This window comes from Pseudomonas sp. GW822-FHT02E03 (genome assembly GCF_058802325.1).
This window is the reverse complement of sequence record NZ_JBXAOA010000014.1, coordinates 1-114,196: the sequence shown is the minus strand read 5'-3', so window position 1 is coordinate 114,196 and position 114,196 is coordinate 1. Positions and strand designations below refer to the sequence as shown.

The window sequence follows — 114,196 nt, the reverse complement described above, 5'->3', positions numbered from 1 at the left end:
TTCCAGGTGTCCCGGCTATGGGCCCAATTGCCTGGCCTGGCCGAGGTGATCGATGAAGAAACGGCCGCCGCGATCCTTGAAGAGGCCGGCAAAATCAGTGGCGAAGTTATCGCACCGCTGAACCGCAGCAGCGACGAGCAGGGCTGCACCTGGAGCAACGGCGCGGTCCAGGCGCCGGACGGTTTTGTCGCGGCCTACCAGGCATTCGCCGAAGGCGGTTGGGTGGGTGTTGGCGGTGATCCGCAGTTCGGTGGCATGGGCATGCCCAAGGCCATTTCGGCTCAGGTCGAGGAGATGGTCAACTCGGCCAGTCTGTCGTTCGGCCTGTACCCGATGCTGACCGCCGGTGCGTGCCTGTCGATCAATGCCCACGCCAGTCAGGAACTCAAGGAACGCTATCTGCCGAACATGTACGCAGGCACCTGGACCGGCTCGATGTGCCTGACCGAGGCGCATGCCGGCACGGACCTGGGCCTGATTCGCACCCGTGCCGAACCTCAGGCCGACGGCAGTTTCAAGATCAGCGGCAGCAAGATTTTCATCACCGGCGGCGAGCACGACCTGACCGAAAACATCATTCATCTGGTGCTGGCGCGGTTGCCGGATGCACCGGCCGGTCCCAAGGGGATTTCGCTGTTTCTGGTGCCCAAAGTGCTGGTCAATGACGATGGCTCGCTGGGTGAGCGCAACTCGCTGTCCTGCGGTTCCATCGAGCACAAGATGGGCATCAAGGCCTCTGCCACGTGCGTGATGAACTTTGACGAGGCGACCGGCTGGATCGTCGATGCGCCAAACAAGGGCCTGGCAGCGATGTTCACCATGATGAACTACGAACGTTTGGGCGTGGGTATCCAGGGTCTGGCGTTGGGTGAGCGTTCGTACCAGAACGCCGTCGAATACGCCCGTGACCGTCTGCAAAGCCGTTCGCCGACAGGCGCGCAGAACAAGGACAAGGCCGCCGACCCGATCATCGTGCACCCGGATGTACGGCGCATGCTGTTGACCATGAAAGCCTTGAACGAAGGCGGGCGCGCGTTCTCCAGCTACGTGGCGCTGCAACTGGACACCGCCAAGTACAGCGATGACGCGGCAACCCGCACCCGCGCCCAGGAGCTGGTATCGCTGCTGACCCCGGTGGCCAAGGCGTTCCTCACCGACATGGGGCTGGAAACCACGGTGCATGGCCAGCAGATCTTCGGCGGCCACGGCTACATTCGCGAATGGGGCCAGGAGCAACTGGTACGCGATGTGCGCATCACCCAGATCTACGAAGGCACCAACGGTATCCAGTCACTGGATTTGGCCGGGCGCAAAATCGTTGGCAGCGGCGGGGCGCTGTACCGGCTGTTCGCTTCGGAAATCCGCAACTTTACCGCCAATGCCGGTGCTGGTCTGGGCGAATTCTGCAAGCCATTGAATGCCGCCGTGGACACCCTCGACGAACTGACCGCGTGGTTGCTGGATCGGGCCACCCACAATCCCAACGAAATTGGCGCGGCCTCGGTCGAGTACCTGCAGGTGTTCGGCTACACCGCCTATGCCTACATGTGGGCACTGATGGCCAAAGCGGCCATGGGCAAACAGGCCGAGGATGACTTCTACGCCAGCAAGCTGGGCACTGCGCGCTTCTACTTCGCCCGCCTGCTGCCGCGCATCCACTCGTTGAGCGCTTCGGTCAAGGCCGGCAGCGAATGCCTCTACGAGCTGGAACCAGCGCACTTCTGATCGAAAGGACAAGGAAACCAACCATGATGGCGACAAAAATAATTCCGCCCGCCGATGGCGCCTATGCCTATCCCTTGCTGATCAAGCAATTGTTGCTGTCTGGCGTGCGCTACGAACCGGGTCGGGAAATCGTCTACGCCGACAAATTGCGCTACAGCTACCAGACCCTCAACCGGCGGATCCGCCGGCTGGCCAACGCCTTGACCGCTGCCGGCGTCAAGGCCGGCGATACCGTGGCCCTGCTCGACTGGGACAGCCATCGCTACCTGGAATGCTTCTTTGCCGTACCGATGATCGGCGCGGTGCTGCATACCGTGAACATTCGTCTTTCGCCGGATCAGGTGCTCTTCACCATGAACCATGCCGAGGACGACCTGGTGTTGGTGCATGATGATTTCCTGCCGCTGGTTGAACAGATTCACGGGCGGCTTGAGACCGTCAAAGGTTACCTGCAACTCACGGACGACATAGCAACCGACACGTCGCTACCGGTGCTGGGGGAATATGAAAACCTGTTGTCCGGGTCGGCCGACCAGTACGACTTTCCCGATTTCGATGAAAACTCAGTGGCGACCCTTTTCTACACCACGGGCACCACTGGCGATCCTAAAGGCGTGTATTTCACCCACCGCCAATTGGTCCTGCACACCTTGAATGCCGTGGGCACGTTGGGCGTCTATCAGGGGTTGCCGTTGCTGCGTTCCGATGATGTCTACATGCCCATCACCCCGATGTTTCACGTGCATGCCTGGGGTGTGCCGTATGTCGCCACCCTGATGGGGCTCAAGCAGGTGTACCCCGGCCGCTACGAACCCAACAGCCTGGTCAGGCTGTATCGTGAGGAAAAGGTCACTTTTTCCCATTGTGTGCCGACCATTCTGCAAATGATCCTTAGCTGCGAGGAAGCGGCACAGACCCGTTTCGATGGTTGGAAAATGCTTCTGGGCGGCAGTGCGCTGACATTAGGTATTGCCAGCGAAGCGAGCGCCAAAGGTATTCAGGTGCACAGCGGTTACGGCATGTCGGAAACCTGCCCATTGCTGTGCCTGACTTACCTGCGTGACGAAGACCTCGCTCAATCCACGCAAACCCAACTGGCCACCCGCATCAAGACTGGCACGCCGGTGCCGATGGTCGACCTGAAAATCATCGATGCCAATGGCAATGACGTTGCCCATGACGGCGAGTCTCTGGGCGAGATCGTGGTGCGCGCACCCTGGCTGACCCAAGGCTATTTGAAGGAGCCCGAAAAGGGTGCCGAGCTGTGGCACAACGGTTGGATGCACACCGGCGATCTGGCCTCAATCGACGCGTTGGGAGGGGTGGAAATCAAAGATCGAATCAAGGATGTGATCAAGACGGGCGGGGAGTGGATCAGCTCCCTGGAACTGGAAAGCCTGATCAGCGAACACGCGGCGGTGATGTCGGTCGCGGTCGTGGGTATTGCCGATGAGCAATGGGGCGAACGGCCGATGGCGCTGGTGGTGTGCGAGCCTGGGCAATATCTCGATCGCAAGATCCTCGAGGCGCATCTGCAAGGGTTTGTCGAGCGTGGCCGCATCAACAAATGGGCGATTCCCAAGCAGTTCAAGTTCGTTGCCGAGATTCCTAAAACCAGCGTCGGGAAGATAAATAAGAAGCTGATTCGGGAAAGCGAATTGAGCTGAAAAAGAAGATGGGGACCTAGGGGGCGAGTGTTCGAATCACGCCGTCCCGACCCTATGATTCAATGACTAGCCCAATCTGAAAAGGTTGGGCTTTTTCATGCCCGAAAAATACCCCCGATTAAAAAACGATCAGTAGCCACTCATTCCCCGGCTTTCGTCGATTTGATGAGATTGTTGCGCAGCTTCACGATCGCATTCTGCATCTGCGTAAACTCGTCCGGTGTCAGGCCCGTTGCGTCGGAGAGGCCCATTTCGGGACGGCCTTCGCGCAACTGTCGACCATTCTTCGTCAGACTGATCCGCACCTGCCGCTCGTCCTCGGGATCACGCTGCCTCTGTAGATAGCCCATCGCTTCCAGCTTCTTCAGGATCGGTGTGAGCGTGTTCGATTCGAGAAACAGCTTCTCGCCCAGGCTGCCCACGGTTTGATTGTCTTCCTCCCATAGCGCAACGATGGTGATGTATTGCGTATAGGTGAGCCCCAGCTGCTCGAGTATCGGCTTGTAGGCTTTGCCGAAGGCAAGGTTCGTGGAATAGACCGCAAAACACAGGAAGTCGGAGAGCTTCAGGTTGGCAGGAGCCGTCTTGTCGGTGGGTTTCATGTGTTTCCTCGTTGGCCAAAGTTGAAGGCTCGCAAAGGCAAAATATACCGCGTATGCGATTGTGTCGGAACAGCTCTGACTTTCGACTGTGGCCGGTTCGGCAGCAACGTCGAACCGGCCATACGGTGAATCATGAGGTGAGGGCGTTTATGGCCACGTCGATGTAGTGTTGAAGGGTCTGTGATTCGCATACGCTTAAAGCGTATGCGACATATATGGCATATCGACCGTGCGGTGCATCATGCCGTGAGAACGTTCAGGGCCACGTCAATGTTACCCCGCGTCGCTTTCGAGTACGGGCAAATTTGATCTGCGGTATGCGCCAGCGTCGTCGCGATGTCATGCGCCAGACCTGGTACGCGCAGAGTCAACCGAGCCTGGAGGAAGTACGCCGGACCGGTCTGACCCAGATCGACTTCGATGTCGACGGACAGATCAGACGGCAGCACCACGTTCATTTCATTGGCCACCAGCCCGACGGCGGCGGTGTAGCAGGCCGACCATGCGCCGGCGAACAGCTGCTCTGCGGTTGGGTGCGGTGCAATGGTTTTGAACTCGTGCGCCAGTTTCTCGTTTCCAGGCGACGAGAGCTGGATGTCGAGGCTGCCGTTATGGCCCCTCGAAGTGTTGCCAGCGGCGCTAACGGTGGTGTGAGTCTTGCCGGTGGCCAGTACTTTTTCGATCTTGCTCATGGGGTGGATCCTCAACGTTTCAAAAGATGTGATTTATGCCTCGTATACGTTTGTATCGTATGCGATGTAATAATAATTGCGCAGGCACCCATCGATGTCAATTGATCGCGTTGCGTCTGCCGACGAGTGGTGCGGCCACACAATAACGTCGACCGTTTCAACGATATGCCGAATTCGTCATCAACCCGACCTAAAGCGATCAAGCCGTGAGCCTTGGAATGGCCCACCCTGACCGGTCTGTCCAAGGAGATGAGCATGATCCGACTGACCCTGATTCAAGCCCGCGAGTTGGCCGAATCGATCCTGTTGCACAACGGTTTTAATCTGGCCCACGCGCAAGCGGTGGCGGCGACGGTGATCGCCGGCGAGCGTGATGGCTGTGCCTCCCACGGTTTGTATCGGATTCTGGGCTGCGTGAATTCCCTGCGGGCCGGCAAGGTGTCGGCCGATGCCGAGCCGCAGGTGATCGACCAGGCGCCGTCGATCGTGCGGGTGGATGCCGGTGGTGGTTTTTCACAGTTGGCGTTTCAGGCCGGGCTTGGGTTGCTGGCGGAGAAAACCCGGGCCAACGGGATTGCGGCGTTGGCGATCAATCGCTGTGTGCATTTCTCGGCGCTGTGGGTGGAGATCGAGCAGTTGACCGCAGTTGGTTTGGTAGCGCTGGCGTGTAATCCGAGTCATGCGTGGGTGGCACCGGCAGGGGGACGTGTGCCGGTGTTCGGCACCAATCCCATTGCCTTTGGCTGGCCGCGGGCGGGGCAGGATCCGTTTGTGTTCGACTTCGCCACCAGTGCGATTGCCCGTGGTGATATCGAGTTGCATCGGCGTGCCGGCAAGGCGATTCCCGAGGGTTGGGGCGTGGACGCTGAGGGTCGGCCGAGCACCGATGCCAATGTGGTGCTCGACAGCGGCGCGATGTTGACGTTCGGTGGGCACAAGGGCTCGGCGCTGGCGGCGATGGTGGAGTTGATCGCCGGGCCTTTGATCGGTGATCTGACCAGTGCCGAATCGCTGGCCTATGACGCGGGCAGCAAGTCATCGCCCTACCATGGCGAGTTGATCATCGCGCTGGACCCGCGACGTTTTCTGGGTGCCGCCACTGAGGAACATTTGGCCCGGGCCGAAGTGTTGTTTCAGGGCATTGAAGGGCAGGGCGCACGCTTGCCGTCGCAACGGCGTTATGCGGCGCGGGCACGCAGTGTGGTGGAGGGAGTACAGATTCCCGAGGCACTGTACAACGACCTGAAAGCACTGCTGGCTTGAATGCGATGAACCTCCTGTAGGAGCGAGGCTTGCCCGCGAAGGCGTCTCGACATTCAACATTGATGTCGTCTGATGCACCGCCTTCGCGGGCAAGCCACGCTCCCACAGGAGGTCGTGTTGTTAAACCGGTTCGCGGTGGCTGTTGCCATCGATCAGGCGCGCAATGCCCAGCGGGTTGGCGTTTTTCAGGGCGTCGGGCAACAGGGCGTCCGGGCAGTTCTGGTAGCACACCGGGCGCAGGAAGCGCTCGATGGCCAGGCTGCCGACCGAGGTGCCACGGGCGTCGGAGGTCGCAGGATAAGGCCCGCCATGCACCATGGCATCGCAAACTTCGACGCCGGTGGGGTAGCCGTTGAACAGCACGCGGCCGACCTTTTGCTCCAGCAGTACCAGCAGATCGGCGTGTTCCTTCAGGTCCTGTGCTTCGCCAATTAACGTGGCGGTGAGTTGACCGTGCAAACTGTTCAGCGCTTGTCGCAACTCGGCCTTGTCGGCTACTTCGACAACGAGGGTGGTCGGGCCGAACACTTCTTCCTGCAACAGCGGATCACCCTTGAGCAGCAGACTGACGTCGGCCTTGAACAGTTGTGGCTGCGCTTGATTGCCGTGCCGATCCTGGCCCGCCAGGCGGATTATCCTCGGATGGTCGAGCAAGGCCTGCACACCTTTTTCGTAGCTGCCGAGGGTGCCGGCATTGAGCATGGTTTGCGCCGGTTGTTCGGTCATCAAGGCACTGAGCCGCGCGATGAAAGCGCTGAAGTGGGGTGAGCGCATACCGATCACCAACCCCGGATTGGTACAGAACTGACCGCAACCCTGGACCACCGACGCCACCAGTTCCCCGGCGATTTTTTCGCCACGCGCGAGCAGGGCTTCAGGCAAAACCAGCACCGGGTTGATGCTGCTCATTTCGGCGAACACCGGGATCGGTTGTGGCCGTGCGGCGGCCATGTCACAGAGGGCGCGACCACCTTTTAACGAGCCGGTGAAACCGACGGCCTGGATCGCCGGATGCTTGACCAGCGCTTCACCGACGCCTGCACCGTAGATCATGTTGAACACACCTTTGGGCATGTCGGTTTGCTCGGCGGCGCGGATGATTGCATCGGCCACGTGTTCGGCGGTCGCCATGTGTCCGCTGTGGGCCTTGAACACCACCGGGCAACCGGCGGCCAGGGCTGCTGCGGTGTCACCGCCGGCGGTGGAAAAGGCCAGCGGGAAATTACTGGCGCCGAACACGGCCACTGGACCGACGCCGATCCGGTATTGGCGCAGGTCGACCCGTGGCAGTGGCAGACGTTCGGGCAACGCGCGGTCGATGCGCGCACCATAGAAATCGCCCCGGCGCAGAACCTGAGCGAACAGGCGCATTTGGCCGCTGGTACGGTTGCGTTCGCCTTGAATGCGTCCGGTCGGCAGGGCGGTTTCGCGGGTGACCAGAGCGACGAATTCATCATCCAGTGCATCCAGTTGCGTGGCGATCGCTTCAAGAAATTCTGCACGGCGAGTTGCCGGCAAGTTGCGAAAGGCCGGGTAAGCGGCAGCAGCGGCCTGGGCGGCGGCGTCCACTTCCTCAGCGGTGGCTTGCATGAAAGAGAAGGGCAGCGCTTCGCCGGTGCTGGCGTCGTGGCTTTGCATCGCGATGTTGCCAGCGGCGCTGCGGGCACCGCCGATGTAGTTGTGGCCGATGATCTCGGGCATCAAAAAAACTCCTGTCGAAAAAAGTGAGGTAGGACCGTTGCAGGTCAATCAAGGTGCTGAGCCGTGCGCTGTTTTGTGGCGAGCGAGCTTGCTCGCGTTGGGCTGCGTAGCGGCCCCAAAATAGCGGTAACAATTGCCTATTTTGCGAGTGCTGCGCGCTCGAGCGGGAGCAAGCTCCCTCGCCACAGAGTGGGGTGTGACAAGTACAACGCTCAAACCAGCGAATCACCCCGGCGTGCCATGGCAGGCACGGCGCTATCCAGCGCAGCAATGCGCGCAGCGGATTCGGCATCCACCAGGTGCAACGACTTGCCACGGGTTTCCCGGGTCAGGCCGACGGCCACGATGGAGATCAGCGCGGCGCCCACCAGGTACCAGGCGATGGGTGTCGAACTGTGATATTTGTTGAGCAGGGTGATGGCGATCAGCGGTGCCAGGGAACCAGCGAAAATCGGCGCCACCTGGTAGCACAGTGAAAGGGCGGTGTAGCGCACGTGGGTCGGAAACATTTCGGCCATCAGCGCCGAGTAGGGCGCATAGGTCATCGACTCGATGCCCAAGCCCAGAATGATCGCCGCCATGATCAGCCAATTGTTGCCGGTGTCCATCATCGGGAAACCGACAAAGCCCCAGAACGCGGTGAGCACCGCGCCGGTCAGGTAGACCGGTTTGCGCCCGACGATATCCGACAGATAGCCCATCAACGGAATCAGGAAGAAGTGCACCAAGTGCGCGCCGAACATCAGCAGCAGAATTTCCGAGGTGTCCTTGTGCACCACCAGTTTCAGGTAGGTGATCGAAAAGGTCACCACGGTGTAATAGAGGATGTTCTCGGCAAAGCGTGCGCCAATCCCTACCAGCACGGCGCGCCAGTGATGACGCAGCACTTCGACCACGCCCAGCTGTTGCTGCTTGATCTGCGCTTGACGGGCCTGGGCTTCTTTGAAGATCGGCGCGTCATCGACGCTGGTGCGAATCCAGTAGCCGATCAGCACCACCACCGCCGAGAACCAGAACGCCACGCGCCAGCCCCAAGCGAGAAATTGTTCTTCCGACAGGTTCGATGACAACAGCAGCAGAGCGACGGTGGCCACCAGGTTGCCGGCCGGCACCCCGGCTTGCGGCCAACTGGCCCAGAAGCCGCGACGGTTGTCGGGGCAGTGTTCGGACACCAGCAAAATCGCACCGCCCCATTCACCACCAAAGGCAAAGCCCTGGATCAGCCGTAGCAGCACCAACAACACCGGCGCGGCATAGCCGATCTGGTCGAAGCCGGGCAGGCATCCCATCAGGAAAGTGGTGATGCCGACCACCACCAGGCTCAGTTGCAGCAGGCGTTTGCGGCCGAATTTGTCACCGTAGTGACCGAACACCAGACCGCCCAATGGGCGAGCGAGAAAGCCGACCGCGTACAGGGCGAAAGCGGCGATGATGCCGTCGATGGGGCTGTCGGTCTGGCGGAAGAACAACTGGCCGAAGACCAGTGCGGAGGCGGTGCCGTAGAGAAAGAATTCATACCACTCGGCGACAGTGCCGGCCATGGCGGCGGCCACTACGCGTTTGAGTCCCGAGGGGGTGGTTGCGCTTTGCGTGTGTAGAGGATTGGACATGCTGGCGTTTCCTGTAGGGGCGCAAAAACAGGCAGCCGGGCCGGGTCCGCAAAGACCCGCCCGGCAATCACTCAGAGACCGACGTCTGGCAACTCCGGACGGTTAGCCAGGGCCTTGGCCATGATCTGCTCGACGAACACCCGATCGGCTTCCGGCAGTGCCAGGCGTGGCGGACGGGTCAGCGCGCTGCCGCGACCGGCGATGGCTTCACAGAGCTTGATGCACTGCACCAGGTCGGCACGGGCATCGAGGTGCAGGATCGGCATCAGCCATTCGTAGATCGGCATGGCTTCGGCGAAGCGACCGGCCTTGGCCAGACGGAAGATGGTTTCGCCTTCTTTCGGGAACACGTTGGACATGCCCGAGACCCAGCCCTCGGCACCCACCGCGATGCTTTCCAGCACCACGTCGTCGAGACCTGCGAACAGCACGAAACGATCGCCGACTTCATTGCGCACGTCGATGAAACGGCGGGTATCGCCGGACGAATCCTTGAAGCACACCACGTTGTCGCAGTCGGCCAGGGAAATCAGGATGTCCGGGGTGACGTCGTTTTTGTAGATCGGTGGGTTGTTGTAGACCATCAGCGGTACGTCGGCGTTTTTCGCCACGTAGCGGTAGTGCTCGGCGGTCTCGAACGGCTTGGAGCCGTAGACCAGCGCCGGCATCAGCATCACGCCGTCGACGCCGACCCGGCGCACGGCATTGGCGACCTTGGCCGCTTGCACGCTGGTGAACTCGGCCACACCGCAGATCACTGGCACGCGACCCCGGGAGGCGTCGACCGCGACTTCGGTCACGGCGATTTTCTCTTCGGCGGTCAATGAGGTGTTTTCCCCCACCGAACCGCACACCACCAGGCCTGAGACGCCGTCGCGGATCACGTTGGAAATCACTTGGTGGGTTTTTTCCAGGTTGATGGAGAAGTCATCGTTGAATTGAGTGGTCACCGCGGGGAAGACGCCACTCCAGTTAATGCGCTTGCTCATTGTTGCCTCCGGTTCGTTAATTGTATTTCGTATACGATATTTTAAATGCCAATGACTCGGCTAGTGTTTTTTTCAATTAGTCAGGTTTTTTTGGTAGCCGTTGGTCTGGGGAGTTTCAGGCACCCGGCCAGGTGTCTGACAAGCGATAGCCCTGTGGCCACGGATCGCTCGGGTCGAGCAGCAATTGGTGGGTGCCGGTGATCCAGGCCCGACCGGAAATGCACGGGTAGATCGCCGGGCGTCCGGCCACTTCGGTCAGGGAATCGATGCGGCAATGGAATTCGGAACCGATGATCGAACGGCCAATAAAGCGCTCTCCCACTTGCATCAAGCCCTTGGCCTGCAGCACCGCCATGCGCGCCGAGCAACCGGTGCCGGTGGGCGAGCGGTCGATCTTGCCGGGTTGAATCACTACCGCGTTGGCACCCGTGGCGATGCCATTTACAACGATGATGGGCGCGGCAATCTGGCAGAAGGAAATATGCGACCACTCGGGGTTCAGCGGATGGACGAAGCCCAGCTGTTCATTTGCCGCGCGAGTGATTTTCAGCCCGACCGCCACCAGGTCGGCAGCCTCATCGGGGCGAATGGAAAAGCCCAGGCGTTCGGCGTCGGCGATCACAAAACTGTCGCCGCCGTACGCGGTGTCAACCTGCAACGAGCCGAGGCCTTCGACTTCGATCCAGGCGTCGAGGCGATCAGCGAAGGAGGGCACGTTCTTGATTTCTACCCGCTCGACCTTGCCATCACGGCAATCGGCCACGGCCTCGATCAGGCCGCCGGGCGCTTCGAGCACCAGTCGGGTTTGCGGTTCGGTCATCGGCAGGATGCCGCTGTCTAGCAGCACCGTGGCGACGCACAGCGAATTGGAACCGGACATCGGTGGCGTGTCCGCCGGTTCCATGATGATCCAGGCCATTTGCGCCCGAGGATCCTTGGCCGGCACCAGCAGGTTGACGTGGCGGAACACGCCGCCGCGAGGTTCGTTGAGGACGAAGTTGCGCAAGGTTTGATCCTTGGCGATCCAGCGCGATTGCTCCCACACAGTGGCGCCCGGTGGTGGGGCGACACCGCCGACGATCACATCGCCGACTTCGCCTTCGGCATGACAGCTGACTACATGAATGACTTTTGATGAGCGCATTGCCTGCTCCTTGTTTTGTCTGTCAGGGCCCCATCGCGGGCAAGCCCGCTCCCACAGGTATCTGTGTTGGCCACCAATTTTGTGTACACCATCAAACCCTGTGGGAGCGGGCTTGCCCGCGATGAGGCCAGCGGCTATTTCACCGATTTCAGAAAAGCTGCCGTTTCCGCATGCACCGGATTACCAATCACCTGATCCGGCGAGCCGATCTCGTGCACCAGGCCATTGCGAAAGAACGCCACACGATCAGACACATCGCGGGCAAAGCGGATTTCGTGGGTCACCAGCACCATGGTCATGCCGTCTTCGGCGAGCATGCGCATGGTGTCCAGCACCTCACCGACCAATTGCGGATCGAGGGCCGACGTGGCTTCGTCGAACAGCATGTAGTCCGGCGACATGGCCAGGGCGCGGGCAATCGCCATGCGTTGTTGCTGACCGCCGGACAACTTGCCCGGGAAGGTCTTGAGCTTGTCGCCGAGGCCCACGTGGGTCAGTTGCTGCACCGCCAGTTCCTCGGCCTCGCGCTTGCTTTTACCCAAGACTTTGCGCGGGGCCAGCATCACGTTTTCCAGCACTGTCAGGTGCGGGAAGGCATTCCATTGCTGGAACACGATGCCGATTTTCTGCCGCAAGCGGTTGAGGTCGGTGGCGCTGTCATGGACCTCGACGCCGTCGACGCGAATGCTGCCTTTCTGGATCGGCTCCAGGCCGTTGATGCACATCAGCAGGGTCGATTTGCCGGAGCCCGAGCCGCCGATGATCGACACCACCTCGCCCTTGTTCACCGTCAGGCTGACACCCTTGACCACGGCGAGGTCGCCGAAGGATTTATGTACGTTGTCGATCTCAATCATTTTCTTGCCACCTTCTTTCCAGACGAGCGCCCAGGCGTGCGACCACCAGGCTCATGACGTAGTAAATAAGGCCCGCGATGCACAGCACCAGCAACGGTTCCTGGATGCGGGTGACGATGGTTTGCGAGGCGCGCAGCAGTTCGACGATGCCGATCCACATCACCAGTGCGGTGTCTTTCATCACGCCGAGCACCAGGTTCAGCCAGCCCGGAAAAGCTACCCGGGTGGCCATCGGCAGGACGATCCAGCGCAGATCCTGCAGGAAGCTCAGGCCCAGCGAGCGACTGGCCCGGCGCAGGGTGAACGGCACCGAAAGCACACCAGCGCGCACGATCTCGGTGAAGTACGCGGCGGCGTAAACCCCCAGCACGATGCAGCCGACGCTGAAGGCGCTGATGTTCAAGCCGACGATGCTTTTGAGCGAGTTGAACAGCACGAACTGGATCAGCAACGGCACGCTGCGAAACACGTCCAGCACCCAGGCCAAGGGCAAACTGGCCCGTGGCAACAAGGCCCGCAGCAGACCGAAGAGCAAGCCGGCCAGGGAGCCGAGCATGATCGACCAGAACGTCAGTTGCAGCGTGACCCAGGCGCCATTGAGCAGGAACAACAGGTCATTGGAGGAAAAACCGGTGGCAAACATGGACAGCTCCTCAGTAACGGAACAACCGCCAGGCCATTAGCCGGGCTGCCGCGACGATCGCCTTGGCAATCAGGTAATACAGCACCGCTGCGATGGCGAAGAACTCGAAGGTGCGGAACGTTTTGACGTTGTAATCCTGGGTCACGCCGGTCAGGTCATTGTTCAGCCCGACGATCACCCCCAGCGACGTCATCAGCACCGCCCAGACCATCTGATTAGTCAGTGGGTAGAAGACGATCCGCAGCAGCTGCGGGACGATGATCATGCGGTAGGCCTGGAAGGCGCTCATGCCCAGCGAACGTGCGGCGCGCACTTGTGTGTCCGGTACGGCCTTGAGGCCACCGCGAAAGTTCTCCGCCAGATACCCGGCATTGTTGAAGGTGATCCCGGCCAGCAGGGCGAGCCATGAACTGACGTGCAGGCCCAGCGAGCCGAGACCGAAGTAGAGGACGTAGATCTGGAACAGCGACGGGGTATTGCGCGCGATCGATACCCAGCCGTTGCCGATGCCGCGCAGCAGCGGGTTTTTGCTTTCGCGCATCACGGTCAGGGCCAGGGCGATCAGTACGCCGAAAATCATCGACAGCGCCGCGGTCTCGAAGGTGACCAGGGCACCGGCAAGCATGTCCGGCAGGGCGCGCAGCACTGAGCGCCATTGGAAGCTGTAATCAAACATGCGCAGGGCTCTCCAGTAGGGCGGCAGGTTGTAGCCACGCCGGCAGGCGCCCGCTGGCGGTGGCATTGCAGGCGGCATCGACGCATTCTTTGATGCTGGCGAAATGCACCTTGCGGCCCACCAGGCCTGGTGCGTAATGGGCGTACTTGCCGGAGTTGGTCATCAAGGTTTTTGCGGCCAGCGGGATCACCGGTTCGCCGAGCATGCACCAGCAGGTATCGGTGACCAGGGTGGCGCCGAAAGCTTCGATCACGGCGATGTGCCCGGCGTCGCGAGCCTGCTCCAGCACGGCGCGGCCGCAGGTAATGGCGAGGACCACGTCGGGGTGTTTGTGCCGACCGAGGCACAACTGCGCGAGGTGGGCGAACTCGCTGAGGGAGAAATGCGGGTTGCCCAGCGAGACCACATCCACCCGGTTGTCGCGGGCACTGTTGAGCTCGCGCCAGCTGACCAATAGATCGTTCAGGCGGATTTTTTTCACGGGTAGAAACCCATCCACTTCCAGCACATGCGCCGGGTCGATGGCCTCCGGGGTGACCCCGGCGATATGGAACAAGGGCGCGGCGGAGGTGGTGGCAAATGCCGCGCCGAAAGCCTTGAGGTCGTCCAGGCTCGGCTGGCGGTTTTCCAACCCGCGCACCAGTGGAATCCGGCTGCCCGCCAGCGCGCCGATGTGGTAACCGAGCAGCGGGTAGAAGGCGTCGTCCAGTTCACCCAAGGCAGGCAACTCGATTTGCAGTCGGGCCTTGCGTTGCGCGTCCAGATGGCAGCCGATCAATGGCGCGCGACCGGTCAGGGCAATGCAGATGTCCAGGTAGTCCGGGTATTTGAGGGTACGTGCGCCGAGCACGCTGTTGGCGTAAACCACCGCGTTGGATTCGGCCCAGACGATCTGCTCGCCAGCCTTCGGCGCGCTGTCGAGCAGGTAGGGCGCGCAGGTGAAACTCAGCTGTGCACCCATCGCCATATAGGCATCGCCCAAGGCACTGGCCGGTTCACCGAGGGTCGGGTCGATACCCAGCTCGCGCCAGCGGCGCTGGTCCACGGAAATCGAATTGAGGGTGGTGGGCACCCGCACTGTTGCTCCCCATTGCACCAACTGTTGGGCAAAACGCAGGCTCGCCGGTCCGGTGTAGATACAGCCGTCGATGTGCGCTTGGGTGACATCCACCAGATGGCGGGCACCTTGCAGTTCGGCCATGCGCAGGACGATCTGCATCGCCACCTGCGCGGCCTTGCCATACTGGCCGCCGAGCAGCGTCCGGTCGTGTTCGGTGAGTTCAATCGAGGCGCCGGTTTCTGCAGGTTGCGATGAGCTGTCGAGTGCCTGCCAGGCATCGCCCGGCGGGTGCTCGAACAGGCTCAGCGTTGTGTTCTCGACCCGAGCGAAGGCCTTGCCGCGCAGGGCGGCGAAGGCCTCCCGGCCGATGCACAGCACCGGCAGGGAACGCTCGAAAATGGTCTGTGCCACGAGCACGCCCAGGGTCAGGATCTCATCGGGTTCGGCCAGCACCAGTGCGGCCGGTGCGTGACCGTTGCTGATCAGTTCCATCAACACGCTACTGCCGGTGCACGAGCCGCGACCGCTGGGGATGGCCAGGACGCGGCCGGCCAGGTATTCGCCGCTGAGCGGGTGGTGACGGTCAATGATCTCGCCGCTATACGGATCGACCCCGCCCCAGAAACTCAACCCGATATCGGCGAACAGCAGGGCCCCCTCGGCGGCGCCCGCGACCAGGCTGCGACCGGTCAGAGAAGTGGGCCTAGGCATGCCGGACACCTTAGTAGTAGACCTGTGGCACGGTCAGGTTGGTCGGCGAAATTTCAGTGCCGACCCATTTGACGAACAACTCCTTGTAACGACCGGTGCGCACCTGCTGGTTGACGAACAGGTTGAGGTAATTGAGCAGGCCATACTCGTTGCGCTTGGCACCGAGGGAAACGTAGTCGATCACGTACGGCGCATTACCGGCGACTTTCAGGTTTTTGTATTTGCCCGACTTGAGGGTGGCGGCGGCCACGGTGTTGGTGACCACGGTGGCGGCGATATGGCCTTGGGCGACGGCAAGCAACGTGTCGTTTTGCGACTGATAGGCACGGAAGGTGCCGGTGCCCCAGCTCTTCACGTCTTTCTCCAGGGCGATGGCCTCATAAGTGCCGCTGGTGTTACCGACGGGTTTGCCCTTGAGGTCATCGAAGCTATTGATGCCGGTGTCGTCGCGGGTCAGTACGACCATCTGGAAGGCAAAGTAAGGCACGGTGAGGCCGACGGTCTTGGCCCGCTCAAGGGTGTCGGAGGTGGAGGCGACGATCACGTCGGCCCGCCCGGAGACCAGCGCCGGAATGCGGTCCGGGAACGGCGTCTCGACCACTTCGGCGTCGACCCCAAGGATTTTCGCCAGGTCATGGCAGTAGTCCACGTCGAAACCGGCCGGGTTGTTGCCGGCATCGCGAAAACCCATGGGCGGGAAGTCCAGGGTCACGGCGCAACGCAGCTTGCCCGAACCGATAATGTCGTCGAGCTTGTCGGCCTGGGCGGTGGCGATAAAGGAGGTACTGAGAACAGCGCTGAGGGCTACGGCAAATGCGGGGTTTTTCATAGAGGCCTCGTTGATGTGAAGTGCTGTTGGATATCGTATTGGGGATTTCGTATACGATATTAACAATAGCAATCAACGTGCCCATTTCCAGGCCGAGCCGCGAATTTAGTGTCAGGCCTTGAGGTAGAGGTGTTGCGGTGGCGCAACTGGAGGGGAGTGACGTCGTGAGGGCTTGGGCCCGCAACGGCAGGTGTTACAGATGGGAGCAATGGTTGTGCGGGGCGCCCCTTTAAGGAACACCGGGACCCTGCTGATCGTTCCCACGCTCCGCGTGGGAATGCCTCAACGGACGCTCTGCGTTCGGCTTTAGAGAGTGGGACGCGGAGCATCCCGGGCTGCATTCCCACGCAGAGCGTGGGAACGATCATCACTATCAGGCCGTCGGGTCGAGGTTATCCAGCACCCGGTTTACCGCCAGCTCACCGAGCATGACCACCGATTGAATCCCCAACATCATGTTGCGATGTGGCATGTCCATCAACCCGGCGAACTCACTGAGCATCATGCTGGCTGACGCCAGGGATTCGCAGGCGTTGACCAGCAGGGTTTCGTTATCGACCTCGGTGCCGACGTGGTAAATGGTGCTGGGTTTGCGCTTGGTGTCTTTGGGGATAGGCGGTTTGAGGTAGTGATCGAGGGCGCGGTCGGCGGCTTCGTTGAGTTTTTTGGAATCGAGGGATTCGTAGGGGGATGTTGGGTCGGTTTCAGGTGGGTTGGGTGTAGGTTTGAACATAGATGGAACTCCAGATAATAAATGGAGCCATCACCCTCGCTACCAAACGAATGGGTGGCGGCCATACGCAGGTTGGTAGACCGGTCATCTGGCAACCCGGCGCGCCCAAGGGCGCCCTACGCATAGCCACCATAAAAACAGAGGACAAAAAAATCCCTGTATTAGGTTGCGCTATGCGCCAGAAAACCGGGCTACCAAACCCGATCGCTGTTTTTCAGCGACAGGCAAACGATAGAGCCCGGCCCTTTGGCGTACAAGCCGGCGGATTCTGGCGTAGTCGTAGGCAGCGGCGCAAGGATGTGTAGGCTGAGTGAGTGTCTGGAAGTGTCGTTTAAACATCGCCTGTTGATCCTTCCCACGCTCTGCGTGGGAATGCCTCAACGGACGCTCTGCGTTCGGCTTTAGAGAGTGGGACGCGGAGCGTCCCGGGCTGCATTCCTTTGCTGCGCGTGGGAACGATCCTTAGCGCTGATTATCCCGAAACTGGCTCGGTGACAGGCTGGTCAAGGCACGAAACTGTCGGCTGAAGGCACTGTGGTCGGTGTAACCGCAGCGCAGGGCGATTTCGGTGATGGGCAGGTCGGTGTGCAGTAACAGCCGCGAACCTTCTTCCAGGCGCGCCTTGTGAATCATCTGCCGTGGGGTGAGCTGGAACACCCGTTTGCAGTGACGCTCCAGTTGCGCCACGGAATAGCCGGCGATGGCGGTCAGTTCGGCGAGGCTGATGGCGCGGGCGAAGTGGCTGCGGATGTGTGCATCCACGGCGGCGAGTTTCTGGAAGGCGGGATGGTTGGACTGGGGAGATTGCAGGTCGCGGGAGATCCCGGCCAGGCCAACGATGTGACCCTGTTCATCGTGCAAGGCGAGTTTGTGGGTCAGGCACCAGATCGGCTGGTTGCCGTAATACAGGTGCAGCTCCAGTTGGTCGGCCAGTTCGCGGCCGCTGGACAGGACCCGTCGATCCTGTTCGGTGTACAGCGGGCCGAAGCGTTCCGGGAAGACCATTTCGGCGGTGCGCCCCAGCAGCTCCTCGCGATGTTTGAAGCCGCAACGCCGGGCTAAAGTCTGGTTGACGAAGGCGTAGCGGGCATCGCAATCCTTGATGAAAAACACCACGTCCGCCAGGGTATCGAGCAGCGGCGCAATCGGCTGCAGACTGTTCAGCAGCGTTGGCAGGTCGCAGGGTTTGAAGGTGCTGAGCGAGGGATACATGGCGCTGGGGTCTGAGGGCGACCCCGGGATCATAGAGGCTCGGCAGCGTGGCCGAAACCCCCGAGAAGGTTTCAGGCTGGCGGGGTGTCGTCCAGGCACATCAAGGTCTCGATTCGCGCCGGGCTGAAGGGTGGGCGGGGCGCCGAAGGTTGCCAGCCAAACAGGTGCTGCACCGCGCCGCCACACACCCGGCCCTGACAGGCGCCCATGCCGCAGCGACTGGCCAGCTTGGCTTCGCGCCAGTCAGTGTGCCCGGCCAATGCGGCGTAAGGCACGTCTTCGCAGCGGCAGACCAGGGTGTCGGGCTGGGCCAGGGACTTGAGTGACGGGGCGAGGGCGAAGGCCTGATTCAGCGCTATGGCGAAACCCTGCCAGCGTGCCCGGCGTGGCCATAATTGGCGGGCCGCTTCAAGGTCACCGACCGCCGCGTGGCCGGCAATTGCACCTTCGACCAACGCCAGTTCACTGCCACCAAACCCGGTGCATTCACCCGCCGCATAATGATCGGAACGGCTGTTGGCCTGCCAGGCATCCACCGCCAACGCCTGACCCTCGATGGCGTAACCCAGTGCCTGGCCCAATTGAATGTTCGGGATCAAACCGAAACCACAGGCCAGCCGATCACATTCCAGTTCGACGATTTTGCCTTGCTGTTGCAGACGCACGCCTTCCAGTCGGTCAGTGCCGAGGGCGGCCAGCACATGAGTCGCGGTGCGGTAATGGAGGTCGAACAAGCTGAACGATTGCATCAGCTTGTTGGGCCAGCGGGGCAGTTGCGCGGCGAAACCGGCGACGGCGGTGCGCGAGGCTTGCTCGGCGATGCGTTGTACCTGTGCGCCATGCTTTTTAGCGGTGGCGGCACTCGCCAGTAATAGCGGGCCGCTGCCGGCGATCACCACACGCTCACCCTGCACCGGCACACCGGCCTTGACCAGCGCCTGCAAACCACCGGCCCCGGTCACGCCAGGCAACGTCCAGCCGGGGAAGGGCAGCAGTAACTCGCGGGCGCCGGTGCACAGAATCAGTTTGTCGTAGCTGATCAACCAGCCGTCGTCATCATCTTCGACCAACAGTTGTTTCGGACCGGGACTGGCGATCACTCGGGTGCCAGCGTGACGGCGGATGTTGCTGCAAGACTGCAAACGCTCACGCAGGCGCAGGGCCTGATCGGGCACGTTGGCTTGAGGCCCGTCACGCCAGATTTGTCCGCCCGGCAGCGGGTTGTCGTCGAGCACGACGATGCGTGCGCCGCTGGGTGCGGCGGCAAGGGCGGCGGCCATGCCAGCGGGGCCGGCACCGATGATCAGCAGATCGGCGTATTCGTTCATGAGCGTGTCTCCACCTGCATGCCGTCTCGGCACAAAGTCTGGCAGGCCAAGCGTCGCCGGCCGTCGATGGTCACCCGGCATTCCTGGCAGATGCCCATGCCGCACAACGGTGCGCGGCGCTGACCACTGACCGACGTGCGCGTGCAGCCGTCGCTGCCCAACGCCAGGGCAGCGGCGACGCTGGTGCCCTCGGCCACCTTCAAGGCGCGACCGTCCAGCAGCAATTCAGGCATAGGCAGGTTCTCCGAGGAAGCGCTGGGGCAAATAGGGGTGAGCGGGCAGTGGCGGGGTTTCATCGAACAGTTGCGCCACCAGCAAGTCGGCGGTGCCGGGGGCCGTGGTGACCCCCAACCCTTCATGACCGACCGCCAGCCACAAGCCCTGGCGCTGTGGATGCTGGCCCACCAGCGGCAGGCCGTCGGGGCTGGCGGCGCGAAAGCCGGTCCAGGCGCGGATGCCGTTGAGCCGAGCCAGCCCCGGCATGTACTCGGTGGCGCGCTTGAGCATTTTCGCCAGCATCCAGCCTTCGACTTGCGGGTCGGTGGTACCGAATTGCCGCGAGGCACCGATGAACAATTGCCCGGTGGGGCGCGGCTGAATATTGCAGGCCGTCGACGGCCCCGTGGCGTTGTGGGCGCTGGTGACGTAACCCAGTTCCACCAGCGTATGGGTGACGGTGCGGGGGTAGCGGTCGGTAATCAGCAGGTGACCTTTTTTCGGCTCGATGGGTAACTCCGGGCACAGTTCGTTGGCCTGAATACCGTTGGCCAACACCACCGCTTCGGCACTCAACCAGCGGCCGTCATCGAGGCAGACGCGGTTGCCATCGACTGCGCTGACCCGCGCCCGGCGCTGACGGATGTTCGGCGTGTCGAGCATCCAGTTGGCTGTCGCCGGCGCATAAAGAATGCCGTCGCCATTGATCAGCAAACCGCCTTCCAGACCCTCGCGCAGTTCCGGTTCACGCTGGCGCAAAGCACTGGCGCTGATCAATTCGCACGCCACGCCCTGGGCTTTCAGGTTCAAGTATTTGCCATGGGCGACCGCCATTTCCTCGGCGTTGGCCGCCAGCCACAGTGTGCCGTTGTTGCGGTAGGCGCAGCCGTCGGGCAAGTCCGGCGCCAGTTCGCGCCAGCGTTGCAGGGAATATTGACTCAGGGCCAGTTCGGCCGGGTTGTCGTCGAGCACCAGCAGGTGGCCCATGCCCGCCGCCGTCGCACCGTGCAGGCCGGCGTCCAGCACCAGCACTTGCAAACCACGACGGGCCAGCGCCTGGGCACAGGCGGCACCGATGATGCCGGCGCCGATCACGATCACATCGGCCACAAGGCCCTCGTTCATGGACGAATGCCCCAGGCGAACGGGTCATCCTGTTCGATGATCAAACTGGCTTCGGCGCTGATAAAAGCGCGGCCGCGAATGGTCGGCACAACGCGCTCGCCCTGCCATTCGTAAGAGCCTTCGAACTCGCTGCCGATGACACTGGCCTGGCGCCAGATCTGTCCCGGTTGCAGTTTGTCGTCCGCTGCCAGGCACGCCAGTTTGGCACTGGTGCCGGTGCCGCACGGTGAGCGGTCATAAGCCTTGCCGGGGCAGAGGACGAAGTTGCGGCTGTCGGCGTGATCGTCATCACTGAACAGCTCGACATGGTCGATCAGCCCGCCGTCTTCGCCACGTATACCCTGGGCCTCCAGCGCCTGTTGCACGGCGTAGGTATAAGCGGTCAGCGCGTCGAGGTTGTCGCCGGCCACCCGCAGGCCATGCTCGGCGATCAGGAAAAACCAGTTACCGCCCCAGGCGATATCGCCGACCACCTGACCGATATCTGGCACCTGTAACACCAATGCCTTGCGGTAACGGTAGGCCGGCACATTGCGCACGCTCACCGAATGGTCTTCGTGCAGGGTCGCCTGCACCGTACCCACTGGCGTCTCGATGCGATGCACGCCGGGGCTGATCTTGCCCAGATGCGCCAACGACGCCACCAGGCCAATCGTGCCGTGGCCGCACATGCCCAGGTAACCGGTGTTGTTGAAGAAAATCACCCCGGCACACGCACTCGGGTCCACAGGTGTGCAGAGCAGGGCACCCACCAGCACGTCGCTGCCACGGGGTTCCAGCACACAAGCGGCGCGCCATTGATCGTGGTGTTCGGCGAGCAGCTTGCGGCGTTCGGCCATGCTGCCGGTGCCCAGGTCAGGAAAGCCGGCGGTCACCAGACGGGTCGGTTCGCCGCCGGTGTGGGAGTCGATCACGGTGATGCGTTTCATGGGAGGGCCACGTCCGTTCAGATGAGTGAACGAAAGAGTGGCCTGTGCAGCGGGGTGTCGGCTTGATGGATTTATCCTGTGCCGATGACGAAATCAGCACAGCATCCTAGTGCGCGTGAGGCAGGTGCTCGAACAGGGTCTTGCAGACCCCGGCAATGTGCTCGTCCAGCAGCTTTACCGCCAGATCCACATCCCCGGCACGACAGGCTTTGATGATCTCACGGTGCTCGTGATCAGCCCGTTCCTTGCCGGCCGACAGGCTCATCTGCATGCGCAGGTAGCGCTCCAGCTTATCGTTGACCGAACGAATCAGGCTGACCAGAAACGGCCGTTGCGCCGGCTCGTAGAGGCAAGCGTGCAGCTCCCAATTGAGCTCGGCCCAGCGGCCCACGTCGTCCTCGCCGATGAACTCCTGACAGATGCGCTCGGCACGGGCGAAGGTTTCTTCGGTCATGTTGGGAATGGCCAGGCGCAGTATCTTGTCCTCCAGCAACATCCGCACTTCGAACATCTGCGCCAGCTCCGCATCGGAAACCCGCGTGACCATCGCCCCGCGATTGCGCTGGAACATCACCAGCCCTTCGGCCTCCAGCCGCTTGAGGGCCTCGCGCACCGGAATCTTGCTGACGTTGAACTGGCGGGCAATGTCGTCCTGGCGAATCGGCTCATCTTCGGCGAAATGCCCGGCGACGATCGCGTCCCGCAGATGACGGGTGATGATTTCCGAGGTCGAAGGTGTATTGCCAAGGTCGGGAGCGTTGAGTTTGGGTAGGTTCACGGCAGCGGTCGTTTGGAGTGAGATGGCGATAGGGTATACGAAATTCTTTCGCTGCGAAGTTCCAGGCGATCGCCGCCTCGAAGAATAGGCATCAGCGGGGCGCCACCCAGACGCTTCGCGTGGGATTTCACGGACCTGAATAGTCATTCGGCAGCGCGTCGGCCGGGATGGCCGAATGGATATCTGCGCGAAGCCGATTATGCTTCAGGAAACCTTGCAGCGATGCGAGGCCGTCAGCCTGTTTGCATGCTTTGCGTAATCCGTAATCCGATGACATCAGCCCTGGGGCCTGGGTGCGGTAAAAAAATAATGAGGTACTCCGGCCTATAACAAGAGCAAGACGGAGAACAATCATGGCCGCAATCGACAATACGACCACAGGCAGCGCGCCCCACCACGGGATCACCAGGGAGGAGCGCAAGGTCATTTTCGCCTCGTCCCTGGGCACTGTGTTCGAGTGGTACGACTTCTACCTTTACGGCTCCCTCGCCGCGATCATCGCCAAGCACTTCTTCGCCGGCGTCAATGAGACAACGTCCTTCATTTTCGCGCTGCTCGCGTTCGCCGCCGGCTTCGCTGTACGGCCCTTCGGCGCCATCGTCTTCGGCCGACTGGGCGACATGATCGGGCGCAAGCATACGTTCCTCATCACCATTGTCATCATGGGTATCTCCACTGCCGTAGTGGGCTTTCTGCCCGGCTATGCGACCATCGGCGTGGCGGCACCGATCATCCTGATCACCCTGCGCCTGTTGCAAGGCCTGGCCCTGGGCGGTGAGTACGGCGGGGCGGCGACCTATGTGGCCGAACATGCGCCCAAAGGCAAGCGCGGCTACTTCACCTCGTGGATCCAGACCACCGCGACCCTCGGCCTGTTTCTTTCGCTGCTGGTGATCCTCGCCTGCCGAACCATTCTCGGCAACGAAGCCTTCGAGGCCTGGGGCTGGCGGATTCCCTTTTTGCTGTCGATCCTGCTGCTGATCGTCTCGGTGTACATCCGCTTGCAACTCAGCGAGTCGCCGGTGTTCTTGAAGATGAAGGAAGAAGGCAAGTCGTCCAAGGCTCCACTGACCGAATCCTTCGCCCGCTGGGAAAACCTCAAGATAGTGATCATGGCCCTGCTCGGCGGCACTGCCGGCCAAGCCGTGGTCTGGTACACCGGGCAGTTCTATGCGCTGTTCTTCCTGCTGCAGACGCTGAAGATCGACCCGCAGACCGCCAATTTTCTGATTGCCGGCTCGCTGCTGATCGGCACGCCGTTCTTCATCATATTCGGCAGCCTGTCCGACCGCATCGGCCGCAAAGGGATCATCATGGCCGGCTGCGTAATCGCGGCGCTGACCTATTTCCCAATCTTCCACGCGTTGACTGAATACGGTAACCCCGACGTGTTCGCTGCGCAGGAGAAGAACCCGGTTACTGTGATCGCCGCCCCCGGCCAGTGCTCGTTCCAGTTCGACCCGGTGGGCAAGGCCAAATTCACCAGCTCCTGCGACCTCGCCAAGACTGTGCTGGCGAAGAAGGCCATACCCTATGAGAACGTGAAGGCCGAACCAGGTGCTATCGCGCAGGTCCGCATCGGCGACAAGGTGATCCAGAGCTTCGAGGGTACCGGCATGCCAGCCGCCGACTTCAAGGCCCGCAACGATGCCTTCGTCGCTACCCTCGGCACCGCCCTCAAGGACGCCGGTTACCCCGAGAAGGCCGACCCGGCCAAGACCAACTATCCGATGGTGCTGCTGCTCCTGACCATCCTGGTGATCTACGTCACCATGGTCTACGGCCCGATCGCCGCCTGGCTGGTGGAACTCTTCCCGGCGCGCATTCGCTACACCTCGATGTCGCTGCCGTACCACATCGGCAATGGCTGGTTCGGCGGCTTTCTGCCCACGGTGGCGTTCGCCATGGTCGCGGCCACGGGGGATATCTACTACGGGCTGTGGTACCCGATCGTCATCGCCGTGATGACGGCCATTCTTGGCACGTTCTTCCTGCCGGAAACCAAGGATCGGGAAATTCATCACACATAAGATTGGCACCCGCCCTCTCCCGCAAGGGGGAGGGCAATGTGCGGTATCAGGAAGCTTTGAGCGTTAGCGCTTACGACGATGGCCAGTGATCATCGACAGAGGCAGGTTTTCACGCAAACGCAGGCTTTCCACCAACGCTGCGACGATATGCACACAAACCAATGCGAGCAGTGCATTGGCCATAAACTCGTGAACATCACGTAGCCAGTCTTCGCCCCAGAAATAGTCCACTTCTTCCATCAAGAAACCGCTGATACCCAGACCGGTCATCAACAGCAGCATGAGGACCATCACCAGTGCACCGATGGGCGAATGCCCCATGCGGTGATAGCCCTTGCCGGAAAACAGCGCCCGGCCATGCTGAACGACCCGCGTCGGCGTCGGCCAGAAGTCTGACCAACGCGCCGATGGCGGGCCGATGAACCCCCACACCACGCGCACCAGCACGACAGCTACGGCGTAATAGCCGAGCCAGCGATGCCAGCCGTCTCCTTCCTCATTGAGGAAGTAGTCGCTGATGAAGACAACCGCCAGGGACCAGTGGCAAATACGTACGAGCGGGTCCCAGAGGCGCAGGGTTTCAGCTTTCACAGGGGGCCTATTCGATTTCTTCTTTCACGACTTTGCCAGTGACCGGGTCAAAGTAGATCTCGACTTTGCGCTTGTCTTTGTCCCAGCCGTAGATCTCGTAGCAATTGCCGCTCGTGACTTTGAACTTCTTGATGTTGTAGCCCTTGGCCTTGAGATCTTCCTGAAACTTGGCCTGGTCCTGCCATTGGGCCTTGTCGGCTGTGGTGCATTGAGTCCCGGCGAAAGCCAAGGGGGAGGCGGCAAGAAGCGAGAGCAACAGAAGTTTACGCATGGGTTTTCCTCTAAATATTGTTGTTGTCCGATAACGCGAGAGATTCTCAATCACTTTGTGCGCGCTGAAGGTTAGTCGAGCTTTGAATCGTTGTCACTGTGTTGCGGGTTGCAAACAAACGCCCTGGAATGCAGGGCGTGTAATTCTAATCAGTTAAGACGCAAATCCCTGTGGGAGTGGGCTTGCCCGCGAAAGCGGTGTGTCAGGCGACATCAATGTTGACTGTGCCACCGTCTTCGCGGGCAAGCCCGCTCCCACAGGTTTTGCATCTTAACTGACCGGCATTGCGGTACTGGATTTCAGGTTTCCACTCAGAACCGGTAGTTGGTGCTCAGCTCCAGAGTCCGTGGTGCTCCGGGGGTGATCAGGTCCACCGAGCCATGGGCCGAGGCGTAATAGTCCTTGTCGAAGACGTTGCGCAAGCGCAGCGCCATGTCCCATTTCGGCAAGTTGTAGAGCAACGCCGCGTCGACGGTGGTGTAAGCGGGCATGACCACCCGGTTATCCAGGGCGGTATAACGGTCATCGACATAGTTCGCCCCCATGCCCACGCGCCAGGTGTTGGTCAGCGAGCGCACCAGCCAGAGGTTGGCGCTGTGACGCGGGGTCAACGTTGGTGTCTGGCCTTCGTTGGCGACGCCATTGGTTCGGTTGTTGGACTTGGTGATCTCGGCGTCCAGATAGGCATAGCCGGCATAGACCTGCCACTTGTCACTCAACTGCCCGCTGGCGGTCAGTTCAAGACCGTCGGTGCGCTGCTCGCCCGACAGGACCAGCTTGGTCGGGTTCGCCGGATCGGTCGTTTTCATGTTGGTGCGTTCCAGCCGGAACAGCGCCGCCGTCAACGCCAGGCGATTGTCGAGCAGGTCCCACTTGCCGCCGATCTCGAAGTTGGTGGTTTGCTCCGGTTCAAGGCCCTGGTTGGTAGTGCTCAGGGCGAAGACTTCGGAGGAGGGTTGATAAGAGCGACTTACCGAAATGTAGTAGGACTGAACCTGATCAGGCTGATAGACCAGGCCTGCGCGCGGGCTCCAGGTGTTGTCGGTTCGGGACATTGAGGCACCCGTCAGGTCATCCGAATACTCCTGATCGAATACGTCATAGCGCACGCCCAACAGTGCTTTCCATTGCGGGGTCAGTTCAATCAGATCCTGGACGTAGAAACCGGCCGTGTCCTGGGTAGTGGTGCCCTTGGCGGTTTGTCGGTTGGCCTGGAACGGCACGTCGACCAAGCCATCGCGGTACACCGGAACCCGCGCCACGTTGCTCTGGCTAAAGACGGATTGGTCCTTGACCTGACGTCCCAGTTCCACGCCATAGAGCAGGTTGTGGTTCATCCCGGCCAGCGTGGCCTGTTGCTTCAGTTCGGTCTGGTTGAACCAGCCGTCTTCCTTGCGCTGCACGTTGCCGCGATTGAGTTTGACCAGCAATTCGCCGTTGGGGGCGGTGACGAAACGGGTCGGGCTGGAGTCGGCGAGTGTGTTGTTGCGATCCAGATCGTAGTGGTAGTAGCGGCTGGTGTTGCTCAGGGTGAAGTCGTCGTTGATGCGGTAGTCGACGCCGGCCGTGAACGAAAACACTTCGCTGCGAGTGTAATCGTCATCCGGGTCGGCGGAACCGAAGCGCTTGTCCCGATCGACATCGACCGGGCGATCGCCCCGTGCGGGAATGCCGAAGTCGATCAAGCGTTTGTCGTAGAGGTACGTCGCCCCCAGGTTCAGCTCAAGATCGTCGGAGAGTTTGAAGTAGGCCGAAGGCGCAATGGCCTTGCGATCGATATAACCGTCATCGCGGAAGGTGTCGCTGTTCTCCAGCGCACCGGTCACCCGGAATGCCTTGTCGTTTTGCTGCTGATCGGCCCAGCCAGCGTCGAACTGCGTGCGCTTTTTACCCTCGCTGTCGAAGCTGACTCCCACTTCCTGTTTGGGGGTGAAGTTGGGTTTCTTGCTGATGCTATTGATCAGGCCACCGGATGAGCCACGGCCATAGAGCACCGCTGCCGGTCCCTTGATCACTTCCACGCGCTCGACGTTGGACAGATCGCGGAAGTACAGCGCGTCGTCACGAACGCCGTCGACGTACATGTCGCCGATGGCACTGAAGCCGCGAATGGTGACTTGGTCGCGCTGGCCATCACCATTGGAAAGACCGATGCCGGGGACGTTCTTCAACACGTCTTCCATCGACTGTGCGCCCTGATCCTTGATCACGCTCTGGGGGATCACGTTCACCGTTTGCGGGATATCCCGCAGCGGCGCGTCGATCTTCAGCGCACTGCGGCTGTCGGTCGGCTTGTAGCTCTGCTCGCTGTAATCACTGGTCACAGCGGTTGCAGGAAGGGCCAATGCCGATTGGGTTTCTGCTTGCAAATCAGGTACTGCAAAAAGCCCCAGCAGTGAGAGAGAGGCCGGGTAAATGCGCGGTAAAGCCACCATGAGCTCCTTTTTTAATTATTGCGCTAATGATAACGATTACCTTTTGTAAGTAAATAAATATCATTCACACACGGAGTCGATACATTTGCCGTTGACCCTTACATGCGGGAAAACATATATTCGGTAAAACGCATATGCCTGTATTCATTCGCACCGCGTGCACACCAAACGCTGAGAAACCCAATGGCTGACCACCTGACGCCGACCACTGTTTTCAAATGCCTGGCTGACGACAACCGGGTCCGCATGATGCTGCTCATCGCCCGAGAGGGTGAGCTGTGCGTCTGCGAGCTGACCTGTGCGTTGAATGAGAGCCAGCCCAAAGTCTCCAGGCACCTGGCGCAGTTGCGTACGTGCGGATTGCTCTCGGACCGTCGGCAAGGCCAATGGGTTTATTACCGACTGCATCCGAACCTTCCAGACTGGGTGCATCAGGTGCTGACCTTGGTGCTCGAAGCCAACAAGCACTGGTTGAGCCCTGATGCCAAACGCCTTGAAGAAATGGGTGACCGTCCTGAACGGGCAGCGGCTTGCTGCCCGGCTTGATGATTCCCAAAGCGCCACCCCTGACAACAGAAACAGAGCACACCAACATGACTATCAAAGTGGGCATCAATGGTTTTGGCCGCATCGGTCGCCTCGCTCTGCGAGCAGCCTGGCGCTGGCCAGAGTTTGAATTCGTGCAGATCAACGATCCGGCAGGTGACGCGGCGACTCATGCGCACCTGCTGAACTTCGACTCGGTGCATGGCCGTTGGAATGATCAGGCCGACTCCGAAGGCGACAGCATCGTCATCGACGGCAAACGAATCAAAGTTACCGCCAACAAGGCGATTGCCGACACCGATTGGTCGGGCTGCGATCTGGTGATTGAAGCCAGCGGCAAAATGAAGACCGTCGCGGTGCTTCAGGCTTACCTCGACCAAGGCGTGAAGCGTGTGGTGGTCAGCGCCCCGGTGAAGGAGCAGGGCGCGCTGAACATCGTCATGGGCGTCAACCATCAGCTGTTCAACCCGGCGGAACATCGCATCGTCACCGCCGCGTCGTGTACCACCAACTGCCTGGCGCCGGTGGTGAAGGTGATCCACGAGAAACTGGGCATTCGCCACGGCTCGATCACCACTATCCACGACCTGACCAACACTCAAAGCATCCTCGACCAACCCCACAAGGATTTGCGCCGTGCCCGGGCGTCGGGCATGAGTTTGATCCCGACCAGCACCGGCTCCGCCACCGCGATTGCCGAAATCTTCCCGGAACTGCGCGGGCGTCTGAATGGCCACGCCGTGCGCGTACCGTTGGCCAACGCTTCGCTGACCGATTGTGTCTTTGAAGTCGAGCGCGTCACCACCGTCGAAGAAGTGAATCAGTTCCTCAAGGACGCGTCCGAGAACGAACTGAAAGACATTCTCGGTTTCGAGGAGCGTCCGCTGGTGTCCATCGACTACCGCACCGACCCGCGCTCATCGATTATCGATGCGCTGTCGACCATGGTCATCAATGGCACCCAGGTCAAACTCTATGCCTGGTATGACAATGAATGGGGTTACGCGAATCGCACCGTCGAACTGGCCAGAATGGTCGGTCTGGCCGTCTGAGGAGCGGTGATGAAAGCGTTGTCAGCCCTCACGCCTCAAGTGCGGCAGTACCTGCTCGTGACGGGCAATTACTGGGCCTTCACCCTCACCGACGGCGCCTTGCGCATGTTGGTGGTGCTGCACTTTCACGCGTTGGGCTACAGCCCGCTGCAAATCGCGGCGTTGTTTCTGTTCTATGAACTCTTTGGCGTGATCACCAATTTGCTGGGCGGTTATCTCGGCGCTCGATTGGGCCTGAACCGGACCATGAACATCGGGCTGGGGATGCAGGTTGTGGCGTTGTTGATGCTGACGGTGCCAGTGGCCTGGCTGACGATTCCTTGGGTGATGGGCGCGCAGGCGTTGTCGGGGGTCGCCAAAGACCTGAACAAGATGAGCGCCAAAAGCTCGGTCAAGCTGTTAGTGCCCGAGGGGCAGCAGGGCACGCTTTACCAATGGATAGCCATCCTCACCGGCTCGAAGAATGCACTCAAGGGTGTTGGTTTCTTTCTTGGCGGGGCATTGCTCGCCCTGATCGGGTTCAAAGGGGCATTGCTGGCCATGGCGGGTGTCTTGGCGCTGATCTGGGTCAGCAGCTTGATTCTGTTAAAAAAGGATTTGGGCAAGGCCAAAGCCAAGCCCAGGTTTCGCGACATCCTGTCCAAAAGCCGGGCGATCAACATTCTGTCGGCGGCGCGGATGTTTCTGTTCGGTGCTCGCGATGTCTGGTTTGTCGTGGCTTTGCCGGTGTACTTGAGCAGCGTCTTTGGCTGGGACTTCTGGAAGGTCGGTGGATTCCTCGCGGCCTGGGTGATCGGCTACGGCATCGTGCAATCGTTCGCGCCGCGAATCACTGGCAAGAAACGGGGGCATGTTCCTGATGGTCGCGCTGCCTTTCTGTGGGCATTTGCTCTGGCAGGCCTGCCCGCGGCAATCGCTCTGGGCCTGAACACCGGGTTGTCGCAACAGGCGGTGCTGTTAGGCGGGTTGATGGTCTTTGGTGCGCTGTTCGCGGTGAATTCCTCTCTGCACAGCTACCTGATCGTGTCCTATGCCAAAGAAGACGGCGTGTCGCTGGACGTGGGGTTTTACTACATGTCCAACGCCATGGGACGGTTGATCGGCACCGTGCTCTCTGGCTGGGTTTATCAGGCTTTCGGGCTGGGGGCGTGTTTATGGATATCCAGCGCATTTGTTATTTTCGCGGCATTGATCTCTGTGGCGTTACCCCGGCATGCCAAGGCTATTCAACTGCCCTGAAAGCCGCTGTTTCATGGGCTTTACACCAAGTAAGAAAGTTTAATTTCTAGTGTGCTTATTATGTGGGTGCCATTTTTCAGGCGTCAAATAGTTGAGGTTTCTTATATGGATCGAAAAGTAATTAGTCTTAGCACAATTTATTCATACGCATTTATTAAAACTTAAGCCATAAATAACCAACCAGACCGGGCTGCGAGGAAAACTACAAGAACCTGACAACCAAAAGTTTCGCCACAATAAAAATCCAATCCTCCTTATAAGTCGGTGATCATCATGATTAAATTCATGACCTACTTTTTAATAGGAGCTGTTCTTGCAGGATGCAACGGTATGGTAAAGCCCGACTTGTCGGGGCCTGCCAATGATTCATACTTTTCAGTCTTCTCGGGCTTTCCTTTGCCTTATCTGTACATGGCCTCGGCCGTGCAATGGAACGAAGACTATGCCGTCACCACTCGCCACACCCCCCTCATCCGCAACGTGAAATACAGCTGCAGCACCGGTTGCGACCTTGTCTTCATCCGGCACAAGGCCGACGGCCGCTACCCGTCATGGCGCACACCGCGTGTGGGTGAACACATCACCGCCGTGGGGGCGAGCCCCTACATGACCACCGTCAGCGGGCAAGGCAAGGTGTATTCGGCGCCTTTCATCAATAGCAATGAAGGCAGCGGCGAACGCTATGCCATACATGATGCCCCGATAATAAAGGGGATGTCGGGTGGTCCCGTCATCGCCAATGACGGTAGCATTGTCGGTATCAATGTCGGTTTTTTCTCCACCTCTTTAAATGATGTGAGTTTTCACCCTGGGTTAAAGGGGGCTGAGAGAATCAGCGTCTTTATCCCTTACTCGATCATTCAGCGTGAATGGGAGTTGATGCAGGTGAAACTTAACGATCCGCACGGCGCGAAGTACGCGAAGAAGTAACGTTGAATTGTCGTCAATCAATTGACCGTCGGGATGGGGTTCATCGTAGTGGGTATGATGAACCCCATCATGGCTGGTTAGTTGAATCCAGGCGTATATTGATTATGTCGATCCAGATCATCGAGGCGATAGCAGATCGCTGGCGGTGCGACAGACGAGAGGCTGGGGGGCTAGCAGATATCCCAGAACGTTTGGAGGTGTGACATGAGCCAATATCAACGACTCTTTCTAATAGCCGGCCCCACCATGCGTCACACGCCGGCACTGCAGCGGGCCGTCGCCATTGCCGAGGCCACGGGCGCAGCGCTGCATATCACGGTGTTTATCGAAGATTTCAACATCTTGGGTTTGATCCACGCCAGTGCGCGGTTTCGTGAGGCTTGCCAGCAAGAGAACGAAAAATGGCTCAAGGATGAAGCCGATCTGATCCGTGGACGCGGGATCAACCTGAGTACCGAGGTGCTTTTCACTCGCGACGCGTTGCAAGAGATCCTTCAGCACGTGACAACCACGCAGGCGGATCTGGTGATCAAGGACGTGCAGCATGAGTCGGCGCTCAAACGCGTTTTCATCACGCCTCTGGATTGGCATCTGCTGCGTGAATGTCCGGTGCCTGTGCATCTGGTCAGCGAAGTCAGTTGCCCACTTCCACGCGTGATTGTGGTGGCCGTCGATCCGTCGCATCCAGAGACTCAGATCACTGGAATCAACGACCTGATCATCCAGGCTGCGAACGAACTGGCAACGCAATGCCATGCAGAAATGCATCTGCTGTATGCCTACGATCTATCGCAGACACATATATCCGATGCGGGCGCGGGTGCAGTGACGATGCCCGGCTTCAACAGCGACGTGCGCAAGTCTTTGCACAAGTCATTCATCACGTTGGCCGATCACTACGGCGTGCCCACCGAACGGCAACACTTCGTTGCAGGGCCGCCAGGCAAAGCATTAGCCGACTTTGCAGCGCATCACCGGGCCGACGTGATCGTCATGGGCAATGCCCATCGCAAGGGGCTGGAAAAATGGGTGGGCAGTACCACGGAGCATGTTCTGTATCGGGTGCCCTGCAACATTCTCGCAGTCGCCGGGCAAGCGGATCAATGAATGGATCCGTTGTTAAGTGAGCTGGAAAGGGGGTCTCGGCGACCGGCTCGGGATTTTTTCAGGGCGCGTGCCGAGATATCCCGGAAGGTGTCACTGTCGGTCGCCGCGAGCAGCTTTGCACCGTCCTTCATTGTGACCATAAAGGTCACCTCGGTGTTTTTTCCGGCGAGCAGATAGCCGGCGATAGCACCGACGGGACCGAGCAACATGGCACCCGCGAGGCCCAGGCCTATGGCGGACTTTATATTCTTGTTGGATTCAGTGTTCTGAACGGTTAGATCTTTAAACTCCGAGACCGGGAAGCTTGCTCCAAGCCGGGGTTTGAGGGACGTCTTGAGGGTGAGGGTTCCAAGGTGATATTCCCCGTCGCCCTGCGGGAAGTCACCGGCGAGTACTATGATCTTTGCCATATGGAGTTTTCTCTTGGGCGATCATTTTTGGGTAGAACATTGCGCGCGCCCAAAGCCGAAACGTCAACGATCCGACGATGAGTGGCATCCATAAATTCGCGATACCCAAGTGCAGGTTCTGCAAAAGAATTACATTCTCAGGCGTCCTCGGAGCGAAGGCACTTCAGGAGTGCGGACCCGGCGCTGCGACATGGACGTTTTATAACGTTTAGCTCAAGCAGGCAGAGAGTGCGCTTTAATCCTCCGCTGGTCCGACAGGCTTAATCGCGACCAGAATCAAATGTTCGGCATCATCAACAGACCTTTCAGCCGAGAGGGTTTAACGGGGGATTAATGGACTTCTGGACCACCACACAGGTATCGATTCTAGGGTTGGTTGAAGGGCTTACAGAGTTTTTGCCCATCTCCAGCACGGGACACCAGATTATTGCCGCGGACTTGCTCGACTTCGGCGGTGAGCGAGCCATGGCGTTCAATATCATCATCCAGTTGGGGGCTATTCTGGCGGTCGTCTGGGAGTTTCGTCGCAAGATTCTGGAGATCACTACCGGTTTGCCAACCCAGCGTAATGCGCAACGTTTCACGCTGAATTTGTTGATCGGTTTCTTGCCGGCGGTTGTTCTGGGTGTGATGTTCGCCGACAAAATCCATGAGTATCTTTTCAACCCGATCACCGTTGCCGTGGCGCTGGTGATAGGTGGAATCATCATGTTGTGGGCGGAGCAACGTGAGCATGTGGTGGTTATCGAGCACGTTGACGAGATGCGCTGGACCGATGCCTTGAAAGTCGGTTGCGCACAGTGCCTGGCGATGATCCCCGGCACTTCGCGCTCGGGTTCGACGATTATCGGCGGGTTGCTGTTTGGCCTGTCACGCAAGACGGCTACCGAGTTTTCATTCTTCCTGGCGATGCCAACGATGGTGGGGGCCGCGGTGTACTCGGGCTATAAGTACCGCGACCTGTTCCAGTCTGCAGACTTGCCGGTGTTTGCATTGGGATTTGTCGCCGCATTCCTCTTTGCGATGATTGCCGTGCGCGGTTTGCTCAAGTTCATCGCCAATCATAGTTATGCGGTGTTTGCCTGGTACCGGATTGCGTTCGGTTTGCTGATTCTGGCGACATGGTTTTTGGGTTGGATCGACTGGAATCATCTCTCGGAAGGGGCGTAGGTTTTCCAGGGCTTTGTGGCGAGCGAGCTTGCTCGCGCTGGGCTGCGTAGCGGCCCCAAAAATCCGGCAACCATTGCCGATTTTTGTGAGTGCTACGCACTCAAACGGGAGCAAGCTCCCTCGCCACAGGTTCTTTTACTCAAGACGCTGAGTGGAACTAAATCTTGTTAACCCCTGCCAGTGGCAAGCTGATGTGCTGTTCACGCTGCAGGAAATTCATCATCAACAGCACCCGTTCCTCGCCGTCCATGGCCAGGAACACCGCCTCGAGATCGGAGAACGGGCCTTCAGTGATGCGCACCGTATCTCCGTGCCTCAACAACGTTGTGACGATCGCCTGACTGTCTCGCTCCTGAAGCTCGTCGATCAGTGCATCGCGGATCGGCAGTGGCTGACCGCCGAACCCGACGACTCGCGAAACACCGCGGGTCGAGCGCAGCGGGCCCCAACTGTCCTGAAGGCTCAGCTGGATAAACAGATAGCCAGGAAACAACGACTCGCTGATCACTCGACGCTGCCCGCGCAAAACGCGCTCACGCCGGTAGGTCGAACGAAAACAGGCGTAGCCCTGGCGCTGTAAATGCTCTTCGGCGCGCTCATCCTGTTTGGGCTTGCACTGAAGCAGATACCAGGCTTTGGCGGTGTGCTCTGCAATCGCTTTCATTTAAATGCCTCCTCTGCGTCGATCTGCTTCAGCACTTCGGCGGTTTTGTGCTGCATGAGCGAGCTGTCGCCGCGGCTTTCCACGGTCAGGCATGTCACGCCATCATCGTCCAGAAGACGCAAGCTGAGACGCCAGTCGGCAAAGACCAGGTTCAGCCCATCGCTCTCGTCGATGTCGAGGGCGTCGGCGGCGTAACGCTGCCTGATGCTCGCCATTAACGCCGGACCATCCTTGACGTGACGGCGGATTTCCCCGGAGGAGGGGAAGGCACCGATGCGTTCCACCAGCAGCACCGGCTGTTTCTGCACCCGGGGAAAGATCAGCTCCGACGCGTAGGCGCGCACGATGAGGTACGCGAGGTTGTTCTTAAGGTCAGCGCCATACGGGCGGCGACTGTCATCTGCCTTGAAACCGCTCAATGTCTTCATAGAGGCTTCGTCCATAGGGTAATAAAGACCAAAAAATCAATTCGATAACGCACACGTTTGTCAGGGTTCAGCGCCGTCACCAGGTGTTCTGATGCAGGTGCTCGAAACAGAAGTTGGTGGCTTCGATGTAACCTTCAGCGCCGCCGCAATCGAAGCGTTGGCCCTTGAACTTGTAAGCCAGCACGCAGCCATTTTGGGCCTGCTTCATCAAGGCGTCGGTGATCTGAATTTCACCGCCCTTGCCAGGCTCGGTGTCAGCGATCAGGTCGAAGATATCGGGCGTCAGAATGTACCGGCCGATAATGGCCAGGTTGGATGGGGCGTCTTCCGGGCGGGGCTTTTCGACCATGCTGTTGACCCGGTAAATCCCCTCGCGAATCAGCTCGCCGGCAATCACGCCGTACTTCTGAGTCTGCTCACGGGGCACTTCCTGAATGGCCACGATCGAGCAGCGGAACTGCTGATAGAGCTTGATCATTTGCGCCAGTACGCCATCGCCCTCAAGGTTCAGGCACAGGTCGTCGGCCAACACCACCGCGAATGGCTCATCACCGATCAACGAACGACCGCTGAGAATCGCGTGACCCAGGCCCTTCATCTCTACCTGGCGGGTATAGGAAAAAGTGCAGGTATCGATCAGCTCTCGAGTGCCTTCCAGGTACCGCTCCTTATCGGTGCCACGAATCTGGTGTTCCAGTTCGAAGCTGACATCGAAATGATCTTCCAGCGCTCGCTTGCCCCGGCCAGTGACGATGGCCATATGTTGCAGGCCGGCGTCACGCGCTTCCTCGACGGCGTACTGGATCAGCGGCTTATTGACGATCGGCAGCATCTCCTTCGGCATGGCCTTGGTGGCGGGCAAAAAGCGGGTCCCATAGCCGGCAGCGGGGAATAGGCATTTACGAATCATGGAAGCGTCCTTGAAAGTAGACAGATGGAATGGCTAATGGCAGTAGGAAAGGTTCGACGGGTTGTCGGAACCGGTAACGCTGGAGAGTGCGGGCTCTAAATGGCTCGTTCACTCGAGAAAAATGTTGGCAACGCTGCATGGGCAGCGAAAGGCCTGTACGCCATGTTTCTCGCAAGGCGCAGGCAGAGAGAAAGATCGCGCGGTCGCTTGGTAGGCGAGCATGCCTGGTTGTTCCACTGCATGCTTCTGACGCAACCCGCTGTAAATAAAGTTATTGCCCAAGGCATCTCTTACCCAACTTCTAACCGAATGTCCGACGCCCTGGCAATTCACTAATGGAGCGGCTATATATTAGCCACTCGCTATTTCGGTGTAATTTAGATTGAACGGTCGCGGGAAAACGGCAATTGTTAGAAATTGTCTGGATAAATTTTCGAACTGTTATATTCAGCGTTCAAAGAGCGGAATGTTATTTTTTGTCTGAAGAAAAAGTTGGGGGCTGTTCAAACGTCATGGTAATAAATACGCACTGATGGTTTGAAAGTCTCAGCTGCAGTTACTGGGGTTATACATACCCGGATTCATTCGTAGTTTAAAGCTCTTATGTTCGGCAAGTGCTATGTCACCGCCAATGTTGACAAGACGGGGAATGTTATCTTGCTTAAAAGGGTTTTGATTGTCTGCGTCGGCAATATTTGCCGCAGTCCCACCGCGGAGCATCTGCTGCGCGGGGCACTCGTTCATTCCGATATCGAGGTCAGTTCGGCTGGTCTCGCTGCCTTGGTAGGCAAACCCATCGAGCCGACGGCACACGCCGTACTCAAAGAGCATGGTCATCTGCCCGATGGGCATGAGGCCGCTCAACTCACGCCTCAAGCCGTCAGCGAGGCGGACTTGATTCTGGTGATGGAGCGGCGGCATGTCAGCGGGGTACTCAACATTGCCCCTGAAGCGCGAGGCAAAGTGTTGCTATTGGGCAAATGGCAAGACGATCGCGAAATCAGCGACCCCTACCGTCAAGGCAAACCTGCATTTGTGCACGCTTATGCGTTGATCGAAGAAGCCGTACTCGCATGGGCACAGCGCCTGGCGCGCTGATGGCCACTCCTTTTTGAATCGTAATACAGGCAAAGAATCCGACTTATGCAGCAAGCACCGGTAGTTAACGTGCGGGACGACGACAATGACGAGATTGATCTTCTCGGCTTGTTTGGAACACTCATCGACCATAAATGGCTGATTGCCGCGGTTACCGGTGCCTTCATGGTCGCTGGGGCTGCGTACGCGGTGATTGCGACCCCGGTATACCAGGCGAATGCGCTGTTGCAGGTTGAAGCGAAAAAGAACGATTTGTTGGGTTTCTCCGATGTCAGCAGTATGTTGGGAAAAGAATCGCCTTCGGCGACCGAGATCGAACTGATCAAGTCTCGTGCGGTGATTGGCAAAGCGGTTGATAACCTGAAACTTGATATCGTCATACAACCGATGTACTTCCCGGTGGTCGGTGAGTTCCTGGCTCGTCGATTCCAGAGTAAAAATCCAGGTGAAATAGCCGACCCCTTGTTGGGGTTGAACAGTTTCGCTTGGGGAGGGGAGTCGCTGAAGATATTCAAACTGGATCTTCCCGACTCGCAACTGGGCAAGAAGTTGACCCTGACCGCGGGTGAAAATGGTCATTACACCTTGGTGGACGAAGACGACAACCTATTGGCAGCTACCCAGACTGGGCAACTTTTCGAACAAAATGGCGTTGCGTTCCAGATAGCGGACATGCACGCCAATCCTGGAACCCGCTTCAGAATCATCCGCAATTCTCGCCTGACCAGCATCCTCGACTACCAAGAGGATTTGGATGTATCCGAGCGCGGAAAAGAGTCGGGCATGATCGGGCTGGCGCTGGAAAGCACAGATCCGAATCAGGCCATCAAAACACTCAATGAAATTGCCACTATTTATGTGCGGCAAAACGTAGAGCGCACTTCAGCTGAGGCAGCGCAGAGCCTGGCGTTTCTCAAAGAGCAACTTCCGGTGGTCAAGCAGGACCTGGAAAAGGCCGGGAATGCCTTGAATGAATACCAGACGCGCAGCAAGTCCGTGGACATCACGCTCGAAACCAAAGCCATTCTCGATCAGATTGTCGGGCTTGATACCAGCATTTCAGAGTTGAAATTGCAGCAAGCCGAGATGGACCGCAAATTCACCCGCCAACATCCTGCCTATCGCGCCTTGTTGACTCAGATCGGCGAGTTGACCAGCAAGCAGAAAAGTTTGGCGTCCAAGGTGGAGGGCCTTCCCTCCACCCAGCAAGAACTGCTGAGCCTTACCCGGGATGTAGAGGTCGGTACTGCCATTTATACCCAGTTGCTGAACAAGTCTCAGGAACTGGATGTGATGCGCGCGGGCACCGTTGGTAACGTGCGTCTGATCGACACCGCGGACGTCAATTTCCTCAAGCCGGTCAAACCGAAAAAAGCCTTGATTGTATTGATCGCCACCATTCTTGGCGGCTTCTTGGCGGTGGCCCTGGTGCTGGTACGCAAGGCACTTAACCGGGGACTGGAAAGTCCGGAAGCCATCGAGCAACTTGGGTTGCCGGTCTACGCGTCGATTCCTTACAGCATTTTGCAGAAAACCGAAGAAGACAAAGTCTCCCGTGGACGGGGACGCTCCGGCGCAGGTTCGACATTGCTGGCCGTCACTCATCCCACCGATCTGGCAGTCGAGGCATTACGCAGTTTGCGTACCAGTCTGCACTTCGCCATGCATGAGGCCGACAATAACCGCCTGATGATCTCCGGGCCCAGCCCTCAGGTGGGTAAAACCTTCGTGTCGGTCAACCTCGCAGTGGTGATAGCACAAACCGGGCTGCGGGTATTGTTGATCGACGTCGACATGCGCAAAGGCTATCTACACAAAGTGTTAGGTGTTTCTTCAGACAATGGGCTCTCCGATATCCTGGCCCGGCGCTGCGAAGTGACCACCGCCATCCATAAGACCGAAATCGACAACTTCGATTTTGTCAGTCGAGGCCAGATCCCACCCAATCCTTCCGAGTTACTGATGCACGCCAATTTCAGCGCGCTATTGGAGCAGGCGAGCAAGCAATACGATCTGGTAATTCTCGATACGCCACCGATATTGGCAGTGACAGACGCGGCGATCGTCGGGCGCTTGTCTGGGACTAACCTGATTGTGACGCGCTATGGCCTGAACCCGGCGAAAGAAATCGAGTTGACGGTCCGTCGGTTCTCCCAGAATGGCGTTGCCATTAAGGGTGCGATTTTTAACGGCGTGGAGAAAAAGGCCTCCAATAAATATGGCTACAGTGATTATGGCTATTACCACTATGCCTACGCCTCCGACAAAAGTTGATGAGTACTGAGCAGGTCGCGTCATAAGCTCAGATGTTTGACGGCGTTACTGTTGTTCTTGAGTTTTTATCGTTTATTGCTGCGCCGGATCATTAGCCAATAGGCAGGATCAAACCGATATTTCATGGAAGCACCACGTCCTGAGGAAGATGACGAAAAATCCTGGGGCGGTAGCGTGTCTTATGCCGCTTCCTTCCTCATCGCTCACTCTTATTGCCGAACTTTAAGGCTATCAAGGAGCCTGGGATCTCTTAGGTTTCCAGTGGACGGCGTGAGCCAAAAACCAACGTTTGTATCACAGGTAATCATCATGAAAGTCACTGTATTCGGAATTGGCTACGTAGGTCTTGTTCAAGGGGCGGTGCTCGCCGAGATTGGCCACGATGTCATTTGTGTGGACATAGATGAGCAAAAAGTCAGAAACCTCGAACAGGGGATTATTCCAATCTATGAGCCTGGACTGGAAGTCTTAGTTAAAGAGAACTACAGCGCTGGAAGATTGAAATTCACTACAGATGCTATGACTGCAGTGAAACATGGAGAGGTTCAATTCATTGCGGTAGGCACACCTCCTGATGAGGACGGATCTGCGGACCTGAAATATGTACTGGCCGTTGCCGAAACAATAGCAAGTAACATTGAAAGTAATTGTATTATCATTAACAAATCTACCGTTCCTGTTGGGACGGCCGATAAAGTGAGAGACCGAGTTGCGAGCGTACTTTCTGAACGCGGCCGCACTGATCTCTCATTTGATGTTGCATCGAATCCAGAGTTTTTAAAAGAAGGTTCTGCAGTATCTGACTGCATGCGTCCGGATCGGATAATTGTCGGGACCGAGCAAGCTAACACCGAAGCAGTCATACGTGATTTATATGCGCCATTTAATCGTAATCATGAAAAAATAATTGTCATGGACGTTCGCAGCGCTGAGCTGACGAAATATGCAGCCAACTGCATGCTTGCAACAAAAATCAGCTTTATGAATGAGATATCCAACCTCTCGGAGATGCTCGGAGCTGACATTGAAATGGTGCGTAAAGGTATCGGCTCGGACCCGCGAATAGGCTATCACTTCATTTACGCGGGGTCCGGATACGGCGGCTCCTGTTTCCCAAAGGATGTGAAAGCTCTTATTAAGGCTTCGGAGCAATTGGACTTCGATGCGAAAGTTCTAAAGTCTGTCGAATCACGAAATCATGAACAAAAATCTGTTCTATCGAGAAAAATCCTAAAACATTACGACGGAAAAATAGAAGGTAAAGTTTTCGCGCTTTGGGGATTAAGTTTCAAACCAAATACGGATGATATGCGTGAAGCTCCAAGTCGAGTTCTAATCGAAGAACTCTGGAAGCATGGAGCCCACGTGCGTGCATTTGATCCAGAAGCTATGGAAGAAACTCAGCGAATTTATGGGAATCATGAAAATCTAAGTCTTTGTGGTACCAAAGAAGAAACTTTAAAAGATAGCGACGCCCTCATAATTATAACGGAATGGCAAGCATTTAAAGCTCCAAATTTTGATAATATAATTCAGAAGCTTCGCAATCCCGTAGTGTTTGATGGAAGAAACTTGTTTAATCCGAAAAAGATGCAAGATCTTGGGATCGAGTACTACTCAATCGGCAGGTGAAGCAGCTACCTTTCGCACATATGACTATCGTCTAACAAAACAACGCTATAGAGTCTTTTGGTTGTAGCGATAATCGCTTATAAAAGACTCGACTATTAATAATAGACGATCTATTAAGTGTGCGATGCACTGACCTGGTTCAGGGAGTTCAACATGGCTCTGAACAGTTAGCCAGCCTAATAACCAGGTCATATAGCTCTTTCAGAAAAAAGGTGAATGTACTTTAATTTGTCGTAGAGAAAGCGAAAAGTTACGATGGTGTTATTAAGAAAAATACTAAATGCACAGCTGATCTCAGCGGCGCTCAGAGTAATAACTCTTATCTGCAAGCTCGTTTTCGTAATTTATCTAGGCGGAAAGTTAAGCCTTTCTGACCTTGGGGACTACGGCCTAATTGCGGCTATGACCAGTTATTCAATTTATTTCATAGGGCTTGAGGCACACTCATACGTAAATAGAAAAGGGATAGGAGAGGATTCTAATAAATGGCGAGTCCTAATTGATAAACAGCTTGGGCTATACCTGTTTACATCATTAGTCTTCCTTGTGATAACCCTGCTGTTGAGTCAACTACATGCCCTACAATTCAAGTACCTTTATTTTTTCTTAGGGATTACGTTGGTCGAACACTTCGGCCAAGAGTCCTACAGGACATTAATCGCACTAAGAGATCAACTGGCTGCGAGCTTAAGTCTTTTTTTTCGCGCGGCATCTTGGGTGATAATAACGGTTCTTATATTTCAGTTGGAAATATACCGAGTTGAGCTAACGGATATATTTTCTATGTGGTTGGTATTTGGTGCTATCAGCACCATAGCTACCTACATATATATTTCAAAAAGATACACCAATGCTTGGTATTTTACTCCGAAGCTTGATTATCGCTGGTCAGTGTCCGCGATAAAAACCGCTTTAATCTTTCTCATGGCAACACTAAGCCTTAGGCTAATGCAGGTTTTAGACCGAGTCATCATCAACGCTACATCCGACAAGGAAACGCTAGGGATCTATGTTTTTTATACTAGTCTCAGCATGGCGGCGAGCGCTCTATATATGTTCTTTGGGCCCAGCAGAATATATCCTGTCCTGGTGGCTCTTCATAAAGGTGACGACAAGGCGCAATTTAAAATAGTATCCAAAAAGCTTTTGTTTATATCTTTTCTCATGGGGGCTTTTTTTTGCTTGGCTATACCGTCATTTCTTGTGGTCGCTTCATTTTTTAGTAACTCACAGCTATTTCATATACAGCAAAACCCGCTTTTATTGATGTTGGTGCTAGGAGCCTTACTAGCAAACGCAATAAATTTAGGCTACCAGTACATTCTCTACTGTAAAAATCTTGATAGAGTCATACTGCTATCCAACTGTATTGGGTTGTCCGCAAGCATTCTTTACTTGGTAGTAATTTATTGTGTGTATCAAGTTGATGCAATCAATGTAGCTGTCGCAGTATTGTTATTTTACCTCGCGAGCATAGCATTTAAGTTTTTCATAAATAAGCAGACTCAATAGGATGCCCATGAAGCAATATCAAATCGTAGGACCCTTTGACAGATACAACTACGGAGACCTTTTGTTTCCGCTTATTCTGGAAAAAGCGCTGCAATCTGAATCCGGAACCATAGTAAATTACTATGGTTTAATTGATAGCGATCTATCCCAATATAGCGGAAAGCCGACCAGATCAATTAAGGACTTTTACCAACAGACCAAAAGCGGTGATCATGTAATTATCGCGGGCGGGGAGTCACTCTGCACTAGTTGGGCGGACCTTTACTCGTATTTGAGTCCGACATTTAATAAGGTCTACAAGTATAAGTTGGTTAGAGCGGTTGATAGAAGAACTATGCTCGTGTCAAAAATAGCGAAGCACCTATGCGGTGGTGCTACCGATTTGCCATTCTCATTTAGCTCTTCAGAGTTGAATATGGATATTGACATCTCTTTGAACTGTGTCGGTGGTGCTGCAATTGCGTCGTGGACAGATACTAAGCGAAGACTCCTGAAGAAGAAGATACGGAGCCATAAAGCTATAGGTGTTAGAGACCGTAAAACATTTAGCATACTATCGGAAAAGGGAGATTTACCTTCGCTGAAATTGGTTCCTGACTCAGCCATTCTCATGGAAAGATTATTATCTGAAGAAATGGAACAGAGGAAACACTCATTTAGTCATTATAAATCTATTCAGAACGACTATATATTTTTCCAAGTGGGATGTGAAAAGACCGACGATCTAAGCGAAGTTATATCAAATTTAGATTCCGTTTTGTCAAAAAGTAGTTTTGATTTGGTTCTTTGCCCAATTGGACACGCGTTAGGTCACGAAGACCTGTTGCCGTTGAAGACTATACGTAATGCATTAATTGGAAAACATAAGGCTAGAGTTGTTCTGATCGAGCCGGTTATAGATGTTTATGAAATAATGATGCTGATTTCGAAGTCCTCAATGTATATTGGAACAAGTCTGCACGGTACGATTACATCGTTGAGTTTTGGTGTTCCCTATATAACCTTCAATAAACAAATAAAAAAGTTAGAAGAGTATATTAAAACGTGGGGGGCTCCAGGTCTCACTACTCAATATCATGCAAAGGACATCTCTGTAGCCTTTGATAAAGTATCAGGTATTACAAAGCAATCTATATTGGAACACACCCGCCCACAAAAAGACCTAGTGACAGAGTTTATATCGGAACTGACGTCATGAACATTGCTGCAGAATTTTTTTTTCTGCTAATGTTTTTTGCTGCCTCCGCGCTAATCCATTCAGAGAAAACAGCAAACAAGAAACTATTTTTGTCATTTTATGTTACTTATATATTTTTCTACGACTACGTTAATTACTACTTGGGTTTGGCCTTCGGATCAGACGTTATTGTTTATAAGTTGGGTACGGAGTTTTTTCTATTATCCGCACTGCTTAAAATATTTCTGCATGGTCGTATGAGAGCAAAGGCAATCAAGCCTTTATTTGCATGTGCTTTACTCGTTGCGATTGCTGCAATCATTGGTCTGAGCAAAGGATACAATCCAAAGAGTATTTACATTGACTTCAGAAGTGCTTTTCTTCCAATTATCTTTTCGGTAGTGTTGATTGAGGCTGGGGGGATTAAGGGGGTAAGGTTTGAACATGTATTTAAGGTTCTGGTGCTTATTACGTTATTTAACGGTATGTACTCCGTCTATGAGTATATGACCTTCAGTGGGAACTTCGAAAGTATATGGAGATATCAATCTCTTCTTAATTCAAAAATGGAGGTGAACAGTGATTATAATGAAGCTCAACTTGCTTACCAGATGGTCCGTGAGGGCAATCTAAGAGCTGCTGGTTTTTTAGTTTCTGCGTTGATAGCTGCATACATATATGGGTTCATAGCGATACATTTAATTTGTAATATTCTTATTTTTAAGAAGTCCAGACGGGTTTTCTTGGATGGTATGCTTCTTGTTGCGTATATTGTGTTCTCCTATATAACGCAAGTGCGAACCAGTTTCTTGATGGTAGGCATTGCACTTCTATTTATATACTCATTGAAATTAGTGAAGTCAGGGAAAGCTAAACAGGCGGTGGCTATTGGTGCATCTGTCTCTATGGTAGCGGGGCTATTTGTTTTTCTGTCTTCTAACGTCGGAGTTAAAGACGCATCCTCACTTGGACGAATAGCTCAGTACAATACTTTCTTTTCTAATTTGACGTTGTTAGGAGGAGGCTTGGGTAGTTACCCTAGATCATTCGATTCTTTTTATATATATACTATTTTGGAGTTGGGGGGGTTCTCCTTACTGTTGTATTACACATTATTTAAAATGAGTTTTTTTCGGAAAAATCCTAGTCTCGAGCAAAAACGCTTTGGGATCTATACGCTTTTACAGTTCTCGTTATTTTTGTTTGTGTGCAGTTTTCAACACATTTCTGGCTCTATGTACTATTTTTTAATTGTGTTCCTTCTCTCGTATAACCATTTGTCCACAGAGCGTAAGGAGCATTATTTAAAGAATAACCTGCCATTCAGGGTGGCAAACCCAACTTCCTATGAGGTGCGCCATTAATGAATACTAGAATAAATTTCATCGTTGTTTTGTACTCGACTGAGCCGGAAAATTCAAAAACTCTACGATCATTGAGTAATGTGGATTTTTCTAAGTATGGAATTGATGCTACTTACTGCATTCAGGATAATTCGCTGAGCGGATTCGATCTAAGCTCAATCCAAGGGATGTTGGGGCACGTTAATTATTATCATAGCGGAGAAAACAAAAAGCTTTCCACAGTTTACAATGAGCTTATTAAAGATAATGGTGAATGTGATTACTACATAATATTGGATGATGATTCGGTTATAGATAATTCCTACCTATTGAGTTTGCTTCCCTTTTTCGAGTCAAATGTAAAGGTAGCTATCCCACTTATAAAGCACAATGGTGATTTGATTTCTCCAGGGCGGATTTCAGGGGTTCGAGGACACGCTCTCAAAGAATCTGATGTAGATGTTGGGATTGTAAAGTCATCTAACCTAGTAGCAATGATGAGTGGGACTGTTTTGTCCAAAAGCATAGTCGAAGAACTAAAGTTCGACGAGAGGTTAAGTTTCTACGGAGTGGATACCAAGTTCTTCCTGTCGTACGCAAGAATATATGATGTTCTTTTTATCCTTAATACAACGTTGGAGCATGAGTCAGCGTTGCGCGATAATTTATCAGACTTCAACTCTTTGAAAAGAAGGCTGACAAATCTGATCTTATCCAAGGTTTACGTATTTGATGATGTGAAATTTCATCGGATTAAAATTTCGCTTTACGTGCTTGCATTCGTGTCCAAGAGAGTTATTACAACAAGAAACCTGAGCTACATTTTGTTGTTGAATACCATCCGATCAATTATGGCCAAGGCAAAATAATTATGACTGTCAAGATTCTTTGTCTCCATCAGGGTTCAGAGCTTTATGGGTCGGATAGAAGTTTTTTAAGTGCTGTCGAAGCATTGGCTCGCCATGTTGCTACTCACTCTATAGTTCCTTCTCCCGGAGATCTGGCACCACTTTTGGAGAAAAGCGGATCTACAGTTTCCTACTATCCATTCGGTGTATTGCGAAAAAAAAATTTCCGTCGTCCTTTGCGATATCTATGGGAAATGTTATCTGCGGTGAAGCACTACTACCTGTCATACAAAATACATGACATTGTATATATCAATACCACCGTAATGTTTTCGGCACTCATATCCGCCTCGCTTTATCGAGGATCTAAAAAGACTTTTTTTTGTCATGTGAGAGAGATTCCAGGAAGCAAATCAATTTTTATTTTCAAAGCACTGCTAAAACTGTCTGGTGCAAGATTGATTTTTAACTCTCAGGCGACTAAAAACGCATTTAACCTAAAAGGAGATGTGATTTACAACGGGGTGGAAGAAATATCATCGCCTCCGATGGCCTCTCAGGCAACTCAGAAAACAAAAATTCTATTAATTGGCCGCATAAATACTTGGAAAGGACAGGCATTCTTTCTGGATTCGTTAAGTTCTCTTGCGCCAGAGCAGTTGTCTAATTTAGATGTGCGCATAGTTGGAAGCGCATTCGAAGGCTATGAGTATCTTGAGACTGAACTGTATCAGAGAATCAAAGGCTCTGAATTAAATGGAATTGTTAGTTTGATTCCATTTGCCACTGATCCGACGGAACACTACACGTGGGCTGATTATGTAGTTGTACCCTCTATCAAGCCTGAACCCTTTGGCAGGGTGGCTATCGAAGCATTCTCTATGGGTTTACCTGTCATAGCTGCAGGGCACGGTGGTTTGGTCGAAATTGTATCCCAGGATAAGAATGGTTTTGTATTCGAGCCGAATAGTTGCACAGCGCTATCCCACGTACTGAAAAATCTTCCGCCGCCGAGTAGTTACAATTATCGGGAGTTATCAGTCGAAGCGCTAAAAACATATCGAGCAAAATTTTCCTTAACCCAATACGCCGAAAATATTGCAAAAACTGTGCTGGGAAGAACTAATAAGGACTAGATGCCTTGAGAACTGTATTTCTTCTACTATTCATTATGTTCTCTAGTTGCTCTAATGCTGCGGCTAAAATTGACGTTGGAGTATTTTATTACCCTGGCTGGAACCAACCGCACACAGATCCATGGGCGAAAATCAAACCTTACCCGGACAGAGAGCCTTTGCTCGGGTGGTATAAAGAAAGCTCCCGAAAAGTCACGGCACAGCATGTGCAATGGATGAGTGACTACGGAATAGACTATGTACTCTATGATTGGTATTGGGATAATACTCATGGTGTTACTAGAACGCATGCCATCAATGCGTTCATGGCATTACCTCAAGATAAAATGGAATTTATGGTTATGTGGGCTAACCATACAAATACCCCAGCCAGCCTGGATCAGTTTGATGAAATAGTGGCTTATTGGGTAGAACACTATTTCACCCATCGCAACTATAAGAAGGTTGATGGAAAACCTGCTGTCTTCATATTTTCGCCAGAGCGCTTTGCCTCCGATGCTCGTCGTTTTGGCTATACCACTTCAATGTTATTGGAGCGTGCTAACCATGCATCTGAAAAAGCCGGTTTTGGAGGCATCTATTTTATTGGTAGTGTAAACCCTAGTAAAGGTCACTCCCCAAGGGATCTGGAAAGCTCTGGATATAACGCATTATCGGCATATAACTATCAAGATTTGTCGCGCGGGGAAATCAAGAACACAAGACTGTCCATGAACTATAAAGAACTAACCGTTGGATATCAGCAAAAATGGGATTGGGTTCTTGATAATAGTGATATTCCTTACTTCATTCCTGTGACTTCAGGTTGGGATAAGCGTCCGTGGGGTGGCAGCACAATACCAGATCACGATAATTCATCCAGTACGCCACAACAATTTTCAGAACAGTTACAGTCAGCAAAAAAATATGTTACGGATAATCCACAAAAAACTCTTGGGAATATAGTTATTTGCTGTTGGAACGAATACGGCGAAGGCTCTGTTATAGAGCCTAGCAAGAAGTTCGGTACTGAGTACTTGCAACTTATTAATAAAATCTTAAGAGAGAATAACTGAGCGTATGATTTCCAAGAACCTCTATATCCTCGGCATTCGTGGGATCCCCGCTAAACATGGCGGTTTCGAAACCTTCGCCGAAAAGCTCTCTCTTTACCTGGTCAAGCAGGGCTGGAAAGTCACTGTCTACTGCCAGGAAGAGGGTTCCGGCGGTATATCGACCAGTGAATGGAAGGGTGTTCATCGGATTCATATCCCGATCACCAATACAGGCGTGGCGGGCACGGTGTTTTTCGACTGGAAGGCCACCGTCCATGCGCTGGGCCAGAAGGGATTGTTTCTAACCCTTGGCTACAACACGGCGGCGTTCAATATTCTGCAGCGGATCAAGGGCCAGACCAATGTCATCAATATGGATGGCATCGAATGGCGGCGGGAGAAGTGGGGGCTCGTGGCGAAAACGTGGTTCTGGCTGAACGAGCGGGCGGGGTGCTGGATCGGCAACCACCTGGTGGCCGACCACCCGAAAATCAAGGATCACCTGGTCACCCGGGTCAAGGATTCGAAGGTCACCATGATCCCCTATGGCGGGGACCGGGTGAACGAGGCGGACTCGGCCGCCCTGGCCGGTTACGGGCTGGAGCCCCATGGTTTCTCGGTGGTTATCGCCCGGCCGGAGCCGGAGAACTCCTTTCTGCAGGTCGTCAAGGCTTTCAGCAGCAAGCGCCGTAACCACAAGTTGGTGGTGCTGGGCAACTTCACGCCAGAGAAGAACGAGTACCACAAGCGGGTGATGGACGCGGCCGGCGATGAAGTGATCTTCCCCGGCGCCATCTATGAGGCGGCGGTGGTCCGGGCCCTGCGGTTTTTCAGCCGCTTTTACATCCATGGCCATCAGGTAGGGGGCACCAACCCTTCGCTGGTGGAGGCATTGGGCGCTGGCTGCTCGGTGATTGCCCATAACAACCATTTCAACCGTTGGGTTGCCGGTGATGCGGCGGTGTATTTCGACGACGAGCACGACTGTGCGAAGTTGTTCGAGAAGTATCTGCGCGACGACCACAACCATTTGATCGCGGCGATGAAGGCTGAAAGCACCCGCCGCTTCAACGAAAAGTTCACTTGGGAAAACATCCTTTCCCAATATGAAAAATTACTGATCCAGTGGTACCCCAGGGAGTACAGCAAGTGACCCAACGTATTATCGTCACCGGCGGTGCCGGTTTTATCGGCTCCGCCGTCGTTCGCCATCTGATCGACAACACGGATGTGAGCGTGCTCAATATCGACAAACTCACCTACGCCGGCAATACCGAATCCCTGGCGTCGGTGGCGGGCAGCCCCCGGTATGAATTCCAGCAGGTGGATATCTGCGACACGGCGGCGTTGCACGAACTGTTCGCGCGTTTCCAACCCGATGCGGTGATGCACCTGGCGGCCGAGTCTCATGTAGACCGTTCCATCGATAGCCCATCGGATTTCATCCAGACCAACATCGTCGGCACCTACAGCATGCTGGAAGCCAGCCGTCGTTATTGGTCAGGGCTGGCGGCGGAGCAGAAACAGGGCTTTCGCTTCCACCATATCTCCACCGATGAAGTCTATGGCGACCTGGAAGGCACCGACGACCTGTTCACCGAGACCACGCCCTACGAGCCGAGCTCGCCGTACTCGGCATCCAAGGCCGGCTCCGACCACTTGGTGCGCGCCTGGCACCGCACGTATGGCCTGCCGGTGCTGGTCACCAACTGTTCGAACAACTACGGGCCTTTCCACTTCCCCGAGAAGCTGATCCCCCATGTGATTCTCAATGCCATCCATGGCGAACCGCTGCCGGTGTATGGCGATGGGTCGCAGATCCGCGATTGGCTGTTTGTCGAAGACCATGCCCGAGCTCTGTTCGAAGTAGTGTCGCGCGGTACCGTGGGCGAAACCTACAACATTGGCGGGCACAACGAGAAGCGCAACCTGCAAGTGGTGGAAACCATCTGCGAACTGCTCGATGAGCTGCGCCCCCGCGATGAAGAGCTGGGCTCATACAAGGAACTGATCACCTTCGTTACCGACCGCCCCGGGCATGACCGTCGTTACGCCATTGATGCGAGCAAGATCGAGCGTGAGCTCGGTTGGCGACCACAGGAAACCTTTGAAAGCGGCCTACTCAAAACGGTTCAGTGGTATCTGGATAATCAAGAGTGGTGGCAACGAGTCCTTAACGGTGAGTACCGCCCGGAGCGTCTTGGCCATATCGGTTAAACCATTCAACCCCTGCCTCTATTCAACTCTGAAGGGAATCCTCATATGAAAGGCATCATTTTGGCGGGCGGCTCCGGCACTCGCTTGCATCCTATTACCCGTGGTGTATCCAAACAGCTGCTGCCGGTCTACGACAAGCCGATGATTTATTATCCGCTGTCGGTATTAATGCTGGCGGGCATTCGCGAGATATTGATTATTTCCACGCCGCAGGATTTGCCCAACTTCCAGAATCTGTTGGGTGATGGCTCTTCTTTCGGCATTGAACTCAGTTATGCCGAACAACCTTCTCCCGATGGTCTGGCCCAGGCTTTTCTGATCGGCGAGGATTTTATCGGCGACAGTAATGTGGCGCTGATTCTGGGCGACAACATCTTTTACGGTTATGGCTTCAGCGCCTTGTTGCGCGAAGCGTCACAACGACAGACCGGTGCCACCGTCTTCGGTTATCGAGTCAGCGATCCGGACCGTTTTGGCGTTGTCGAGTTCGACGATAACGGCAAGGCGATCTCGATCGAAGAGAAGCCTAAACATCCGAAGTCCGACCATGCCGTCACTGGCTTGTATTTCTACGACAACGATGTGGTGAGCATTGCCAAGCAAGTCAAACCTTCGATCCGCGGCGAGCTTGAAATCACTGACGTGAACAACGCGTATCTGCAGCGCGGGGATTTGCACGTCAGTGTGTTGGGACGTGGTTTTGCCTGGCTGGACACCGGGACCCATGATTCGTTGATGGAGGCCGGGCATTTCGTCCAGACCATCGAAGCGCGTCAGGGTTTGAAAGTGGCTTGTCTGGAGGAGGTGGCCTACCACCAGGGTTGGTTGTCGGCCGCGGAACTGGATAAACAAGCCACCGCGTTACACAAAACCGGTTACGGCCAATATCTGGCACGAGTGCTGAATACGGAGCCTGCGAAATGAATGTCATCAACACCCGGTTGCCTGGTGTACTGATCATCGAGCCTAAAATCTTCGGCGATGCCCGCGGGTTCTTTCTCGAGAGCTACCACCAGCAGCGTTATCGCGACGCCGGCATCGAATTGCCTTTCGTCCAGGACAATCACTCGCGCTCGCAGTATGGCGTGTTGCGTGGTTTGCACTTTCAAAAGACCCGGCCCCAAGGCAAGTTGGTGCGGGTCACCCAAGGTGCGGTGTATGACGTAGTTGTGGACATCAATCCCCAATCCCCCACCTGTGGTGAACATGTGGGCGTCAAGTTGACCTCCGACAACCATCTTCAGCTATGGGTTCCGCCGGGTTATGCCCACGGTTTCTGTGTGCTCAGTGATACCGCTGATTTTCAATACAAATGCACCGATCTGTATTACCCCGAGGACGAGGGTGGTCTGCTCTGGAATGACCCGGAGCTGGACATTGCCTGGCCGTTGGAGTCGCCTGTACTCTCGGAAAAAGACTTGCGCAACCCGCGCTTGCGCACGGTGTTGAGTGGGGAATGACGGATTAATAATGGTCTATAGTTAACATTAACTATTTATGACCAATGTATTGAGCCTTGAATATTCAATCACATAGAACTTTGCGGGATAAGAATTCGGGAAAATCCTGACTAATAATAACAATCGGCGTCAGGCACGAGGTGTTCAAGGTCGTGAGTTTGTGCCGAAAATGTCTTATTGAGTAGTGAACGCCTTGAAAAATCTCCTTTTCGTCAAAGCGTCCTGCCCCTGCGCAAGCGCTTTTGAGGATGAGGTGACAAGGCTCGGCATATGGCATGCAATGCCTATAAATGACATCCTCCTAAGGAGGCAATGTGTATGAACTGTCTCGTTCAATATACGGGTGTCAGTTCTATTCACCTGCTGTTCATTCCCGGTCCCTAGTATCAAATCTAATGCATAGTTTATGTCGAGAAGGAGTCTGATATGAAGAAACTACTTACGGCCGGCTTGCTGGCTGTCATGAGTACCGCGGCGTTGGCAGCGGATGAACCAGTGAGCAAGACGGTGAGCGAAAGCGAGCCACTGTCGTTGAACACCCCGCTGGTCGGGGGCGTGACGGTCGCCGAAACTATGGTGGTCGGTGCGGCCATCCTCGGCGCTGCAGTAGCCGCTTCAAACTCCGGTGGCAGTTCCAATGGTGGTACCTCCGGAACAGGCGGCACCACCGGCACCGGTGGTACGACTGGTACCAACTAATACCCCGCGAAGTGTGTTGTTCAAGATCACTCAGAACTTTCTGGGTGATCTTGTTTTAGATTTGCCCTCGACTAGCGTAGTGCCATTATGATCCGTAGATTATCTGTTGTTATGCTGGCAAGTATCAGCTTGCACGGCTGTATGTTTTCGCCTGGTCAACACATGGACACCAGTCAAATGGTTAGTGACGGCTCTCCGGAGAGTAGCCGAGTGGAACTTATTCCGATCACCCCTAAATTGATTGCCATGGATGCGGCCACGCAAGTTCGCGAATCGGTCCCCGCTGCGTTGTTGTCCTATGTTCCGGGCGGTTATCGCGTGGGTGCCAATGACCTGTTGTTTATCACGGTCTGGGATCACCCCGAGTTGACGGCGCCTTCCGGGCCGCAACAGCAAATCGATGCCAACGGTCGTCTGGTGCGCCCGGACGGCACGCTGTTTTATCCCTATATCGGTAATATTCCGGCCGCCGGTAAAACCATCGAAGAGTTGCGAGCCTTTATCGCCGAGCGCTTGTCGCAATTTGTCGAAAGCCCTCAGGTCGACGTCAGCGTACTGCGCTTCGCCAGCCAGACCGTGGTGATTTCCGGTGCGGTGATCAAAGCCGGCCAGCAACCGATCACCACTACCCCGTTGAGTGTGGTGGAGGCCGTTGGCGCGGCCGGGGTGGACCCTTTGAACGCAGACTTGTCGGGCCTGACGCTGACCCGGGACGGGCGCGAATACAAGCTTGATCTGGACACCCTCAATCGGCGGGACTCAGAGCTGCAGGGCGTCTACCTCAAGGGTGGCGACCGGTTGTACTTGCCTTATAACGACCAAAAGCGAATCTATGTCATGGGTGAGGTCAACCAGCCTCGCGCGCTGAGCTTCAAGAGCAAATCGATCAACCTGACCGATGCCTTGGGCACTGTGGGTGGCTTGAACCAGACCACCTCCAATGGCAACGCGGTGTACGTGATTCGCGGTGCGGATAACCTGGAAACCGAACCGGCCAAAGTGTTCCAGCTCGATGCCGAATCCCCTTCGGCCCTAGTGCTGGCCACTCGTTTCGACTTGCAGCCGCAAGACATCGTCTATGTCGGCCCGGCCGGCGTGACGCGCTGGAACCGTCTGATCAGCCAGCTTCTGCCTACGGCCGCAGTCCTCGGGACCGGCGCCAGCTCTGTTAATAATCTCAGCGAAGCCAACAGCAGATAAGGCTCTATCCCGCCGTGAAAATTTTGCCTACCTGTGCCTGTCTGTCGATGGCGCTCTTGCTATGCGGGTGTAACCCGTTGATGAAGGCCTCCTGGCACACCCTGGAATCCTCCATCACAGGACCTGCCTCCATCAACCTGACCCGCGCTCAGGTCGACGCCGTGCCGTATCCGCAGATCCTGGTCACCACCATCTCCAGCGAGGGGGTGATGGCCTTGGCTCGCCGGCGGGGCGACCTGCAGTTCTGGGTCGCTTCTGGCAAGCAAGTATTGATGATGCGCGACGGTCTGGTGGTACGCACCGTCGGGCTGGGCGTTTCTCTTGACGGCACTCGCTTTAATGAAGAGTCGCCGTTCAAGCGCGGCCTTCAGCATTTGCCTGATGGCTATACCAGCACGCGCTGGATCGACATCTATGACGGCAACCGTATCGGCATTGCGGTCGACAGCCGTTTCAGCACCCATGGCATCGAGACCATCAGCATTCTGGACAAGGATTACGCCTTGCTGCGCATCGACGAGCAGGTGGATGCACCCACCCTGAATTTCCACGCCACCAACCGCTACTGGGTCGACCCCCAGGACGGTTTCATCTTGCGCAGCGAGCAGCACCTGACGCCGCAATTGTTCCTGAAAATCGTGCAGTTACGCCCTGATCGGGGGGCTGCCCGTTGAAGTGTCCGAACCTTTTGTTGCTGGGTTTGTTCTTGATTGGTCCGGGCATGAGCCAGGCAGCCGTCACGGTGAGTGGTGATGTGCGCAGCCCCGGGCCCATCGACGTCAAACCCGGTGCACGTTTGATGGACGTCATTCGAGAGGCCCAACCCAACGCCGAAAGTTACTGGCTGGGTGCTGCGTGGCTGCACCGCTCATTGGAGGATCAGCAAACACGTTTGAAGGCCGGCGTCTTGTTCGATCTGAAGTTACTACAACGGGGTGCCTTGCTGGATGGCAAGGGCACGCGAGCAGACTTGAGCAAGCGCCTGTATGAGCAGATCGAGCGGCTGCCGGTCACCGGTCGTCAGGTCGCGGTGCTCGACCCGATCGCCGTGGAAGTGGGCTTCGCCCGCAACGCTTTGCTGGATGATGGTGACCGACTTATTTATCCCGCGCGGCCGTCCACTGTTGAAGTCCTTGGGGCAGTCGCGCAGCCCTGTCATGTGCCTTACCGCGGCCTGCAGGAAGTCCGTGCTTATGCTCTGGACTGCAACATTCTCGACGATGCCGAACGCGATTATTTATGGCTGATTCAGCCCGACGGCCAGGTGCGGCGTGTGGGCGTGGCGGCATGGAACCGTGAGGAGGGCGTCGTGGCTGCTCCTGGCAGCAAGATCCTGGTGCCGATCAGGAACGACGACCTTGAGGTGCCGACTCCCGAGCTCAATCAACAACTGGCCGAGTTTCTCGCCACTCAACCCTTGGCTGAGGTGGCCCCTTGAAGTGCCCCTTTAAGTTACGTTTTGCTGCTGTATTGCTCCTGCCCTGCGGATTTGCTCACGGTGAACCGCGCTACACCCAGAGTGATTTTGGTGGCGTCGGTCTGTTACAGACCCCCACCGCGCGTATGGCCCCCGCGGGGGAGTTGAGCGCCACGGCCAGTCGTACTGACCCTTATTCGCGCTACAGTTTTTCCTTGCAGCCGCTCGATTGGCTGGAGGGCTCGTTTCGTTACACGGCGATCACCAACCGCAATTACGGTCCCGAGGATTTTAGCGGCGACCAGAGCTTCAAAGACAAGGCCATTGACATCAAGGCGCGGCTTTGGGAAGAAACTCGCTGGGCGCCGCAAGTCGCCGTCGGTGCCCGGGACATCGGCGGTACCGGGCTATTTTCCAGCGAGTATTTCGTCGCCAACAAGCGTTATGGCGACCTGGATTTCAGCCTTGGCATTGCCTGGGGCTATCTGGGTAATCGAGGGGATTTCAGCAACCCGCTGGCGGTCTTCGGCAGCAAGTTCAACGACCGACCAGAGAGCTCGGCGGCTGTCGCGAGGGCAGGGGACGTGAACACCAATGCTTACTTCAGGGGCCACCCTTCGTTGTTTGGCGGGATCGCCTATCAAACACCGTGGGCACCGCTGAGCCTGAAGCTCGAGTACGAGGGCAACGATTACAAGAATGAACCGCTGGACAACTCGATCAAGCAAGACCTGCCGATCAACATCGGCGTGGTCTACAAACTCGCGGACAGTGTCGATCTGAGTGCTGGCTGGGAACGTGGCAATACGGCGATGTTCGGCATCACCCTGCACACCAACTTTGTCAGCCGTAAGGCGCCGGTCAAGACCTATGACCCTCCCGCCGAGCCATTGCCGGTGCAGGCACCGTCGACTCCGGCTGATCAGGTCAATTGGGCCGATGTCTCCGACCGGCTACAGCAAAATGCCGGCTACAAGGTGAAACGCATCACTCAGCGTGGCTCCGAGTTGATGGTCTATGGCGAGCAGTCTCGCTATTTTTATCCGTCCAAAGCCGTCGGGCGAGCCAGCCGGATTCTTGATAACAGCGTCAATCAGGACATCGATTGGTTCACCCTGGTGAACCAGCGTTATGACATGTCCATCGAAGAAACCAGCGTGCCGCGCGAAACGTTCCGCGCGGTCGTGAACAATGACCAGCCGCTGAAGGATTTGCACCGTACGACCGAGGTCAACCCGGCGATGGCGCACCGGGAAACCACGCTCTACACCCAGGCGCTGGAACCGTTCACCTATGGCCTCGGCCTGGGCTACAAACAGAACATCGGCGGCCCTGATGGATTGCTTTATCAGTTCACTGCCGATGCCGACGCAGAGTACCGTTTCACCCGCAATACCTGGTGGAGCGGCTTGCTCAGTGTCAACCTGCTGAACAACTACGACAAGTTCACCTACGATGCGCCGAGCGGGCTGCCGCGAGTGCGCACCGATTTGCGTCAATACATGACCACCTCCGATGTGATGATGCCGACGTTCCAGTTCAACCATGCAAAACAGCTGGATCAGGACTTGTATGGCATGGTCTACGGCGGCTATCTGGAATCCATGTACGCTGGCGTTGGCAGCGAAGTGCTGTATCGACCCGCGGGGAAACGCTGGTCGGTGGGCGCTGACCTGAACTTCGTGCGCCAGCGCGATTATGATCAGGGCTTCGGTCTGCGTGGTTACAACACCGTGACGGGCCATGTCACCAGCTATACTGAGCTGCCCAATGACATGCTTGCAGCGGTCAGTGTCGGGCGTTATCTGGCGCGGGACTGGGGCACCACCGTCGACTTGTCGCGGGTGTTCAAGAACGGTGTGAAGTTTGGCGCTTGGGTCACTCTGACCAGCGCGTCGAAGGAGGAGTATGGCGAGGGCAGCTTCGACAAAGGGATCTATGTTTCCATCCCGTTCGACGAACTGATGAGTACCTCCACCATGCGTCGGGCCAACATCGTCTGGGCGCCACTGACCCGCGATGGCGGTGCACGCCTGAATCGTGCCTACTCGCTGCAGACCATGACCGACGGACGTGATAGCGACCTGTTCTACAACAACTTCGAGAAAATTACCGAATGATCACGTGGCTCAAGGGCTTGGTCGAATTACCATTCTGGCTCCGGGGCCTGGTCTTTGCCGCGGTGACCGTGATTCTGCTATTCGCGGGTTTGCGCTCTCAGCCGATCCCGGAGCTGTTTGTCGAAGAAGACAAGCTCCATCACTGGATTGGCTTTCTGGTATTTGCGTGCAGTTGCCGCCTGGCCTTTCCCAATGTGAAATTTCACTGGATAGCCGTGGGGTGTTTGCTCACCGGCGTACTCATCGAGGCCGCGCAAGGTTTGATGCCGCTGCGCACGGCTTCGCCCTACGACATGCTGGCAAATACTATCGGCGTGTTGATGGGGTTATTGATTTCAAGGTACTGGGTGCGCTGAAAAGGCTTTAAGCACTAAGCAGTCTCCTGGCATGTTGTACCGTCGGCAACACCGGTTCGTTCACTGGCGACAACGGCTGGCATCGAATACGCCTGCGACGCTAAATCGATATCACAACAGAGTTTTTAGGAAATGGACCTCATGAAGAACTTATTAACTATGCTGCGCGAAACATACGACCCACCGGAAAGATCAGAAAAATACGATCTAATCCAGGTGCTACGTTTTATCGCAGCGCTAGCCGTCGTCCTATGCCATTCCGCGTTTTATGCGCAAGAACGACTAGATCCTGACGCATTCAGGTACGAACCCGGAACCCATGGCGTTTCCTTATTCTTTGTGATCAGCGGTTTCGTCATGATTCTCGCCTCTGAAAAACTGCACGGAACGGCCAATGGCTGGAAGCACTTCGCCACCCGGAGAATTGCCCGTATCGTTCCGCTGTACTGGGTTGCCACCACCATAAAACTGCTCGTGTTACTCTCAGCCGCGCACTTTGTGCTGCACGCCGAAATTGACTGGGGCTATATATTTAAATCATATTTTTTTATTCCTTCAGTAAACATCGACAACGAGGTCAAGCCGCTATTGGGCGTAGGCTGGACACTGCTATTTGAAATGTTCTTTTACGCTGTGTTTACCCTTTGCCTGCTGCTAAAGTTGAGCGCCATACGCTGGTGCGCCGGGCTGTTCGGTTTATTGACCGTCGCCTCGTTCTTTAAAACAGAAAACTGGTCACCGGCGATGCAATTCTATGCAGACCCGATTGTCCTTAATTTTCTATGGGGAATGCTGGTCGCGCGTCTTATTCAAAGGCGTATTTACATGCCTAAGTCTATTGCCGTTATCTTAGTTATATTGTCATTGGCTTATCTGTTCCTACCACGCTCCACTGATTGGGGCGGAACAATACTCTACGGAATCGCCTCGCTTTTCACGGTATACGGATGCGCGTCCATCGAGAAAACCTGTAATGTTACTGTACCCAAATTACTTGTTTTTCTTGGAGCCGCCTCTTATGCCATCTATCTGTTTCACCCGCTGCTTTCGCCCGCGGCGCCGGAAATCCTAAAGCGTATTGGCCTAATCATTCCCTCGATCTCGGTAATCATCAGCGCTCTGATCGCCATTGTGGCCGGCAGCATTTTCTATGCTTTGATAGAGACGCCTGTGACCTCGCGGCTAAACGCCCTGATTAAAAAGCGCCTCGCAAAACCTACAGCCGACACTGCGCCCGCCATAAAAACACCCGCCTAAATTCCTCCCCCGCACGGCTTGCGATCCAAGCCGTGCGGGCGCTTCATGCTATGACCCTCAGGCATACACACCGATACAACCCAGCGCAATAATGGTGAATATGAATGCCCCAGTGGTCGCAACCACGGGACCGTTAGGTAATCGTTGGCAATGCTAAAGGTGAAAGATGGATGGTTAGTTGCTCTCCCGGCAGGTGAAAAATGAAAGTTATAATGAGAGTGTTGGTAGGGAGTGTTCTTGCCCTTGGTTGCTCTTTCTTGGCGGCTGCACCGTTGTCGCAACTAGATGCTGTTACGCAATGTGATACTGAAAATGTTAAGGCTTACCGGATATTGTTTGTCGGTGACAGTATTACTTTGCATGGCTTCAATGAAACTACAAAGAAGAATTTAGGATGGAGTCATACAAGTGGTATGGCCGCATCCTCTAGGCAATATGATTATGTAAGTATTTTAAGCCGAGAAATTAGTGACGCCCGCGAGCAGCCGACGGTGGTTTGTTATCACACTGCAGGAGGAAGTGGCACAGTTGACCAGCGACTCCGAGCATTGGACTCTGTAATTAATACGCGCCCAAATCTTGTGGTTATTCAGCTAGGTGAGCACGAAGATATTAGAAGCGGAATTGGTAATTTAGAAGAAAATTACAGAAAGTTAATTACTGCTCTCCGTCGACTCGATAGTCGTCCGAGTATCATTGCCGTGGGCCCATGGTCCTTGTCTCGTCAGAATGGCCTTGGGCGTTACAGTGGCTGGTCCGGGGAGGTCGATAGAGTTATGGCGTCGGTCTCCTCTGAAGAGCATGTGCCTTACTCTTCAGTAGCCGATATCGCGGCTCTTCCACTAGCCCATGGTGCCGGTTCATCTGATGGGGTGCGCTGGCATCCGAATGATTACGGGCATGGCTTATATGCTAAACGTTTATTTTTGTTGTATCAGCAGGCAGCCTCCTCAGTGCGTGATTAATTTGGCGTTTGAGGATGTTGATAGTCGCGTCATTGTCAATCTGGTTTGTGTGACGAAGGGAGGGGCGATATGCTTCTCGCGAAAAGTCGTGACATGTGCGCCACGTAATCACGCTTGATCGTCCTCGTCTTCTTGCCCAGCATCCGTTGCAGTTCACGGATCTGCTTGAGCGCATCGTACCGCCCGGAAGCCACCACCGTTCGCTGACGCAACAAGCTGCCGTCCTGATACAACTGCACCCCAGGAACAGCTGGTTGGCATTGGTGTCATTGCGCCGAGCCACCACCGAAACACTTTGCTCTGGTTCAAGACTCTCGCGAACCAGGGCAATTTTTTTGCTTCGAGTTCCAGCGGCGTTGCCGCTCCCGGCCTAAAAGCTCCCCACTAGTCATAAACATAACCGTTTGCCTATCCCTTATCGTAAGGGAAGCGGTGTTCTGTCTTTCATGGAGCTCGTTCAGATACTTTCAGATGGTCATACAGTCGAACCTGTAGTTCAGAATTGGATGTTGATACTGGAGCTCTAAAAGTTATGGCGTTTTAATAGAAGATCCTACAGACACCGTGAACGACACGAATCCCGTAGGAGCCGGCTTGCCGGCGAAGGCGTTTTCACGGTAGGCGCGCCATAAACCCGGAGCAACAATCATGGAATACGACGATAAACTGATTGAAGAAGCCGTGCTTGCCCTGTTGGCAGCCTTCAGTTTCGATAACGGCAATACTTGAAAGGGTTCGACTTCGAGACGATGAACCGATTGCATGAACAGGGTTTCATCAGCGATCCGGTGAACAAGAACAAATCGATTTGGTTGACAGCTGAAGGGCTGGAGCGAGGTCGGCAGATCGCCGACCGGTTGTTTGGGATAAGAACTCAAGTGGAGCATATATCCGACTCGGATGCCTGACTTCATACCCCGGCCATACGGTAGGTGGGGTTTATGGATCGCTTAAACACTGGGTAGCGCTGAAAAATCTCCTGTATCACTGGCCTCAAAATTCACGACTGCTTCGTCCGAACGCAGCCTTTGGCAGCGGCAAAAAAAAGAAATGAAATGAGATGGAGGGGCTCTGGGCAGTCAGAGGTCTGACTGCCCAGGCTGCAGCGTTGTTAGCCGCAAGGTGAAGAAAATAGGCGGGGGGTGAGTCGCGGGGATTAATAGATGTCCTTGGAAAACAGCGTAAAAGGGGTCTTGATCAGGATCTTGATGTCGAGCCACAACGACCAGTTGTTGATGTAGTTGAGGTCGATCTCCACACGCTTCTGCATCTTGTCGAGAGTCTCGGTTTCGCCACGGCAGCCGCTGATCTGGGCCAGCCCGGTGATGCCCGGTTTGATTCGATGGCGGGCCATGTAAGCCTGGATCTTGCCGGTGTAGTAGTCGTTATGGGCGACCGCATGGGGCCGTGGCCCGACCAGCGCCATATGGCCTTGCAGCACGTTGAAGAACTGCGGCAGTTCATCGATGGAGGTGCGTCGAATGAAGCGGCCGACCGCAGTAATGCGTGGGTCTTCACGGCCGGCCTGGCGGACCTGGTGGTCGTCGTGCAAGCGCATAGAGCGGAACTTCCAGACTTTGATGATCTTGCCGTTCCAGCCGTGCCGCTCCTGTTTGAAGATGATCGGGCCCGGGGAAGAAATCTTCACGGCGGCGGCGATCACCAGAAGCAGCGGGCTGAAGCCGATCAGCGCGAGGGCGGCGAGGCTTCTGTCCAGCAAGGTCTTGCTCAGCGCTGCTGTTGGGTAACTGGTCAGCGGGCTTTCATTGAGGTGGATGGCAGGCAGGCCGTCCAGTTCGCTGATGGAGTGATTGAGCAACGTCATGCTGCCCAGGTCGGGAACCCAGACCACATCGACATTGGCGTCGAGCAGGTCGATGTACAGCGCCTCGACCTGTTTGGCTTCGCTCAAGGGCAGCGCGATGTACAGCCGCCGGACGTCGTGCACCTGGATCAGCTCACGCAGTTCCTGCAATGGGCCCAGAACCCGGTGGGCATTGACCTGGGTCGATAGCTCGTTGGGATTTGAGCTGATCAGGCCCACCAGCGGCGGATACTCGGTTTTGGTCAGTTTGTCTGCCAGATTCACCGCCAGTTGATCGGTGCCGATAATCAGGGTGTTGTACTGGCTGTGCAATTGCCGCTGGTAGTGCTTGGAAAAACTGTGCAATGGCAGGTACAGCAAGGCCTGAATGCAATAACCTGCCGTGGCCCAGACCACGATGATTTCCCGGGAGAACAATTCGCTGGTCTTGCTGAAAAAACCAATACTGGTCAGTCCGGCCAGCAGCAGCAGCCATCCCAGTAGCAGACGCGCCAAGCCGCTGAGGTAGCTATGCTGCTTGTGATAGACCAGCAGCAGGGAGTAGGAAGGGACCGAACCGAGGAAAGTAAGTACTGCAAGCACACGATAATGGGCGTCGATTTCTCCTGTCTGGTACAACGCCAGACCAAATAACAATGTATTGACCGAAGTGATGGCAATTATCCATTGCCCCCAGAAGGTCAGTCCTTTGGTTATGTTATTTCGATTAATACGATTATGTACCATCGCGGTGTCCCTCGGGCCTGCGCCACGTTGTGTATCAGTCGACGGTTAATAAATGGCAGCCACGCACAAAGGCTGAGCGAGCGCGTCAGTCAGGAAATGTTTTTATTATTAGAAGGGAATAACGGGGCTTATGGCTGGCCATCCAAGCTTTGTTTTAAAGTCAGCTGATACGGTTGTCTCAGTGTCTGGTTTTATACTAGTACCTAAATCTTCGTGGGTGTCTGACGAATTATAACGGCCACTCTTTTAGATGCCTTGTTATAAAAGGTCGTGCTGTTTTGTTAGGAAGATATCGCTCAATCATCTATATAATTGCGGCATTCGAAAAACGTTTGCCGGCTGGGCGAGGGGAAAGCGGAGCGTGCGCCATAGAAGAATTTATGGCGATAGTCAGGGTATGCAGTGCGAAGAGGCAGGTGGTGGGTGTGGGTGGTGTATCAAGTGGGGCGGAGAATCGCGTTTGTTGTTATTGTTTTTGCGATCTTTCGCTCAGTAGGCGACTCTTATCCTCTGTGCCAGGCAGTAACCACGGTTTCTGACCGAGCGAACCAGCCGTTCGCCATTAGCCGCAGCTTTGAACTTTTTCTGTAACCGGCTCAAGCACATTTCAAGTCCGCTATATTGGTCCGGGTCTTTATCAATGCGTAGAATAAGATCATTTTTGCTGAGTACTCGTCGATCGCTGAGGACCAATTGAGTGAGCATTAACGATTCGGTACCGGTCAATGGAATAGTGATGTCTTCTTTGAACAGCGTTCGATCGTCGGCATTAAACCACCAGATATCAGGATTGCCCTGGGACTCTTTAACCCGACTGACTGCCGAGATGAACTCTTCGTCAGCCACCGGCTTCTTGAGAAAGCCATCAACACCGAAGTGCGAGAAGTGATTGAGTTCTGAAGATTCAGAGTTGGGTGTTATGAGGATAATTTCCGCATCTTTTTGATTTTTACGGATGAAACTGACATCGCTTAGCGATATGTCCGCCTGGTCGAGCAGGATGTGCGTGAATCGATTCTTTCGGATGCGTTCGCTGCTGAGTTTACCTGACTCGATTTCAAAAGATAAATACAGGCGTTGCGCGAGAAGCGATTCGATTGCTTGTCGTGCCAGTTGATCCCGGGTGAAAATCAGAAAGCTGTTATTCGGCGTATTCACAATAAGGTTCCTTCCTAGTCTGGTGAAGTTTTCAAAACTTAAATAAGCTCAGTCGGCGAGTAGTACCTCCCCTGAAAAAAGTCGAAGGGCATGCTGCGAGCCAGTGTGTGTAGCGCTTTGTGCTCCACCCTGTCCGCCACGAATTTGATCTTGCTGTCATGGATCATGCCGCTCAGACAGTCATAAGACCGGTTGAAAAAGTCCTGGCTGTTTTCGACCATGATGTCGAAGTTGGATTTGGTCAGGTCCACTTTTATGTAATCGAACAGCGTCAGGCTGATCAGTTTTTCGGTGCTGTCGTCGCTTAAATCATAGCCATCGAAAGCGATCTCGATTCGGCTGTTCACGCGCCGGGCGCCGGAGAGTCGGCAGCAGAATTACATCGAGACGCTGCTCTCCCATGAGGGTTACATCAAAGAGGTGAAACTGTTTGGTTTCGCGCCGCTGCTGTTGCAGCGTTATCGGGACACGTTTGCGCGACTCTACGCCGAAGACCGGCGCCTGACTTTGCGCCGTGATGGCTGGGGATTTGTACTGGGACTGCTGGGCACCGCGGCGTTTTATCTGGCCTACGCCTGGGTCGTGGTCGATACCGTTCACGGCAATATCAGCCTTGGGCAAATGACCATGTACCTGGTGCTGTTCAAGCAGGGGCAGGCCGCCGTGAGCAGCAGTTTGAGCGCGATCAGCGGTCTCTACGAGGATGGCCTTTACCTGTCGAGCCTCTACGAGTATTTGGCCGAACCGGTTATTGCCGATAGCGGAAACCTTACCGTGGGCGAGGTGCCCGGCGATGGTTTGCGTTTCGAGAACGTCGGTTTCCGTTATCCGGGAGCGAGCCGTACCGCTTTGCAGGGTATCGATCTGCACCTGATGCCTGGACACAGCGTTGCCCTGGTGGGGGAGAACGGCTCGGGCAAAACCACGCTGATCAAGTTGCTGACTCGGCTGTATCGCCCCGATCAGGGTCGTATTTTGCTGGATGGCAGCGATTTGCAGTCCTGGGACGAAGAAGCGCTGAGACGACGCATCGGCGTGATCTTCCAGGACTACATTCGCTACCAGTTCTCTGTGGGCGAGAACATCGGCGTGGGCGATACATTGGCGTTCAACGATGAAGCGCGCTGGCAGCAAGCAGCCGCCGAGGGCATGGCCGCGCCCTTTATCGAGCGCCTGGATCGCGGTTACGCCACGCAATTAGGGCGATGGTTTGCCGGTGGGCAGGAGTTGTCTGGTGGGCAGTGGCAAAAAATCGCTTTGTCTCGCGCTTACATGCGCCGCGACGCCGATATTTTGATTCTGGATGAGCCAACCTCGGCCCTGGACCCTGCGGCGGAAGCGGCGGTGTTCGAGCATTTCAGTCAACACACCGAAGGCCGCATGACGTTGCTGATTTCTCATCGGTTCTCCAGCGTGCGCAATGCCGATCACATCATCGTGCTGGACCAGGGTTCAATCCTTGAGCGAGGCGATCACGACAGCCTGGTCGAGGCGGGCGGGCGGTATGCGCAGTTGTTCAACGTGCAGGCTCGTGGTTACCGGTAGCGCGTCAATCCCTGTGGGAGCGGGCTTGCTCGCGAAAGCGGTGTGTCATTCAACATTGATGCTGGCTGACCCGACGCCTTCGCGAGCAAGCCCGCTCCCACAGGGATTGCGTTTAACTGACCAGCATTAGCCCGCAGGCTTTTTTGCGCATTGAAACACCGGCTTCATGGCATTTGCGGCAACTCTTGCGGCCGCAAATCAAACACCAACACCTCGGCATCCACGCCGTTGCTCAAGGTCAGCACCTGCTCTTCCCGAACCCGCACACCATCGCCTTCCTGCAACTGCACGCCGTTCAACTCGACACTGCCGCGCGCCACATGCACATAGGCGTAACGATCGGCGGCCAGTTCCAGGGTGGCGCTTTCCTTGCCGTCGATCAGGCCGGCATATACCCGCGCATCCTGCCTTACTTTCAACGAACCGTTGGTGCCGTCCGGGGAGATGATCAGCTGCAAGCGCCCGCGTTTTTTCTGCGTGCTGAAGTGCTCTTGCTGATAACGCGGTTTGGCGCCGCTAACCTCGGGCACGATCCAGATTTGCAGAAAGTGCACCGGTTTGTTCGTCGAGTGGTTGAACTCGCTATGAGCCACGCCACTGCCAGCGCTCATCAATTGCACGTCACCGGGGCGGATCACCGAACCGGTGCCCAAAGTGTCCTTGTGTTCCAGGGCACCTTCGAGCACATAGGAAAAAATCTCCATGTCGCGGTGAGGGTGCTGGCCAAAGCCTTTGCCAGCCGCCACGCGGTCGTCGTTGATCACCAACAGGTCGGAAAAACCCTGCTCCCGTGGGTTGCGGTAGTTGGCGAAAGAAAAGGTATGGAACGACTTCAACCAACCGTGATTGGCCGCGCCGCGATCCGAAGCTTTACGAAGGGTCAGCATGATGAAATCTCCTGTCAGGACGTGAATTCGTCCGAGTGAGGAGAAGGTTAATGTTTACCGTTTTGTGCAATAAGTAGATGAAAATTGAAATACTGTCTCTTTCAAGTTGACAGTATTTGGTGCTGGTTCACGTATCATTGTTGTTACATTTGGCCATAATGCTCAGCGCTGCTGACGCTATCATCCTTCTTCTCTGATATCAGTGATGTCCAATCCATGAAAACCGTGGCAATGGTGCTGTTCCCCGACTTTCTTCTGCTCGACATGGCCGGTCCCATGGAGGTGTTTTCCATCGCCAATCGTTATCTGGATTCGGCGGACCGTTATGAGCTGTCGACCATCGGCACCGAGCCGGGCGCGCTGCGAGCCTCAAACGGCGTTAACGTTCAGGCCGATTTGCACATCGATCAAGCGAACGAGCGCTATGACTTGTTGCTGGTGCCCGGTGGCCCGGGGGCCTACAACGAAAAACATCCGTCATTGCTCGCCTGGCTTCAGGGCGCTGTCACCCGGGCGAACCGTTATGGGTCGATCTGCACCGGCGCATTCGTGCTCGGGCATGCCGGGCTGCTGGACGGTTATCGCGTGACCACTCACTGGCATTACACCGAGCGCCTGATCAAAGGCTTCCCCAAGGCCACCGTCGAGACCGATCAGATTTACGTACAAGATCGCAATCTCATCACCTCTGGCGGTGTCACCGCTGGCATCGACCTGGCGCTCGCGGTGGTTGCCGAAGACCATGGCAAGAAGGTCGCCCAGGACGTTGCCAAGGTGTTGTTGGTGGTAATGAAACGCCAGGGTGGGCAGGCGCAGTTCAGCCCGTTGATGGCGGCAGTGGCACCCCATGAAACGCCGATCACCCGGGTGCAGAACCATGTGCTCGAACACCTCGATGAAGCGTTCAGCATCGAACGCATGGCCAGCCTGGTGAACATGAGTACGCGGCACTTCGCCCGGGTTTTCGCCCGGGAAGTGAACATGACGCCCATGGAGTTTCTGCAAAATGCGCGCATCGATTGTGCCAGGAACCTGCTGGAAAGCAGTGACGTGCCACTCAAGACCGTGGCCTTCAAAAGTGGTTTCGGCAGCGTGCGGCACATGCGTTTTTTGTTCAGTGAAAAGCTCGGCCTGACACCCACCCAGTACCGCGAACAGTTCAGTTAGGGGGGCGTTGTCCGTCACGCGCACCTTGATGGCCGTGATGCTCCTCCCGTGGCCGTTGTGCCGTCACCCATGCCTGCCAAGATACCCATGAACTCTTTGCCATGGAGGTGCGGGAGCCTGGATGGACCGGTGCGATGGATTTTGCAGTGCCTTGAGCCGGCCCAGGTTTTCAGCGCATGAACGTGCATGAACAGCCTCAGAAATGTAAACAGCGATGCGGTGCTGCGGTTCGGGCCCTACGCCTTTCACCTGCGTCAGCGATTGATCCTGGAGGGGGATCGCCCGCTGCGCATGGGCGGGCGGGCCCTGGATATTTTGCAGGTGCTGGTCGAGCGCGCCGGTTCAGTGGTGAGCAAGGATGCCCTGATTGCCCACGTCTGGCCGACCTCGGTGGTTGAGGAAATCAACCTGCGCGTGCACATCGCCGCCCTGCGTCGGGCACTCGGCGACGGCCAGAACGAGCAGCGCTACATCGTCAATATTCCCCAGCGCGGCTACAGCTTCATCGCCCCGGTGCAGTGTGACCGGGCAGGCACGTCGGTGCCCGTCGAGACGCAGCACAAGCCTCAACACAATCTGCCTGCCCGGCTCACGCCGGTGACCGGTCGCGACTCGATCATCGGCAGTGTGGTCCGGCAGTTGCCGGTTCGACGCCTCATGACTTTGATTGGTCCCGCCGGCATTGGCAAAACTACCGTGGCGTTGCGCGTGGCCGAGCTGCTGTTGCAGCACTATCGCGACGGCGTCTGGAGGGTTGATCTGGCGGCCATCGATGACCCGGCGCAACTCGTCGAGCATCTGTCGCGCACGCTGGAACTGGACGTTGGCGGGGCGGCGCTGGAGCAGCGGCATGCCTTGGTGGTGCTCGACAATTGTGATCACCTGCTCGAATGCTGTCGGGCAGTGGTGGACGATTTGCTGGCCTCGGCGCCACGGTTGTCGATCCTGGCCACCAGCCGCGAACCCCTGCGAGCGGCGGGAGAAACGCTGCTGCATGTACCGGCCCTGGCGGTGCCGCCGGCCTCAGCGATATACAGCGTGGCCGAGGCCATGGATTATTCGGCGGTGCAGCTGTTGGTCAGCCGCGCCCGAGCACGTCAGCAAGGGTTCGCTCTGCGCCAACAGGATCTCAAGGCCGTGCGCGAAATCTGTCGGCGGCTCGACGGCCTGCCCTTGGCCATTGAGCTGGCAGTGGCGCAGATCGATGCGTTGGCGCTGGTGGGGTTGCAAGCGCAACTCGGCAACTGCTTGCAGTTGTTGACTCAAGGCCGGCGCACCGCTCTGCCACGGCATCAGAGCCTGAAAGCCGCACTGGACTGGAGCTATGAACAGCTGAGCCCGATGGAGCAAACCGTGTTGCAGCGGCTGGCGGTGTTCAAGATGGCGTTCACGCTGGACTCGGCGATTGGCGTGATCAGTTGCGCGGTGCTGCGGCCCAGCTGCCTGGTCGAAATCGTAGAGCGGCTGGCGCGCAAATCACTGCTGTCGGTGGAGCAGGGCAGTGGTGTGACCCGTTACCGTTTCCTCAACACCACCCGTATCTACGTCTTGGAGAAACTCGAACACAGCGGTCATTTGCGTGCCTTTGAACGGCGTCATGCCCGCTACATCAGCCGGGCACGCTGGACATCAGCCGGGCAGGTGTCGTTGCAGCTCGTCGAGTAGGCGACGGACTTTCGTCAAGTCCGGTGTAGCAAAGCCTTCGGTGAAGCGCTGGTAAATCGGCGCCAACAGCTCATGGGCTTGCTGAAAGTGACCCTGACGCTGCCACAGGTGGGCCAGTGACGTGGCGCTACGCAGTTCCCAGGCCAGCGCTCCCTGGGCTTTTGCCACGGCTAACGCCTTGAGCAGCACGGCCTCGGCCGCACTGACCCGGGTCGGACAATCCTCTGCCAGCAACGCGTCGGCCCGGGCTCGCAGAATTTCCGCGGTGCTCCAACCCGCCGCGCCGCTTTCGGCTCGTTCCAGCAATGCGTCATCGATGAAACGGCTGTCCAGCGTGACCATGATTTCCTTGATCAACCCGGTGTTAGCTCGCGATGACGAGGGCGCATCGGCCCCCTCGATCACCTGCGCGTAATGTTTGGCCCAGCTGTAGAACAGCAGCACCGAGTGTTTCTTCGCCTGTTCAAGCAGCAGGTTCAGGAGCTCGCGGGCGACCGGGGTGTCGCCGTTGTAATGAGCGATCAGGCAACCGGCCAGCGCCAGGGTGTAGCAGATGGACGTGCCATGATTGATCTGCATCGCGATGTCGAGTGCCTGTCGTGCGGTGTGCCAGGCTTTTTCCGGGTGCCCTTGTAACCAGAGAATGCGCGCCAGAATCGTCAGGGCTGCGACGCTTTGATCGTAATGCACACCAAAACAGTAGGTGAAGCGGTTGAGGTAACCGCTCTGGGCCAGGCATTGAATAACCTGTTCGACATTCTCCCGCGCCAGAGCCTGATCCCCGGCAAAGTGCAGGGCCAGAACCCGCAAGCGTTGGGTGCTCAGGGACAACGCCGCGTCACCGTGCAGCCCCAACCGCTCAAATTGTCGGCTCTGCTCCAGGGCCTGTTGGTAGTGGCCGCAACTAAGATCAACCGCCAAGTGCCCGGAAATCGCTTTGAGCTGACCGGCCACATCGTTGCAGTGTTCGGCCAGGTGTTTGGCGCGGACGAACGCTTCGACGGCTTCGTCGCTGCTGCCCAGGGTGTGGTAGCAGGAACTGCCGAGGGCAAGCTTGAGGGTCATGGTCACATGCGGGCAGGGCTGATGCGTCGCTTCGAGCAATGCCAAAGCTTTGCGCACATACACGCCGTGCTCCTTGAGCAGCGACAGTTCCTGCCACAGCGGCGTCGAGGTTGCAGCGAGGCGGATCGCCAAGGCCTGCGGCCCTTGAGCTTTCAAGCCCCAATCAAGTGCAGCACGGATGTCTTCCAGGTTGCGGGCGTAACGCTCGGTCCAGCGCTCGCTCGAGATCTGTTCCCAGTCGTTCCGGGCTTGCTGCATCAAGGTCAGGCAGCGTTCGGCGTGGCGCTCGCGGGTGTCCGGCAATTCCTGGGCCTGGGCGAGTTTTTCCAGTGCATAACCACGTGTGGTGTCGAGCAGCCGGTAGAACACTTCTTCGTCGCCGACTTCCACGTTCAGCAACGACTTGGCGACCAATTGGGTGATTGAGCCGAATACCACATCGGGCTCGAGGTGTTCACCGACGATCACCGCGGCCGCCGACTCCAGGGTGAAACCACCCCGGAACACGCCCAATCGGCGCAGGCAGGTTTGCTCGCAGGCATTGAGCAGTTCAAAGCTCCAGTCCAGTGTGGCGCGCAGGGTCTGATGGCGGCCCAAGGTTGTCTGGCAGCCCTGGGTGAGCAGACGAAAACTGCCTTGCAGTTGCGACAGCAACCCACTCAATCCCAGGCTGTCCACTTGTGCCGCCGCCAGTTCGATGGCCAGCGGTATCCCGTCCAGGCGCCGACAGATTTCAATCGCCAGCGGCAGTTCGGCTTCGCTCAGTTCGAAACTGTCGTGGCTGGCCATCGCCCGTTCGACAAACAATTGCAGCGCCGAAAACGTCAGGGCCTGAGCGCGGTCGAGCACGGCGATGGGCGGTGGGCAGTCCAGCGATTCCAGGCGCTGCACGAACTCGCCTTCGGCCCGCAGGCTCTCGCGGCTGGTGGCCAGAATGTGCACTTGGGGCGCCGCGCGCAGGATGCTTTCACTGAGCAACGCAATGGCATCGATCAAGTGTTCGCAATTGTCGATGACCAGCAGCATCTGCCGTTCGCGCAGGAACGTGGCGAGACCGCTCATGGGTTCGGCGTCGTGCAAGGATAAATCCAGCAGCGTTGCCAAGTGCGTGGTGATCATCAAAGGGTCGTTGATCGGTGCCAGGTCCAGCAGGCGAATGCCGTCTCGGTAGCGGCCGATCAATTGCTCGGCGACGCGCAGCGCCACCGTGGTCTTGCCAATTCCGCCGGGGCCCACGAGGGTGATGAAACGCTGCCGCGTCAATTGCGTTATCACGCTGTCGACCAGAGCCTGACGACCAATCATGCGGGTCCGACGGATTGGCAGGTTATGCCGGATCGATCCATTTTCGGCGCTTTTCGGGCTTTGCTCTATGTGCTCCACAGAGAACGGCGCGACAAAGCTGTAGCCGCGCTGAGCAACGGTGATGATGTAGCGCTGGCCGGCCTGACCATCACCGAGGGCCTTGCGCAGCGCCGCCATGTGCACCCGCAGGTTGATGTCTTCCACCACGCTTTTGGGCCAGACCCGGGCGATCAGTTGCTGTTTGCTCACCACCTGCCCGGCGTGTTCCAGCAGGATCAACAGAATGTCCATGGCTCGCCGACCCAGGCGCAAGGGCTGGTCGGCCTCCATCACCAGGCGTTGTCCGGGGTAAATCCGGTAAGGGCCGAAATGGATGGCCTGTTCGGGAGAAAGGGTCAACGGGTCACTCCTGCTTGCATCCGTCTATCGCACGGTATCGGGGCATATTCCTCAGGTTTTTTCGGCAGTGCAATGCTCTGTCGTGCACCTCGTCGGTGTGTGCATCGGCTGCTGGATTCCCGTCAGCGCTTGTCGATCCCGTATTTATTGGGTGCGGTGTTGGCCGGGTGCGTGGGCGCCCCGTTGAAAATTAACAACGTTTAACTCGTCGTGTGTCCGGTCTACGCTCAAAAATCCATCCCTTCAAGTTCAACCGAAGGCACCGGCCTTCTTGCACCAAAAAGCGTGCCGCAAAAAGGATGAACCCTTCTGGAGGAACCGGAATGAGCAACGTGGTGGTGGTCTATCACAGTGGCTACGGGCACACCCGGGTCATGGCCGAGGCCGTGGGCCAGGGTGTGGAACGGCACTTGGGTAGCATCTGTAGGCTGATTCCGGTCGAAGAAGTGGACGATCACTGGGAACGCTTGCACCGCGCCGATGCAATCATCTTTGGCGCCCCGACCTACATGGGCAGTGCCTCGGCAGCCTTCAAGGGCTTCATGGACGCTACCGCCTCGTTCTACCTGGCCCAGCCCTGGCGCGACAAACTCGCCGCCGGCTTCACCAACTCAGGCTGCCTGTGCGGCGACAAGCTCAACACCTTGCAGCAGATGGCAGTGTTCGCCGCCCAGCACTCGATGATCTGGGTCGGCCTCGACCTGCTGCCGGCGCGCAGCAGCACGGGCCTGTTCGATGGGCAGTTGAACCGTCTCGGCAGTTCGCTGGGGGCCATGGCCCAATCGAACGTCGAACAGTCCCCCGACCTTGCACCGCCGCCCGAAGACCGCCGCACTGCCGCGCATTTGGGCGAACGGGTGGCGCGCCTGGCCGAACGAATGGTCCGCACCTCTTATTAACCGCCACAAAAACCATGCATGAGGAGACATCACCATGAGCACCTTTACCACCCGAGACGGCACCGAGATTTACTACAAGGACTGGGGCACAGGTCAGCCAATCGTCTTCAGCCACGGTTGGCCATTGAACGCTGACAGCTGGGAGTCGCAGATGATCTTCCTGGCTTCGAAAGGCTATCGGGTCATCGCCCATGATCGCCGTGGTCACGGGCGTTCGAGCCAGCCATGGTTCGGCAATGAGATGGACACTTACGCCGATGATCTGGCGCAGCTGATAGAGCATCTGGACCTGCAAAACGCCGTGCTGTTCGGCTTCTCCACCGGCGGTGGCGAAGTGGCGCGCTACATCGGTCGCCACGGCACTGGTCGAGTGGCCAAGGCCGGGCTGATTTCCTCGGTGCCGCCGTTGATGCTCAAGACCGAGGCCAACCCGGGCGGCTTGCCGCTGGAAGTGTTCGACGGTATTCGTCAGGCGTCCCTGGCCGACCGTTCGCAGCTGTACAAGGATCTGGCCAGCGGTCCGTTCTTTGGCTTCAATCGCCCGGGTGCCAAGCCGTCCCAAGGCATGATCGACTGGTTCTGGCTGCAGGGCATGATGTCCGGCCACAAGAACGCGTATGACTGCATCAAGGCGTTCTCCGAAACCGACTTTACCGAAGACCTGAAGAAGTTCGATGTGCCGACCCTGGTGGTGCATGGCGACGACGACCAGGTCGTGCCGATCGAAGCCGCTGGTATCGCTGCGGCAAAACTGGTCAAGGGCTCCATCTTGAAGGTCTATCCGGGAGCGCCCCACGGCCTGACCGACACCCACAAGGATCAACTCAACGAAGATCTGCTGGCGTTCATCAAGGGCTGATCAAGATCAAAAGATCGCAGGCTGCGCCAGCTCCTACGCGGTTATGTGAGCGGCCGTAGGAGCTGGCGAAGGCTGCGATCTTTTGATTGTGAGAGGGGGAAGAGAACGCACCGTTCGGCAACGCCAGGCGAACGGTGTGATGCCTTCGCTGCGGGTGAAGATATGGGAGAAATGTGCCTGATCGCAGAAGCCACATTCCAGGCTGATTTGCGTCAGGGTCATGTCGGTGTTCTGGATCAAATGCTTGGCCCGGGCGATGCGTTGCAGACGAATCCAGTCCTGCGGTGAAACACCGATGCTGCACTTGAATGCACGGGAAAAATGACTGCGCGACAGGGCACAGGCCCGTGCCAGTTCGGTCACTTCCAGGGGGTCGTCGAGATGGTCGAGGATCAGTTGCTTGACCAGAGTTTCACGCCAGGGGCTAAGGCCGCCCGTGGTTTTTTTTTGCGTTTCAATGGCACACGCCGCCTTGATCGCGTTTTGCTGAATGAGAGCCATGGCCGATGTCCGTGTCGATGGGCGCGCGCGGATGCACTGCACGGGGGGTCAGCACGTTCCCTTGTCTGAAAAACAAGTCTGCGCAGAAGGCTTCATTCTTGGTCGCGAGGGCTTTGGCTTGCGAGTTAAACGTTGTTAATTCCTCGATCCGGGCGGGCCGTCTCGAGTAAAGTCAGATGCTCGTCAACCTTCGTGCCTGGCCGAAAACACCATGGGATTGTGCATATGAACCGTAATGATCTGCGCCGCGTCGACATGAACCTGCTGGTGATTTTCGAGGCGTTGATGTTCGAAAAAAACCTGACTCGCGTCGCCGAGAAACTGTTCATGGGCCAACCGGCGGTGAGTGCTGCGCTGGGACGGCTGCGTGATTTGTTCGACGATCCGTTGTTGCTGCGCAATGGTCGCGGCATGGAACCGACGGCGCGGGCACTGGCGATTCTCAAGGAGTTGCAACCGGCGATGGACACCATTTCCGGAGCGGTCAGCCGGGCCAAGGAGTTTGACCCGGCGAGCAGTTGCGATGTGTTTCGCATCGGGCTGTCGGACGATGCCGAGTTCGGACTGTTTCCGCCGTTGTTGCGCAAACTGCAAGAAGAAGCGCCGGGGATCGTGGTCGTGGTGCGTCGTGCCAACTATCTGCTGATGCCGGCGTTGCTCGCGTCTGGCGAGATTTCGGTGGGGGTGAGTTACACCACCGACCTGCCGGCCAATGCCAAACGCAAACGCCTGCGCGACATTCCCTGCAAAGTGCTGCGCGGTGACAATCGTCCAGGGCCGCTGACCCTCGACGAATATTGCGCGCGGCCGCACGCGATGGTGTCGTTCTCCGGTGACCTGAGCGGCAACATCGATATGGATCTGGCCAAGGTCGGCCGCTCTCGCCGCGTGGTGCTGGGCGTGCCGCAATTCAGTGGCTTACGGGCGTTGTTGGCCGGCACCGAGATGATTGCCACGGTGCCGGATTACGCTGCGTGTGCGCTGGTCGAGGGATGTACCTTGCGCGCCGAAGATCCGCCGTTTCCTATCGACGCCGCGCAGTTGTCGATGGCATGGAGCGGGGTGCATGACAACGATCCAGCCGAAAAATGGCTGCGCTCGCGGATCAGTCAGTTCATGTCCGAGCCCCTGAAAATACCAACTCCGTAGGCGCTGCCGAAGGCTGCGATCTTTTGAGACGACCCATCTTGCATACCCACACCGTCCAACTGTGGGAGCGGGCTTGCCCGCGAAGGCGTCGGGTCAGTCGACATCACCGTTGAATGACACACCGCCTTCGCGAGCAAGCCCGCTCCCACAGGGGAATGTGTGTTGATTCGAGGGCTGTGTTTAATGGTGTTTAGCGTTACTTCCTGAAAGCTACAGATCCTTGCGCCGTTGCCTACGACTGCGCCAGAATCCGCCGGCTTGTGTGCTTTGGGCCTGGTCTTTATCGTTTCCGCATCGCTGCCAATCAGCGATCGGGTTTAGCGACTTGAACAGGTATAAGCGCAACAACGCTCCGTCATATTGCAGGCATTCCATGTCTGCAGTTTCGATATGGTGGCTGTGCGCGGGAGGCCCTCGGGTCTGCCGGGTCTTATACCTCTCGGTTCGCTAACCTGCGTACAGCCGCCACCCTTACTTGTTTAGCGACAGGTACTGGTGGTTCCATCAGGTATAACGGAGACTCACCATGTTCAAAGCCACACCTAACCCGCCAGGAACCGACGACGTTTCCCCCTACGATCCTCTCGATCCCAAAAAACTCAACGAAGCCGCCGAGCGTGCTCTTGATCACTACCTCAAACCGTCCGACCCCAAGACCTCGCGCAAACCGAGCACGATTTACACCGTCGCCCCGGGCATCGACATCGAAGAGCTACTGGCCAATGCCAGCGAATCCTTTGCCTCGGCCAAGGTGATTGCCAGTGACTGTGCCGGGTTTCTGGAGGGGCCGCAGCGCAATACGATACTGGGCGTCGCGCAGCTCATCATGCTGGGTGAACTGGCTGTGAGTCGGGCGCTGGATAGTCTGGAGCTGAAGGCAGCCCCGGCCGTCTGACCGGATTCGATACGAAACGGCCTTCGGGCCGTTTTTTGTGCCTGAGCAGTAGTGAGCACACACAAAACCCTGTGGGAGCGGGCTTGCCCGCGATGGCGTCGGGTCAGTCGACATCACCGTTGAATGACACAGCGCTTTCGCGGGCAAGCCCGCTCCCACAGGGTTTTGTGTCGTTTTGGCGTTCAGCGTGTTGAGCAAAGAGAGCACGTACATTCAATTTTTCCCTACCCCGTCGCTGCACTATTCAGGGCAATGATTGATCAAGGGTAGGGGCCATGAACGCTTCGCAATGGGATGAACGGGCTCAACATCTCGGGCTGCTGTTTCTGCGGGTCAGTGGCGCACTGTTTTTGCTGGGCGTGCATGGCTTGCCGAAAGTGCTCGATTACAGCGCCGAATTGCAACGCATCGAAGACCCGTTCCACCTCGGCGCTCACCTCACGCTAATCCTGGCGATCTTCGCCGAAGTGCTGTGCCCGCTGCTGATCGTTGTCGGTGTGCTGGTGCGTCTGGCGTGCCTGCCCATTTTGTTTGTGCTGCTGGTGGCGCTGCTGGTCGTGCATCCGCAATGGAGTGTGGCCGAGGGGCAGTTCGGTTGGCTGCTGTTGATTCTGTTCACCAGCATTTTCATCGCCGGGCCGGGACGGCTGGCGCTCAATGTTCGTCTCGCCGGAGCCCTCCGTTATGCCTGATTCCAATCGTATCGATGAGATCGTGACGCTGATCGTCAAGCACCGGGTCAAGGCCGGTTTTGAAGCGGACTATGAAGCCTGGCTGCGCAACATCGTCAGCGTGGCCGGGCAACGCGAGGGACACTTGGGCGTGGATGTGATTCGCGGCAAGAGCGGTGGCCTCGACCTGTTCACCTGCGTGTTGCGTTTTTGCTCCACCGAAGCGATGCAGCGCTGGCTCGATTCGCCGCAGCGCCAGGCGCTGGTCGATGAAGCCGCGCCGATGCTGGCCGACGGCGACCAGACCGAGGTCAACCCGGTCAATGAGTTCTGGTTCTCACCGCTGGCTGAGGCCGGCTCACCACCGCCGCGCTGGAAGCAGGCCGTGGTGACGCTGTTGGTGATCCTGCCGCACACCTTGCTGGTGCCGCTGCTTTGGGGGCCGCTGTTGCAGCTCAATGCATTCCTGTCCAACTACGTGGTCGCCACTTTCCTGATCACCCTGACCATTGTGCTGTCGGTGGTGTACGTCTTTATGCCGCTGGCCACGCGCCTGTTCGCGCCGTGGCTGGAAGCCGGCCAGTCCCATTCCACACAGCCTTAAGGAAACGCGATGAACGCCGATCTGATTCTGTTCAATGGCCAGTTCCATACCGTTGACCGTGAGAAGCCCCTCGCCAGCGCCGTGGCGATCAGCGACGGCCGCTTCGTCGCGGTTGGTACCGATGCCGACGCCATGGCCCTGCGCGGTTCGGGCACGCAGGTCATTGACCTCAAGGGCCGTTGCGTCATCCCCGGCCTCAACGACTCGCACTTGCACCTGATCCGCGGTGGTTTGAACTACAACCTCGAATTGCGCTGGGAAGGTGTGCCGTCCCTGGCCGATGCCTTGCGCATGCTCAAGGATCAGGCCGACCGCACGCCGACGCCGCAGTGGGTTCGGGTGGTGGGTGGCTGGAACGAATTCCAGTTCGCCGAAAAACGCATGCCGACCCTGGAAGAACTCAACCAGGCCGCACCCGATACGCCGGTGTTCGTGCTGCATTTGTACGACCGCGCCTTGCTCAACCGCGCGGCACTGCGCGTCGCCGGCTACACCCGCAACACGCCGAACCCGCCGGGTGGCGAGATTGTGCGTGATGCCAACGGCGAGCCGACCGGCATGCTGGTGGCGCGGCCGAACGCGATGATTCTGTACTCGACCCTGGCCAAGGGGCCGAAGTTGCCGCTGGAGTATCAAGTCAACTCGACCCGCCAGTTCATGCGCGAACTCAATCGCCTCGGCCTGACCAGTGCCATCGACGCCGGCGGTGGTTTCCAGAATTACCCGGACGACTACGCGGTGATCGAGCAGTTGGCCAAAGACCAGCAACTGACCGTGCGCATCGCCTACAACCTGTTCACCCAGAAGCCCAAGGAAGAACTGACCGATTTCAAGAACTGGACCGGCAGCGTCAAGTTGCACCAGGGCGACGACTTCCTGCGGCACAACGGCGCCGGCGAGATGCTGGTGTTCTCAGCGGCGGACTTCGAGGACTTCCTCGAACCGCGTCCGGACCTGCCGCAAACCATGGAAGACGAGCTGGAAACGGTGGTTCGCCACCTCGTCGAGCAGCGCTGGCCGTTCCGTTTGCATGCGACCTACAACGAGTCCATCAGCCGCATGCTTGATGTGTTCGAGAAGGTCAACCGCGACATTCCATTCAATGGTTTGCCATGGTTTTTCGACCACGCCGAAACCATCACCCCACAGAACATCGAGCGGGTGAGGGCACTGGGCGGTGGCATTGCGATCCAGGACCGCATGGCGTTCCAGGGTGAGTATTTCGCCGAGCGTTACGGCGCCAAGGCCGCTGAAAACACGCCACCGATCAAGCGCATGCTGGCCGAGGGTGTACCGGTGGGGGCCGGCACCGATGCGACTCGAGTGTCCAGCTACAACCCTTGGACCTCGTTGTACTGGATGGTCAGCGGTCGCACCGTCGGCGGGCTGGCACTGCACAGCGAAGGCCTGTCCCGGCAGACCGCGCTGGAACTGTTCACCCACGGCAGTGCCTGGTTCTCGTCGGAGCAGGGCAAGAAAGGCCAGATCAAAGTCGGACAACTGGCCGACGTCGCCGCCCTGAGCGCCGACTTCTTCAGCGTCGAGGAAGAAGCGATCAAGTGGATCGAGTCGGTGTTGACCGTGGTTGGCGGCAAGGTGGTGTACGCCGCCGGTGACTTCGAGAAACTCGGGCCGGCCAGCGTGCCAGTGCTGCCGGACTGGTCACCGGTGGTCAAGGTGCCGGGTCACTGGCGTCCGGCTTCACCGATGCAGGCGCAGGTTCACCAGTGCAGCGGGCCGTGCGCGGTGCATTCCCACAGCCATGAGCGGGCGCGTTTGTCGAACGCACCGGTCAGCGATTTCCAGGGGTTCTGGGGCGCGTTTGGCTGCTCGTGTTTTGCCTTCTAGTGATTAAACAATGCGCCGGCCTGGTGTGTCGGCGCCCCTGAGGTAAGTCCATCTCCCCGAGGAGTTTCACATGAGCAACGTTCCTTACAAACGTCTGAACAAAGATGATGCAGTGGTATTGCTGGTTGATCACCAGACTGGCCTGATCTCGTTGGTGCAGGATTTCTCGCCTAACGAATTCAAGAACAACGTGCTGGCCCTGGGCGACATCGCCAAGTTCTTTAACCTGCCGACCGTCCTCACCACCAGTTTCGACAGCGGCCCGAATGGCCCGATCGTGCCGGAACTCAAAGAGCAGTTCCCGGACGCTCCGTTCATTGCACGCCCGGGCCAGATCAACGCCTGGGACAATGAAGACTTCGTCAAAGCCGTGAAGGCCACCGGCCGCAAGCAGCTGATCATTGCCGGTGTTGTAACTGACGTGTGTGTGGCGTTCCCGACGTTGTCGGCACTGGCTGAAGGTTTTGAAGTGTTCGTGGTAACCGACGCCTCCGGCACCTTCAACACTACGGTGCAACAAGCGGCGTGGGCTCGCATGTCGGCTGCCGGTGCGCAACTGCTGAACTGGTTCTCCGTGGCTTGCGAGTTGCAGGGCGACTGGCGCAACGACATGGAAGGCCTGGCCAACCTGTTGTCCCAGCGCATCCCGAACTACCGCAACCTGATCAACAGCTACACCAAGTTCACTGCCAAGTAAGAAGATCAAAAGATCGCAGCCTGCGGCAGCTCCTACAATTGGAATGCGTTCCTCCTGTAGGAGCTGCCGTCGGCTGCGATCTTTTGCTTTTAGCGTTTTTGCAACCATCCCAAAAATCCCCCTTTGCTGATCGGTGCCGGTTTGGCCATCAACGCCAGCCGACTGTTCTGCTGGCGCACCGCCTGCAACTTGTTCAATGCCCGGCCCACTTCGCTGCGCTGTTCCATGCACTGGCGGGTCAGGTTCTTATCGAGACGGTAGATGATCGAAGATGTCAGCGCGGTGAACGTCGCCTGCGACGGCGTATCGGCCAGGATGCTCTGTTCCCCCATGACTTCGCTCGGCCCCATGCGACCGGCCTCGGTGAAACCATTGCCGTCCGGCACGCTGGCGCTGACGACGCCGGTGGCGATCACGAACAGGCTGTCCGGCACTTCATCCAGATCCAGCACCACCTGACCTGCGGCGTATTGTTGCGCGACCATCGATTCGGCGAGGCGATCACGTTCTTCATGGCTCAGCGAGCGGAAAATCTTCACTTCATCGAGCAGCGCGCGGGCGCGGGGCGAGGGTTCGATCACGCCGTCGGGGTGTCGCGAGATGCCGGCCGCTTCCAGATGGCGGTGGGCGAGGTCGAACAGTTGATTGCGCACGTCGCTCTTTTTGCCCAGCTCGGCGATGAACCCGCTGGCCACGTATTCGGACATCTCTTCGCCGGCCTCTTTGAGCACCGCTTTTGGCGCGGGCGAGAGCAACAGACTGCTGCTGCCTTGCAGCGTGCGGTCGAGGGCGTCGAGCACCCGGCGTGGGCGGATGTGGTTCGCCACCTTGATGCTGATCGACACCCCGTGCAGGTTGTTTGGGCGGCTGAGGTTGACGATCTTGGCCTTGGCCGCCACCGAGTTCGGCACCACGGCCATCGTGCCGGCGCTGCTCAACAGGTGCGTGGCGCGCCAGTTGATGTCCAGCACTTTACCCTCGACGCCATCAATAACGACAAAGTCGTCCACCTGATAGGGTTTGGTGGTATTCAGCACGATGCCGCAGAACACATCGGCCAACGTACTCTGCAGCGCCAGACCGACTACGATGGCGAACACGCCGGACGTCGCGAGCAGACCTTTGACTGGCAGATCCAGCACATAACCGGCGGCCGCGACAATGGAGGCCAGAAACACCAGTGCACCGATCACGTCCTGCAACAAACGGCCGCTGTGACCTATGCGGCGCATCAGCACCAGACCGAACACTTCCGTGAGCACCCATGCGGCGTACAGCCACCAGAGTATCCCCAGCGCCGTTGCACCGAGTTGCGCCACCGGGTCATCGGCAAACAATGGTGCCTGCAACGGGCTGACGCCGGCATTGATGACCAGCGCACTGAACGCCAGAAACAGCACCAGACGCACGCCGACCCGCGGCGCGCGATGCTTGAACGGGACGAGGTGCCAGAGCAGGGCGTCGAGCACCAGCAGCAGGGCGCTCCAAGGCAACAGGTGGGCAGAGAAAAGGCTCATGGATTGCACTCCAACGGGCACAAAAAAACTCGCCACACCCTGGGGTGTGGCGAGAGGTTGGACTTAGTTCAGATGCGTCTTGAGCTCGGCCGCGGCCTGACGTACCGCCGCTTTGACTTCCGGAATCTGATTCAGCGGATTGAGCAGGCCAAAGTCATGAATCATCCCGTTGTAGCGCACCGAGGTCACCGGCACACCGGCCGCATCGAGGTGGCGGGCGTAGCCTTCGCCTTCGTCACGCAGCACGTCGAATTCGGCGGTCTGCACCAGTGCGGCAGGCAGGCCCTTGAGTTGTTCGGCGCTGGCGTTGAGCGGCGAGGCATGAATCTGCGCACGCTCGGCCGGGTTGGTGGTGTAGTTGTCCCAGAACCACTGCATCATCCCTTTGGTGAGGAAATGCCCCTCGGCGAATTGCTGGTACGAGCCGTCGTCGAACTGTGCGTTGGTCACCGGCCACATCAACAGCTGGAAGCGCAGGGCAGGTGTTTTCTGTTCCTTGGCCATCAGCGCCACGACCGCCGCCATGTTGCCGCCGACGCTGTTGCCGGCCACCGCCAGTCGCTTGCCATCGACACCGATCTCTTTGCCATGCGCGGCCACCCATTTCGTCGCGGTGTAGGCCTGGTTGATGGCGGTCGGGTATTGCGCTTCCGGCGACGGCGTGTAGTCGACGTATACCGCGACTGCGCCGGAGCCCACTACCAGGTCACGGATCAGGCGCTGGTGCGTCGGGAAGTCGCCCAATACCCAGCCGCCACCGTGGAAGAACATGAACACCGGCAACTCGCCCTTGACCTTGGCCGGTCGCACCACTTTCAGGTTGATGGTCTGGCCGTCGACCTTGATCGCCTTGTCGCTGATTTCAATACCCGACAGATCAACCTTCACCGAAGCCTGGGCGCCGGTCAACACGGCGCGGGCGTCTTTCGGGCTCAGCTGTTCCAGCGGTTTGCCACCGCCGGCGGCGAGGGCATCGAGGAAGGCCTGGGTGTTGTGTTCGACACCGGGGCCGCCGGCGGCGAATGCGTTGCCGATGGACAGGGCGAGAACGGAAGTGGCGAGGGTTTTCTTGATGTTCATGTGCAATTCCTTTTTATATCGTTTGAGTTTTTGTATGCCTTGGGATCGGGCTGCTGTGGCACTGGGGTTCGGGCCTCAGCAACACCGTGAGCACAGATTAATGAGGTGTCGGAAAGTGAAAAAGCGGCTATAAAGCGAATAACTGTCAACCAGAGAGTGACAATGAACCCGTTCGAAGATATGCGTATGTTTTGCCAGGTCATGGACTCCGGCAGCTTCACCGCGGCGGCTGATCAACTAGGGTTGTCCAAGCAGTTTGTCAGCCGCCGCTTGATGCAACTGGAAGAGCGCCTCGGCGTGCGCCTGCTCAACCGTTCGACCCGGCGGTTGGACGTTACGCCGCTGGGGCAGAGTTATTACGAATCAGCCTTGCGCCTGCTCAGCGAAGTCGAGCAAGTGGAGCAGGGCATCGCCGGGCAGACCACCGAGCCTCGCGGCACCATTCGCCTGAGCGCACCGTTGTCGTTTGCCGTGGCGCATCTGGGCTGTCTGTTACCGGAGTTTTTGCAGCGTTATCGCGAGGTCACCGTGGAAGTCGACCTGAGTGATCGACCAGTGGACTTACTCGGTGAGGGCTACGATTTGGCATTGCGCATCGGCGTGCTGGAAGACTCGACACTGATCGCCCGACGTCTCGCCTCCATCGAGCGGCTGTACTGTGCCAGCCCGGCGTATCTGGCCGAGCGGGGTACGCCGCTTAAACCCGAGGATTTACACACCCATGATTGCCTGCCTTACGGCCACGGTCGTCAGGTGCAATGGCGTTTCGAGGGGCAGGGCAAGCCGCAGAACATCAACGTCACTGGGCGGATGCGGGTCAACAATGGTGAATTGCTCAAGGACGCTGCCATTGCCGGTATGGGCATCACGTACCTGCCGACCTTCATCATCGGTTCGGCCCTTGAGGACGGCCGACTTGTACCAGTGCTGGATGATTTGCGCCCCAAGCCGCTGACCTTGTCGGCCGTCTACCCGCAGCATCGCCAGAGGTCACGACCGGTGCAGGCGCTGATCGAGTTCTTGCGTGAGCGGTTGAATCAAGGCGAAGAGGGTTCGCACCACCGGTGATTACAAGATTGCAACAAAGCTCGAATGGTAGTTTTGCTGACACTGATCCAGACTCTTGCCGGCCAATCAAAGGCCCGAATTCTGGAGCGTGCAATGGAAATGCCGACAAAAGAAAAAGCCATCGCCAGCAATCGCGATGCGTGGAATGACTCCGCCCAACACCACAAAGATACCCCTGAGTGGCAGGCCTGTTTGAGTGCCGTGAGCCATAGCGATTTCTCCTGCCTGGATGACACCCTCAGCGGGTTGCTTCAACAGGTCGGCGTCGCCGGCAAGGAGGTGGTGCAATTGGGCTGCAACAACGGACGCGAAAGTCTTTCGCTGTTTGCGCTGGGAGCCCGCCGTGTCGTGGGCATTGACCAATCGGAGGCCTTTCTCGATCAGGCCTGGGAGCTGGCATCCCGTTCGCCCCATGAGCCCGAATTCATCGAGGCGGACATCCATCACCTGCCGACTGATCTTCACCAGCGCTTCGACGTGGCGCTGATCACCATCGGCGTCTTGAACTGGATGCCCGACATCGCCGAATTCTTGCGCCATGCCGCGCAAACCCTCAAGCCCGGCGGCAGCCTGGTGGTGTACGAAACCCACCCGTTCCTGGAAATGTTCGACCCCGAGTCAGCCGATCCCTATCGCCCGGACAGCTCGTATTTTCGCAGCGAACCTTTCGTCCAGAACCAGCCGATCGTCTACGAAGGCAAAGTCGAACAGCCCGCCTCAGCATCCTACTGGTTCGTCCACACCCTGGGCGCCATCTTCACCGGTGCCGTTGAGGCGGGGTTGCAGATCGGCCACTTCAAGGAATACCCGCACTCCAACCGCGAAGAACTTTACGATCTGTATCAGCAGCAAAAGGCGCAGTTGCCGTTGTGTTACACGTTGGTGGCGGTGAAGGCGAACAACATAGTGACAAGGACACTCTCAGAGAGTTGAGTGATTTGCCGCATGTCCCGGTTGTGCGCAGAGATCAATGCCAAGGGCATGAATGACCTTTAGAACCGTATCAAAACGTGGTTTCGCGCCTGGCGCGAAGGCTTTGTACAGGCTTTCGCGGCCCATTCCGGAATCTTTGGCAATTTGTGTCATGCCACGGGCCTTTACCACGTAGCCAATAGCACGAAGAAATTCTTCGTTGTCGCCGTCTGCCAGTACCTGAGAGAGGTACTCGCTGATGGCTTCGTCACTGTCGAGCAGTGCCGCCATGTCGAAAGTAGTCAAAGTCTGGCCCATGTTTAAACCTCCCTTGCCAATTTTTTCGCCCGCCGGATATCGGTGTTTTGCGAGGACTTGTCACCACCGGCCAGCAATACGATGACTACGCCATTTCTTATGGTGAAGTAGACCCGATAGCCTGCACCGACGTCCACGCGCATTTCGGAGACACCATCACCCACCGGCTTGATATCGCCTAGATTACCCGCAGAGGCACGGTCAATGCGACGAGCGATCGCAACCTTGGCCCGCAAGTCGCGTATCGAGGCATGCCATGTCACGAAGATTGTGGTTTGTTGAATAAGATAATTCATTGCTCGAATGTATCCATATGAATACAGACGAGCAGTCAGTTCATTCTCTGGTTTAGTGTGCGTTATTCCCTAAATTGTGTAGGCAAAATGACGCCATCGCAGGAAAACTCGCGATGGCGGCAAATCAAGCAACGAACTCCCACCAGCCAAAATCACGCCTGCGCCGCAGTCACTGCCTGCTGTTCCGGTTTGCGCAACGAAGTCAGGCGCGAGCCGCTGTAGTAGGTTTCGCGGAAGAAGCGAAAGCGGCCGAACAGGTCGTAGACGTGGGTGATTCGCCCCTGTTCCTGGTAGTCCATGCGCAGGTGCATTTTCATGGCCTGGATGTTGCGGACATCGCAGACGTCCATGACCTTGTCGCAACCTTGGTCCCGCATCGCACCCCAGATATTGTACTGGGCGTCCACCGACAGGCTGGAGCCGAAGTAGAGAGGGATCATTTCACCGCCGAACTGGAAAAACTCACCGGGTTTGACCCGGAACCAGCAGCCATAATAATGCTGGTCAAAGTAGTCACTGAGGCTGCCCCAGATGAATCCGATGGCATCACCTGCCTCGTCCACATACATGTGCCCGGTGTGACCTTCGGAGGCGATCTGGGCCATGGCCTTGACGCGGTTACCGTAATACTTGGTGAAAGCGATGGCGTTCTCCCGGGTAATCGTCACCCGCTTCAAACCCGTATAGGGCCGTAGTTTGTGCGGCGCCACCGGGGTGACCAGATCGCGCCCCAGCCACAACAGTTCTCGGTGGAAGTACACATAGCGCTTCCAGAGCGTCTGGAGCGTGTGGAGCAGGCCTTTTTGTTTGATACGTTCGCGAAGCTTGTCGATGGCGCTCATGAAGTCCTCCGAGGCTGAAGCCAGGGTGTGGTGGGTAACGTTTTCGATAGCGATAAATCAAGGTTGCAACGGGCGTAGCTCAATCGGGTACTGCTGTTCGTCTTTGAGCGTCCTTGGCACAACGGCATAGGACACTCTCGGAATGCCCGGAAGACGCAGCTCCAGGATGTGAGCCAGAGACTCTCCGGGGTTTAAATAGATATCGCCAAAATCGGCGCCGATATGGGTCGGGTGGACGACGATTTCCAGCAGGCCGTCGATCGGCATCGCCACGTTGCGCAGGTCTACCGGGGTGCATACGTACTGGGCGGTCGCTCCGGCGAGGCGGTTCAATCGATGATTGAGCAATGTCTTGAACACCCGCTTGCGCACACTCAGGTTATTTCCCAGATGGCGCGCCAGTCGCACGGGCACCCCTTGGTAGGCGGCAAAGCGCGCGACGATTTCGCCGATGGGCCAGATGTTGTGCACGTGCTGATGGGAATCGATGTGGCTTGGGAGAAGGCCGTTATCCAGGCAACGTTGCCATTGAGCCTGGAGTTCCTCCAGCACCGCTTCGCGATCCAGGCGGTTGAGCCAGAGGCTGTGGCGGGGCAGGTCGAGATCGAACATGCCCTGGCTGTCGCAGAACGTCGAACGCGCGAGAATCGAGGGGCTCAACGGCCGGCCATAGGTGAGGTTGAAGTGCAAGCCGATTCGTCCCTGCAGCAACGGCTGCCGGGCCAGGACGCAGGCTTCCTCGAACGCCGGCATATTGGCCATGGCGGTGGCGGAGCTGATGACCCCGGCCTGGAAGGCACCGAGGATCACCGCGTTTTCGCTCGGGCTGAGGCCGAAGTCGTCAGCGTTGACTATGACTTGGCGAGGCATGTTTGCCCTCCCTGTTTTTTTCGGTGGGCGCAGGGCCTTTGTCGATACGAGTGGGTGTCGCAGGGGATGCAGGAGCAACTGATGCCCGCCAGGCCCGCCACTTTTTCAACCACGGCTTGAATTGATGCCAGAGTCGCATGGCCAACCCCAGAGCGAGGCCGCTGGGGCGCCAGGAGTAGAAGCTCCAGCGCCAGTGCTCCAGTTGCCCGGTCATGCGCTCCTGGAGTTGATGGCTGGAGTTCATCAGGCTGACCCGCGAAGCGTCGATCCAGTGCCAGTTGTCGTCCAGACCCCAGCGAATCCACTCTTCGAGCAGCACACGACCGCTGCCCAGGTCGGCGTATTTGGGCAGGAACGCCAGGTTGTAGTCGTACAGCCGGCCCTCTTCCAGCAAGCCGAGCCGGTAGCTGATGCAGCGCCCGTCCACTTCCAGCAGCACCACCCGCAGCAGTCCCTGTTCGGCGAGGGCGGTGAAGGCCAGGTTGATCCATTGTCGGCTACGGTTGCTGGTGAAAATCCCCAGGCCTTCGACACCTTTCCAGCTCTGCACTTCGACTTCGCTGAGGGCCTGCAATAACGGCCCGATAGTGGCCGCATCAGGGGTTACGCGTCGGACCTGGGCACCATAAGCCAATATGCGTTTACGCGCCCGGCGCAGTTTGTAGCGCGGGTCGCCGGAGACTTCCTGGCGGTCGATATCGCTGATCAAATGCACCGGCACCCGGCAACTGAGGCGACGCTCGCCGGTCGAGCTGTGGGCCATCCATGCGGTCAGCGCGCTTTCTTCGCCGATGGGTTCGGACAATTCATTGAGTTGCAGCATCGCATGGGGCAAGTGACGGCGGATGATCACCAGCGCCTTGCGCATGCTGTCGGCATCGAGGCAGGTGAGCAGGGCCAGGCGATCGGTGAGGGGATAACCGAGGTGACGCAAGACCCGAAATGGCAGCCTTCCATAGCGCTCCACGGACGCCACCAGCGGCAGGCACAAGGCCAATTCATCACCTTGCCAGCCCAGCAGAACGTGCAAGCGTTCCCCGGCGGTCAGTGCCTGTTCCGATGCGCACAGCCAGGCGAGGGTGTTGAACGGCGTATGTTCCGTCACGCGCCTGCGTAACCCCTCATAAGCAGCTGCCGGAAAGTCCAGGGCGCACAGCGAGGTGCGCCATTCGAATCGAGCCATCATATTTTCACGCCACCGACTCAGGAACAGGTGAACGGGACGGTTTTCGTAGAGCATCCAGGCGTGAGTCGCTGTAACGGGCTTCACGCAAGAAACGCCAGCGACCGAATAATCGATAGACGTGCTGGATGCGTCCTTGCTCTTGATAGCCCATGCGAATGTGCAGTTTCAGCGCCGGTATATTGTGGGCGTCGCAGACATCCACGACCGTGTGGCAGCCTTGGGCCTGCATGGCTTTCCAGAGTCGCAGTTGCAGGTCCACCGAGAGCGTGGTGCCCCAATACGCGCGAGCCAGTTCGCCGCCGAATTCGAAGAATTCGCCTTTTTTTACCGGGAACTTGCAGCCATAGAAATGGCGGTCGTGATACTCCCGGGTGCTGCCCCAGATGAAGGCCACCGCGTCGCCTTTGCCATCCAGATACATGTGCCCGGTGTAACCCTCGGTGGCCAGTTCTTCCATGATGTTGACCCGGTCGCCAAAGTGACGGGCAAAGGCTGCGGTGTTGTGCACCGTGATGGTCTTCACTTGCAGCGGTGGGTAAGGCTTGAGCTGGTGGGGCGGTACCGGGCTGACCAGGTCACGCTTCATCCACAGAAGCTCCCAGTGAACGAACATGTAGCGCCTCCAAAGGAGCTGGACCGTTGCACGCAGGCCTTTTCGTTTGATGTGTTGGCGAAGTTTTCCCAAGGCATTCATATCATTGCCTCCTGACAGAGACCGGTCGCCGCTGGCGTGGTGAAACGCGCGGTCGAGAGCGGCACGGTCGTGGTGATGCAAGTTGGCGGCGTTCATGAGGCGCTCCAGCTCAAGGCGAACAGGGTTTCGCCCGGCAGGTCGAAGCTGACGCGACCGTCGTGACAGGTGAACTGAGCGCTGCGACTGCGGTTGTCGGCACCGAAGTACACCAGCGCTCCCTTGGCCAACGGGCACGTCGCCCCGCCCAGATCGACACGCTGCAAGCGCACCCCTTTATTGACCCCTAACAGGCTGCGCTGGCGCTCGGTGGCCATGGCCAACACATCGACTTCGAAAGCGTCGTTGTCCAGGCGCATGACGTTTTTCAGCCAGTGCTGCTGGATGAATTGCTGGGCCAGGCCCACCGGTTTGAGTTCGAAACGATCGCCGCCCAGCACCCGCACCATGCCTTTGGGGTAGGTCGGTTCGTCGGCGGCCTGGAACCAGTTGAGCATGTCCAGCAACCCATCCTGCGCCGAGTTGATGACCACCGAGGTCCACCACAGCGAAGCGAAATGGGTTTCCTGATCGTAGGGGCTCAGGCTTGAACCGCTGGACAGGTTGGTCTGATCCAGCAGCAAGGCCTTGCGTGGCCGGCCCTTGGCATCGAGGCCCACCAGCTCGGCGGCACGGCGCACGCTGTCGCGGTAGACCCGAGTGGCCAGCAGGTCGCGAATCATCCATTCGTGCCAGGCGAGGGCGTCGATCTGCTCACCGGATTCGGCCAATAGGCGCCGTGCCCAATCGATACCGCGCTTGTCGGCGGCGTTGTCGGCGAACGGGCCGTTGACGAAGCGTGAAGTGGCGGGCATGGCGATGCGCACACCCGCCTTGGCGTTGGCCGGATCGCTGCGTACCTGCCGGGCCATGCTGTTGAAAATCGACTGGTAGTCGGCGTAGCTCGAGTAGTTGAGGTTCGGCTCGTCGGCGAACGCGATGTAGTGCGTACCGGTGCCGCCGAGGGCGCGAGTGGCGGCGAGCCAGGCGTCGAGGCCGGCGTTGCTTTGGGTGTCGGCCCGCAGATCGGCCTGACGCTGGCTGCCGGCCAACAGCGTGAGGTCCTGGGTGATGCCGAAGCGGTTCTGATAGAGCTGGCGGAACGCATCTTCGTGGTGTGGATTTTGCGCGGTGACGTCAACGAAACTGTAGTAGGTGCCCGCCTGGGGCTTGAGGGCGTCGAGCGCTGCGAAACTGGATTGAGGGGGCAGCACGTAGGGCAAATAAATGCCCAGGTTCGGAGTGGGGCCGAGCATCTCTTTGTGCAGGGTCAAGCGGGTCTGGCCATCGTCCTCGCGCAGCGGTTTGAGCTGCTGCGGTTTCTGGGCAAACAGATTCGCCGTGCCATCGAGCCAGAACGCGACCTTGCCGCTGCCTTGAAGGCGCAGGCGCCAGACCTGTTCGTCCTGAGTGACGGGCAATGCCACCTGATCGAACTGCCAATAGGCGCGATAGGGTTTCAGCGCCAGGGACAACTGTTTGTTGTCGCCCACGCGCTGGGCCTGCAGGGCGTTGATCCCTCCGTGAAACTTGCCGGCCAGTACGGCGTGTTCCCCGGGTGCGACCTTGAAATACAGCTCATCGCCGCCGCGGGTTTCGGCACTGAAATGCACCTTGGCCGGGGCGAACAGCGCTACCGTGCGTTCATCGTGTTCGATCGTGTAGCGGCGGAAACTGTAGCCCGGAATTTCCAGTCGATAACTGGCGGCACTGGGCGCCAGTGGCCAACTCTGCTTGCCTCGGGTTTCACTGGCGGCGATCAGGCGCTCGCCCTTGAGGTTGCCGTTGCCGTCGAGCAGGTACAGGCGTTCTTCGTTGGCATCGGCCTGCCACGCCGGAACCCAACGAATAGTCAGCGTGTCGGGGCGATCCGTTTGCAGGTACAGGCTGCCGTCGCGAATATCAGCCCAGCGCATGGGTGCCGCCTGGGCGCTCAAACCCAGGCCCAGGCTCAACAGCAGCATCAGGCGTTTCATGCCGATTTCCGTTGCAGCATCTGAAGCATCGGAGCCACATCGCTGGGCAGGATGATCAGGGTTTGCCAGACCGGTACGCCACTCAACCGGCAATACATCACCAGCAGCGCGAGGGTGACCGCCAGGTAGGCGATGGACGATGCCGTCGCGGCGCCGACGATGCCGTAAATCGGGATCAGCAACAGGTTCAGGGCCAGGTTCAGCAACGCGCCGAGGCCCATCAACAGCGAAATGGTGCCGGGGCGATTTTTGCCCAGCAAGTCCAGGCGCAAGATGCTCGCATAGCAAAGGCCGAGCAGCCCCGGCAGCAGCGCCAGCAACGCCGGGTAGGCTGGCTGATAGGCAATGCCGAACAGCGTGACGATCAGCCATTCACCGATCACCGCCATGGTCAGGCAGGCGCCGAGCATCACCGTGGCGGTCAGGCGTAGGGCCAACGGCGTCAGGCGATCCATGCCTTCGTCCTGTTGCAGCAGGCGTTTCATCAGCGGCGTGGTCACCGCTTCCGGGACGATCAGCAGCAACTCGGCGGCGGCGCTGGCCATGGCGTAATGCCCCAACGCGGTGCTGCCGAGCAGGGCGCCGATGAACAGGTAATCGGAGCGCAGAATCACTTGCTGGAACAACAGGTCCGGATGGCTGCGAGCGCTGTAGCGCAGCAGTTCATTCTGGCTGGCACGGTCCCACTGCAACTTCAAGGGCTGAGCGCGCTTGAGCCAGAACCACCCGGCCAGCACCACCAGGCTGAGGCCGGCCAGCCAACTGATCAGCGCCGCTTCCAGGGCTGCGTCTTTCCACATCCAGAACAAGGCCAGAAACAACAGCAGTGGCGCCAGGGATTCCACCAGCCGCAAGGCATTGAACGCCACCACACCGCCCGACGCATTGTGCAAGGTCAGCAGGCCGCTCTTGAGCACGGTCAGCGGCACCGCCAGCAGCAACAGCCAGGCGAGCAATCCCAGTTGCGTGGTGATGTCGAGTTCACCACCGAACTCGCGCACCAGCGCCACCACCAGCAACGTCAGCAAACCCGCCAGCAGGCAACCGAACACCAGCACCTGGCTCAACAACAATCCCATGGGCCGTTGCTTGGCCGCCTGATACCCCACCGCCGAATTCAGCCCGCCGCTGGTGGCGGCGCTGATCAAGTCGGGCAGGGTACTGAGCAACGCAAACAGACCGCGCTCGCTGGGCCCCAGAATCCGCGCCAGTAATACATTGCGCAGCAGCCTCAGGCCGATCATCGCCAGTTTGGTGCCCATGCTCAGGGCCAGGTGTTTGAGGTAATGACTGCGACTCATGGCCTGGCTCCGCGATAGATGCGCCAGGACAGCAACTCCGGATTGCGCGCCGTGCGATGGCTGATGCCGATTCGCGGCAAGGCCAATGGATCGCTGATACCACGATAAATCCCGATGTCGGTGCCCAGGGCAAACGGGAAGTCGTGGTCCGCCACGTGTTCGCGCACCCGCGCATCATGGTCGCCATTGGGGTAGCAGTAGACCGGCAGCGGTCGGTTGCAACCGTTGAGCAGGGCATTGCGGCTGCGGCTCAGTTCCTCATCCAGACGTTGATCGTCCAGGCCGGTGAGAATCGCGTGACTGGCGCCATGGGGACCGAAGCGGATCAACCCGCTGGCTTCCAGCGCGCGTACCTGATGCCAGTCCAGGGCCTGGGGCAACGACTCTTCAGGGCATTGATCGCTGAGCCGATCCAGTTCGCCCGATGGCAGGTTTTTCAGGCTGTGCAGAAAGTGCAAAAGCGCCAGGCTACGGCGCTGCACATCCAGATCATCGAGCAGCACCGGTAACGGTCGCCCGATCTGTTGCAGGCATCCAATCAAATGCGTCCGGGCTTTTTCACCGTGGCTGTGCCACAGGGTTTCTCCTAGGCTTTCCCACCAGAAGCGTTGTCGGCTGCCGATGAAATCGGTGGAGAGAAAAATGCTCGCCGGCACCTGATACTTTTTCAGCAACGGGAAGGCATTCAGCGCGTTGTCGCGCCAGCCGTCGTCGAAGGTCAGCGCGATTTTTGGTCGTCCGGTTCTGATGGTGCCCGGTTGCAAGATCTCCATCAGTGGCACGCAGTCGAAGTTTTTTTTCAACCAGGCGAGCAGATGTTCGAATGCCTTCGGCCCGACGCACAGTTCATTGCGATGGGGCAGGTCGGCGGCGCGGTCATTGGCCAGCACCCGATGCAGCATCAGGATCACCCCGGCACCGTGCAATTGGTGACGGCCTACGGGCGAGTTGAGATAAAGCCAGCCGCTGGTGCGTTTTAATAATTGTTTGATCGCCATGGCGCGGTCCTTTCAACGATTTTGCTCGGGGTTCCATTGCGCGTACCGCTGGCCGCGCAAGAACTGCCACAGACCGATACTCATCCCGGCAAGGGTCACCAGAACAAACGCGGCGAGGCGAAAGGGTTTGGGTAAATGGTGTTGCACATCCAGCAGGCCGACGATGGCCATCGCGTAACCGAGCAGTTGCGCGATCAGGCTCAGGCGATAGAAGCCATGAACATTCCACAGCCAGACATTGCTCAACAGCAACGGCACCAACAGGATCGGTGCCAAGCGTCGAATCAGCTTGTGGCTGATCAGTGCAATCGCATACAGGCCATACCGCCAAGGGTTCAGCAGCTCCCGGCGCTGGGCCAGGCTTTGCAGACCGCCGACGGTGACGCGCTGGCGGCGGCGCCATTGCTTGGCGATTTCGTCGACGCCCTGGTCGCTCACTTGTGCCTGGGGCACATAGACGATGCGTTTGAACGCCACCGGTGCGCAGGTACTGATAAAGAAGTCATCGTTGACCTCCGCCGGCACGTACTGGAACAACTCGCGGCGCAGGGCGAGCAGGGCGCCGTCGGCGGAGACCATGCAACCGGTGCGATTTTCCACCTTGCGCAACCAGCCTTCGTAATGCCGATAAAGGCTGTCGCCCAGGCTCAGGCCCTTGCCCGGCACCGGGATCAGCATGTGCCCGGCACAGGCCCCGACCTGTGGATCGGCCAGGGGCGCGAGCAACTGGCCGAGGGTGTCGGTCGACCATTGGTTGTCGGCATCGGTGAACACCAGAATCTCGCCCGTGCTCAGGGCCACGCCGGCATTCAAGGTGGCTGCCTTACCCTGACGAGGCAGGTCGAGCACGCTGATGCGCGGGTCAATGACCTTGTGGGCGCAGGCCACGGTGTCGTCGGTGGAGCCGTCGCTGGCCAAAATGATGTGTAGCGAGCGCGCCTGATAATCCTGGGCGAGCAGGATGCGTAATTTCTCTTCGATATGCCGGGCCTCGTTGTGCGCGGCGATGATGATGCTCACGTTCATCGGTGGGGCTGGCGCATGACGCCGTGCGCGGAACAACGGCGCAATCAGCGTCAGCATCAGCGGGTAGCCCAGCCAGGCATACACCGGCAATAGCAGGCACAGCCAGAAAATGAACTCAGCCACGGGCCGGCCTCCTGGCATTCCAGTGACACAGGCTCAAAATGAGCGCGGCACCGGCCAGGTGCAGGCGCACCCAGTGCAGCCCCCACAGTTGCAGCATCAGGCCTATGTCATGGTGTTTCAGGCTTTGGCGCAGGCTCAGCACCAGCGCTGGCAGGCTGGTGATGAATACGATGAACAACGCCGCTTTGGGAAAACCATTGAGCAGGGCAGACAGAGCGATGAAATCCAGTGCCCAGACGCCCATTGAAAAGGCCGGGAATCGCAGCAAGCGCAGGCTCATCCCCTGGGTGCGCAGCAGTTGCAGGTGACTGCCCTGGCGCCACAACTCCTTGCCCATCCATTCGCGCCAACTGCCTTCGTAACCCCAATGCAAGGCGACGCTTTGATTGACCGCGAGCAATCGTGCACCGGCTTTACTCAGGCGCAAGGTGAACGCCTTGTCTTCGCCGGTGCGCAGGGTTTCGTCGAAGCCGCTGACCTTATCGAACCAGGTGCGGCGCATCAGCAGGTTGGCGCTAGGCAGCCATTGCACCGGGTGCAAGGCGTGAGTGGTCGGGCGGGCCATGCGGCGCTGCCAGGCCGTGGCAAACCACGGCGCCTCGACAGGAGTGTGCAAGTCCAGGGCAAGCACATCGGCCTGACCGCCGGACTCCAGTTTGAACAAGAGCGTCAGCCAGTCCCCGGGCATCTCGATATCGGCATCGATAAAGCCCAGCCATTCACCTGTCGCCACCGCCGCCCCGCGATTGCGCAGGGCGCCGATCAGCAAGCCGGGCAGCACCAGCACCTGCGCACCGAGCTGGCGAGCGATGTGCGGTCCCTGATCGTCGGAGCCGTTATCGACCACAATCAACTCGCATTCCAGCCTGGCAGCCTCGACGGCTTTTTTCGCGGCGAGCAACGTACGGCCGATGTGTCGGGCTTCGTTGTACATCGGGATGACGAGGCTGATGCGGCTCATGCGGCTCATGCGGCCTCCGTCGGCGGACGTTCTTCAGCCTTGAGGCGCAACACGAACGTCAGCGCGAGCATGATCCACAGGTATTTGTGATTCGGTGCGCTGAGGAACATCAAAAACAGCAGCAACGACACATAGCTCATGCTCAGGTGCGTGATCAGGTCGGCCTGTTCCCAATTTCGTCGCAGCATCCAGGCGTGACGGGCGCGGACCAGGTTGTACATCCCCAGGCCCAGCATGCCGACGAACAACAGGCCGGCGGGAATCCCCACTTCGCTGAAGATTTCCAGGTAAGTATTGTGCGCGCGGCGGTACAGGTCGCCGGGCTTGCGGTTGGCGGAAAACACTTTGGCGTAACCGGTGGTGGCGTAGTGCAGCGGGAAGGTGCCGGGGCCGGAACCGAGTAACGGGTGCTCTTGGATGATCTGGCTGCCGACCAGGATGTACGACGCGCGACGGCCCAGGGATTCGTCCTGGCTCTTGGCCCCGGCTTTCAAGATGCTCAAGGACTGGATGCGCGCGATGTAACCGGCCGGCATTGAATAAATGGCCAGCGGGATCACGATCGCAAGGCCAAGCATGGCAAAACCCAAGTGGCGCGGACGGATGCGTGGCAACTGCGCGCGGTAGTGCCAGGCGCCGATCATCAAGCTGAGAAAAAGCACCACCAGCCCGGAACGGGAATCGGTCTTGGTCATGCCGCCCAGCAGCAAAATGCAGCAGCCGCCCCAGAACAAACGGTGCAGCAGGTTCGGGCCGCGGATCACCAGCAGCAGCGCCAATGGCACAGCGAAGGCAATCAGCAGGGCAAACGAGTTCGGGTCTTCCAGCAGTCCTGCAGCGCGGCCCTGGTCCTGATACTTGGTGGAGAACATGGCCAGCGCGCTGGTCGCGCTGACGCTGAGGGTCACCAGCCGGGCGAACATATCGAGGTTCAACTCACGGCCGATCAGCAAGGTGATCACAAACAGCACCAGGCCGACGCTCAGGTCCCGCAGATGGCTCTGGGACATGTCCAGGTTATCGGTATTGATCATGCTCAACAGGTACAACACCATGAACCAGATCAGGAGGCGCCAGATGTTGCTGCGCAGGCGCTCGGACGGAATCTGGTGGATAGCCAGTTGCAACATCACGATCAGCGCCAGTGACGCACCGATGAATTTGGTGCCCGATAGCGCGCTGCCCTTGAAGAAACCTTCGAACGGCACCAGCGCTGCGATGCCCAACAAACCCCAGGCGGGTTTTCGGTACAGCACCGCGACAGCCACCAGGCCCAGTACTGCGCCTGGCGCCAGATACGGATAAGGGCTGGCCAGCAAACCAAGGCAGACCAGGGCGAGCAGACTGACGATCGAGAGCGGAAAGATCACGCGCGTGCCTCCCGTGCAGTACGGATATAAAGCTGCGACCAGCGTTCGGCCAAGGCCTTCAGGTCGTAACGGTCCAATTGCGTACGTCTTGCGTTGTCGATCAATTCGCGAGCCAGGGCCGGCTCATTCAGCAGCATATCGATCTGCCGGGCGAGAGCGGTGGTGTCGGTGGGTGTCGCCAGCAGGCCGTTGTGCCGATCCTCCAGCACATCGGGAATCCCGCCGACGCTGAACGCCACCACCGGCACTCCGGCCTGCATGGCCTCCAGCAAAATCATCGGCGTGCCCTCGGTACGCGAACTGATCACCAGCGCATCGAGTTGCTGCCACCACCGGTTCATGTCGGTTTGATAACCCGGCAAGGTGATGCGTTTGTGCAAGCCGGCAGCGGCAATCCGCGCCAGCAAGGTTTTCTGTTCCGGGCCGTCGCCGAGCATCACGGCGTCCAGTTGCGGGTGTTGCTGACAGAGCGGAATCAAGGCATCGAGAAACAGGTCCGGGCCTTTTTCATTGCTCAGCCGACCGACGTAACCCGCGAGCCAGCGCGGGTGTGTGGCAGTGTGAGGTAGCAGGCCGCTGGCCTTTGGCAGACCATTGGGAATCACTTGCAGTTTCTCCGTCCGGACACAGGCCTTGCGGTGCAGCACGGCGATGCTTTCGGCCACGCAAACCACGCGGTGCACCGACGCCGTGCGACACAATTGCAAACTCAGCCAGCCATAAACGCGTTGCTTGCGACTGCGCGGGGTGAAACCGTGTTGGGTAATCACCAACGGCAAGTCCAACAACGTGGCGGCCACCCAGCCAAATAACAGACCCTTGAAATTGTGCGTGTTGATCAGCGGCTGTTCAGCCCGCCGCTGACGTAAATGACGCAGCAATTCCCTCAAGCCCGTGAAGCTGCGGCAGTCGACCCCAGCCCCACGAAATCGCGCGATCAGCGCTGGTGGCGCATCGAGAAACAGCACTTGGTGCCGCCCCGGCGTCGCCAGGCAATGATCCAGCAGCATCCGCTCAGCCCCATAGAAGCCGCCGCTGCTGATCAAATGCATGATCGGCAGAGCGCTGGCGCTGAGCGGCCCGTTCAATGGCGCACCCAATGCACGAAGCTATCCACGGTCCAGTTTTTGTGCGGATTGTTCGGCACGACGTCTTGCTCGTTAATCACCAACAACACCGGCAAGCCCAGTTCATGGGTGATTTGCGCTGGGTGTTTGAAGCGGTGATCGAAGAACTCACGCACGTAGACGAAGGCAATCGCCAGCAGCAGACCGGTCAGCATCCCGAACGGAATGATCAGCAGCGGTTTGGGGAACGCTGCATCGGTCGGTTCATACGGCGGGCTGAGTACCCGGGCGTTGGACATATCGTTGTCCAGCAAACCGGCGGAGCTGCTTTCGGCAAAGCGTTGGGCATAGGTGGAGAACGCCGCGTGCAGGGCATTGATCTCGGTGTCCATTTGCGCCAGTTTGCTTTGAGCCACTTGCAACTGATGGATGCGCTCCTTGAAGTCGGCGATGCGCGCGGTTTTCTGCTTGATCACCGAGGTGACAATCGCCAGGTCGTTGGTGCGCTCCTGAATCCGGTTGCTGACGATTTTCAGGAACTGCTGACGGGTGCGGGAAATCTGCTCACGGGTCAACAGCATGGGTTCACTGCCCGGCTGGAAGATCGCCAGGTCGTTCATGTAGCGGCTGACCTGAGTGGTCAGTTGCTCACCGAGCTGCCTGATCTCCCGGTCTTCGAAGGCAATGTTGTCCACCGTGGTGGTGAAGGTGAAGGGGAAGGTGTAGTCGCTGAGCCGGGACGTATTGGTGGCAGACGTCAGGGCGGTTTTCAGGTAATCGAGCCAGCGCTGGCTTTGCAACAGGCGATCCTGATACAGGTTCAGGGCCTGTTCCTCGGTGTTGATGGCATTGAGGCGGAAGGTGATTTCTTCCTTCGGATCGGATGAAGCCACGCCTTCGAGCAACGCCAGCCGCGTGCCTTCCAGGCCATCGAGACGCACCTGATACTGCTTCTTCTTGGTTTCGTAGAAGCTCTGCGGCAGGTCGATCGATTGCAGTTCCTGACGGCTGGCCAGGTAGTTTTGCAGCAGCGCCGCGACAAACCGGGTGCCCTGGGCGGGATCGCCAAAGCTGTAGACAATTGAGATCACGTTGGAACCCGGCAGGGTTTCGATTTTCAGGTTATCGACGGCCTCTTGGGTGTAGGTATCCAGGGCGGTGTCCCGAACCGGATCGGTCTCAAGCCCCAATGCATCGCGCACCGGATTGACCACGTATTCACGCAAGGGGGTGGTCACAAAACGCCTGATCGGTTCGGTCACCAGTTTGCTGAAGATCCCGGGGTTGGGCGCGTACTCGCCTTTGGCCCGCAGGTCGCTGATGGTCTGACGGATCAGGGCCGGGGAACGCAGGATATTGCTCTCGGTTTCCATGTCCGCCAGTGACGGTGGAATGAACGAGGCATCACTTTGGGTCAGGGACGTGGTGGCGTCTCCCTGGGAGAGTTTTTTGGATTGCACGATCACCTGCGCGGTGATGTCGAAGCTCTGTTTGAGCATCAGCGGCAAGATCAGGGCGATCACTGCAAAGATCAGGAAGACTCGTTTCACCAACTGCTTGTTGGCGAAGAAGATCCTGAAGAACTCATGCAGGTAGTTTTCCTTTGGGTTCATGGTCGGTCACCTGAGCGTTAGTTGTCGCTGTCTTTGTTATCGACGCGGTAGCCGAAGGTGAAGCCCACCCCCTGGAACAACACCACGTCCGCCAGTTGCCGTGCGAGCTCACCGGCGCTGGCCAGTTTGGTCTTGGGCACGTAGAGCATGTCGTCCGGTTGCAGGTAAGCAATCTGTGACGCGTCACCGGACAAGGCTTTTTCCACGTCGTAGTGCACGGCCTGCACCTGGTTGCCGTTGCGGCGCATGATCACCACCGAATCGAGCCGCGCCTTGACGCTAGTGCCACGTGCCAGGGTCAGCGCTTCAAGTACCGAGACCGGCCGGCGAATCGGGTAGGAGCCCGGTTGCGCGACTTCACCCAGCACATAGATTTCGTTACCCGAGGTGGATTTGAGCATGACGTCGACCTTCATCCGCCCCGGCAATTGCGCATAGCGTTGATTGAGGAACGTTTCCAGTTGGTTGACCGTCATGCCTTGCAGCGGCACGGAGCCGATTTCCGGGAAACTCGCATAGCCGTCGTTGCCCACAACGATCTCCCGGCTCAAGCCGGTAGCGGGGTGGTTCAGGGCGCTCCTGAGGTTCTGCTCGTTGCTCAGCGGGCTGGTGACCAGCACGGTCAGCTGGTTGCGGTTGGGCTGAAACAGGGCTTTACGGTTATAGACACGCTGGATTTCCTCCCGGGCTTCGACCGACGTCAGCCCGCCGATTTTCACCGCGGTGTTGGCTCCTGGCAGTTCGATGGTGCCATCGGGCAGCACCAGTTGCGTGCCGTTGAGCTGGCTGGCCGCGGTGAAGTTCAGGGCGACCTGGTCACCGGGTTGAATCCGATAAGCCTGCGAGCCGCTGGTGCTGATGTGAAAGATCACATCCAGCACATCCTTGGGCCGCAGGGTCTGTTCGACCTTGGGCATGTCGGTGGCTTGGGCATTGGCCGGCTCGGCCGTGAGGATCTGCACCGGCATATGCTGGGTTTCACTGGTGCTGGAGCAACCTGCAAGCGGCAGCAACAGCAGGAGAAGCATTTTGGCGTTCATGGCGACATCCTTTCTGCGGTGGCTACAGGTTTTTGTAGAGCCATTTGGGCATGTAGTACTTGCGCCGGTTGAAGACGCTGCCCACCAGTTTTGCGCCGGCCTGGGTCAGGCGCTGGACCGCGGCCTGGGACACTTCCCAGCGCGTGTCTTCGGCGCGCACCACCATGATCACGCCGTCCGCCAAGGTGCTGATGACCAGGGTGTCGGCGGCCGAATACACCGCGTCACCGTCGATCACCACGAAGCGATAGCGATCGCCCAACTGGTTGAGCAACGGGGCCAGCTGTTCGGTCGTCAGGTGCTCGGTGCCGCGGATGTGCCGCCCGTTCGGCAGGATGTGGAAGGGCAGGCTGGAGACGTTCACCAGGCAGTCCTGCAGCAGCGGCGGCGAGGCGTTGAACAGCAGGTCGCGAAAGCCGCGTTCTTTGGTCAGCCCCAGCTGTTGCGTGAGGTTGCCCTCCGACTGGCTTGCGTCGACCAGCAGCACTTGGCCGCTGCTCATTAACGCCAGTTGGCTGGCCAGCGCCAGGGCGCTGGTGGTGGTGCCGGCGCCTGGGTTGGCAGCGGTCAGGAAGAGGATCCGCAGATCCAGGTCGAGCACGGTCGAGGTCAGGTTGGACTCGCTCGGGCTGGCGATGGTCAGGCTTTTGTTCGATGAACCGTCCATTTAACTCGCTCCGTGGCCGCTGAATACTTTGAAGGGGGTTTTCAACAGGATCTTCAGATCAAGCAAGAGGCTCTGCTCGGCGATGTAGCTGAGGTCCAACTCAACGCGCTGGTCGAAGTCGATATTGCTGCGCCCGGATATCTGCCACAGGCCGGTCATGCCGGGGTAGATGCTCAGGCGTGCAAGGTGGCTGTCCTTGTAGCGATAAGCGTTGAACGAGGTCGGTCGGGGACCAACCAAACGCATGTCGCCGCTGACCACATTGATCAGGTTGGGCAACTCATCAAGGCTGCTGCGCCGCAGGAAGCTACCGATAGGGGTAATCCGCGGGTCGTTGTCGATCTTGAAATCGATGGCATCGGCGCCGTGCTTGTTCAGATGCCGCAAGGATTCCTTGAGCTCTTCGGCGTTGGTCACCATGGTGCGGAACTTGTACATGCCGAACAGGCGGCCGCGGTAACCGGTGCGCTTCTGCACGAACATCACCGGCCCCGGGCTGCTGAACTTGATCACCAGCGCCAGGCCCAGCAGCACAGGGGACAGCAGCAGCAGAATCACCAGCGCGCCAAGGCATGCAACCACTCGGTTGGTTCGCGACAGCGTCCAGGGCCGACCACCGTCGCGGCCGGTCATCCAGCCGCGGCCCTGCATGTGGATCGCCGTGTCCAGGCGCATTCGGTGTTCGGGGTCCAGGCGTTTGTCACGCAGCATGTGATTGAGCAACACGCCTTTTTCATGTCCAGTCATAGAGTCCTCCGCTGAAGCCCTGGCGCGAGTGGCGAGTGGGCGTTGCGCAGTGGGTAGTAGTCACGGAACCAGGCGATGAATCGTCCGAGTCCTTCATCCAGCTCGATCCGTGGCTGGAAACCGGTGGCCTGGGCCAGATCGCTGGCATCGGCGCAGGTGTTGAGCACGTCGCCCGGCTGCAGGGGCAGCAACTCGACGAGGGCTTTTTGTCCGAGGTGTTTTTCCAGCAGCGCCAGGTAGTCCTTGAGCTCCACTGGCTGTTGTCCGCCAATGTTGTAAATGCGCCATGGCGCCATGCTGCTGGCCGGGTCAGGTTGTTCGCGGTTCCACTGCGGTGCTGGTTGGGGGGCGCGCTCGATCAGACGGGCGATGCTCTCGACGATGTCGTCGATGTAGGTGAAATCACGCTGGTGCTGGCCGTAGTTGAACAGCTTCAGCGGCTGCCCTTCGGCAATCGCCCGGGCGAACTGGATCGGCGACATGTCTGGCCGGCCCCAAGGCCCGTACACGGTGAAAAAACGCAAACCGGTGCAGGGAATGCCGAACAGATGGCTGTAGCTGTGGGCCATCAGTTCGTTGGCTTTTTTGGTCGCGGCGTACAGCGACAACGGGTGGTCAACGCCGTCCTTGACCGAGTAAGGCGTGTGCTGGTTGGCGCCATACACCGAACTGGACGAGGCATAGATCAAGTGCTTGACCGGGTGATGGCGGCAGCTTTCGAGAATGTTCAGGAACCCGCTCAGATTGCTGTCGACGTAGGCCCGGGGATTTTCCAGGGAGTAACGCACCCCGGCCTGGGCCGCGAGGTGAATCACCACCTCCGGTTGTTCAGCGACAAACAGTGCGTCGAGGGCCGTGGCGTCGGCCACATCGACTTTCGCGAGCTGGAAATCGCCGACTTGCTTGCGCACCCAATCCACGCGGTCGTGTTTGAGTTGCGGGTCGTAGAAGTCGTTGAAATTATCCAGGCCGCATACCTCATGCCCGTCGCGCAACAGCCGCAACAGGCAATGGGCGCCAATGAAACCGGCCGCTCCGGTGACGAGTATTTTCATGGCCGTGGCGCCTCGGGAACGATGTGCCGAAGCCCGATACCGCTGTAGTGCAAACCGGCCGCCGCTACGTGCTCCGGGTTGTAAAGATTGCGCCCGTCGACAATCACCCGCGCGCGCAATTTACTCGCCAGCAGATCGAAGTCGACCACGCGGAAGTTCTTCCACTCGGTGCAGATCACCAGCGCGTCGGCATCTTCCAGGGTGTCGTCGCGGGTGGCACACAGGTGCAGGTCATTGCGGTAGCCGTAAATGCGCCGGCACTCGGACATGGCTTCCGGGTCGTAAGCCTGCACGCTCGCACCTTCGGCCCACAGCGCCTCCATCAGATAACGGCTGGGCGCTTCGCGCATGTCATCGGTATTGGGCTTGAAGGCCAGGCCCCAAATCGCGATGGACTTACCGACCAGGCCATCGGGAAACAGCGCCTGCAGTTTGCTGAAGAGGATGTGCCGTTGGCTGTCATTCACATCGGTGACGCTACGCAGCAGGCGCAATGACATGCCGTGATGTTCGGCGGTGTGCAGCAGAGCTCGCAGGTCTTTAGGAAAGCACGAGCCGCCGAAGCCACAGCCGGGGTAGATGAAGTGGTAACCGATGCGCGGGTCCGAGCCGATGCCTTTGCGCACCGCTTCAATGTCGGCCCCCAGCAACTCGGTGAGGTTGGCCAGTTCGTTCATGAAACTGATGCGGGTGGCGAGCATTGCGTTAGCGGCGTACTTGGTCAGCTCGGCGCTGCGGTTGTCCATGAACATGAGCTTTTCGCGGTTGCGGCAGAACGGTGCATAGAGTTCGCTCAACTGGTTGCGCGCTTCATCGTCATTGGTGCCGACAATGATCCGGTCCGGGCGCATGCAATCGGCCAAGGCGCTGCCTTCCTTGAGAAACTCCGGGTTGGACACCACCCGCACGTTCAACGCTTTTTTGCCACGGCGTTGCAGTTCTTCGTTGGCAGCGCTCGCCACTTGGTCCGCGGTGCCCACCGGCACGGTGGACTTGATGATCAGGGTGCGATCGGACTCCATGAAACTGGCGATTTGCCGAGCGACACTCAGCACATGGCTGAGGTCGGCGGAACCGTCTTCATCGGCGGGAGTACCCACCGCGATGAAAATCAGCTCCGCATGTTCGACCGCGTCACTGGCCTGGGTGGAGAAGAGCAGGCGACCGGCCTTGATGTTGTCTTCCAGTGTGCTGGACAGTCCCGGTTCGCTGATCGGGGGCACGGCTTGTTGCAGTTGCTTGATCTTGTTGAGGTCAATGTCGACGCACAGCACGCGATGTCCGACATCGGCCAATGCCGCGGCTTGTATCAGACCGACGTAACCCGTACCAAATACGCTCACGTCCATATTGGCGTGCCTCGTAAAACGGTGGATGTAACTGAAGTGAGACTGTCAAAAGGGGTATAGCCCAGCCATGGGAAAGCGAGTCAGCAAAATGACGGGTAGCGCGACCGGGAAAACCCCGGTTTCACGGGCTTTTTGCCATCAAGTGCTTGCCGCTGCTGGATTTACTGCGGTTTTGAGGGGTTTCTGAGGGTTTTGACAAAACGATAAACGGTCGTGAGGCTTGAAACACAAGGGTTACAGACACTTAGGTGTGTCAGATTCGAGGCAACGTTTTTTTGACGCTTTGGGGAAAAAACCGGCATTTCTTGCGCTTCGAAGGCTCGGTGCTAGTGTCAGAAAATGGCCGACCATCCATTGGCCACGGAGGTGCTGTAATCACCATGATCCGTTACCTCAAGGAACTGTTACTGGTTCTGTATTTACTCAAGAATTACGACTACTACCTCGATCGCCTTGACGCGCTGGGCATCGGTTTTCCTATGCTGCTGTATGGCGCAATGTTCGTCGTGCTGACAGTGGCATTGTTCATGACCGCGTACATCCGTCAGACGCTGATCCGTCATCTGTTCGCGTTGGTGATGTCTGGCTCGGCGGTGTTCTTCGACGTCTATACGCAAGTGACTGCCGGTTACATGACCTACAGCAGTTTTGTGTCGCTGGTGTATTCCGGTGGGTTCATTCAAGAGGCCGCGTACCAGTACCGCGATGCAATCATCAGCGCGATGGTCAGTGGTTTGTTGCTGCTGTTCGGTCTCGGGCTCAAGCCGCGGCGACGGGCGCCATTACCGGGTGCACTGCTGGTGGCGGCGCCAGTGCTCGGGGTGTTGATGCTCAGCATTGTGCTGTTCATGCGGGCCGGCGAGGGTGCCCGTGGCTTGCCGATCATGTACACACCGTTGGCCTATCTGAATCTGTTCACCTATGAAGCGCTGCACAACACCGTCGGCCCGCGTGAGCCAGTGAGCCTGCTGCGCATCGATCAGCCGGTGGGGCACGACATTGTGCTGATCATCGACGAGAGCATTTCCGGCAACTACCTGGACATCAACACGCCGTTCGGTGTGCACAGCAATCTCAAGGAACCGCGCCCGGGCGTGGACATCTTCAATTATGGCTACGCGGCGTCCATCGCCAATTGCAGCGCCGACACCAATGTCACCCTGCGCTACGGTGGCACCCGCGCCGACTACATGCGGATCAACAGCACATTGCCGTCGATCTGGCAGTACGCAAAAAAAGCCGGGCTGCGCACCGTTTACATCGACTCCCAGCGCACCGGCGGCAACTTGCAGAACCTGATGAACGCTGCCGAGCAAAAGGACATCGACGAGTTCGTGCAATTCGACCGCACCAGCGTGCGTGACCGCGACATGGCAGCGGCGGCCAAGCTGATCGAGCTGCTCAACGACGGTAAGCCGCAGCTGGTAGTGATCAACAAGGTCGGTGCGCATTTTCCGGTACACGACAAGTACCCGGATGCGTTTATGGCTTACCGCCCGACATTGCCCCGTGGGCAGTTTGTCGAGGTGGCGGACACGGGCACACGCGATGGTTTCAACGGTCAGCCGGATGATTGGTTGCTGTACCGCAACGCCTATAAAAATACCGTGCTGTGGAATGTCGGCGAGTTCTTCGCACGGGTGTTTGCTCAGGCGGATCTGAGCCATGCGCTGCTGATCTACACCTCTGATCACGGGCAGGATCTGCACGAGCGCGGTAACCCGGGGCTCAATACGCACTGCGGTGATGATCCGGTGGAGGAGGAAGGGTTGGTGCCGTTGGTGGTGATTTCGGGCAGCGGTTTGCAGACCCTGGACTGGCAGGCGCAATTGCCGGCCAACAAGGATCGCTCCAGTCACTACAACATCTTCCCGACGTTACTGCAGGTGATGGGTTATGACCTGGCGGGTATTGAGGCGGTGTATGGCAAACCGCTAAGTGTGCCGACGGGGGACGATTTCACCTTTAACTATCGTTTCAATGCACGGTTGGGGGCCAAGCCGGAGTGGAAGCATATTGATCTGAACAGCATTGTGACGCCGGGGCGGGTGGTGCCGAGTGTGGCGGTGGGGCAGTGAGATTTTCGATGGAATGACCCGGCCTCATCGCGGCATAGGTATCTACACATCTTTTGAACTACAGAGATTCACTGCCGGGGCTTGCTGTTTTTGGCGTACATATCCGTTGCTGCGGTCACGGCCGCTGGCGGTTTCGCTTTTACAGCGAGTCACTTTCGAAAAGCGCGAAAGTAACCAAAGCGCTTTTTACCCCGCCATTCGGTGCCTCGCCCAGGCTCGGCATGCCCTCAACTCCGGCATTGCTCCGGGGGCCCGCCGCCATCGGCCATCCATGGCCGGGGGCGGCTACCGCGGCATCCCTGCCGCGGTGCCCCCTGCGCAATACCTGCGTTCGGCCTCTGGGAATGGGGCGGCAGATCCAAAGCCAAGGCCAAAGCAACAGCAGAAGCAGACGCAGAAGCCAACATCAAAAGATCGCAGCCTCGCTTCGCTCGACAGCTCCTACAGTCAGGCCGAGCGTTAGCTCGCCTGCGGATGTTGATCTTGACGCACCGCCCCCTCGTAAGGCCGAGTGCAGGTTCTGCGCAGTGGGCAACCCGGCATGGATGCCGGGTTAGCCGCGCACGGCCATGGATGGCCGATCGCGGCGGGCCCACGGAGCAGGACCGGAACGAGGGCATGCCGAGCCTGGGCGAGGCACCGAACGACAGGGGCAAAAGCCCTTGGTTACTTGGGGCTTTTCCAAGTGACCCGCTGTAAGAGCGGAACCCCAGGTGGCCATTACCGCGGCAACGGATATGTACACCGAATCGGGAAGATGTGTAGATACCCATGCTCATCGCGGGCAAGCCCGCTCCCACATTTGATGGGTGTGAACACAGATTTTGTGTACACCGGCGATCCCTGTGGGAGCGGGCTTGCCCGCGATTAACGATAACGCGGTCTCCTGCCGTCCGCTATCCTAGGCCCACTGCCTTCAATGAGTCTCCCCCCATGCTTTCGGTCCAGGGCGTCTTCAAAAGCTACGCCACCCCCCAAGGCCCGCTGCCGGTATTGCAAGGCGTCGACCTCACGTTGAAACCCGGCAGCAGCCTGGCGCTGATGGGTGAATCGGGCAGTGGCAAGAGCACCTTGCTGCACCTGATCGCCGGGCTGGACAAGGTCGACCGCGGCAGCATCCGCAGCGGCGAACATCGGCTGGAGCAGATGAACGAAAGCCAATTGGCGAACTGGCGGCGGACCGAAATCGGTCTGGTGTTCCAGCAGTTCAACCTGATCGGCAGTTTGCGCGTTGAAGACAATCTGGCGTTTCAGGCACGTCTGGCCGGGCGCCACGATCCACGTTGGCAGGCGCATCTGGTGCAACGTCTTGGGTTGGGAGATTTGCTGCGGCGCTATCCGGAGCAACTGTCTGGTGGGCAACAGCAGCGGGTCGCCTTAGGTCGCGCCCTGGCATCGCAACCCAAGCTGCTGCTGGCCGACGAGCCCACCGGCAGCCTTGATGAAGCCACCAGCGATGAGGTGTTGAAGTTGTTGCTGGAACTGCTCGACGACAGCCCGACGACTTTGTTGATGGTCACTCACAGCCCACGGGTCGCCGCGCGGCTGGCAGACAAAGTGGTACTGCACGGTGGCCGTCTGGCTGGCGCGGACGAGCGCTGAAATGCGGGTTTTTCGTGAGACGCTGCGAGCGCTGCTCAGCCATTGGCGACAGCACCCGGTGCAATTTTTCAGTGTGCTGACCGGGCTCTGGCTCGCCACCAGCCTGCTGACCGGCGTGCAAGCGCTGAACAGCCAGGCGCGAGAAAGCTACGCCCGGGCCAGTCAGCTGATCGGCGGCGAACCGCAAGCCAGTCTCACGGCACTCGGCGGTGGGGTGTTTTCCCAGCAAGTGTTTGTCGATCTGCGTCGTGCGGGTTGGCCGGTATCGCCCGTGTTGCAAGGCCGGGTGACGCTCAAGGGCCATGAAGAGCAGCGCTTGCAGTTGATGGGGATTGAGCCGGTGTCGCTGCCGGCTGGTTCCGCAGTGGCCGGGCGGTCGTTGCCGATCGAGCAGATCGTCGAGTTTTTCACCCCGCCGGGCAGCACCTGGATTTCACCGCAGACTTTACAGGCGTTGGGCTTGCGCGAAGGTGAAACCCCGGTAGCCCGGAGCGGCATCACCTTGCCGCCGCTGCGTGCCCAGACCGACATGGCGCCCGGTGTGTTGCTGGTGGACATCGGCTTCGCCCAACAGATTCTGCAATTGCCCGATCAATTGTCACGCCTGCTGCTGCCCAAGGATTTCACCGCGACCCTGCCTGATGAGCTCAAGGGCCAACTCCAGTTCAAAAGCAGCGGCGAAGAAAACAACCTCGCGCGCCTGACCGAGAGCTTCCACCTGAACCTCGATGCCTTGGGCTTCCTGTCGTTCGTGGTCGGCCTGTTCATCGTTCACGCGGCGATCGGCCTGGCGCTGGAGCAACGCCGGAGCTTACTCAGAACCCTGCGCGCCTGTGGGGTCAGTGCCCGCATGTTGATTGCCTGCCTTGCCGTCGAGCTGGGTGCTCTGGCGCTGATCGGTGGTATCGCCGGCGTCGTCAGCGGCTACCTGCTGGCCGGCGTGCTGTTGCCGGACGTCGCCGCCAGCCTGCGCGGCTTATACGGCGCCGAAGTGCCTGGGCAGCTGAACCTCAGTCCGCTGTGGTGGTTCAGCGGTATCGGCCTGAGCCTGTTCGGCGCCTTGCTGGCCGGCGCCAACAGTTTGCTGCGGGCGGCGCGTTTGCCGTTGCTGGCGCTGGCCAATCCGCAAGCCTGGCACCTGGCCCACGCGCGCTGGTTGCGGCGCCAGGGTTGGGTCGCCGCCATGGCTGCGGTGATCGCGTTATTGGCATTAAGCTTCGGCGACAGCCTGAGCAGTGGCTTCGTGTTGATGGGCGCGTTGTTGATCGGCGCCGCACTGGCCTTGCCGGTGGTGTTGAATAGCGTGCTCAACTGGGTGCTCGGGCGCAGTCGTTCGGTGCTCGGCCAATGGTTTCTCGCCGACTGCCGCCAGCAACTGCCGGCCCTGAGCCTGGCCTTGATGGCGCTGTTGTTGGCGTTGGCGGCAAATATCGGCGCCGGCAGCATGACCGCCGGTTTCCGTCAGACCTTCAGCAACTGGCTCGAACAACGCCTGACCGCCGAGCTGTACCTCAATCCGCAAAATCCCGCCCAGGCTCGAGAACTGCACACCTGGCTCAAACAACAACCCCAAGTCACCGCAGTGCTACCGAACTGGCAGGTATCGATCCAGTTACAGGGCTGGCCGGCGGACGTCTTTGGCGTGATCGAGCACCCGACTTATCGTCAGCACTGGCCACTGCTGGAAGCCTTGGGCGACAACCCTTGGGAGCGACTGGCCAAGGACGACGCGCTGATGCTCAGCGAACAATTGGCCCGGCGGTTGAAGGTACGGCTCGGTGATCACCTGACGATCCCGACGCCGAATGGCCCATGGTCGCCGCGGATCGTCGGGATCTACGCCGACTACGGCAATCCCAAGGGGCATCTGCTGGTCAACATTAATCATCTGCTGCGCGGCTGGCCGCAGTTGACGCCTAACCGTTTCAACCTGCGCATCGAACCGGCATCGATCCCTGGGTTCCTGACCGCGCTGCAAGCACGCTTCGCCCTGGACGACAGCCGTATCGTCGATCAGGCCCGGCTCAAGGGCTGGTCCACGCAAGTGTTCGAACGCACCTTCGCCGCCACCGCCGCGCTCAACAGCCTGACGCTGTGCGTCGCGGGCGTGGCGCTGTTCATCAGCTTGCTGACCCAAAGCCAAAGCCGCCTCGGGCAACTTGCACCGCTGTGGGCGTTAGGCGTAACCCGTCGCCAATTGATGCTGCTGAACCTTGGGCAAACCTGGTTGCTGGCGGTGTTGACGCTGGTGCTGGCGTTGCCCTTGGGTATCGCATTGGCGTGGTGCCTGGACACGGTGATCAACGTTCAGGCCTTCGGCTGGCGTTTGCCGTTGCGGGTATTTCCGTTGCAACTGTTGCAATTGATGGGCCTGGCGTTGCTCGCGACATTGCTCGCATCGGCGTGGCCGTTGTACTCGCTGTATCGCACGCAACCGGCGGATCTGCTGAGGACGTTTGCTCATGAAGATTAAGGTCGGCGTGTTGCTACTGGCCGCGCTGCTGAATGGATGCGACAACACACCTGCGCCGGAAAAAGGCTTCGCCGGCCTTGGCCATCAGGCCGCCGCATTTACCCCGGTGGTGCCCGGCCGGGTATTCAGCTTCCCGGCGGATCACGGCCCCCACGATGGTTTTCGCATCGAATGGTGGTACGTCACCGCCAACCTCAAGGACGATCAGGGCCAGGAATTCGGCGCGCAATGGACGCTGTTTCGCAGCGCCTTGAAAGCGTCCCCCGAGCAACCCGGCTGGAGCAATCAGACCATCTGGCTGGGCCACGCCGCCGTGACATCCGCCACGGCACACCATGCCGCCGAACGCTACGCCCGAGGCGGCGTCGGCCAGGCCGGAGTGAGCCTGGCGCCGTTCAAGGCATGGATCGACGATTGGCATTTCAGCAGTCAGGCTTCCGATGAAAACCCGCTGGCGGACCTGCAACTCAGCGCTCGCGACAAGGCTTTCAGCTACCAATTGCGACTGACCTCCACACGCCCACTGGTGCTTCAGGGCGACAAAGGCTTCAGCCAGAAATCCGAACAAGGCCAGGCTTCGTATTACTACAGCCAACCGTTTTTCCAGGCCAGTGGCACATTGGAAATCGATGGCAAAACCTACACGGTCAGCGGCCCGGCCTGGCTCGACCGCGAGTGGAGCAGCCAACCCCTGACCGCCAACCAGACCGGCTGGGACTGGTTCTCCCTGCACCTGGACAGCGGCGAACAGGTCATGCTCTATCGCATGCGGCAAAAGGAAGGCGCGCCATACCTCACCGGCACCTGGATCGACGCTCAAGGGCAGACGCAGTTATTGCACGCCGACGACATCAGCCTCACGCCTCAGGAGAAGACCAAAGTCGCTGGCCGCTCAATGCCTGTGAGCTGGTCGATAAAAATCCCCGCCAAACACCTCGAAATCACCATCAGCGCCCTCAACCCCAAGGCCTGGATGGACTTGCGCATTCCCTATTGGGAAGGACCGGTGCGGCTGAGCGGCAGCCATGGCGGGCAGGGGTATCTGGAGATGACCGGGTATTAAGATCAAAAGAGGGGTATGCGTATACCGCAATGTCGCGGGTGTACTCGGTCAGTGTAGCTGCCGAAGGCTGCGATCTTTCGATCCTGCTCCTAATGCGTCCAATCCACAGGAACTCCCAGAGACCTCCATCTCTCTACCGTAATAATACCGGCAGGAGCCCGTCATGAGCGACGACCTCAAACCGCCCACCCTTGCCACTTGGCAGCGGCTGTTCGACGACAAAGCCTACTGGCAGCAATCCCCCGACGCGCATTACAGCGAACTGCTACGCATCGCCGACGATCTGCTGGGGCAGGGCGCCATCGACCTCGCTCAATGGCAGATCCTCAAGACCAAGGCCGATCAATCCCACAAAGACTCGCCCGCCGTGAACGTCGCCCATGAAGTCGACGATCCCGAAGCCTGAGGACACCCCCATGAATCCCAAACCGACCACTCCCTCGGAAAACCCCGACGAACCCCGGCCACCAGGCGAAGTCGAGCGCGACAACGACGCCCTGCGTCCCACCGACCCGACCCGGCGCAAGGAAAGCGGCAAGGGCACAGACAGCGGAGAATCCACCGCGCAAGAAACAGCGGAAACTCCCTGATCAGCGTCTATGCTCATCGGCACAGACGGCGCCGAACCTGGATAGAGAGCTGTCTGCTGCCATCCATCACAGGGAAAGTAACGTTTATGAAGCTCAACGCACTGACAAAAGCCATCACCCTCACCACGCTCCTGTCCACCGCCAGCCTCAGCGCCATTGCCGCAGACATCCCGCTGTCCGCCGTCGTGGAAGCCGATCAGGTCGTCACCAAAGTCCTGGCGGTCGATGCCGCCAAACACCAGGTCGTCCTTGAAGGCGCGGAAGGGCGGCAGGTCCATGTACAACTCAGCGACAAGGCGAAAAACCTCGGCAAACTGAAAGTCGGTGATCAGGTCAACGTCGAAGTCATCCGCTCGGTCGCGGCCTACCTCGACACCGACATCGACAAAGGCTTGCCAGGCTCCATCGAACATACCGGCGAAATCCGCGCCACCAAAGACAACCCCAACCCCGGCGGCGAAGCCTTCCGTCAGGTACAGGTCCAACTGAAAATCACCCACATCGACCTGAAGAAAAACCAGGTCACCTTCCAAAACCCGGCCGGCCAATCAAAAACCGTCAACGTCGAAAGGCCTGAAGTCCAGGCGAAATTGAAAGATCTGAAAGTTGGGCAGAGCGTTGTGGTGACCTATACCGATGTGCTGAAAGTCACCAGCCAGCATCCAAGCTGATCATTACTTGTACCTATTGATTGTTCTTGTACAAAAAGTTGTATAAGAACAATCAGTTTTAATGGTCGAACTGGTGAGTTTTAAAAGTTTGTATCTGGTTTTTTAGCAAAAACTTGAGAAATATTACGTGCATAAATTTCATGTTTATACCGAGGACATATCCGCCAAATTCTATTAAAATCCTTCCCGTTCGCCCGGTGTCAGGGCTCTTTACCGGTGCATGGATTGCCAGGCCATTACACTGGGCGAACACCTCCTCTGGAACGCAATGTTTAAAAGTTTCGGACATAAAAAATGGGCGACCTTGAAGTCGCCCATTTTTATTGGCTGGGTTAAAGCTGCGCCCGCAACCGTCGCCCGATAACATCCAGCAAATCACAACCGTCCCGCAACGGGATGACCAACACCCGCGCAAACTCTCGCAATAGCGCAGCATCACCACCAAACGCCTCGCCCAAGGACAGCGTTTCCAACAGTTGAGTGACACTGTGAATGCGATATGCCGCCGTGTCATGCAACACGTCAATAGGCGCTTCGGTGTCGATCAGCAGGGAAGGGATCGTGCAGTCGATGCCGGTAATCGGCAGGTATCGAGTCATGGTTGAGCCTCCTCAGCGTCGGACACCCCACCCGGTGGATCGAGGTTGTCCAGCGCCCGGTTCACCAACAATTCACCCAGCACGGCCAATTGCTGAATCGATAACGCCAGGCTGCGGTGCGAGCCTTCGAGTTCGCAGGCAAAGTCGGTCGTCAGCACGTTGAGCGAGGCGAGGGTTTCGCAGGCGTGGCTTAGCAGGGATTCGGTGTCGATGTTGGGGAGGAGGGTGAAAACGTGGCTGATGGGGTCGGGATTTTTTGGGTCGCGGAGGCGGGCACTGATGGTGCGTTGGGTTGCTTGGCTGAGTTGATTGGGGTCGAGGGAGTCGGGTGGAAATTTTTTCATCGTGAAGCTCCTGAAACAATGGAGCCGCAAAGCGGCATTTGCATGCCTTGATCGTGTTCGGTCTGTCAAAACCGGTCGCTGAGGTTGCAGCGGCTGGGGGAGGTTATCTGGGGAGGGAGGGGGTGTACAAGTTCATGGGGGGCGATGGGGGTTGTGGGAAATGTCCGATGCTTTTGTCAGGCGAGATGGGCTGAAAAATTGAGTCAGATTTGGTTTTAAGTGAACTCGGGTTTTTTATCGTTCATATAAACTGAGGGTCCAAAAAGTAGTGGATATTTCGTTGTGAATTCAATTATCGAACTGTTGTTCGAAGGGTGAGTCGTGAAGAGATTTTCGCTCTGAGTGATTCTTATGCTAAGTTTTTCTTTTGTAGGTATATTTTTGATCGTCAGGTTGCTGATTTCGCTGCAGTTTAAACCGATGCGACATGTATTGAATTCAGCCTTTTTCCATTTTGCGGGAGGGGCGTCAGGGAGCTCTTCGATGTCAAATTCCAGTATTATCGTTGGTCTGTTGTTGTCGATATTTACTGTGGAAAGTTCAATGAAGCCGATTGGTACGGGGCTTTTGAAAATCTGATTGAAAAAAATGCTGCCATCAATATCGTTCCAGAACTTCATTTTTGCTCCTTGAAACCTAACTGAGGGGGCGGGTAGGGGACGCAGTCAAAAGGAGGCAGATTTATTTTCATGTTCATAGAAAATAAATCTGAGAATCATCTAGCCGGCCTCCCCACCTCACGGAGGTGGCGCAAAATTCAAGGTGCGAACTTAGACTTTTG

106 protein-coding genes and 2 pseudogenes (1 of these 108 cut by a window edge) are annotated in these 114,196 nt (G+C 57.7%); 51 read left to right on the top strand and 57 right to left on the bottom strand.

Going from position 1 to position 114,196, the window contains the following annotated elements; genetic code table 11:
• Both AC1RQB_RS13345 and AC1RQB_RS13340 read left to right on the top strand, forming a co-directional pair.
• Positions 1-1,725, top strand: partial view of an acyl-CoA dehydrogenase C-terminal domain-containing protein gene (locus tag AC1RQB_RS13345; protein WP_063340389.1) — the 3' portion only. It extends 54 nt beyond the left edge of the window; the window shows 1,725 of its 1,779 coding nt (coding positions 55-1,779); its start codon lies off the left edge, out of view; it ends in the stop codon at positions 1,723-1,725.
• 23 nt (positions 1,726-1,748) lie between these two features.
• Positions 1,749-3,392 (top strand): fatty acid--CoA ligase, encoded by a 1,644-nt coding sequence (locus AC1RQB_RS13340; RefSeq protein WP_063340388.1) that lies wholly within the window; start codon positions 1,749-1,751, stop codon positions 3,390-3,392.
• A gap of 140 nt (positions 3,393-3,532) precedes the next feature.
• Here AC1RQB_RS13340 and AC1RQB_RS13335 read toward each other — a convergent pair whose 3' ends face one another.
• A complete protein-coding gene (locus AC1RQB_RS13335) occupies positions 3,533-3,994 on the bottom strand; it encodes a MarR family winged helix-turn-helix transcriptional regulator (RefSeq protein WP_008071723.1) in 462 nt (153 codons plus the stop codon).
• A gap of 239 nt (positions 3,995-4,233) precedes the next feature.
• Positions 4,234-4,686, bottom strand: coding sequence for an Ohr family peroxiredoxin (locus tag AC1RQB_RS13330; protein ID WP_063340387.1), 453 nt, complete (start codon positions 4,684-4,686; stop codon positions 4,234-4,236).
• A gap of 255 nt (positions 4,687-4,941) precedes the next feature.
• On the opposite strand from AC1RQB_RS13330, the gene AC1RQB_RS13325 reads away from it, so the two are divergent.
• Positions 4,942-5,949, top strand: a complete 1,008-nt coding sequence (locus tag AC1RQB_RS13325) for an Ldh family oxidoreductase (RefSeq protein ID WP_063340386.1) — start codon at positions 4,942-4,944, stop codon at positions 5,947-5,949.
• A gap of 120 nt (positions 5,950-6,069) precedes the next feature.
• On the opposite strand, the gene AC1RQB_RS13320 is transcribed toward AC1RQB_RS13325, so the two are convergent.
• The 16 genes from AC1RQB_RS13320 to AC1RQB_RS13245 form a co-directional block, all read right to left on the bottom strand.
• Positions 6,070-7,650, bottom strand: coding sequence for an aldehyde dehydrogenase (NADP(+)) (locus AC1RQB_RS13320; RefSeq protein ID WP_063340385.1), 1,581 nt, complete (start codon positions 7,648-7,650; stop codon positions 6,070-6,072).
• A 212-nt stretch (positions 7,651-7,862) separates the two neighbouring features.
• The gene (abaF, locus tag AC1RQB_RS13315; protein WP_008071731.1) at positions 7,863-9,260 is read right to left on the bottom strand and encodes a fosfomycin efflux MFS transporter AbaF; all 1,398 of its coding nucleotides are present in this window, start codon (positions 9,258-9,260) and stop codon (positions 7,863-7,865) included.
• A 71-nt stretch (positions 9,261-9,331) separates the two neighbouring features.
• Positions 9,332-10,249 (bottom strand): dihydrodipicolinate synthase family protein, encoded by a 918-nt coding sequence (locus AC1RQB_RS13310; protein WP_007903713.1) that lies wholly within the window; start codon positions 10,247-10,249, stop codon positions 9,332-9,334.
• Positions 10,250-10,364: 115 nt separating this feature from the next.
• A complete protein-coding gene (locus AC1RQB_RS13305) occupies positions 10,365-11,393 on the bottom strand; it encodes a trans-3-hydroxy-L-proline dehydratase (protein WP_063340384.1) in 1,029 nt (342 codons plus the stop codon).
• 134 nt (positions 11,394-11,527) lie between these two features.
• Positions 11,528-12,250, bottom strand: coding sequence for an amino acid ABC transporter ATP-binding protein (locus tag AC1RQB_RS13300; RefSeq protein WP_007903722.1), 723 nt, complete (start codon positions 12,248-12,250; stop codon positions 11,528-11,530).
• Positions 12,243-12,893 carry an amino acid ABC transporter permease gene (locus tag AC1RQB_RS13295; RefSeq protein WP_007903724.1) on the bottom strand — a complete coding sequence of 217 codons (651 nt, stop codon included), beginning with the start codon at positions 12,891-12,893 and terminating at the stop codon, positions 12,243-12,245. The genes AC1RQB_RS13300 and AC1RQB_RS13295 overlap by 8 nt, the downstream gene beginning before the upstream one ends.
• Before the next feature lie 10 nt (positions 12,894-12,903).
• Positions 12,904-13,569 carry an amino acid ABC transporter permease gene (locus AC1RQB_RS13290; RefSeq protein ID WP_063340383.1) on the bottom strand — a complete coding sequence of 222 codons (666 nt, stop codon included), beginning with the start codon at positions 13,567-13,569 and terminating at the stop codon, positions 12,904-12,906.
• A complete protein-coding gene (gene lhpI, locus AC1RQB_RS13285) occupies positions 13,562-15,340 on the bottom strand; it encodes a cis-3-hydroxy-L-proline dehydratase (protein WP_063340382.1) in 1,779 nt (592 codons plus the stop codon). The genes AC1RQB_RS13290 and lhpI overlap by 8 nt, the downstream gene beginning before the upstream one ends.
• Positions 15,341-15,350: 10 nt before the next feature.
• The gene (locus tag AC1RQB_RS13280) at positions 15,351-16,169 is read right to left on the bottom strand and encodes an ABC transporter substrate-binding protein (protein WP_007903735.1); all 819 of its coding nucleotides are present in this window, start codon (positions 16,167-16,169) and stop codon (positions 15,351-15,353) included.
• Between the two features lie 373 nt (positions 16,170-16,542).
• On the bottom strand, positions 16,543-16,902 hold the full coding sequence (locus tag AC1RQB_RS13275; RefSeq protein ID WP_063340381.1) for a DUF6124 family protein: 360 nt from the start codon (positions 16,900-16,902) through the stop codon (positions 16,543-16,545).
• 462 nt (positions 16,903-17,364) lie between these two features.
• Positions 17,365-18,114: an AraC family transcriptional regulator gene (locus tag AC1RQB_RS13270; protein WP_063340379.1), complete on the bottom strand. Its 750-nt coding sequence runs from the start codon at positions 18,112-18,114 to the stop codon at positions 17,365-17,367.
• A 71-nt stretch (positions 18,115-18,185) separates the two neighbouring features.
• Positions 18,186-19,442 (bottom strand): NAD(P)/FAD-dependent oxidoreductase, encoded by a 1,257-nt coding sequence (locus AC1RQB_RS13265; protein WP_063340378.1) that lies wholly within the window; start codon positions 19,440-19,442, stop codon positions 18,186-18,188.
• Entirely contained in the window at positions 19,439-19,675 is a 237-nt protein-coding gene (locus tag AC1RQB_RS13260) for a (2Fe-2S)-binding protein (protein ID WP_063340377.1), read from the bottom strand. Before AC1RQB_RS13260 ends, AC1RQB_RS13265 begins: the two co-directional genes overlap by 4 nt.
• Positions 19,668-20,783 (bottom strand): NAD(P)/FAD-dependent oxidoreductase, encoded by a 1,116-nt coding sequence (locus AC1RQB_RS13255; protein WP_063340376.1) that lies wholly within the window; start codon positions 20,781-20,783, stop codon positions 19,668-19,670. Before AC1RQB_RS13255 ends, AC1RQB_RS13260 begins: the two co-directional genes overlap by 8 nt.
• The gene (locus AC1RQB_RS13250; RefSeq protein WP_063340375.1) at positions 20,780-21,712 is read right to left on the bottom strand and encodes a 4-hydroxyproline epimerase; all 933 of its coding nucleotides are present in this window, start codon (positions 21,710-21,712) and stop codon (positions 20,780-20,782) included. Before AC1RQB_RS13250 ends, AC1RQB_RS13255 begins: the two co-directional genes overlap by 4 nt.
• Positions 21,713-21,818: 106 nt before the next feature.
• The gene (locus AC1RQB_RS13245; RefSeq protein WP_007900901.1) at positions 21,819-22,490 is read right to left on the bottom strand and encodes a GntR family transcriptional regulator; all 672 of its coding nucleotides are present in this window, start codon (positions 22,488-22,490) and stop codon (positions 21,819-21,821) included.
• A 353-nt stretch (positions 22,491-22,843) separates the two neighbouring features.
• Here AC1RQB_RS13245 and AC1RQB_RS13240 point away from each other — a divergent pair, with 353 nt between their 5' ends.
• Positions 22,844-24,520: an MFS transporter gene (locus AC1RQB_RS13240; protein ID WP_063340374.1), complete on the top strand. Its 1,677-nt coding sequence runs from the start codon at positions 22,844-22,846 to the stop codon at positions 24,518-24,520.
• Between the two features lie 63 nt (positions 24,521-24,583).
• Here AC1RQB_RS13240 and AC1RQB_RS13235 read toward each other — a convergent pair whose 3' ends face one another.
• The 3 genes from AC1RQB_RS13235 to AC1RQB_RS13225 all read right to left on the bottom strand — a co-directional run bounded on the left by AC1RQB_RS13235 (position 24,584) and on the right by AC1RQB_RS13225 (position 27,817).
• A complete protein-coding gene (locus AC1RQB_RS13235) occupies positions 24,584-25,111 on the bottom strand; it encodes a cytochrome b/b6 domain-containing protein (protein WP_008074694.1) in 528 nt (175 codons plus the stop codon).
• Between the two features lie 7 nt (positions 25,112-25,118).
• Positions 25,119-25,382 carry a PepSY domain-containing protein gene (locus AC1RQB_RS13230; RefSeq protein ID WP_007900892.1) on the bottom strand — a complete coding sequence of 88 codons (264 nt, stop codon included), beginning with the start codon at positions 25,380-25,382 and terminating at the stop codon, positions 25,119-25,121.
• A gap of 311 nt (positions 25,383-25,693) precedes the next feature.
• Positions 25,694-27,817: a TonB-dependent receptor gene (locus tag AC1RQB_RS13225; RefSeq protein WP_063340373.1), complete on the bottom strand. Its 2,124-nt coding sequence runs from the start codon at positions 27,815-27,817 to the stop codon at positions 25,694-25,696.
• A 183-nt stretch (positions 27,818-28,000) separates the two neighbouring features.
• Here AC1RQB_RS13225 and AC1RQB_RS13220 point away from each other — a divergent pair, with 183 nt between their 5' ends.
• The 5 genes from AC1RQB_RS13220 to AC1RQB_RS13200 all read left to right on the top strand — a co-directional run bounded on the left by AC1RQB_RS13220 (position 28,001) and on the right by AC1RQB_RS13200 (position 32,691).
• The gene (locus AC1RQB_RS13220; protein ID WP_063340372.1) at positions 28,001-28,363 is read left to right on the top strand and encodes a metalloregulator ArsR/SmtB family transcription factor; all 363 of its coding nucleotides are present in this window, start codon (positions 28,001-28,003) and stop codon (positions 28,361-28,363) included.
• 47 nt (positions 28,364-28,410) lie between these two features.
• A complete protein-coding gene (locus AC1RQB_RS13215) occupies positions 28,411-29,415 on the top strand; it encodes an ArsJ-associated glyceraldehyde-3-phosphate dehydrogenase (RefSeq protein ID WP_063340371.1) in 1,005 nt (334 codons plus the stop codon).
• Between the two features lie 9 nt (positions 29,416-29,424).
• On the top strand, positions 29,425-30,654 hold the full coding sequence (gene arsJ, locus AC1RQB_RS13210; RefSeq protein ID WP_063340370.1) for an organoarsenical effux MFS transporter ArsJ: 1,230 nt from the start codon (positions 29,425-29,427) through the stop codon (positions 30,652-30,654).
• A gap of 330 nt (positions 30,655-30,984) precedes the next feature.
• Positions 30,985-31,584, top strand: a complete 600-nt coding sequence (locus AC1RQB_RS13205; protein ID WP_008074709.1) for a S1 family peptidase — start codon at positions 30,985-30,987, stop codon at positions 31,582-31,584.
• A gap of 204 nt (positions 31,585-31,788) precedes the next feature.
• Positions 31,789-32,691 carry a universal stress protein gene (locus AC1RQB_RS13200; RefSeq protein ID WP_063340369.1) on the top strand — a complete coding sequence of 301 codons (903 nt, stop codon included), beginning with the start codon at positions 31,789-31,791 and terminating at the stop codon, positions 32,689-32,691.
• On the opposite strand, the gene AC1RQB_RS13195 is transcribed toward AC1RQB_RS13200, so the two are convergent.
• Entirely contained in the window at positions 32,685-33,101 is a 417-nt protein-coding gene (locus AC1RQB_RS13195; protein ID WP_063340368.1) for a hypothetical protein, read from the bottom strand. The genes AC1RQB_RS13200 and AC1RQB_RS13195 overlap by 7 nt on opposite strands.
• A 333-nt stretch (positions 33,102-33,434) precedes the next feature.
• On the opposite strand from AC1RQB_RS13195, the gene AC1RQB_RS13190 reads away from it, so the two are divergent.
• Positions 33,435-34,271 carry an undecaprenyl-diphosphate phosphatase gene (locus tag AC1RQB_RS13190; RefSeq protein WP_008074713.1) on the top strand — a complete coding sequence of 279 codons (837 nt, stop codon included), beginning with the start codon at positions 33,435-33,437 and terminating at the stop codon, positions 34,269-34,271.
• A gap of 157 nt (positions 34,272-34,428) precedes the next feature.
• Here the strand turns inward: AC1RQB_RS13190 and rfaH are convergent, their stop codons facing one another.
• The 3 genes from rfaH to galU all read right to left on the bottom strand — a co-directional run bounded on the left by rfaH (position 34,429) and on the right by galU (position 36,273).
• Positions 34,429-34,935, bottom strand: a complete 507-nt coding sequence (rfaH, locus tag AC1RQB_RS13185; protein ID WP_063340367.1) for a transcription/translation regulatory transformer protein RfaH — start codon at positions 34,933-34,935, stop codon at positions 34,429-34,431.
• Positions 34,932-35,363 carry a phosphohexomutase domain-containing protein gene (locus AC1RQB_RS13180; RefSeq protein ID WP_063340366.1) on the bottom strand — a complete coding sequence of 144 codons (432 nt, stop codon included), beginning with the start codon at positions 35,361-35,363 and terminating at the stop codon, positions 34,932-34,934. Before AC1RQB_RS13180 ends, rfaH begins: the two co-directional genes overlap by 4 nt.
• Before the next feature lie 76 nt (positions 35,364-35,439).
• Positions 35,440-36,273, bottom strand: coding sequence for a UTP--glucose-1-phosphate uridylyltransferase GalU (galU, locus tag AC1RQB_RS13175; protein WP_008074716.1), 834 nt, complete (start codon positions 36,271-36,273; stop codon positions 35,440-35,442).
• A gap of 603 nt (positions 36,274-36,876) precedes the next feature.
• On the opposite strand from galU, the gene AC1RQB_RS13170 reads away from it, so the two are divergent.
• The 21 genes from AC1RQB_RS13170 (at position 36,877) to AC1RQB_RS13070 (ending at position 60,018) form a co-directional block, all read left to right on the top strand.
• Positions 36,877-37,371, top strand: coding sequence for a low molecular weight protein-tyrosine-phosphatase (locus AC1RQB_RS13170; RefSeq protein ID WP_063340365.1), 495 nt, complete (start codon positions 36,877-36,879; stop codon positions 37,369-37,371).
• A 45-nt stretch (positions 37,372-37,416) separates the two neighbouring features.
• Positions 37,417-39,645 carry a polysaccharide biosynthesis tyrosine autokinase gene (locus tag AC1RQB_RS13165; RefSeq protein WP_063340364.1) on the top strand — a complete coding sequence of 743 codons (2,229 nt, stop codon included), beginning with the start codon at positions 37,417-37,419 and terminating at the stop codon, positions 39,643-39,645.
• A gap of 309 nt (positions 39,646-39,954) precedes the next feature.
• Entirely contained in the window at positions 39,955-41,277 is a 1,323-nt protein-coding gene (locus AC1RQB_RS13160; RefSeq protein WP_063340449.1) for a UDP-glucose dehydrogenase family protein, read from the top strand.
• Between the two features lie 255 nt (positions 41,278-41,532).
• Complete coding sequence (locus tag AC1RQB_RS13155) at positions 41,533-42,789, top strand: lipopolysaccharide biosynthesis protein (protein WP_063340363.1); 1,257 nt, start codon at positions 41,533-41,535, stop codon at positions 42,787-42,789.
• A 7-nt stretch (positions 42,790-42,796) separates the two neighbouring features.
• Positions 42,797-43,987 (top strand): polysaccharide pyruvyl transferase family protein, encoded by a 1,191-nt coding sequence (locus AC1RQB_RS13150; RefSeq protein WP_157893802.1) that lies wholly within the window; start codon positions 42,797-42,799, stop codon positions 43,985-43,987.
• Positions 43,984-45,330 carry a hypothetical protein gene (locus AC1RQB_RS13145; RefSeq protein WP_207267276.1) on the top strand — a complete coding sequence of 449 codons (1,347 nt, stop codon included), beginning with the start codon at positions 43,984-43,986 and terminating at the stop codon, positions 45,328-45,330. The genes AC1RQB_RS13150 and AC1RQB_RS13145 overlap by 4 nt, the downstream gene beginning before the upstream one ends.
• Complete coding sequence (locus AC1RQB_RS13140; RefSeq protein ID WP_063340359.1) at positions 45,330-46,178, top strand: glycosyltransferase family protein; 849 nt, start codon at positions 45,330-45,332, stop codon at positions 46,176-46,178. Before AC1RQB_RS13145 ends, AC1RQB_RS13140 begins: the two co-directional genes overlap by 1 nt.
• A gap of 2 nt (positions 46,179-46,180) precedes the next feature.
• Positions 46,181-47,293 carry a glycosyltransferase family 4 protein gene (locus tag AC1RQB_RS13135; protein ID WP_081235184.1) on the top strand — a complete coding sequence of 371 codons (1,113 nt, stop codon included), beginning with the start codon at positions 46,181-46,183 and terminating at the stop codon, positions 47,291-47,293.
• Between the two features lie 35 nt (positions 47,294-47,328).
• Positions 47,329-48,348, top strand: a complete 1,020-nt coding sequence (locus AC1RQB_RS13130) for a glycoside hydrolase family 99-like domain-containing protein (RefSeq protein ID WP_081235183.1) — start codon at positions 47,329-47,331, stop codon at positions 48,346-48,348.
• A gap of 4 nt (positions 48,349-48,352) precedes the next feature.
• Positions 48,353-49,480 carry a DUF1972 domain-containing protein gene (locus AC1RQB_RS13125; RefSeq protein ID WP_063340358.1) on the top strand — a complete coding sequence of 376 codons (1,128 nt, stop codon included), beginning with the start codon at positions 48,353-48,355 and terminating at the stop codon, positions 49,478-49,480.
• On the top strand, positions 49,477-50,544 hold the full coding sequence (rfbB, locus tag AC1RQB_RS13120) for a dTDP-glucose 4,6-dehydratase (RefSeq protein WP_063340357.1): 1,068 nt from the start codon (positions 49,477-49,479) through the stop codon (positions 50,542-50,544). Before AC1RQB_RS13125 ends, rfbB begins: the two co-directional genes overlap by 4 nt.
• Positions 50,545-50,589: 45 nt before the next feature.
• Complete coding sequence (gene rfbA / locus AC1RQB_RS13115) at positions 50,590-51,468, top strand: glucose-1-phosphate thymidylyltransferase RfbA (protein ID WP_063340356.1); 879 nt, start codon at positions 50,590-50,592, stop codon at positions 51,466-51,468.
• A complete protein-coding gene (gene rfbC / locus AC1RQB_RS13110; protein WP_063340355.1) occupies positions 51,465-52,004 on the top strand; it encodes a dTDP-4-dehydrorhamnose 3,5-epimerase in 540 nt (179 codons plus the stop codon). The genes rfbA and rfbC overlap by 4 nt, the downstream gene beginning before the upstream one ends.
• Before the next feature lie 426 nt (positions 52,005-52,430).
• Entirely contained in the window at positions 52,431-52,703 is a 273-nt protein-coding gene (locus tag AC1RQB_RS13105; RefSeq protein ID WP_063340354.1) for a hypothetical protein, read from the top strand.
• 87 nt (positions 52,704-52,790) lie between these two features.
• Positions 52,791-53,903 carry a polysaccharide biosynthesis/export family protein gene (locus AC1RQB_RS13100; protein WP_198537174.1) on the top strand — a complete coding sequence of 371 codons (1,113 nt, stop codon included), beginning with the start codon at positions 52,791-52,793 and terminating at the stop codon, positions 53,901-53,903.
• Positions 53,904-53,917: 14 nt separating this feature from the next.
• Complete coding sequence (locus AC1RQB_RS13095) at positions 53,918-54,577, top strand: YjbF family lipoprotein (protein ID WP_008074729.1); 660 nt, start codon at positions 53,918-53,920, stop codon at positions 54,575-54,577.
• Positions 54,574-55,341 carry a capsule biosynthesis GfcC family protein gene (locus AC1RQB_RS13090; RefSeq protein WP_008074730.1) on the top strand — a complete coding sequence of 256 codons (768 nt, stop codon included), beginning with the start codon at positions 54,574-54,576 and terminating at the stop codon, positions 55,339-55,341. Before AC1RQB_RS13095 ends, AC1RQB_RS13090 begins: the two co-directional genes overlap by 4 nt.
• Complete coding sequence (locus AC1RQB_RS13085; RefSeq protein WP_063340353.1) at positions 55,338-57,440, top strand: YjbH domain-containing protein; 2,103 nt, start codon at positions 55,338-55,340, stop codon at positions 57,438-57,440. Before AC1RQB_RS13090 ends, AC1RQB_RS13085 begins: the two co-directional genes overlap by 4 nt.
• Positions 57,437-57,796 carry a VanZ family protein gene (locus AC1RQB_RS13080; RefSeq protein WP_063340352.1) on the top strand — a complete coding sequence of 120 codons (360 nt, stop codon included), beginning with the start codon at positions 57,437-57,439 and terminating at the stop codon, positions 57,794-57,796. Before AC1RQB_RS13085 ends, AC1RQB_RS13080 begins: the two co-directional genes overlap by 4 nt.
• Before the next feature lie 141 nt (positions 57,797-57,937).
• Entirely contained in the window at positions 57,938-59,053 is a 1,116-nt protein-coding gene (locus AC1RQB_RS13075) for an acyltransferase family protein (protein ID WP_241824442.1), read from the top strand.
• A 200-nt stretch (positions 59,054-59,253) separates the two neighbouring features.
• Complete coding sequence (locus AC1RQB_RS13070) at positions 59,254-60,018, top strand: SGNH/GDSL hydrolase family protein (protein ID WP_081235182.1); 765 nt, start codon at positions 59,254-59,256, stop codon at positions 60,016-60,018.
• A gap of 125 nt (positions 60,019-60,143) precedes the next feature.
• Here the strand turns inward: AC1RQB_RS13070 and AC1RQB_RS13065 are convergent.
• From AC1RQB_RS13065 to AC1RQB_RS13045, 5 genes and pseudogenes are all read right to left on the bottom strand, one after another.
• A pseudogene (locus AC1RQB_RS13065) lies at positions 60,144-60,410 on the bottom strand (transposase); the annotation flags it as partial.
• A 138-nt stretch (positions 60,411-60,548) separates the two neighbouring features.
• Positions 60,549-60,932, bottom strand: coding sequence for a hypothetical protein (locus AC1RQB_RS13060; RefSeq protein WP_198537173.1), 384 nt, complete (start codon positions 60,930-60,932; stop codon positions 60,549-60,551).
• Between the two features lie 242 nt (positions 60,933-61,174).
• On the bottom strand, positions 61,175-62,569 hold the full coding sequence (locus AC1RQB_RS13055; RefSeq protein ID WP_063340351.1) for an undecaprenyl-phosphate glucose phosphotransferase: 1,395 nt from the start codon (positions 62,567-62,569) through the stop codon (positions 61,175-61,177).
• Positions 62,570-63,058: 489 nt separating this feature from the next.
• On the bottom strand, positions 63,059-63,727 hold the full coding sequence (locus AC1RQB_RS13050; protein WP_063340350.1) for a winged helix-turn-helix domain-containing protein: 669 nt from the start codon (positions 63,725-63,727) through the stop codon (positions 63,059-63,061).
• Positions 63,728-63,765: 38 nt separating this feature from the next.
• The gene (locus AC1RQB_RS13045) at positions 63,766-64,074 is read right to left on the bottom strand and encodes a hypothetical protein (RefSeq protein WP_493094674.1); all 309 of its coding nucleotides are present in this window, start codon (positions 64,072-64,074) and stop codon (positions 63,766-63,768) included.
• On the opposite strand from AC1RQB_RS13045, the pseudogene AC1RQB_RS13040 reads away from it, so the two are divergent.
• Positions 64,058-65,272: pseudogene (locus AC1RQB_RS13040) on the top strand (ABC transporter ATP-binding protein); the annotation flags it as partial. The gene AC1RQB_RS13045 and the pseudogene AC1RQB_RS13040 overlap by 17 nt on opposite strands.
• A 164-nt stretch (positions 65,273-65,436) precedes the next feature.
• Here AC1RQB_RS13040 and AC1RQB_RS13035 read toward each other — a convergent pair.
• Positions 65,437-66,159, bottom strand: a complete 723-nt coding sequence (locus AC1RQB_RS13035; protein WP_063340345.1) for a pirin family protein — start codon at positions 66,157-66,159, stop codon at positions 65,437-65,439.
• A gap of 216 nt (positions 66,160-66,375) precedes the next feature.
• Between AC1RQB_RS13035 and AC1RQB_RS13030 the strand changes: the two genes are divergently transcribed.
• Together AC1RQB_RS13030 and AC1RQB_RS13025 are read left to right on the top strand one after the other, a co-directional pair.
• Positions 66,376-67,326 (top strand): GlxA family transcriptional regulator, encoded by a 951-nt coding sequence (locus tag AC1RQB_RS13030; RefSeq protein WP_063340344.1) that lies wholly within the window; start codon positions 66,376-66,378, stop codon positions 67,324-67,326.
• A 186-nt stretch (positions 67,327-67,512) separates the two neighbouring features.
• Positions 67,513-68,991, top strand: a complete 1,479-nt coding sequence (locus tag AC1RQB_RS13025) for an ATP-binding protein (protein WP_063340343.1) — start codon at positions 67,513-67,515, stop codon at positions 68,989-68,991.
• Here the strand turns inward: AC1RQB_RS13025 and AC1RQB_RS13020 are convergent.
• Positions 68,956-71,760: an ATP-binding protein gene (locus AC1RQB_RS13020; RefSeq protein ID WP_063340342.1), complete on the bottom strand. Its 2,805-nt coding sequence runs from the start codon at positions 71,758-71,760 to the stop codon at positions 68,956-68,958. The genes AC1RQB_RS13025 and AC1RQB_RS13020 overlap by 36 nt on opposite strands.
• 323 nt (positions 71,761-72,083) lie before the next feature.
• On the opposite strand from AC1RQB_RS13020, the gene AC1RQB_RS13015 reads away from it, so the two are divergent.
• Together AC1RQB_RS13015 and AC1RQB_RS13010 are read left to right on the top strand one after the other, a co-directional pair.
• Positions 72,084-72,659: a flavodoxin family protein gene (locus AC1RQB_RS13015; RefSeq protein WP_063340341.1), complete on the top strand. Its 576-nt coding sequence runs from the start codon at positions 72,084-72,086 to the stop codon at positions 72,657-72,659.
• Between the two features lie 34 nt (positions 72,660-72,693).
• Positions 72,694-73,518, top strand: a complete 825-nt coding sequence (locus tag AC1RQB_RS13010; protein ID WP_007900788.1) for an alpha/beta fold hydrolase — start codon at positions 72,694-72,696, stop codon at positions 73,516-73,518.
• Positions 73,519-73,551: 33 nt separating this feature from the next.
• On the opposite strand, the gene AC1RQB_RS13005 is transcribed toward AC1RQB_RS13010, so the two are convergent.
• The gene (locus AC1RQB_RS13005; RefSeq protein WP_063340340.1) at positions 73,552-74,019 is read right to left on the bottom strand and encodes a helix-turn-helix domain-containing protein; all 468 of its coding nucleotides are present in this window, start codon (positions 74,017-74,019) and stop codon (positions 73,552-73,554) included.
• 225 nt (positions 74,020-74,244) lie between these two features.
• Between AC1RQB_RS13005 and AC1RQB_RS13000 the strand changes: the two genes are divergently transcribed.
• The 6 genes from AC1RQB_RS13000 (at position 74,245) to ycaC (ending at position 79,883) form a co-directional block, all read left to right on the top strand.
• Entirely contained in the window at positions 74,245-75,168 is a 924-nt protein-coding gene (locus AC1RQB_RS13000) for a LysR family transcriptional regulator (protein WP_063340339.1), read from the top strand.
• Between the two features lie 526 nt (positions 75,169-75,694).
• Positions 75,695-76,063, top strand: a complete 369-nt coding sequence (locus tag AC1RQB_RS12995; protein ID WP_063340338.1) for a DUF6124 family protein — start codon at positions 75,695-75,697, stop codon at positions 76,061-76,063.
• A 275-nt stretch (positions 76,064-76,338) separates the two neighbouring features.
• The gene (locus tag AC1RQB_RS12990; RefSeq protein WP_063340337.1) at positions 76,339-76,755 is read left to right on the top strand and encodes a DoxX family protein; all 417 of its coding nucleotides are present in this window, start codon (positions 76,339-76,341) and stop codon (positions 76,753-76,755) included.
• Positions 76,748-77,338, top strand: a complete 591-nt coding sequence (locus AC1RQB_RS12985) for an antibiotic biosynthesis monooxygenase (RefSeq protein WP_063340336.1) — start codon at positions 76,748-76,750, stop codon at positions 77,336-77,338. Before AC1RQB_RS12990 ends, AC1RQB_RS12985 begins: the two co-directional genes overlap by 8 nt.
• 9 nt (positions 77,339-77,347) lie before the next feature.
• Positions 77,348-79,186 (top strand): amidohydrolase, encoded by a 1,839-nt coding sequence (locus AC1RQB_RS12980; protein WP_063340335.1) that lies wholly within the window; start codon positions 77,348-77,350, stop codon positions 79,184-79,186.
• A 70-nt stretch (positions 79,187-79,256) separates the two neighbouring features.
• Positions 79,257-79,883 carry an isochorismate family cysteine hydrolase YcaC gene (gene ycaC, locus AC1RQB_RS12975; RefSeq protein WP_063340334.1) on the top strand — a complete coding sequence of 209 codons (627 nt, stop codon included), beginning with the start codon at positions 79,257-79,259 and terminating at the stop codon, positions 79,881-79,883.
• Positions 79,884-79,972: 89 nt separating this feature from the next.
• Here ycaC and AC1RQB_RS12970 read toward each other — a convergent pair whose 3' ends face one another.
• Complete coding sequence (locus AC1RQB_RS12970) at positions 79,973-81,400, bottom strand: mechanosensitive ion channel family protein (protein WP_063340333.1); 1,428 nt, start codon at positions 81,398-81,400, stop codon at positions 79,973-79,975.
• Between the two features lie 63 nt (positions 81,401-81,463).
• Complete coding sequence (locus AC1RQB_RS12965) at positions 81,464-82,480, bottom strand: alpha/beta hydrolase (RefSeq protein ID WP_063340332.1); 1,017 nt, start codon at positions 82,478-82,480, stop codon at positions 81,464-81,466.
• Between the two features lie 162 nt (positions 82,481-82,642).
• Between AC1RQB_RS12965 and AC1RQB_RS12960 the strand changes: the two genes are divergently transcribed.
• Positions 82,643-83,548, top strand: coding sequence for a LysR family transcriptional regulator (locus AC1RQB_RS12960; RefSeq protein WP_063340331.1), 906 nt, complete (start codon positions 82,643-82,645; stop codon positions 83,546-83,548).
• 93 nt (positions 83,549-83,641) lie between these two features.
• Positions 83,642-84,481, top strand: coding sequence for a class I SAM-dependent methyltransferase (locus tag AC1RQB_RS12955; RefSeq protein ID WP_063340330.1), 840 nt, complete (start codon positions 83,642-83,644; stop codon positions 84,479-84,481).
• Here the strand turns inward: AC1RQB_RS12955 and AC1RQB_RS12950 are convergent.
• The 19 genes from AC1RQB_RS12950 to AC1RQB_RS12860 form a co-directional block, all read right to left on the bottom strand.
• Positions 84,470-84,778 (bottom strand): addiction module antidote protein, encoded by a 309-nt coding sequence (locus AC1RQB_RS12950; protein WP_063340329.1) that lies wholly within the window; start codon positions 84,776-84,778, stop codon positions 84,470-84,472. The two genes, AC1RQB_RS12955 and AC1RQB_RS12950, sit on opposite strands and share 12 nt — an antisense overlap.
• Positions 84,779-84,780: 2 nt before the next feature.
• Complete coding sequence (locus AC1RQB_RS12945; RefSeq protein ID WP_063340328.1) at positions 84,781-85,074, bottom strand: type II toxin-antitoxin system RelE/ParE family toxin; 294 nt, start codon at positions 85,072-85,074, stop codon at positions 84,781-84,783.
• Positions 85,075-85,226: 152 nt separating this feature from the next.
• Entirely contained in the window at positions 85,227-85,916 is a 690-nt protein-coding gene (locus AC1RQB_RS12940) for a hypothetical protein (protein ID WP_008073337.1), read from the bottom strand.
• A gap of 57 nt (positions 85,917-85,973) precedes the next feature.
• The gene (locus AC1RQB_RS12935) at positions 85,974-86,786 is read right to left on the bottom strand and encodes a ChbG/HpnK family deacetylase (protein ID WP_008073336.1); all 813 of its coding nucleotides are present in this window, start codon (positions 86,784-86,786) and stop codon (positions 85,974-85,976) included.
• Positions 86,758-87,972: a GNAT family N-acetyltransferase gene (locus AC1RQB_RS12930; protein ID WP_063340327.1), complete on the bottom strand. Its 1,215-nt coding sequence runs from the start codon at positions 87,970-87,972 to the stop codon at positions 86,758-86,760. Before AC1RQB_RS12930 ends, AC1RQB_RS12935 begins: the two co-directional genes overlap by 29 nt.
• Before the next feature lie 4 nt (positions 87,973-87,976).
• Complete coding sequence (locus AC1RQB_RS12925; RefSeq protein WP_063340446.1) at positions 87,977-88,666, bottom strand: GNAT family N-acetyltransferase; 690 nt, start codon at positions 88,664-88,666, stop codon at positions 87,977-87,979.
• Between the two features lie 92 nt (positions 88,667-88,758).
• Entirely contained in the window at positions 88,759-90,678 is a 1,920-nt protein-coding gene (locus AC1RQB_RS12920) for a hypothetical protein (RefSeq protein ID WP_063340326.1), read from the bottom strand.
• Positions 90,675-91,979, bottom strand: a complete 1,305-nt coding sequence (locus AC1RQB_RS12915) for a lipopolysaccharide biosynthesis protein (RefSeq protein ID WP_063340325.1) — start codon at positions 91,977-91,979, stop codon at positions 90,675-90,677. Before AC1RQB_RS12915 ends, AC1RQB_RS12920 begins: the two co-directional genes overlap by 4 nt.
• Positions 91,976-92,977, bottom strand: coding sequence for a polysaccharide deacetylase family protein (locus AC1RQB_RS12910; protein WP_063340324.1), 1,002 nt, complete (start codon positions 92,975-92,977; stop codon positions 91,976-91,978). Before AC1RQB_RS12910 ends, AC1RQB_RS12915 begins: the two co-directional genes overlap by 4 nt.
• Positions 92,978-92,989: 12 nt before the next feature.
• Positions 92,990-94,126 (bottom strand): glycosyltransferase, encoded by a 1,137-nt coding sequence (locus tag AC1RQB_RS12905; protein WP_063340323.1) that lies wholly within the window; start codon positions 94,124-94,126, stop codon positions 92,990-92,992.
• Entirely contained in the window at positions 94,119-95,087 is a 969-nt protein-coding gene (locus AC1RQB_RS12900; RefSeq protein ID WP_063340445.1) for a glycosyltransferase family 2 protein, read from the bottom strand. Before AC1RQB_RS12900 ends, AC1RQB_RS12905 begins: the two co-directional genes overlap by 8 nt.
• Before the next feature lie 5 nt (positions 95,088-95,092).
• Positions 95,093-96,457, bottom strand: coding sequence for an O-antigen ligase family protein (locus tag AC1RQB_RS12895; protein ID WP_207267274.1), 1,365 nt, complete (start codon positions 96,455-96,457; stop codon positions 95,093-95,095).
• Entirely contained in the window at positions 96,454-97,509 is a 1,056-nt protein-coding gene (locus AC1RQB_RS12890) for a glycosyltransferase family 4 protein (protein ID WP_404943047.1), read from the bottom strand. Before AC1RQB_RS12890 ends, AC1RQB_RS12895 begins: the two co-directional genes overlap by 4 nt.
• Positions 97,510-97,541: 32 nt before the next feature.
• Positions 97,542-99,137 (bottom strand): GumC family protein, encoded by a 1,596-nt coding sequence (locus AC1RQB_RS12885; RefSeq protein ID WP_063340322.1) that lies wholly within the window; start codon positions 99,135-99,137, stop codon positions 97,542-97,544.
• Positions 99,138-99,154: 17 nt separating this feature from the next.
• Positions 99,155-100,177, bottom strand: coding sequence for a polysaccharide biosynthesis/export family protein (locus AC1RQB_RS12880; protein ID WP_063340321.1), 1,023 nt, complete (start codon positions 100,175-100,177; stop codon positions 99,155-99,157).
• A 22-nt stretch (positions 100,178-100,199) separates the two neighbouring features.
• A complete protein-coding gene (locus AC1RQB_RS12875; protein ID WP_063340320.1) occupies positions 100,200-100,844 on the bottom strand; it encodes a CpsD/CapB family tyrosine-protein kinase in 645 nt (214 codons plus the stop codon).
• Positions 100,845-101,591, bottom strand: coding sequence for a sugar transferase (locus tag AC1RQB_RS12870; protein WP_008073318.1), 747 nt, complete (start codon positions 101,589-101,591; stop codon positions 100,845-100,847).
• Positions 101,588-102,646, bottom strand: a complete 1,059-nt coding sequence (locus tag AC1RQB_RS12865) for an NAD-dependent epimerase (RefSeq protein WP_063340319.1) — start codon at positions 102,644-102,646, stop codon at positions 101,588-101,590. The genes AC1RQB_RS12870 and AC1RQB_RS12865 overlap by 4 nt, the downstream gene beginning before the upstream one ends.
• Positions 102,643-103,995: a UDP-glucose dehydrogenase family protein gene (locus tag AC1RQB_RS12860; RefSeq protein ID WP_063340318.1), complete on the bottom strand. Its 1,353-nt coding sequence runs from the start codon at positions 103,993-103,995 to the stop codon at positions 102,643-102,645. Before AC1RQB_RS12860 ends, AC1RQB_RS12865 begins: the two co-directional genes overlap by 4 nt.
• Before the next feature lie 380 nt (positions 103,996-104,375).
• Here AC1RQB_RS12860 and AC1RQB_RS12855 point away from each other — a divergent pair, with 380 nt between their 5' ends.
• From AC1RQB_RS12855 to AC1RQB_RS12825, 7 genes are all read left to right on the top strand, one after another.
• Complete coding sequence (locus AC1RQB_RS12855) at positions 104,376-106,073, top strand: sulfatase-like hydrolase/transferase (protein ID WP_063340317.1); 1,698 nt, start codon at positions 104,376-104,378, stop codon at positions 106,071-106,073.
• A 933-nt stretch (positions 106,074-107,006) separates the two neighbouring features.
• Positions 107,007-107,675, top strand: coding sequence for an ABC transporter ATP-binding protein (locus tag AC1RQB_RS12850; RefSeq protein ID WP_008013141.1), 669 nt, complete (start codon positions 107,007-107,009; stop codon positions 107,673-107,675).
• A 1-nt stretch (position 107,676) separates the two neighbouring features.
• Positions 107,677-110,148, top strand: coding sequence for an ABC transporter permease (locus tag AC1RQB_RS12845; RefSeq protein WP_063340316.1), 2,472 nt, complete (start codon positions 107,677-107,679; stop codon positions 110,146-110,148).
• Positions 110,138-111,211, top strand: a complete 1,074-nt coding sequence (locus AC1RQB_RS12840; RefSeq protein ID WP_063340315.1) for a lipocalin-like domain-containing protein — start codon at positions 110,138-110,140, stop codon at positions 111,209-111,211. Before AC1RQB_RS12845 ends, AC1RQB_RS12840 begins: the two co-directional genes overlap by 11 nt.
• A 163-nt stretch (positions 111,212-111,374) precedes the next feature.
• A complete protein-coding gene (locus AC1RQB_RS12835) occupies positions 111,375-111,617 on the top strand; it encodes a hypothetical protein (protein ID WP_008073312.1) in 243 nt (80 codons plus the stop codon).
• Positions 111,618-111,627: 10 nt separating this feature from the next.
• The gene (locus AC1RQB_RS12830; RefSeq protein WP_198537172.1) at positions 111,628-111,801 is read left to right on the top strand and encodes a hypothetical protein; all 174 of its coding nucleotides are present in this window, start codon (positions 111,628-111,630) and stop codon (positions 111,799-111,801) included.
• A gap of 86 nt (positions 111,802-111,887) precedes the next feature.
• Positions 111,888-112,472, top strand: coding sequence for a hypothetical protein (locus AC1RQB_RS12825; protein WP_063340314.1), 585 nt, complete (start codon positions 111,888-111,890; stop codon positions 112,470-112,472).
• 332 nt (positions 112,473-112,804) lie between these two features.
• Here the strand turns inward: AC1RQB_RS12825 and AC1RQB_RS12820 are convergent, their stop codons facing one another.
• The 3 genes from AC1RQB_RS12820 to AC1RQB_RS12810 all read right to left on the bottom strand — a co-directional run bounded on the left by AC1RQB_RS12820 (position 112,805) and on the right by AC1RQB_RS12810 (position 114,035).
• Positions 112,805-113,071 carry a hypothetical protein gene (locus tag AC1RQB_RS12820; RefSeq protein ID WP_063340313.1) on the bottom strand — a complete coding sequence of 89 codons (267 nt, stop codon included), beginning with the start codon at positions 113,069-113,071 and terminating at the stop codon, positions 112,805-112,807.
• Positions 113,068-113,415, bottom strand: a complete 348-nt coding sequence (locus AC1RQB_RS12815) for a DUF6124 family protein (protein ID WP_063340312.1) — start codon at positions 113,413-113,415, stop codon at positions 113,068-113,070. Before AC1RQB_RS12815 ends, AC1RQB_RS12820 begins: the two co-directional genes overlap by 4 nt.
• A 215-nt stretch (positions 113,416-113,630) precedes the next feature.
• Positions 113,631-114,035, bottom strand: coding sequence for an Imm50 family immunity protein (locus tag AC1RQB_RS12810; protein ID WP_063340311.1), 405 nt, complete (start codon positions 114,033-114,035; stop codon positions 113,631-113,633).
• Between the last annotated feature and the right edge of the window lie 161 nt (positions 114,036-114,196).

Excerpts from the sequence above, each read along its gene's own strand:
- AC1RQB_RS13340 (WP_063340388.1), top strand. The coding sequence starts at position 1,749 with ATGATGGCGACAAAAATAATTCCGCCCGCCGATGGCGCCTATGCCTAT.
- AC1RQB_RS13335 (WP_008071723.1), bottom strand. The coding sequence starts at position 3,994 with ATGAAACCCACCGACAAGACGGCTCCTGCCAACCTGAAGCTCTCCGAC.
- AC1RQB_RS13330 (WP_063340387.1), bottom strand. The coding sequence starts at position 4,686 with ATGAGCAAGATCGAAAAAGTACTGGCCACCGGCAAGACTCACACCACC.
- AC1RQB_RS13325 (WP_063340386.1), top strand. The coding sequence starts at position 4,942 with ATGATCCGACTGACCCTGATTCAAGCCCGCGAGTTGGCCGAATCGATC.
- AC1RQB_RS13320 (WP_063340385.1), bottom strand. The coding sequence starts at position 7,650 with ATGCCCGAGATCATCGGCCACAACTACATCGGCGGTGCCCGCAGCGCC.
- abaF (WP_008071731.1), bottom strand. The coding sequence starts at position 9,260 with ATGTCCAATCCTCTACACACGCAAAGCGCAACCACCCCCTCGGGACTC.
- AC1RQB_RS13310 (WP_007903713.1), bottom strand. The coding sequence starts at position 10,249 with ATGAGCAAGCGCATTAACTGGAGTGGCGTCTTCCCCGCGGTGACCACT.
- AC1RQB_RS13305 (WP_063340384.1), bottom strand. The coding sequence starts at position 11,393 with ATGCGCTCATCAAAAGTCATTCATGTAGTCAGCTGTCATGCCGAAGGC.
- AC1RQB_RS13300 (WP_007903722.1), bottom strand. The coding sequence starts at position 12,250 with ATGATTGAGATCGACAACGTACATAAATCCTTCGGCGACCTCGCCGTG.
- AC1RQB_RS13295 (WP_007903724.1), bottom strand. The coding sequence starts at position 12,893 with ATGTTTGCCACCGGTTTTTCCTCCAATGACCTGTTGTTCCTGCTCAAT.
- AC1RQB_RS13290 (WP_063340383.1), bottom strand. The coding sequence starts at position 13,569 with ATGTTTGATTACAGCTTCCAATGGCGCTCAGTGCTGCGCGCCCTGCCG.
- lhpI (WP_063340382.1), bottom strand. The coding sequence starts at position 15,340 with ATGCCTAGGCCCACTTCTCTGACCGGTCGCAGCCTGGTCGCGGGCGCC.
- AC1RQB_RS13280 (WP_007903735.1), bottom strand. The coding sequence starts at position 16,169 with ATGAAAAACCCCGCATTTGCCGTAGCCCTCAGCGCTGTTCTCAGTACC.
- AC1RQB_RS13275 (WP_063340381.1), bottom strand. The coding sequence starts at position 16,902 with ATGTTCAAACCTACACCCAACCCACCTGAAACCGACCCAACATCCCCC.
- AC1RQB_RS13270 (WP_063340379.1), bottom strand. The coding sequence starts at position 18,114 with ATGTATCCCTCGCTCAGCACCTTCAAACCCTGCGACCTGCCAACGCTG.
- AC1RQB_RS13265 (WP_063340378.1), bottom strand. The coding sequence starts at position 19,442 with ATGAACGAATACGCCGATCTGCTGATCATCGGTGCCGGCCCCGCTGGC.
- AC1RQB_RS13260 (WP_063340377.1), bottom strand. The coding sequence starts at position 19,675 with ATGCCTGAATTGCTGCTGGACGGTCGCGCCTTGAAGGTGGCCGAGGGC.
- AC1RQB_RS13255 (WP_063340376.1), bottom strand. The coding sequence starts at position 20,783 with ATGAACGAGGGCCTTGTGGCCGATGTGATCGTGATCGGCGCCGGCATC.
- AC1RQB_RS13250 (WP_063340375.1), bottom strand. The coding sequence starts at position 21,712 with ATGAAACGCATCACCGTGATCGACTCCCACACCGGCGGCGAACCGACC.
- AC1RQB_RS13240 (WP_063340374.1), top strand. The coding sequence starts at position 22,844 with ATGGCCGCAATCGACAATACGACCACAGGCAGCGCGCCCCACCACGGG.
- AC1RQB_RS13230 (WP_007900892.1), bottom strand. The coding sequence starts at position 25,382 with ATGCGTAAACTTCTGTTGCTCTCGCTTCTTGCCGCCTCCCCCTTGGCT.
- AC1RQB_RS13225 (WP_063340373.1), bottom strand. The coding sequence starts at position 27,817 with ATGGTGGCTTTACCGCGCATTTACCCGGCCTCTCTCTCACTGCTGGGG.
- AC1RQB_RS13220 (WP_063340372.1), top strand. The coding sequence starts at position 28,001 with ATGGCTGACCACCTGACGCCGACCACTGTTTTCAAATGCCTGGCTGAC.
- AC1RQB_RS13215 (WP_063340371.1), top strand. The coding sequence starts at position 28,411 with ATGACTATCAAAGTGGGCATCAATGGTTTTGGCCGCATCGGTCGCCTC.
- arsJ (WP_063340370.1), top strand. The coding sequence starts at position 29,425 with ATGAAAGCGTTGTCAGCCCTCACGCCTCAAGTGCGGCAGTACCTGCTC.
- AC1RQB_RS13205 (WP_008074709.1), top strand. The coding sequence starts at position 30,985 with ATGGTAAAGCCCGACTTGTCGGGGCCTGCCAATGATTCATACTTTTCA.
- AC1RQB_RS13200 (WP_063340369.1), top strand. The coding sequence starts at position 31,789 with ATGAGCCAATATCAACGACTCTTTCTAATAGCCGGCCCCACCATGCGT.
- AC1RQB_RS13195 (WP_063340368.1), bottom strand. The coding sequence starts at position 33,101 with ATGGCAAAGATCATAGTACTCGCCGGTGACTTCCCGCAGGGCGACGGG.
- AC1RQB_RS13190 (WP_008074713.1), top strand. The coding sequence starts at position 33,435 with ATGGACTTCTGGACCACCACACAGGTATCGATTCTAGGGTTGGTTGAA.
- rfaH (WP_063340367.1), bottom strand. The coding sequence starts at position 34,935 with ATGAAAGCGATTGCAGAGCACACCGCCAAAGCCTGGTATCTGCTTCAG.
- AC1RQB_RS13180 (WP_063340366.1), bottom strand. The coding sequence starts at position 35,363 with ATGAAGACATTGAGCGGTTTCAAGGCAGATGACAGTCGCCGCCCGTAT.
- galU (WP_008074716.1), bottom strand. The coding sequence starts at position 36,273 with ATGATTCGTAAATGCCTATTCCCCGCTGCCGGCTATGGGACCCGCTTT.
- AC1RQB_RS13170 (WP_063340365.1), top strand. The coding sequence starts at position 36,877 with ATGTTCGGCAAGTGCTATGTCACCGCCAATGTTGACAAGACGGGGAAT.
- AC1RQB_RS13165 (WP_063340364.1), top strand. The coding sequence starts at position 37,417 with ATGCAGCAAGCACCGGTAGTTAACGTGCGGGACGACGACAATGACGAG.
- AC1RQB_RS13160 (WP_063340449.1), top strand. The coding sequence starts at position 39,955 with ATGAAAGTCACTGTATTCGGAATTGGCTACGTAGGTCTTGTTCAAGGG.
- AC1RQB_RS13155 (WP_063340363.1), top strand. The coding sequence starts at position 41,533 with ATGGTGTTATTAAGAAAAATACTAAATGCACAGCTGATCTCAGCGGCG.
- AC1RQB_RS13150 (WP_157893802.1), top strand. The coding sequence starts at position 42,797 with ATGAAGCAATATCAAATCGTAGGACCCTTTGACAGATACAACTACGGA.
- AC1RQB_RS13145 (WP_207267276.1), top strand. The coding sequence starts at position 43,984 with ATGAACATTGCTGCAGAATTTTTTTTTCTGCTAATGTTTTTTGCTGCC.
- AC1RQB_RS13140 (WP_063340359.1), top strand. The coding sequence starts at position 45,330 with ATGAATACTAGAATAAATTTCATCGTTGTTTTGTACTCGACTGAGCCG.
- AC1RQB_RS13135 (WP_081235184.1), top strand. The coding sequence starts at position 46,181 with ATGACTGTCAAGATTCTTTGTCTCCATCAGGGTTCAGAGCTTTATGGG.
- AC1RQB_RS13130 (WP_081235183.1), top strand. The coding sequence starts at position 47,329 with ATGTTCTCTAGTTGCTCTAATGCTGCGGCTAAAATTGACGTTGGAGTA.
- AC1RQB_RS13125 (WP_063340358.1), top strand. The coding sequence starts at position 48,353 with ATGATTTCCAAGAACCTCTATATCCTCGGCATTCGTGGGATCCCCGCT.
- rfbA (WP_063340356.1), top strand. The coding sequence starts at position 50,590 with ATGAAAGGCATCATTTTGGCGGGCGGCTCCGGCACTCGCTTGCATCCT.
- rfbC (WP_063340355.1), top strand. The coding sequence starts at position 51,465 with ATGAATGTCATCAACACCCGGTTGCCTGGTGTACTGATCATCGAGCCT.
- AC1RQB_RS13105 (WP_063340354.1), top strand. The coding sequence starts at position 52,431 with ATGAAGAAACTACTTACGGCCGGCTTGCTGGCTGTCATGAGTACCGCG.
- AC1RQB_RS13100 (WP_198537174.1), top strand. The coding sequence starts at position 52,791 with ATGATCCGTAGATTATCTGTTGTTATGCTGGCAAGTATCAGCTTGCAC.
- AC1RQB_RS13080 (WP_063340352.1), top strand. The coding sequence starts at position 57,437 with ATGATCACGTGGCTCAAGGGCTTGGTCGAATTACCATTCTGGCTCCGG.
- AC1RQB_RS13075 (WP_241824442.1), top strand. The coding sequence starts at position 57,938 with ATGAAGAACTTATTAACTATGCTGCGCGAAACATACGACCCACCGGAA.
- AC1RQB_RS13070 (WP_081235182.1), top strand. The coding sequence starts at position 59,254 with ATGAAAGTTATAATGAGAGTGTTGGTAGGGAGTGTTCTTGCCCTTGGT.
- AC1RQB_RS13060 (WP_198537173.1), bottom strand. The coding sequence starts at position 60,932 with ATGAAGTCAGGCATCCGAGTCGGATATATGCTCCACTTGAGTTCTTAT.
- AC1RQB_RS13055 (WP_063340351.1), bottom strand. The coding sequence starts at position 62,569 with ATGGTACATAATCGTATTAATCGAAATAACATAACCAAAGGACTGACC.
- AC1RQB_RS13035 (WP_063340345.1), bottom strand. The coding sequence starts at position 66,159 with ATGCTGACCCTTCGTAAAGCTTCGGATCGCGGCGCGGCCAATCACGGT.
- AC1RQB_RS13030 (WP_063340344.1), top strand. The coding sequence starts at position 66,376 with ATGAAAACCGTGGCAATGGTGCTGTTCCCCGACTTTCTTCTGCTCGAC.
- AC1RQB_RS13025 (WP_063340343.1), top strand. The coding sequence starts at position 67,513 with ATGAACAGCCTCAGAAATGTAAACAGCGATGCGGTGCTGCGGTTCGGG.
- AC1RQB_RS13015 (WP_063340341.1), top strand. The coding sequence starts at position 72,084 with ATGAGCAACGTGGTGGTGGTCTATCACAGTGGCTACGGGCACACCCGG.
- AC1RQB_RS13010 (WP_007900788.1), top strand. The coding sequence starts at position 72,694 with ATGAGCACCTTTACCACCCGAGACGGCACCGAGATTTACTACAAGGAC.
- AC1RQB_RS13005 (WP_063340340.1), bottom strand. The coding sequence starts at position 74,019 with ATGGCTCTCATTCAGCAAAACGCGATCAAGGCGGCGTGTGCCATTGAA.
- AC1RQB_RS13000 (WP_063340339.1), top strand. The coding sequence starts at position 74,245 with ATGAACCGTAATGATCTGCGCCGCGTCGACATGAACCTGCTGGTGATT.
- AC1RQB_RS12995 (WP_063340338.1), top strand. The coding sequence starts at position 75,695 with ATGTTCAAAGCCACACCTAACCCGCCAGGAACCGACGACGTTTCCCCC.
- AC1RQB_RS12990 (WP_063340337.1), top strand. The coding sequence starts at position 76,339 with ATGAACGCTTCGCAATGGGATGAACGGGCTCAACATCTCGGGCTGCTG.
- AC1RQB_RS12985 (WP_063340336.1), top strand. The coding sequence starts at position 76,748 with ATGCCTGATTCCAATCGTATCGATGAGATCGTGACGCTGATCGTCAAG.
- AC1RQB_RS12980 (WP_063340335.1), top strand. The coding sequence starts at position 77,348 with ATGAACGCCGATCTGATTCTGTTCAATGGCCAGTTCCATACCGTTGAC.
- ycaC (WP_063340334.1), top strand. The coding sequence starts at position 79,257 with ATGAGCAACGTTCCTTACAAACGTCTGAACAAAGATGATGCAGTGGTA.
- AC1RQB_RS12970 (WP_063340333.1), bottom strand. The coding sequence starts at position 81,400 with ATGAGCCTTTTCTCTGCCCACCTGTTGCCTTGGAGCGCCCTGCTGCTG.
- AC1RQB_RS12965 (WP_063340332.1), bottom strand. The coding sequence starts at position 82,480 with ATGAACATCAAGAAAACCCTCGCCACTTCCGTTCTCGCCCTGTCCATC.
- AC1RQB_RS12960 (WP_063340331.1), top strand. The coding sequence starts at position 82,643 with ATGAACCCGTTCGAAGATATGCGTATGTTTTGCCAGGTCATGGACTCC.
- AC1RQB_RS12955 (WP_063340330.1), top strand. The coding sequence starts at position 83,642 with ATGGAAATGCCGACAAAAGAAAAAGCCATCGCCAGCAATCGCGATGCG.
- AC1RQB_RS12950 (WP_063340329.1), bottom strand. The coding sequence starts at position 84,778 with ATGGGCCAGACTTTGACTACTTTCGACATGGCGGCACTGCTCGACAGT.
- AC1RQB_RS12945 (WP_063340328.1), bottom strand. The coding sequence starts at position 85,074 with ATGAATTATCTTATTCAACAAACCACAATCTTCGTGACATGGCATGCC.
- AC1RQB_RS12940 (WP_008073337.1), bottom strand. The coding sequence starts at position 85,916 with ATGAGCGCCATCGACAAGCTTCGCGAACGTATCAAACAAAAAGGCCTG.
- AC1RQB_RS12935 (WP_008073336.1), bottom strand. The coding sequence starts at position 86,786 with ATGCCTCGCCAAGTCATAGTCAACGCTGACGACTTCGGCCTCAGCCCG.
- AC1RQB_RS12930 (WP_063340327.1), bottom strand. The coding sequence starts at position 87,972 with ATGATGGCTCGATTCGAATGGCGCACCTCGCTGTGCGCCCTGGACTTT.
- AC1RQB_RS12925 (WP_063340446.1), bottom strand. The coding sequence starts at position 88,666 with ATGAATGCCTTGGGAAAACTTCGCCAACACATCAAACGAAAAGGCCTG.
- AC1RQB_RS12920 (WP_063340326.1), bottom strand. The coding sequence starts at position 90,678 with ATGAAACGCCTGATGCTGCTGTTGAGCCTGGGCCTGGGTTTGAGCGCC.
- AC1RQB_RS12915 (WP_063340325.1), bottom strand. The coding sequence starts at position 91,979 with ATGAGTCGCAGTCATTACCTCAAACACCTGGCCCTGAGCATGGGCACC.
- AC1RQB_RS12910 (WP_063340324.1), bottom strand. The coding sequence starts at position 92,977 with ATGGCGATCAAACAATTATTAAAACGCACCAGCGGCTGGCTTTATCTC.
- AC1RQB_RS12900 (WP_063340445.1), bottom strand. The coding sequence starts at position 95,087 with ATGAGCCGCATCAGCCTCGTCATCCCGATGTACAACGAAGCCCGACAC.
- AC1RQB_RS12890 (WP_404943047.1), bottom strand. The coding sequence starts at position 97,509 with ATGCATTTGATCAGCAGCGGCGGCTTCTATGGGGCTGAGCGGATGCTG.
- AC1RQB_RS12885 (WP_063340322.1), bottom strand. The coding sequence starts at position 99,137 with ATGAACCCAAAGGAAAACTACCTGCATGAGTTCTTCAGGATCTTCTTC.
- AC1RQB_RS12880 (WP_063340321.1), bottom strand. The coding sequence starts at position 100,177 with ATGAACGCCAAAATGCTTCTCCTGCTGTTGCTGCCGCTTGCAGGTTGC.
- AC1RQB_RS12875 (WP_063340320.1), bottom strand. The coding sequence starts at position 100,844 with ATGGACGGTTCATCGAACAAAAGCCTGACCATCGCCAGCCCGAGCGAG.
- AC1RQB_RS12870 (WP_008073318.1), bottom strand. The coding sequence starts at position 101,591 with ATGACTGGACATGAAAAAGGCGTGTTGCTCAATCACATGCTGCGTGAC.
- AC1RQB_RS12865 (WP_063340319.1), bottom strand. The coding sequence starts at position 102,646 with ATGAAAATACTCGTCACCGGAGCGGCCGGTTTCATTGGCGCCCATTGC.
- AC1RQB_RS12860 (WP_063340318.1), bottom strand. The coding sequence starts at position 103,995 with ATGGACGTGAGCGTATTTGGTACGGGTTACGTCGGTCTGATACAAGCC.
- AC1RQB_RS12855 (WP_063340317.1), top strand. The coding sequence starts at position 104,376 with ATGATCCGTTACCTCAAGGAACTGTTACTGGTTCTGTATTTACTCAAG.
- AC1RQB_RS12850 (WP_008013141.1), top strand. The coding sequence starts at position 107,007 with ATGCTTTCGGTCCAGGGCGTCTTCAAAAGCTACGCCACCCCCCAAGGC.
- AC1RQB_RS12845 (WP_063340316.1), top strand. The coding sequence starts at position 107,677 with ATGCGGGTTTTTCGTGAGACGCTGCGAGCGCTGCTCAGCCATTGGCGA.
- AC1RQB_RS12840 (WP_063340315.1), top strand. The coding sequence starts at position 110,138 with ATGAAGATTAAGGTCGGCGTGTTGCTACTGGCCGCGCTGCTGAATGGA.
- AC1RQB_RS12835 (WP_008073312.1), top strand. The coding sequence starts at position 111,375 with ATGAGCGACGACCTCAAACCGCCCACCCTTGCCACTTGGCAGCGGCTG.
- AC1RQB_RS12830 (WP_198537172.1), top strand. The coding sequence starts at position 111,628 with ATGAATCCCAAACCGACCACTCCCTCGGAAAACCCCGACGAACCCCGG.
- AC1RQB_RS12825 (WP_063340314.1), top strand. The coding sequence starts at position 111,888 with ATGAAGCTCAACGCACTGACAAAAGCCATCACCCTCACCACGCTCCTG.
- AC1RQB_RS12820 (WP_063340313.1), bottom strand. The coding sequence starts at position 113,071 with ATGACTCGATACCTGCCGATTACCGGCATCGACTGCACGATCCCTTCC.
- AC1RQB_RS12815 (WP_063340312.1), bottom strand. The coding sequence starts at position 113,415 with ATGAAAAAATTTCCACCCGACTCCCTCGACCCCAATCAACTCAGCCAA.
- AC1RQB_RS12810 (WP_063340311.1), bottom strand. The coding sequence starts at position 114,035 with ATGAAGTTCTGGAACGATATTGATGGCAGCATTTTTTTCAATCAGATT.